The sequence below is a fragment of the Rhizobium sp. TRM96647 genome, assembly GCF_025780115.1.
Lineage (GTDB): Bacteria > Pseudomonadota > Alphaproteobacteria > Rhizobiales > Rhizobiaceae > Mycoplana.
Map to the genome: position 1 here is coordinate 110262 of NZ_JAOXHF010000001.1, position 114458 is coordinate 224719.

Below are 114458 nucleotides of genomic sequence, written 5' to 3' on the forward strand. Positions count from 1 at the left end.
GCGTGCGATCCTCGACATCACCGCTCACCTGACGGCCGTTGACCGTCATCGTAACCTTCGTCATGCGCTTCCTCCCTCGTGACGATGCACGCGCGAGGTACTCGGGATCCGAAAGCGGCTTTTGCGGCGAATTCGCTTACCCGAAACACCTGCGGATTTCCTCCTGCTGCGAGCCGAACCTCCGAACGGCCCTGACATGCGACGACCCTCGACGTCACAGCCAGGCAGCGAACGCATCATTCGACGTTTTCAATTTGCGATCAACCGCTTCTTTTCCCCTTCGGCGAAATCTGTCGCAAAATTGAATCACGACGGCAGACCGGCGCGCTTTATTCACGAGCCAAAAAAATACTTTAAACCCATAGACTTCCCCATTTTCCGCCTTATTGTTCGCAAATGTGACATTGCTTACGGAACAAGCCGGCGCGGCTGGTTTCAAGTGACGTGCGACAGCGGCGGCCTGCGTGTCCCGCTCAACCCTGGAGAGATTTTGATGAAGAAAGCCATTGCGCTCGTGCTGGTCGGCCTGTCGGTCGCCAGCTGCACGCAGACGGAGAAAGGCGCCGGCATCGGCGCGGCGACCGGTGCGATCATCGGCGGCGCGGTCACCGGCAACGTCCGCGGCGCAGCCGTCGGTGCAGCCATCGGCGGCGTCGGCGGCGCCCTGATCGGCCACGTCGCCGATCAGCCGGGCCAGTGCTACTACCGCGATCGCTACGGCCGCCGCTACATCGACGATTGCTGATCCGAAACGGAACACGGCATCGCAGCTTGAACAAGACCCCGGCTTCGTCCGGGGTCTTTTGCATGGATGCAACGGTCGCGACGGAAATCCGCAAGACGCTTCAATTTTTTCCGCTCCCGGGCTAGAACGGCCGTTAATCTTAGGGAAATGCTAACGGGCTAGAGTCAATTCGAGCCTGGGTGGCCTGTCAGACCGTCGTTCGGACTGCAAGTGCCGCACAATCCGGGGAGTGACCGCGTCAGGCGGACGAACCCCGGAAAGGGAAGAGGCAGCAACAGCGGATGCGGCAGCGTATCGACCGGCCGAAATTGGGTATTGCGTTCTTGCGGGCTGGGACAAGTCTTGCGCTTGCCTCGACGCTTGCGATCCTGCCGCTCGCCGCCGAGCCCGCCTTCGCCTTCAAGATCTTCGGCATGCGCTTCTTCGAGAGCGACGAGGAAGAACCTGAGGTCATTGACCCGGTCAACTATACGCTGACCTTCGACGCCGGCACCGACGATGACGAGTTGAAGGGCGTGATCGAGGCGGCAGCACTGCTCAAGCAGAACGAAGGCGAGCCCGTCTCCGGCGACCTCGGCCTCCTGATCAAGGCGCGCGACGATCGCGACCGCATTCTCGCCGCACTCTATGAGAAGGCGCGCTACGGCGGCGTGGTGGATGTCCGCATCGCCGGGACGCCGATCGATTCCCTTCCGCCCGACCCCTCCTTCCCGTCAGGCGCCGTGCCCGTCAGCGTCACCGTCAACCCCGGCCCCGCCTTCACCTTCGATACCGTGACGCTGAAGGGCGACGCCGCCGGCCGCACCCCGGCCGACTATGGCCTCGTCCGCGGCGCACGGGCCGATTCGACGATCATCATCGCCGCCGGCGAGCGGGTGGTGGCGAACCTGAAGGCCGAGAGCCGTCCCCTGGCAAAGCTGACGGACCGGCAGGCGATCGCCGACCACAAGACGAATACGGTCGACGTCATCATCGCGGCCGAAGGCGGACCGGTCGCCGATGTCGGCGAGGTCGGCGTCACCGGGACGAAGGACGTGGATGCCGGCTTCGTCAAATACTATTCGCGGATCAATGCCGGCCAGCCCTACTCGCCCGAGCGCCTCTCCAAGGCGGCCGACCGGCTGCGGCAGCTCGGCGTCTTCTCCAGCGTGACGATCAAGCAGGCCGACAAGCTGGCCCCCGACGGATCGCTGCCGATGACGATCGAGGTCTCCGAAGGCAAGATGCGCTATTTCGGCGCGGGCGCCCAGTTCTCCACGCTCGACGGCTTCGGCCTTCAGGGCTACTGGGGCCACCGAAACCTGTTCGGCAGGGCCGAATCGCTGCGGATCGAGGGCTCCGTCAACGGCATCGGCGAAGGCAACGGCGTCGACGACATCGGTTATACGCTCGGCCTGCTGTTTGCCAAGCCCGGCGCCTTCGGCCCCGCCTCCACCTTTACCGCCAGCATCAAGGCAGCGATCGACGACACCGACGCCTATTATGCCACTACCGGGACGCTCGCCGTCGGGGCGACGTTCGAGTTGAGCGACTACGACACCGTGTCGGGCAGCGCCGAGGTCGCGGCCATGCAGGTGGACGATCCCTTCGGCGACAACTTCTACCTGACGACCGCCATTCCGCTCGAATATGTCCGCGACACGCGCGACAACAAGCTCAATCCGACGACCGGCTACCGGGCGATGATCAATGCCAAGCCGACCTACGAGTTCGAGCGCAGCACCTTCTTCTCGAGCTTCGAGACGGCCGGCTCGATCTACCAGGCGCTCGGGGCGGAAGATCGCGTGGTCCTCGCCGGCAGGCTCGGCGCAGGCACGATCATCGGCGCGCCGAAGCTGTCCGATATCCCGGCGCCGCGCCGCTTCTATCTCGGCGGCGGCGGCACGGTGCGCGGCTACGGCTACCAGGATATCTCCCCGCGCAATGACGACGACGAATTGCTCGGCGGCCGCTCCTATGTCGTCGCCTCGGCCGAGGTCCGCGTCAACGTGACGGAGACAATCGGCATCGTCCCCTTCATCGACGTGGGAACGGTCTCGCGCGACGAACTGCCGGATTTCAGCGACATCCGCGCCGGCGCCGGCGTCGGGCTGCGCTACGGCACGCCTTTCGGGCCGATCCGCCTGGACGTCGCCGTGCCGCTGAACCCCTACGAGGGCGGCGATTCGTTCGGCATCTATGCCGGCATCGGCCAGGCCTTCTGAGCAGCCGGGCCCCGGCGCGCATGGGAGCGCGACGGATTCCCCTGGCCACCGTTTTGCTTTAGGACGTGAATCATGAGCCGGTTCGTCAATATCCTGCTGCAGGGGCTTCGCTATCTGGGCTACGTCGTCGCCCTGCTCCTCGTCGTGATCCTCGCAGCGATCGGTTTCGTCGGCTTCACTGATCCGGGCGCCCGGCTCGTAGCCTCCTTCGTCGAGGATGCGACGGCGCAGTCGGACACCCGCGTTTCGATCTCCGATCCGTCCGGCCTCCTCACCGGCAGCCTGCGCGCCGGCACGATCACGCTCAGCGACCGCGAGGGCGTCTATGCGCAGATCCGCAACCTCGCCGTCGACTGGTCGCCGCTCGACCTCTTCGCCCTGCAGTTCAACGCCGACCGCGTCGCAGCCGAGGCAGTCACCGTCCAGCGACGCCCGGTTCCGGGCGCCGGCGAGCAACCCGCCTCCGAGGGCTCCTTCTCGCTGCCGGTCACGGTCTGGGTCGAGAAGCTCGACATTCCGGATATCCTGCTTGCCGAAGCGGTCGCCGGGCAGGAGCAGCGGCTGCGCCTTGCCGGCAGCGGCGGCTTCGACCGACAGGGCGTGGCACTGAACCTGGCGGTGACCGAGAAGGACAGGCGCGGCGCCTCCGCGGTGGCCGACCTCGTGTTCAACCCGACCGCGAACGAACTGCGTCTGAAGGCCGACGTCGCCGAGCCGCCGGGCGGTATGCTCGCCCGCGCGCTCGGCATTCCCGGCGAGCCCGCCGTCGCCTTGAACCTCACCGGCGACGGGCCGCTGTCGCAATGGGCCGGCCGGCTGACCGCCGCCCTCGACGGCAACGAGGTGCTGACCCTGGACGCCCGCCACGACCTGTCGACCCAGGGATTGCACACCGTCGCGCTGAAAGGCGGCGGCACCTTCGAGGACCTGCTGCCGCAGCATCTGCGCCCGCTCTTTTCCGGCACCACGGCCATCGACGTGACGGCGGCCACCAACGGCTCGAGCCTGCTCCGGATCGAGCGCGGGCAGGTCTCGACCGGCGCGATGACGATGACGGCGTCCGGCGCCTTGCAGACGACCGGCGAGAACGACCTCTCGATCCTCCTGGAAGCAGCGGACGGTAGGCCGCCGATCCCGATCCGGTGGCCGCTGGCCTCGGGCGAACTCGCGCTCGACGTGCACGGCCTGCAACTCGCAGCCTCCGGCCCGGCCGAGGGAACGCGCGTCAACGTCAATATCAACGCCGCCGCCATCGATATGCCGCAGGGGCAACTCGAAAACGTGCTGCTGACGGCAAGCAGCGCCGATTTCAACGTCTCGACGCGGACCGGACACGCCACCGTGACGCTCACCGCCGAGCGCTCGAAGATGCGCGATCCCAATATCGACCGTCTCGTCGGCACGCCGATGAAGGTCACCGCGGCGCTGGCGGTGGCCCCCGACCAGCTGACCTTCGAGCCGGCGACCATCGAAAGCACCAGCATCGGCGGCGAGATCACCGGCAGCTACGGGTTTACCGCAGGCACCGGCAATGCCGCCTTCAAGCTGTTCGCGCTGCCCTCGGTTCTGCCCGAGGCGATGGCGGCGAAGCTGGAGGGCACCATCGGGCTTGACGGCCAGGCCGCGATCGGCCCCGGCGGCGCGGTGTCGCTGTCGCAGCTCCAGCTGCGCTCGAACATCGCCGAGGCCGCCGGCAATGTCGACCTGTCGGACGGCGAAGTGCAGGCGAAGCTTGCGGGGCGCCTGATCGATGCCGGCGCCTTCATCGCCGGCGGCAGCGGCGAGATCGTCTTCGACGCGACCGCCACCGGCCCGCTCGACGCGGCCAATGTCCAGGCAAAGGTCACCTCGCCGCAGCTCGCCCTTTCCGGACGCACGCTCGACGATCTTTCGATCGACCTGACCGGCCGCGCTTCCGCTACCGCCCCTGCCGGCGACTTCACGCTTGCCGCCTCGATGAACGGCCAGCCGATCAAGCTGCGCTCCAGCGTCACCTCCTCGGGCGGCGCAATCGCGGTGCCGACGATCGAGGCGACCGTTGGCAACAACAGGCTGCAGGGCGCGCTGACGCTCGGCGAGAATTTCATGCCGGACGGCACGATCCGCTTCGAGTTTCCCGAGCTTGCCACGCTTGCAGCCCTTGCCGGCCAGAGCGCCACCGGCGATCTCGCCGGCACGCTGACCTTCACCAATACCGACGGCAAGGGCTCGCTCGTCGTCGCAGCCGATGGCAGCGAGATCCGCCGCGACACCGCGGCCATTCTCGGCCCTGCGCTGGAAGCGACGATCGAGGACCTCTCGGCCATCGCCGTCACCGGCACGCTGCGCGCCAATGTCGCCCGTGTCGGCGAAAACGACCTGGAGACGCCGGTCGTCAATTTCAGCCATTCCGGCAGCCTCACCGGCTTCGACGTTTCCGGCCGCTACGAGAACGCGCCGCTTGTCGTGGAAGGCAGCGTCGCCCGGCACGATGCCACCACCGTGGTCGCGCTCAAGGCGCTGGACGCCGTCGTCGCCGGCTTCCCGCTGCGGCTGCAGGAGGCGGCCTCGATCTCCATCCTCGACGGCAACATCGCCTTCGAAAACCTCTCGATCGGCGCCGGCGAGGGCGCGATCACGATTTCCGGCGCCGCCAATCCGGCCGGCCGCAGCAGCCTCGCCCTGACGCTTGCGACGACGGACGGCCCGGCGGAATACCGCATTCCGCTCAAGGATGGCGGCACGGCCACGGCCCGCATCAAGGCAGCGCAACTGACACTCTCCGGCGAACTGAGCGCTGCCGCCCTGGCGCTGACGACAACCGTTGCCTCCCTCGAGACGCCGCAGGGATCGGTGACGAATGCCGACATCACCGTCAACAGCGCGGCCTTCGATCTCATCGGCCGCCGCGGCAACCTCAAGGCCGGAATTTCAGCCGCCGCAATGGATCTTGGAAATGCCGACGTCAACCGCCTGCTGCAGGCACCGCTGAACGTCGCGGCAGACCTTGCCGTCACGCCGGAGCGCGTCAGCTTCAGCAATGCCACGCTCGCCGGCACCGGCCTCGACGCGCGCGCCGACGGGCATTTCGTCACCGCGGACGCATCCGCCGCAGTGAAAGTGGAAGCCACGGTGGCGCCGGACACGCTTCCCGCCGCCGCGGCCGGCCGCTTCGACACGCCCCTCCGCCTGACCGCCGACGTCGTCCGTGGCGGCGATGGCGTCCTCAACGTGCAGTCCTTCGACGTGGCGTCAGGAACCATCAACGCGGAGGGCACCGCCCGTCTTTCCGGCGAGACCCTCGAGGCCAGTCTTTCCGGCACGCTGCCGGACCTCGGAAAGCTTCTCGCCGATGCCCGCGGGCGGGCGACCTTCACCGCCTCCGCCACCGGTCCCGTCAGCGCGCTCGGCGTCAAGGCCGAGCTCCAGTCCAGCGGCGCCGAGCTCGCCGGCCGGACGCTCAGCGATCTCGTCGTCACCGTCGACGGCACCGCCGACCGCAATTCGCCCACCGGGAACCTGACGGCGACAGGCGCCATCGGCGGACAGGCGATCAACGTCAGGACCAGCGTCGCCTCGCAGGACGGCCGGATCTCGATCCCCGCCATCGACGCCCGCATTGGCGAGAACGTGCTGACCGGCGCGCTGACGCTGGACGACGGCTTTCTTCCCGACGGCAACGTCGAGTTCGATCTTCCCGATATCGGCCTGCTCGCGGCCATGGCGGGCCAGCAGGCAAACGGCGACCTGAAGGGCTCGGCGACCATCGACACGGAGAACGGCAAGACTGCGATCAGCCTGCAGGCCACAGGGTCCGGCATCACCCGCGACCAGTTGCGGATCGTCCGGCCGAACATCGACCTGAGGACCGCCGACTTGCGGTCGCTTGCGATCACCGGCAGCGTCCGGGCGGATGCCTTCGCCTCCGGCGCCAACCGCATCGACGCGCTGGCGCTGAACTTCAACCAGCAGGGACCACGGACGCTCTTCGACCTCGGCGCCCGCTTCGACGGTGCGCCGCTTGCCGTCAAGGGCTCGGTGGAGCAGCAGCAGGGCGGAATGGCGATCGCGCTTGATACGCTGCAAGGCACCCCGCGCGGCATCGCACTCCACCTGTCCCGCCCGGCCCGGCTGACGCTGCGCGACGGCGCGGCCACCATGAACGACTTCACCATCCAGACCGGAAGCGGCAACATCGCCGTCAGCGGCACGGCAGGAGAAAACCTCGGCCTCGCCGTCCGCATCAACGCGGTGCCGGCGAGCCTTGCCAACGTCTTCTCCGCCGGCCTCGGCGCCGAGGGCGCGATCGGCGGCACCGTCAACGTCCGGGGCACGGCCGCAGCACCGCAAGTGGCCTACGACCTCACCTGGAACAACGCCGCCACGAGCCACACCCGCGCAGCCGGCGTCGGCGCCCTGACGATCGCGGCCGACGGCCAGTTCGCCAACAACACGGTACGGGTACAGACGCGCCTTTCCGGCCCGAGCGGCCTCGCCTTTCGCGGCGGCGGAACCGCCGGCGTCGCCGGCAACATGCAGCTCGACCTGAGCTTCAACGGCACCCTTCCCTTTGCCCTTTTGCAAAGCCAGCTGGCACAGCAGGGCTTCACGCTCACCGGAAACGCCAATGTCGACCTCAAGGTGACCGGCGCGGCCAGAAGCCCCGCCATCACCGGCACGGTCGCCACCTCCGGCAGCCGCCTCGTCGACGTCCGCCGCAACGTGTCCGTCGAGAACCTGACAGCACGTGTCGCGCTGGACGGCCGCCAGGCCGTCATCCAGCAGCTCAGCGGCAATGTGGCGACGGGCGGCCGGATCACCGCGACGGGGTCGATCGGCACCGTCCCCGGCTCGAACTTCCCCGCCGACATCACGGTCCGTCTCGACGACGTCACCTATGTCGACGGCCGGCTGGTCACGGCAAACCTCGACGGCAACGTCACGATCCGGGGGCCACTCCTGGCAGGCCCCGTCATCGGCGGCCGGATCGACATCAGCAGCGCCAACATCACCATTCCGCAGAAGCTACCGGCCTCGCTCGCCGAGATCGACATCGAGCACCGCAACGCGCCGGCCGACGTCAAGGCGATGGCGGCAGCGTTGCGCGCCGACCAGGGTGGCGGTGGCGACGGCACCAATGTTCGCGGCATCGGTCTCGACCTTGCGATCAATGCACCGAACCGCATCTTCGTGCGCGGGCGCGGCATCAATGCGGAACTCGGCGGCAGCCTGACGCTGCGCGGCACCTCGCTTGCGCCGGCCGTCTCCGGCGGCTTCGACCTCCGGCGCGGGCGGATCGAGATCCTCGCCAAGCGGATCGATTTCACCAGCGGCCATATCGGCTTCACCGGCGGGCTGATCCCGACCATCAATTTCGTCGCCACCTCGAGCGCCAACTCGACGACGATCAACATCAACATCGTCGGGCCGGCCAACAATCCCGCCGTGACGTTCACCTCCTCGCCGGCCCTGCCGCAGGACGAAATCCTGGCGCGGCTGATCTTCGGCCGCTCCATGAACAACCTGTCCGCCTTCCAGATCGCCCAGCTCGCCGCCGCTGTCGCCGATCTCGCCGGCGGCGGCGGTGGGTCGCTCCTCAACAGCCTGCGCAGCAAGCTGGGGATCGACGACCTCGACATCACCACCGATTCGCAAGGGCGCGCGCAGGTCTCGGCCGGCAAGTACCTCAACGACCGGACCTATCTGGAGCTGAAGCAGGACCCCGAGAGCGGCGGCGGCAAGGCGGCGATCAATCTCGACATCGGCCGTGGCGTGAAATTGCGTGGCGAGGCCGGCAGCAACGGCGCCGGCGCCGCAGGCATCTTCTACGAGAAGGAATACTGAGCCGGGCGGCGGGACAAAGCCGGAGATCGGCCCCGCGCGGACCGGTCAGGTAAGCCCGCTCTTCGTCGTCTTCAGCAGGATATTCGTTTCCGTCGAATTGATCCCGTCAATCAGGCGGATCTTGTGCAGGGTCTCGTCGAAAGTGCCGAGGTCCCGGTCTTCCAGCTCGGCGATGAGGTCCCATCGCCCGTTGGTGGAGTGCAGCGCGCGCACCTGCGGCAGCCCGCGCAGTTGCGCCGCCACCCGATCGGCCATCTTTCCCAGCACCTCGATCAGCACGATGGCGCGCACGCCGCTGCCGCTGAGTTCGGTACCGGTGCGAATGGTGAAGGCGGCGATCGTTCCCGACTTCACCAATCGGTCGATGCGGGCGGACACCGTCGCCCGCGACGCGCCCGTCAGCGCCGCAAGCGAGGAGACAGGCGTGCGCGCATTATGACGAAGCGCGCTGATGAGGCTGTGGTCGAGATCGTCCAGCGTTATCATCTTGCCTAACTCACCTTCTCAAAATGCTCATATTGCCCTTCCATCTGTCAGTTTTTCATCTTTTTGCCAACGCGCTGAAAGACAATAATCGCGCAGGATCCGGCATACCGGAATGCAAGCAAACACGCTCTGCGGGGAAGACTGATGGCGACAGCAAAAAAGACCATCGCGCTGATCGGCGCGCCGATCGAGGAAGGCTCGGGACGCCGCGGCGCCGCCATGGGCCCGGCGGCACTGCGGATCGCCGGCATCGACACGACGCTCGCCGAACTCGGCTACACGGTCGCCGACGAGGGCGATCTGCGGCCGCTGCCGGCCCGCGACCTTGCCAACCACCCCCGCGCGAACAACCTCCAGATGGTCTCTGCCTTCGCCCGCGCGCTCGACGCTTCCGTCCACGAGGCCGCGCGCGCCGGCCGGCTGCCGATCATTCTCGGCGGTGACCATGCGCTGTCCATGGGCAGCGTCTCCGGCATGGCCCGCTACGCCGCCGAGATCGGCAAGCCGCTGTTCGTCCTCTGGCTGGACGCGCATGCGGATTTCAACTCCCCCGAGACTTCGCCCTCCGGCAACATGCACGGCATGCCTGTCGCCTTCTTCTGCGGGCAAGCCGAGTTCGCGCCGATCCTGCCGGCGGACCGGCCGATGGTCGATCCGAAGAACGTCTTCCAGGTCGGCATCCGCTCGGTCGACGAGCGCGAGCGCGTCGAGATCACCGAACACGGCGTCAACGTCTATGACATGCGCGCCGTCGACGAGACCGGCATGGCGCGCATCATGCACGAGATCATCGACACGGTGCGCCACGCCGATGGCCTGCTGCATGTCAGTTTCGACGTGGATTTCCTTGATCCCGAGATCGCACCGGGCGTCGGCACGACGGTCCCCGGCGGCGGAACGTTCCGGGAGGCGCACCTGATCATGGAAATGCTCTGCGACAGCGGCCTCGTCGCCTCGCTCGACCTCGTGGAACTGAACCCGTTCCTCGACGATCGCGGCAAGAGCGCACGCATCCTCGTCGAACTGACCGCAAGCCTGTTCGGCCGCCGCATCCTGGACCGCCCGACCCGCAGCGCCTGATCGCCGATACCTGATACCTGGCGCCCGCAAGCTGCGCCCGACCTCCGGAGAAGACCATGACCTCGACCACCGCACGCCTGATCGAGACCGAACACCGTCTCGGCGCCCATAACTACAAGCCGCTCGACGTCGTGCTCTCCCGCGGCGAAGGCGTCCATGTCTGGGACGTGGACGGCAACCGCTATCTCGACTGCCTCTCCGCCTATTCCGCCGTCAACCAGGGCCATTGCCATCCGAAAATCCTTGCCGCCATGGTCGAGCAGGCGCAGAAGCTGACACTGACCTCCCGCGCCTTCCGCAACGACCAGCTGGCGCACTTCTACGAAGAGATCGCGGCTTTGACCGGCTCGCACAAGGTGCTGCCGATGAACTCCGGCGCCGAGGCCGTCGAGACGGCTATCAAGGCCGTGCGCAAATGGGGCTACGAGGTCAAAGGCGTCGCGCGCGACAAGGCCGAGATCATCGTCTGCAACGATAACTTCCACGGCCGCACCATGGGCATCGTCGGTTTTTCGACCGACCCCGACGCCCGTGAGGGCTTCGGGCCGTTCGCCCCGGGCTTCCGGCACGTGCCCTTCGGCGACATCGACGCCTTCCGCGCGGCCATCAACGAAAACACCGTGGCCTTCCTGATCGAGCCGATCCAGGGCGAGGCCGGCGTCCTCATTCCGCCAGCCGGCTATTTCACCGCCGTTCGCGAGCTCTGCACGAGCCACGGCATCACGCTCATCCTCGATGAAATCCAGACCGGCCTCGGCCGCACGGGCAGGCTTCTAGCGGAAGAGCACGAGGGCATCGAGGCGGACGTCACGCTGGTCGGCAAGGCGCTGTCGGGGGGCTTCTACCCGGTCTCGGCCGTGCTCTCCAACACCGAGGTTCTCGGCGTGCTGAAACCCGGCCAGCACGGCTCGACCTTCGGCGGCAATCCACTGGCCTGCGCGATCGCCCGTGCAGCCCTGCGCGTTCTCACCGAGGAGGACATGATCGGCAATTCCGCCCGCATGGGCGAGCGCTTCCAGAAGGGGCTCAGCGAGATCCGCTCCAACATCGTCCGCGAAGTCCGCGGGCGCGGCCTGATGCTGGCGGTCGAGCTCGATCCGGCCGCTGGCGGCGCGCGCAAGTATTGCGAGGCGCTCAAGGCGCGCGGCATCCTCGCCAAGGACACCCATGGCGACACGATCCGCATCGCCCCGCCGCTCGTGATCACCGCCGATCAGGTGGACTGGGCGCTCGAGCAGTTCGAGACCGTGCTGCGCGACTGAGGAATATCGCCCCTTCAGCGACGGGTTGAGCAATCCTTAACCTCGCCCCGGCTATCCTCGCCTCCGGCTATTTGGACCGCGACGAAAACTGGGGCGACAACAAATGACGACTTTCAAGACCGCCGGCTTTGACGGCGAAACGCTGGAGATCATTGCCTTCCGGCTGCACGAGCAGGAATTCTGCGTAAAGACAACGACGATCCGCGAAATCCGCGGCTGGGCGCCGTCCACGCCGATCCCGCATTCGCCGGCCGACGTGATCGGCGTGATGAACCTGCGCGGAACGGTGATCCCGATCATCGATCTTGCCCACAAGCTCGGCATGCGCTCGACCGAGGCCAACGAGCGCAGCGCCATCGTGGTCGCCGAGGTCCACAACATGGTCGTCGGCCTCGTCGTCGACCGCGTCTCCGATATCCTGACCATCCGCGGCGACCAGATCCAGCCGGTCCCGGAAGTCACGACGTCGTTCGACAAGGTCTATGCGGAAGGCATCATCGCCCACGAGAATGGCATGATCTGCTTCCTCAACCTCTCGCGCATGTTCAAGGAACGCGAGATCGAGTATATTGCGGCCTGACCGCACCGCACCGCGAAATTTGAAGATCATTGGCGGCCGGTCGAAAGACCGGCCGTCGTCGTTTTCGCCATGCGGGATGTCCGCCCGAAGGCTCAGGCCCGGGCGCGGGCCGTCACGCGGTGCACGTGCGCCTGCCATGCCGAGGCGGTTTCCGCTGCGACCGCCTCGACGAAGTGATCGAGCGCCGGGTTGAACAGGTCGGGCCGCTCCCAGAACGGCGCATGGCCGGCGCCGATGACGATCGTCGGCTCGTCGCCGTACTGGTGCGGGATATGGATTCCCGAAAGATAGCCGAGGCGCACGAAGGGATCGTCGGCTCCGTTCAGGAGGGCGATGGGGATGGTGGCCCCCTCGACTGTCCTGCGTTGGTCGGCGCCGTCGCCGCGCGCGAGGCTCTGGCCGAAATTCGACCGCACCAGGCCATCCGTGCGCAGCACGAGATCCTGGAAAGGCGCGGGCTCCTGCCCGCCGAAGCAAAGGGACGAAAACCGCGCCGCGTCGCGCGCCGTGAAGCTGTGCTTCGTCGTCAACAACAGATCGAACGACGGATGGAAGGCGCGCAACATGCCGATGATGCCGCGCGAGATCGGCGGCGCGCCGCTCAGCATGAGCCCGCGAATACGGGTACTGCGGCTCATCCATTCGATCGCCGCATGACCGCCCAGCGACCAGCCGTAGACGGCGAGCCGCTTCAGGTCGAGCCGCTCGGCGAATTCCTCCAGGCAATCGGCAAAGCCCGATACCGTATAGGTAACGTTTGGCTGCGGCGCGTTGTCCGATTCGCCATGTCCCGGCAGATCGAGCGCGATCAGGCGCCAGTGTCTTGCCAGTTCGCTGTTGAACTGGCGTTCGAACACGCGCCGCGAGAAGCTGGAACCGTGGATCAGCAGGACGGGAAAGCCGGATCCGCCCGTATCGCTGTAGCGTACGGCGCCGTGACGGGTCGCGATCGTCTGGCTGTCGAACATCGTCTTCCGTTTCTGCAGGGCATTGATCCGCATCACAGCGATCGCCTTCGACAGGCTACGCCCAGATGGTTAACAAGCCTTGAAGATCGGCAGGCGACCGGCTCGCAATCGCAAGGTGCGGAAACGTTCCAGGCCGCATTGCGGGATTTCGCCGCTCTCGCTATGGTTTGGCTCCGTACCAGAGCACCTCCGTCCGGCGAGCCGGCAGCGTGCATGGGGTGAGTTGGGCTTGCGTCTGTTCCGACACCGTGCAGCGGTCTCGGGGACCTGCATTTTGGGGAGCCGGCGCAAAGCCGGCAGGGGAATGGAAACAGCACTGGATATTGCCGTCACCTGCATGAGCGTCGTCGTCGTCGCCTTCTACAGCTGGTCGCTGCGCGCGCATTTCTCATCACCGCAGGTGCCCTCCGGCTTCAAGGTCATTTCCGCCGTCGTCGCCGTAACGACCCTCTATTTCCTCTATCTGGTCTGGAGCGTCACACAGCCCGTGGGCGCACAGATCGTCGGCCTCGGCCTGGAAATCGTCGCGGCCGTCACGTTCTGGTGGGCGATCGCCGCATCGCGCCGGGCGCGGCTGCGCTTCGCCTTCGACCCCGACAATCCCGACAGCCTCGTCACCACGGGCCCCTATCGCTATGTGCGCCACCCGTTCTACACGTCCTACATCGTCTTCTGGGCGGGCTGGGCGATCGCCACCTGGACGGCGTGGTCAGCCGTACCCGTTATCGCCTTCATCGTGATCTACGTGGTCGCGGCCAAGGGGGAGGAGAAGAAGTTCGCTTCCACGCCGCTCGCGGCGGAGTATGACGCCTATCGCCGTCGCACGGGCTTCCTCGTTCCGAAGCTCGTCTCCGCCTGAGACTAGGACAGGAGCCGCCGCTACGCGCCCTGCGGCTGCGTTGCCGGGCCTTCGGCCGGCGGGCGCCTGACCAGGTGAGCGGCCTCCAGCACCAGCGGATCGAGCCCGGCGCCGCCATGATTGTCGACGATGTCGAAGAACTGCCGGCGCATGCGCGGCTCCCAGAACTTGTTGATGTGGGTCGCAACCCCGATCGGCCTCTCCTCCAGCGGCTGCGAATGGAAGAAGGTGGCGATCTGGTTGGCCATCCGGACCAGCTTTGCATCCAGCTTTGCATCGTGCGACATCAATGTCTTTCCTACCCGTTTCCGGCGCGGCGCACGGCGTCTTCCGACGCCGGCAGGACGCGCCCTGCGCCCGTGAAAATCTCGAACTCGTCGCCGCGCACCAGCGCGATCAGCGTCATACCGGCCTCCTCCGCGGTGCGGATAGCAAGCGCGGTCGGCGCCGAAATGGCGATGATGAAGGGGCTGCCGGTAACCGCCGTCTTCTGCACCATCTCGACGGAGACACGGCTTGTGACCACCACCGCGCCCGCCTCGCCGCGATACCCTGCCCTTGCGGCAGCGCCCACGAGTTTGTCCAGCGCATTGTGCCGGCCCACGTCCTCGCGCACGGCGATCATCCCTTTGCCGGGCACGAAGAAGCCCGCGCCGTGCACGGCCCGCGTCTCGATGTGCAGCGGCTGCAGGCCGTTCAGCAGCCGCACCGCCTCGACAACCTGGTCCTCGGTCAGTACCAGACCCGACCCGCCGACCGATGGCGTAACACGCACGGCCTGCTCGATCGATTCGATCCCGCACAGCCCGCATCCGACCGGCCCCGCCATGTGGCGGCGGCGTGACGTCAGCGCCTCGCTCTGCGCGTCTGCGAGGCGGATCTGCAGGTCGATGCCCTTGTCCTCCTCCACGACCTCGATCACCTCGATCTCGCTGGCATCGCGGACGATCCCCTCGGTGAGGCTGAAGCCGATGGCGAAATCCTGAAGGTCCGCAGGCGTGGCCATCATCACGGCATGGGTCGAGCCGTGATAGGTGAAGGCGACCGGCACTTCCTCGGGCACGATCCGCTCGCCCGCCGCAAGCCTGCCGGAACGGCGCGCAAGTTCGGAAACCGTTTTCGTCGTCGGGAAGCTGCTCATCGGACTTCGGCGTCCGACAAGACACCCCCTACCGCCACACCGGCCATCGTCGCCAACTCCTACTCCGCCGCCTCCAGCTTGCCGGCGATCCGGCGAGAGCGGCGGGCCTGTTCGTCATACTCAATCTGCCAGTCCGAAGGCCCGTTCGAGGGCGAGACCTGAACGGCCGTGACCTTGTACTCCGGGCAGTTGGTCGCCCAGTCGGAGAAGTCGGTCGTGATCACGTTCGCCTGCGTGTCGGGGTGATGGAAGGTCGTATAGACCACGCCCGGCGACACGCGGTCAGTGATCTGTGCGCGCAGCGTCGTCTCGCCCGCCCGGCTGGCCAGCCGCACCCAGTCGCCCTCGCGGATGCCGCGGTTCTCGGCATCGTGCGGATGGATCTCCAGCCGGTCCTCCCCGTGCCAGACGACGTTGTCGGTCCGCCGCGTCTGCGCGCCGACATTGTACTGGCTGAGGATGCGGCCGGTCGTCAGAAGCAGCGGGAAGCGCGGGCCGGTCTTCTCGTCGGTCGCGACATATTCGGTACGGATGAACTTGCCCTTGCCGCGCACGAAGCCGTCGACATGCATGATCGGCGAGCCTTGCGGATGCTTCTCGTTGCAGGGCCATTGCACCGAACCGATCTTGTCCAGGTAGTCGTAGGTGACGAGCGCGAAGCTCGGCGTGGTCGCCGCGATCTCGTCCATGATCTCGGAGGGATGGCGGTAGTTCCAGGCGAGCCCCATGGCCTGCGCCATCTTCTGCGTCACCTCCCAGTCGGCATAGCCATTGCGCGGCGTCATCACCCGGCGAACGCGGTTGATGCGGCGCTCGGCATTGGTGAAGGTGCCGTCCTTTTCCAAGAAGGTGGAGCCCGGCAGGAAGACATGGGCGTAGTTCGCCGTCTCGTTGAGGAAAAGGTCCTGCACGACGACGCATTCCATCGCGGCAAGGCCTGCCGAAACGTGCTTGGTGTCCGGGTCGGACTGAAGGATGTCCTCGCCCTGGATGTAGAGGCCCTTGAACGAGCCCTCCACGGCCGCGTCCAGCATGTTGGGGATGCGCAGGCCCGGCTCGTCGTTCAGTTCCACGCCCCAGAGCTTCTCGAAGATCGCGCGGGTCGCATCGTCGGAGATGTGGCGGTAGCCCGGCAGCTCGTGCGGGAAGGAGCCCATGTCGCAGGAGCCCTGCACATTGTTCTGCCCGCGCAGCGGGTTCACGCCAACGCCCGGGCGGCCGATATTGCCGGTCGCCATGGCAAGGTTGGCGATGGCCATGACGGTGGTCGAGCCCTGGCTGTGCTCGGTGACGCCGAGCCCGTAGTAGATCGAGCCGTTACCGCCGGTGGCGAACAGCCGTGCCGCGCCGCGGACGAGTTCGGCCGGAACGCCGGTGAGCGCCTCGACGGATTCCGGGCTGTGCCGGTCCTCGGAAACGAAGCCCGCCCAGTCCTCGAACTCCGACCAGTCGCAGCGCTCGCGGATGAATTTCTCGTCGAAAAGCCCTTCGGTGACAATCACATGGGCCAGCGCCGTGACCACGGCGACGTTCGTGCCGGGCCTGAGCGGCAGGTGGAAGCTCGCCTCGACATGCGGCCCCTTGACGAGGTCGATGCGGCGCGGGTCGATCACGATCAGCTTGGCGCCCTGCCGCAGCCGCTTCTTCAGCCGCGAGGCGAAGACGGGATGGCCATCGGTCGGATTGGCGCCGATGACGATGACCACGTCGGTCTCCTCGACCGAATCGAAGTTCTGCGTGCCCGCCGAGGTGCCGAAGGTCTGGCCGAGGCCGTAGCCGGTCGGCGAATGGCAGACGCGGGCGCAGGTATCGACGTTGTTGTTGCCGAAGCCGGCGCGCACCAGCTTCTGGACGAGATAGGTCTCCTCGTTGGTGCAGCGCGACGAGGTGATGCCGCCGACAGAATCACGGCCGTACTGGTACTGGATGCGGCGGAACTCGCTCGCCACATGCGCGAACGCCTCCTCCCAGCTGACCTCGCGCCACGGATCGGAGACCTTTTCGCGGATCATCGGATTGAGGATGCGGTCGCGATGGGTCGAATAGCCGTAGGCGAAGCGACCCTTGACGCAGGAGTGGCCGCGATTGGCCTGCCCGTCCTTCCACGGCACCATGCGCACGAGCTCCTCGCCGCGCATCTCCGCCTTGAACGAGCAGCCGACGCCGCAATAGGCGCAGGTGGTGACGACGGAATGCTCCGGCTGGCCGATGGCGATCACCGACTTCTCCGTCAGCGTCGCCGTCGGGCAGGCCTGCACGCAGGCGCCGCAGGAGACGCATTCGGAGGAGACGAAGTCCTCGTGCATGCCGGCGGAGACGCGGCTGTCGAAGCCGCGGCCCTCGATCGTCAGCGCAAACGTGCCCTGCACTTCCTCGCAGGCGCGAACGCAGCGCGAGCAGACGATGCACTTGGAGCTGTCGAAGGTGAAGTAGGGATTGGATTCGTCCTTCGGCTGCCACTTGATATTGACGGCGCCGTCGTTGCGGGCGCGCACGTGGTTCTCGCCCTCATAGCCGTAGCGCACGTCGCGCAGGCCCACCGCGCCCGCCATGTCCTGCAGTTCGCAGTCGCCGTTTGCGGCGCAGGTGAGGCAATCGAGCGGATGGTCGGAGATATAGAGCTCCATTACCCCGCGGCGCACGTCCTTCAGCCGCGGCGTCTGGGTCGACACCACGAGCCCGGCCGCCACCGGCGTCGTGCAGGAGGCCGGCATGCCGACCCGGCCCTGGATCTCCACGAGACAGAGCCGGCAGGAGCCGAAAGCATCTACCATGTCGGTGGCGCAGAGCTTGGGGATCTCGATGCCCGCTTCCATCGATGCGCGCATGATCGACGTGCCCTCCGGCACCGTGACCTCGTTGCCGTCGATCGTCAGCGTCACCATCTTTTCAGACCTGGAGGCCGGCGTGCCGTAGTCGATTTCACGAATGAGGGACATGGAAACCTCCGGATCAAGTCAGATGCGCCACGGGGTCAGGCCCGGACGACTTGGTTCAAAATTCTACGCGTTCTCGGCCAGCGTGGCCGCGACGAGCGCATTGGCATGGCCATGGCCGAGACCGTGCGTCTCCTTCAGGAACGCTACGATCTGCATATGCGCCTTGCCTTCCTGCGCGCGGACGATTGCCTTCCAATGCTCGATCGGCTGGCCGTACTTCTTCTCGATCGAGGGGAAGTAGGAGGCCGGGCCTTTCAGTTTCTCCGTCTCGCTCATTCCGCAGCCTCCACCCTCGGTGCCGGCGTAAAATCCTCCGGGAAATGCGTCATTGCGCTCATCACCGGATAGGGCGTGAAGCCGCCGAGCGCGCAGAGCGAGCCGAACTTCATCGTGTTGCAGAGGTCGGCCAGAAGTTCGCGGTTCTTCTCGGGTTCGACGCCATGGGCGATGTTGTCCGCCACTTCGACTCCGCGGGTCGAGCCGATCCGGCAGGGCGTGCACTTGCCGCAGCTTTCGATGGCGCAGAATTCCATGGCGAAACGCGCCTGGTGCAGCATGTCGACCGTATCGTCGAAGACGACGATGCCGGCATGGCCGATCAGCCCGTCCTTGGCGGCGAAGCTCTCGTAGTCGAACGGCGTGTCGAACAGGGCGCGCGGGAAATAGGCGCCGAGCGGGCCGCCGACCTGCACGGCCTTCACCGGCCGCCCCGAGGCCGTGCCGCCGGCGATGTGGTCGACGATCTCGCCGAGCGACAACCCGAAGGCGGTTTCGTAGAGCCCGCCATGCTTGACATTGCCGGCGATCTGGATCGGGATCGTGCCGCGCGAGCGGCCCATGCCGAAGTCGCGGTAGAAGGTCGCGCCCCGGTCGAGGATGATCGGCACGGAGGCGAGCGAGATGACGTTGTTGATTACCGTGGGGCAGTCGAACAGGCCCTTGTGCGCCGGCAGCGGCGGCTTGGCGCGGACGATGCCGCGCTTGCCCTCGAGGCTGTTGAGCAGCGCCGTCTCCTCGCCGCAGACATAGGCGCCGGCGCCGACACGCACCTCCATGTCAAACGCGCGCCCCGAGCCCATGACCGACGGACCGAGCACGCCTTCGCGCCGCGCGATCTCGATCGCCGCGCTCATGGCGGCGATCGCGTGCGGATATTCGGAGCGGGTGTAGATGAAGCCCTTCGTGGCGCCGGTTGCGAGTCCGGCGATCGCCATGCCCTCGATCAGCACGAAGGGATCGCCCTCCATGATCATCCGGTCGGCAAAGGTGCCGCTGTCGCCCTCGTCGGCATTGCAGACGATGTATTTCTGCGGCCCGGCGGCGTCGAGCACGGTCTTCCACTTGATGCCGGTCGGAAATCCGGCGCCGCCGCGGCCGCGCAGGCCGCTGTCGGTGACCTCGGCGACAATGTCGCCCGGCGCCATCGCGATCGCCTTCTCCAGGCCGGTCAGCCCGCGGAAGCGCCGATAGTCGTCGAGCGAAAGCGGATCGACGATGCCGCAACGGGCAAAGGTCAGCCGCGTCTGCTGTTTCAGGAACGGAATGTCCTTCGTCGCCCCCTGACGGAGCGGATGGTCGCCGCCCTCCAGGAAGCCGGCTGCAAACAGCGAGGCCACGTCGCCCGCCCCGACCGGGCCATAGGCGATGCGCTCGTGATCCACGACCACCTCGACCAGCGGTTCGAGCCAGTGCATGCCGCGCGAGCCGTTGCGGACGATCGCGACGGCCACGCCCCGCTCGCCCGCCTCCCGCTCGATCGCCGCTGCGACCCGGTCGGCGCCAAGTGCCAGGGCGGCTGCGTCCTTGGGAACGTAGACCTTCACCGTCATCGACGTGCCTCCCGGACAAGCTCGGCGGCCGCGGCGGCATCGAGGCGGGCGTGGACTTCGCCGTCGAGCATCGCGCTCGGCGCGCACGAACAGAGCCCCAGACAGTAGACCGGCTCGAGCGTGACCGCCCCGTCGAGCGTCGTCTGGTGGAAATCGATGCCGAGCAGGGCCTTGACGCGCGCGGCCACGGCATCGGCTCCCATCGACTGGCAGGCCTCGGCGCGACAGAGCTTCAGCACGTGCCGGCCGGTCGGGTGGTCGCGGAAATCATGGTAGAAGGTGACAACGCCATGCACCTCAGCACGCGACAGGTTCAGTTCCCGCGCGATCACCGGCAGGCAGTCCTGCGGCACATAGCCGAATTCGGCCTGGATCTCGTGCAGGATCGGCAGCAGCGGCCCTTCGGCCCCCTTCATCGCCGTGACGATGGCAAGGGTCCTCGCCGCCACGTCACCGGAAACATGCAGGTTCATGCGCAATCCTCCCGAACGATGCCGGCACATCCAGCTTGCGACTGATGCCTGCCCGTTGCCTTCCAGCCCGACAAGCCCGGTCTTCCGCCTTTAAGTGCCCGCCATTGCAAGCTTCTCAGGGAAGCCGTGGGGGGTCAATAACGTCATACCGTCGATTGATAGAAAAATCCTATTAGCTCAGTTCCTGCTCTGCCAGCAGGCGCGCTTCGTGCAGCAGAGCCGACACCAGCGGCGTGAACGGCTCGCGATGCGTCGCCACCAGCCCGACAATGTGATGCGGCGCAGGATCGACAATCGGGATGATATTGATCTCGTCGTGAAATCCGAAGGAAAGCGCCACGTTTCGCGGCATGATGCTGCACCACCGCCCCGTCCGGACATGGGAGAACAGCACGATCATCGAGTTTGATTCGAGCTTCGGATTCACGCCGACGCCCGCCTCGGCGAAGTGGCTGTTGATGATCCGCCGGTTCTGCATATCGGCCGTCAATAGACAAAGGCTAAGATCGGCCACCTCCCGCCAGGTCACATTTTCACGATCGGCAAGGGGGCCGTGCTTCGCCGTGATCAGGTGATAGTGCTCGAGATGGAGGGGAACGCTGGTGACGCGGCCGAGCGGCTCGTTCTCCAGGTAGGTCAGCCCGGCATCGATCTCCAGATTCTCCAGAAGGCTGAGGATCTGCAGTGAATTGGCCGAAATCACCGAGAAGGTCACGTCCGGGTGCTTCTGCTGGAAGGGGGCGGTGATCCGCGGCACCATGGCGAGCGTCGTCGGAATGGCGGCAAGGCGGATATGGCCGGAAAGCCCCTTTCGCGCCGCCCGCATCTCCTCGCGCATGGTGCGCGCATCGCCGACGATGCGCCTTGCCCATTCCAGCACACGCTGCCCTTCGGGCGTGAGACCCTGGAAGCGCGAGCCGCGATTGACCAGCACGACGCCAAGTTGATCCTCGAGCTGGCGGATCGCGGCCGACAGCGTCGGCTGCGAAATGCCCAGTTCGTCGGCGGCCCTCGCGAAATGCCGCTCGCGCGCAAGCGCGATGAAATATTCCAGCTTGTCGATCATCTGCAGCTACTCCCCGCCCCTTCATACAAAAGAACGGTGGCGCGACAAACGGGGCAGGCTCTATAGATGGGGCGAGGAAAGCGGGAAGAGGATCGACGCGATGACATTCAGGGCGCTCCTGGTGGAAAAGGGCGAAGACGGCACGGTATCGGCCTCGGTGCAGGAACTCGCCGACGACAGGCTGCCGGACGGCGAGGTGACGGTCGCCGTCGAATATTCCACCCTGAACTACAAGGACGGGCTCTGCATCACCGGCAAGGGCGGCCTGGTGCGCAGCTTTCCGCATGTCCCTGGCATCGATTTCGCCGGCACGGTCGAAGCCTCGTCCGATCCGCGCTTCAGGCCCGGCGACAAGGTGGTGCTGACCGGCTGGCGCGTCGGCGAGACCTGGTGGGGCGGCTATGCCACCCGGGCGCGCGTCAAGGGCGACTGGCTCGTGCCCCTGCCCAAGGCGCTGACGACGCACGAGGCCATGGCCATCGGCACCGCCGGCCTGACGGCGATGCTCGCGGTCATCGCGCTGGAAAAGGCGGGGCTCTCGCCGCCCCGCGGCGAGGTGCTGGTGACGGGAGCGGCCGGCGGTGTCGGGTCCGTCGCCGTCGCCATCCTCTCCCGTCTCGGCTATCGCGTCGCAGCGGTGACCGGCCGGCCGGAGGCGGAAGCCTATCTGCGCGGGCTCGGCGCCGGCACGATCATCGACCGCGCCGAGCTTGCCGAAGCCTCGAACAAGCCGCTGGAATCCGAGCGCTGGGCGGGCGCCATCGATTCGGTCGGCGGCGACATGCTGATGCGCGTCCTCAAGCAGGTGAAATATGACGGCGTCGTCGCCGCGATCGGGCTTGCCGGCAGCGCCGCCATTCCCTCCTTCACCGTGATCCCCTTCATCCTGCGCGGGGTGAGCCTGCTCGGCATCGATTCGGTCATGCGCCCGCGCGACGAGCGCCTCGACGCCTGGAGCCGCATCGCCACCGACCTGCCGCTGGACAAGCTGGACGACATGGTCAGCGAACACGGGCTGGCCGACCTGCCGGCGCTGGCGTCGGCCGTCCTTCAGGGCAAGGTCAGGGGACGGGCCGTCATCGACGTCCGGCGATAGGCGCGGTTGCAGGCGCATGCCTGCCGTGCCGCCGAAATGACGCGAAGGCAGGCCTCAGACGCCCTGCTCGCGCGCCATCAGCGGCCGGCAGAAGACGTCGTAGAGCGTGCCCATGACAGCGGTGACCTGCTCGTTCGCAAGCCGGTAGTAGACCTGCCGTCCCTCGCGACGGGTGACGACGAGCTGGTCCTGCCGCAGGCGCGCCAGTTGCTGCGAGACGACCGCCTGCGGCAGGTCGAGGATGGTCTCGATCTCGCCCACCGCCTTCTCGCCCTCCGTCAGGAGGCACAGGATCAGAAGCCGCGTCTCGTGCGACAGCGCCTTGAGAAAGCGGCTCGCCTTCCGCGCCTGATTGACGAACAGGTCGAAACTTGCGCCCGGATCAGCACCCGGCTCACTGAACTGCCTCATTTGAACTCCCGACACCAGATGCAGCCCCGATCGGCACGAACCGAATCGCTGGACTGATCTCGTGCGTCAAAAACAAGGCACAACGGTGGAGGCGCAAACGCATCGCCGCATTTCCGCCGCAGCGTTGCCGATCCGCATCAGCGCTTTCAGCATATGAGCTGGCCGCCGTTCACTTCCAGGACCTGGCCCGTCACGTATCCCGACAGGGCGTTCGACGCGAGGAAGAGATAGGCCGGCGCGCAATCCTGCGCGGTGCCGAGCCGCTGCAGGGGGATCGACTTGCGCGTCGCCTCCAGCTTCTCCGGCGTGGAATAACGCTCGTGGAAATCGGTGGTGATCGTTCCGGGCGAGACGCAGTTGACGCGGATGCCGTCGGGGGCGAGCTCGCGCGCCAGGGCCTTGGAGTAGGTCGATACGAACGCCTTCGTCGCCGAATAGATCGCCGAGCCCGGGCTGCCGCCCGTCAGCGCCGAGATCGAGACGGTGTTGACGATGGCGGCCGTGTCCGCCCGGCGCAGCGCCGGCAGCAGGCCGCGCGTCACTTCCATCACCGAGGTCTGGTTGAGGCGCACGACGGTCTCGTATTGTTCGTCCGTCAGCGTTCCGGCCGGGAACCGGCCGACCATGGTGCCGGCATTGTTGACCAGCACATGCACCGCTTCGAACAGGTCGTCGGCGCGGCGGACGACCTCGGCAACGCCCTGCGGGCCGAGGAAATCGGCATAGACGACGTGCGCCCGCGCCTCCTCGATCGCCTCGGTCAGGAAATCGGGCGTCGAGTCCGGTGGCGCTCGGCCACCGTGCAGGAGCACGTGCGCGCCGCAGTCCAGGAACTGCCGCGCGACCTCCAGGCCGATCCCTCGGCCGGCGCCGGTGACGACAACATTGGCGCCCTTGAACAAGGCCGGATGGAACATGGCGATCTCCCCCAATCGGTACGCACCCAGGACGAAGTATCACAAAAAAGCCCGTGCCCACCAACTGTCTGCGCGAGGCGAATTGCGATGCTTTCGTTTTTGCATATGATGAACCAAAACGAAAGCGCGGGGAGGAATCGATGTTTCTGACAGGCCGGCAAGCAGAAATCCTGGAGCTTGCCAAGGCGGAGGGCCGCGTGCTCGTGGAGGATCTCGCCACGCGATTCTCGGTCACGCCGCAGACGATCCGCAAGGACCTCAACGATCTCTGCGACAACAAGGTGCTGACCCGCATCCATGGCGGGGCGCTTTTTCCGAGCGGCAACGAGAATGTCAAATACGAGGCCCGCCGGTCGATCGCAGCGGCGGAGAAGCAGGCGATCGGGCACGCCGCCGCCGCCATGATCCCGGACAACTCCTCGCTCTTCATCAATATCGGCACGACGACCGAAGCGGTGGGAGAGGCATTGCTCGACCACAAGGAACTGATGGTCATCACCAACAACATCAACGTTGCCAACAGGTTGCGCGGCTTCCCCTCGATCGAGGTGGTGATCACCGGCGGCGTGGTGCGCGGCGCCGACGGCGGCATCGTCGGCGAGGCGGCCGTCGATTTCATCCGCCAGTTCAAGGTCGACTACGCCGTGATCGGCGTCTCGGCGATCGACCACGACGGAGCGCTGCTCGACTTCGACTACCGCGAAGTGAAGGTCGCCCAGGCGATCATCGCCAACGCCCGCCACGTGATCCTCGTCTCCGATTCGACCAAGTTCGAGCGGACGGCGCCCGTCCGCATCGGCCACCTTTCCCAGGTCCACACCTTCATCACCGACCATTGTCCCCTGGACAATATTCGCGCCATCTGCCTCGACCAGGACGTGCGCCTGCTGGAGACCTCCAGCGGCTGATCGCCCTCCGCCCACATTCGTTTGACATTCGGAAAATTTTCGTTTTAACTTCCCTGACTTTCGCAATTGCGCAAAATTGTGCGCTGCGAAATCGAAGGGGAAAACGTGGCGGACGACGCAGTCAGGGACATCTTCGTCATCGGAGGCGGCATCAACGGATGCGGGATCGCCCGTGATGCGGCCGGCCGCGGTTATTCCGTCGTCCTGGCCGAGATGAAGGATTTCGCCTCGGGCACCTCGTCTGCCTCCACTAAGCTCATACATGGCGGCTTGCGCTACCTGGAGCACTACGAATTCCGGCTGGTGCGCGAGGCACTGATGGAGCGCGAGATCCTGTGGGCGATGGCCCCGCACGTGATCTGGCCGATGCGCTTCGTGCTGCCGTTCCACAAGGGCGGCATCCGCCCGGCCTGGCTGATCCGGCTCGGTCTCTTCCTCTACGACCACATCGGCGGCCGCAAGCTCCTGCCGGCGACACGCACCCTCGACATGCGCAGCGACCCCTCCGGCAAGCCGCTGAAGAAACTGTTTCAGAAGGCCTTCGAATATTCCGATGGCTGGGTGGACGATGCCCGCCTCGTCGTGCTGAACGCCCGCGACGCCGCCGACCGCGGCGCCGACATCCGCGTCGGCACCCGCGTCGTCTCGGCCCGCCGGGAAAACGCCCACTGGGACGTGGAGACCGAAAACATGGCCTCCGGCGAGCGCGACGTCATCAGGGCGCGCATGCTCGTCAATGCCACCGGCCCCTGGGTCGACAAGGTGCTCGCCGGTGCCTTCGGCCAGAACGACGTGCACAATGTCCGCCTCGTGCAGGGCAGCCACATCGTCGTGCGCCGGAAGTTCGCCGACCCGCGCGCCTATTTCTTCCAGAATCCCGACGGCCGGATCATCTTCGCCATTCCCTATCAGGACGATTTCACCCTGATCGGCACCACGGACCGCGACTATGAGGGCGATCCGCGCGATGCTAGGATCAGCGACGAGGAGATCGACTACCTGTGTCGTTCGGCGAGCGAGTATTTCGTCGAGCCCGTGAGCCGCGAGGACATCGTGTGGACCTATTCCGGCGTCCGCCCGCTGTTCGACGACGGCGCCAGCAAGGCGCAGGAGGCAACCCGCGACTACGTCCTGAAGACGGACGGCAACAGCCATCAGGCGCCGCTGCTCAACGTCTTCGGCGGCAAACTCACCACCTACCGCCGGCTGGCGGAATCGGCGCTGGAGAAGATCGGCGATGCGATCGGCGAGAAGGGGCGCAAATGGACTGCGGGATCGCGCCTGCCGGGCGGCGATTTCGGCGTCGGCGCGTTCGAGACGGAGGTCGCCCGGCTGGCGCAGCGCTATCCCTTTCTCGCACCCGCCCATGCGCGCCGCCTCGTCCGCCTCTACGGCACGCGCGCATCGAAGCTTCTGGGCGAGGCAAGGACGGTCGAAGACCTGGGTCGCCATTTCGGCAGCGATCTCTACGAGATCGAGATACGCTGGCTGATGACGGAGGAATGGGCGCATCACGCCGAGGACGTGCTGTGGCGCCGCACCAAGCGCGGCCTGCACCTGACGGCCGCCGAGGCGGGCGCTCTCGAGGACTACATGACGAAGGCGTTGCATCCCCCGAGCTGACGGGGCTTCCGATGGCTGGGAGGAACATTGGAGACATGAATGCTTGAACTGAAAGACACTGCGAAGGTCGTGGGCGGGGAGACGCATATCCACCCGACCAACCTCGTGCTCGAGCGCGGGTCGCTGAACGTGCTGCTGGGCCCGACGCTGTCCGGCAAGACCTCGCTGATGCGGCTGATGGCCGGCCTCGACAAACCGACCTTCGGCTCGGTCTGGTTCGACGGCAAGGACGTCACCGGCGTGCGCGTGCAGGACCGCAGCGTCGCCATGGTCTACCAGCAGTTCATCAACTACCCGGCGATGACGGTCTATGAAAACATCGCCTCGCCGATGCGCATCAAGGGCGCCGACCGGGCAACGATCGACCGCGAAGTGCGCAAGGCCGCCGACCTGCTCAAGCTCACGCCCTACCTCGACCGCACGCCGCTGAACCTTTCCGGCGGCCAGCAGCAGCGCACCGCCCTTGCCCGCGCCATCGTCAAGAATGCGAGCCTCGTCCTCCTCGACGAGCCGCTGGCCAACCTCGATTACAAGCTGCGCGAGGAACTGCGCGAGGAACTGCCGAAGATCTTCGCCGCCTCCGGCGCGATCTTCGTCTATGCGACGACCGAGCCGTCCGAGGCGCTCCTGCTCGGCGGCCACACCGCCACCATGGCGGAGGGCCGCATCACCCAGTTCGCGCCCACCATCGACGTCTACCGCCGGCCGGTCGACCTGATCACCGCCGAGACCTTCGCCGATCCCCCGCTCAATACCTTCGCGCTGACCAAGACGAACGGCCATTTCGTGCTGGAAGGCGAGCGCGTCCTGTCCGTCCCCGCCCATCTCGCCGGCATCCCCGACGGCCCCTGCACCGTCGCGTTCCAGCCGCATCACCTGGCGCTCAGCCCCCAGTCGGCGTCGGCTGCCCCGGTGACGGTCCGCACGGCGATCTCGGAGATCGCCGGCTCGGAAAGCTTCGTCCACGTCGAATTCGCCGACACGCGCTGGGTCATGCTCGCACCCGGCATCCACGACATCGAGCCGGACGCCGCGATCACCGTCTATGTCGACACGCGCCACCTGATGGCGTTCGCACCGGACGGCAGGGCGATCGCCCGCCCGGCGGCGGCCTGAGGAGGACCCCATGGCACGCATCAATCTCGAACATATCCGCCACGCCTACGGGGAACGGCCGAAGTCGGAAGCCGACTATGCGCTGAAGGAAGTGCATCACGAGTGGAACGACGGCGGCGCCTATGCCCTGCTCGGTCCCTCCGGCTGCGGCAAGACCACGCTGCTCAACATCATCTCCGGCCTGCTGCAGCCCTCGGAAGGAAAAATCCTGTTCGACGGCCGCGACGTGACCCGGCTTTCGACCCAGCAGCGCAACATCGCCCAGGTGTTCCAGTTTCCGGTCATCTACGACACGATGACGGTCTACGACAATCTCGCCTTCCCCTTGCGCAACCGCCGCGTCCCGGAAGCCGAGGTCGACCGGCGCGTCAACGAGATCATCGACATGATCGGCCTCGGCGGCTGGGCGAAGAAGACCGCGCGCGGCCTGACGGCCGACCAGAAGCAGAAGATCTCGCTCGGCCGCGGCCTCGTGCGCAACGACGTCAACGCCATCCTGTTCGACGAGCCGCTGACGGTCATCGACCCGCACATGAAGTGGGTGCTGCGTTCGCAGTTGAAGAAGCTGCACCGGCAGTTCGGCTTCACCATGGTCTATGTCACCCACGACCAGACCGAGGCGCTGACTTTCGCCGACAAGGTCGTCGTCATGTATGACGGCCAGATCGTCCAGATCGGCACGCCGGCGGAACTGTTCGAGCGCCCGAGCCACACCTTCGTCGGCTACTTCATCGGCTCGCCTGGCATGAACCTGCTGCCGGCGCAGATAACCGGCAGCACCGTGGCGCTCGGCACCGACACGATCGCCCTGGACTTCAGCCCGAAGGTCGCCGCAGGCGCGAAGACCGAACTCGGCATCCGGCCGGAATTCGTCCGCCTCGGCCGCGAGGGCATGCACGTCCGTATCAACAAGGTCGAGGACATCGGCCGGCAGAAGATCGTCCGCGCCGAATTCGCCGGCAAGCCGATCGCCATCGTCCTGCCCGAGGACGGGGAGGTTCCCGCCGACGCACGCGTCACCTTCGACCCGTCCGCCATCAACATCTATGCCGACAGCTGGCGCGTCGGCAGGGAGGCCTGATCCATGGAAAAGACCTGGAACAACAAGGCCTGGTTCATGGTGCTGCCGGTGCTGCTGCTGGTGGCCTTCTCGGCCGTCATCCCGCTGATGACGGTGGTGAACTATTCCGTCCAGGATACCTTCGGCAACAACCAGTTCTTCTGGGCCGGCACCGACTGGTTCACCGAAATCCTGCATTCCGACCGCTTCTGGCAGGCGCTCGGCCGCAACCTGCTGTTCTCGGCCATCATCCTGTCGATCGAGATCCCGCTCGGCATCCTGATCGCGCTGAATATGCCGAAGAAGGGCATCGGCGTGCCGGTCTGCCTCGTGCTGATGGCGCTGCCGCTCCTGATCCCGTGGAACGTGGTCGGCACGATCTGGCAGGTCTTCGGCCGCGTCGACATCGGCCTGCTCGGCTTCACCCTGAAGGCGCTCGGCTTCGACTACAACTACGTCAACGACGTCTTCGACGCCTGGGTGACGCTGATCGTCATGGACGTCTGGCACTGGACGAGCCTCGTCGTGCTGCTCTGCTATGCCGGCCTCGTCTCGATCCCCGAGGCCTACTACCAGGCCGCCAAGATCGACGGCGCCTCGCGCTGGGCCGTCTTCCGCTACATCCAGCTGCCGAAGATGAAGCGCGTGCTGCTGATCGCCTTCCTCCTGCGCTTCATGGACAGTTTCATGATCTATACCGAACCCTTCGTCGTCACCGGCGGCGGTCCCGGCAACTCGACCACCTTCCTGTCGATCGACCTCGTCAAGATGGCGATCGGCCAGTTCGACCTCGGGCCGGCGGCCGCCATGTCGCTCATCTACTTCCTCATCATCCTGCTGCTGTCGTGGATCTTCTACACGGTCATGACCAGCAGCGACGAACAGGCCTGAGGAGGACGAGATGACCGCCCGCGTTCAAACAGAAACGTCAGCCGCCGCGACGGCAACAGCGCCTTCACCGGCACGGACGCAAACGATCGCCATGGAAGGGGCGCCGCGCCGCAACTTCGGCTGGATCGTGCCGACCCTCTACATCGTCTTTCTGATGCTGCCGATCTACTGGCTCGTCAACATGAGCTTCAAGACGAACACCGAGATCACCGGCACCTTCTCGCTGTGGCCGCAGAACCCGACGCTCAGGAACTATGCGGTGATCTTCACCGATCCCGCCTGGTATTCCGGCTACATCAACTCGATCATCTACGTGGTGATGAACACGGCGATCTCGGTCGCCGTCGCCCTGCCGGCGGCCTACGCCTTCTCGCGCTACCGCTTCCTCGGCGACAAGCATCTGTTCTTCTGGCTTCTGACCAACCGCATGGCGCCGCCGGCGGTCTTCGCCCTGCCCTTCTTCCAGCTCTATTCCGCCTTCGGCCTGATCGACACGCATATCGCGGTCGCCCTTGCGCACTGCCTGTTCAACGTGCCGCTGGCCGTCTGGATCCTCGAGGGCTTCATGTCGGGCGTGCCCAAAGAGATCGACGAGACCGCCTATATCGACGGCTATTCGTTTCCGAGGTTCTTCGGCAAGATCTTCGTGCCGCTGATCGCGTCGGGCATCGGCGTCGCCGCCTTCTTCTGCTTCATGTTCTCCTGGGTCGAGCTCCTGATCGCCCGTACGCTCACGACGACGGACGCCAAGCCGATCGCCGCGACGATGACGCGTACGGTCTCGGCCTCCGGCATGGACTGGGGTGTCCTGGCCGCAGCCGGCGTCCTGACCATCATCCCCGGCGCGCTCGTCATCTATTTCGTCCGCAACTACATCGCCAAGGGCTTCGCGCTCGGGAGGGTATGATGGCCGCAACCACGAACAACAATAGCCGCTGGCCGCTGGCACTGCTCGCCGTACTGCTCATCTATGCGCTCGCAGCCGGGGTTCTGGTCATGTCGCTGCCGGTCAAGGACGGCGGACGCGACTGGTTCGCGCCGCTCATACCCGGCGGCTGGATGGCATGGTCGTTCCCGACCGCCATGTTCTTCCTCACCATCTTCGCGCTGCTGGCGCTGATGGCGGTGTGGGAATACGCGCGGCCGGGAGGGCATCCGCGCATCGGCATCCTGCGCTTCGAGACGACCCGCGGCGACCGCCTGTTCATCTCGCTGCTCGGCTCGGCATTTATCAATCTCGCATGGCTGGGGCTCGTCGGCCCTAACCTGTGGTGGGCACTCGCCTTGTGCGTGGTCTACGCCATCGGCGTGTTCCGCTACGTCTGACGTATCCAAGCTCGAAGGACCGGAACCCCGGTTCTTCAACCCGCATTCGCAAACCCTGAGGGAGGAAACTATGCGAAAGCAACTGATGACAACGACTGCAGTCATGCTGCTGGCCTTTACCGGCACGGCCTTCGCGGACATGGAGGCCGCGAAGAAATTCCTCGACGCCGAGATCGGCGACATGTCGAGCCTCGACCGCGCCGCACAGGAAGCGGAGATGCAATGGTTCATCGACGCCGCCAAGCCCTTCGCCGGCATGGACATCAAGGTCGTGTCGGAGACGATCACCACCCATGAATACGAATCCAAGGTGCTCGCCAAGGCCTTCTCGGAGATCACCGGCATCAAGCTGACGCACGACCTCATCGGCGAAGGCGACGTCATCGAGAAACTGCAGACGCAGATGCAGTCGGGCGAGAACATCTACGACGCCTACGTCAACGATAGTGACTTGATCGGCACGCACTGGCGCTACCAGCAGGCGCGTTCGCTGACCGATTTCATGGCCAACGAGGGTAAGGACGTCACCAACCCGGGCCTCGACCTCGCCGACTTCATCGGCACCTCGTTCACGACAGCTCCGGACGGCAAGCTCTACCAACTCCCCGACCAGCAGTTCGCGAACCTCTACTGGTTCCGCTACGACTGGTTCAACGACGAGAAGAACAAGGCCGACTTCAAGGCGAAGTACGGTTACGACCTCGGCGTGCCGGTCAACTGGTCGGCCTATGAGGACATCGCCGAATTCTTCACCGGTCGCGAAATCGACGGCAAGAAGGTCTATGGCCACATGGACTACGGCAAGAAGGACCCGTCGCTCGGCTGGCGCTTCACCGACGCCTGGCTGTCGATGGCCGGCAACGGCGACCGCGGCATCCCGAACGGCAAGCCGGTCGACGAATGGGGCATCAAGGTCGACGAAAACTCGCGTCCGGTCGGCTCCTGCGTCGCCCGCGGCGGCGACACCAACGGCCCGGCTTCGGTCTACTCCATCGAGAAATATCTCGAATGGCTGAAGGCCTATGCGCCGGCCGCAGCCCAGGGCATGACCTTCTCCGAATCCGGCCCGGTCCCGAGCCAGGGCGAGGTCGCCCAGCAGATGTTCACCTACACGGCGTTCACGGCCGACTTCGTCAAGGAAGGCCTGCCGGTGGTCAACGAGGACGGCACGCCGAAGTGGCGTTTCGCCCCCAGCCCGCACGGCGTCTACTGGAAGGACGGCATGAAGCTCGGCTACCAGGACGTGGGCTCCTGGACCCTGCTCAAGTCCACGCCGGACGATCGCGCCAAGGCCGCCTGGCTCTATGCGCAGTTCGTCACCTCCAAGACCGTCGACGTCAAGAAGAGCCATGTCGGCCTGACGCTGATCCGCGAATCGACGATCCAGCACGAGAGCTTCACGGACCGTGCGCCGAAGCTCGGCGGCCTGATCGAGTTCTACCGTTCGCCGGCCCGCGTCCAGTGGTCGCCGACCGGCACGAACATCCCGGACTACCCGAAGCTCGCGCAGCTCTGGTGGCAGGCGATCGGCGACGCGTCCTCGGGCGCCAAGACGGCCCAGGAAGCCATGGACTCGCTCTGCGCCGAGCAGGAAAAGGTGCTGGAGCGCCTCGAGCGCGCCGGTGTCATGGGCGACATGGGTCCGAAGCTCGCCGAGGAGCACGATCTCGAATACTGGAACAAGGATGCCGTCTCCAAGGGCAACCTCGCTCCGCAGCTGAAGATCGAGAACGAGAAGGAAAAGCCGATCACCGTCAACTACGACGAACTCGTCAAGAGCTGGCAGACGAACTGATCGGTAGACATCAGGGTTCAAGGCGGACCTGAGCCCTGACCAACAAGCCGCCCGGAGGGAAGCTTCCGGGCGGTTTTTCGTTTGCGCGGGCGCCATGGTGCGTGACACCCGGCCCAGAGAGCCGGAAACGGCGTGCTCAGATCCGCGTGGCCCTGAGCCGATCCTCGTCGAGGCTGACGCCGAGGCCCGGTGTGTCGCCGAGCTCCAGCCAGCCGTCCCTGTGCTGCAGCGGCTGGACCATCGGATAGTCGCGCCGGGCCTCGCTCCATTCGGGATTGTCGTAAGGATATTCCAGGAACGGCGCGTCACCGCAGCCGGCGGTCAGGTGCGCGTTGGCAAGCACGCCGATGCCGTTCGTCCAGCTGTGCGGCGTAAACGTCACGCCCGCCTCGCGGGCCTGGTAGGCCAGCCTGCGGCAGCCGGTGATGCCGCCGACGAGCGCCACGTCCGGCTGGATCACGTCGAAGGCCCGCTCCTCGATGATGTCGCGGAATTCGTAGAGCTCGCGGGTCATCTCGCCGCCGGCGATCCGCACCGAGGTCGCCTCCTTCAGCGCCTTCATGCCCTTGCGGTCGGAACGATGCAGCGGCTCCTCCATCCAGTAGACGCCGATCCGCTCGAGCTCCCTCGCCACCGCCAGCGCGTCCTTGAACGTCCAGGGCAGCGTCGTGTCCCAGGGCATTCGCCAGCCTTGATTGCAGTCGACCATCAGCTCCAGCCGATCGCCGACGCGGGCGCGGATCGCCTCCAGCGCCTTCACATCGTCGCGCCACCCGTTGCGGCCGCCGGCAGACGACGAGAACCGCACCTTCATCGCCGGAAAGCCCTCCGCGACGTAGCGCTCCGCCTGTTCCGCCATGGCCGATGGCGCGCGCAGGACGCCGGAGGATGCATAGAGCCGCACCCGATCGGCGCGACCGCCCAGCATGCGCCAGACCGGCTCGCCGGTGATCTTGCCCGAGAGGTCCCAGAGCGCGAGATCCAGCGGCCAGCAGCGGCCATAGTGGAAATTGATGTGCGACAGCACCTCGTAGTGCCGTTCGAGATGGCGCGGGTCCTGGCCGACGAACAGGTCCTCGTGGCCCTCGAAGCCCTTCATCAGATCGCCGGATCCGATCCCTTCCCGGCCCTCGTCATTCCGCACCCGGACGATCGTCGCATCGAAATGATGCCGCGGCCTGCCATCCCAGCTTGCCTTGAACGGCGGGTCCAGTGGCAGCCGGTGGTGGGAGATCTCGATGGATGTGATGCGGCTCATCTTGTCTATTCCCTATCTATCCGTGGGCGCTTGCCCCTCATCCGCCTGCCGGCACCTTCTCCCCGTAAACGGGGAGAAGGACGATTGCCGCACCGCCTCCGCATCTCTCGCGCATCTGGCGTGGCAAGTCCCCTCTCCCCGCTTGCGGGGAGAGGGCTAGGGTGAGGGGCAATTGCTATGCGAACTGCTGCCATATCGTCTTGTAGTCGCAATACTTGTCGATCGCATGCACCGACCGGTCGCGCCCGAAGCCGGATTGCTTGAAGCCGCCGAAGGGCGTGGCGAAGCTCGACGCGTCGTAGGTGTTGATCCATACCGTACCGGCATGCAGCGCCTCGGAGAAGCGGTGCGCGCGGTCCATGTCCTTCGTGAAGACGGCGCCGGCCAGGCCGTAGATCGTGTCGTTGGCAATGGCGAGGGCTTCCTCTTCCGTATCGAACGGAATGGCGGCCAGCACCGGGCCGAAGATTTCCTGCCGCGCGATTTGCATGTCGTTGGAGACATCGACGAAGACCCCGGGCGAGACATAGTAGCCCCCGGTGTCCGAAAGCACCCGTTCGGCTCCGAAGGCCCGGCGTGCGCCCTGCTGCTCTCCGTCTGCGATCATCGACAGCACCTTGTGCATATGCGCCTCCTCGATCAGCGCGCCGATCTGTGCCGTGGGGTCGAGCGGATGCCTCAGCGCGATCTCCCGGTCGGCGACGTCCCTGATCCTTTCGATCAGCCTGTCCTGCACCGAACGCTGGACGACAAGCCGCGTCGAGGCATGGCAGGTCTCGCCGGAATTGTAGAAGCATCCCCAGGCGGCGGCCGACGCGGCGGCGTCGAGGTCGGCATCGTCGAACACGACCAGCGGCGACTTGCCGCCGAGTTCCAGCGCCACCCGCTTGACGTTCGATTGCGCCGCATAGCCCATGATCAGCTTGCCGACCTCGGTCGAGCCGGTGAACGCGATCATGTCGACGTCCATGTGCAGCGCCAGCGGCCTGCCCGTTTCCTCGCCATAGCCGGTGACGACGTTGAGCACGCCGGCCGGCAGCCCGGCCTCGGTCGCCAGTGCCGCCAGCCGTAGCGCCGAGAGCGACGACTGCTCCGCCGGCTTCAGCACCACCGAATTGCCGGCCGCGATCGCCGGCCCCAGCTTCCAGGCGTCGATGATCATCGGATAGTTCCACGGCGTGATCGCCCCGATGACGCCGAGCGGCACCTTTCGCACCAGCGCCCGCGCCTTCGGTCCGGTCGGCGCAATCTCGTCATACATCTTGTCGATCATCTCGCCATAATACTGGATGCCGTCAGCGCAGAGGCGCACGTCGACATTGAGCGAGGCCATCACCGGCTTGCCGACGTCGATCGTTTCGAGCATGGCGAGTTCCTCGCCATGGGCGCGGACGAGATCCGCCCACCGCAGCATGATCCGCTTCTTCTCGGCCGGCTCCCTGTGGCGCCAGGTCCCGGCCTCGAAAGCTGCGCGTGCGGCCGAGACGGCGGCATCGATATCCGCCGCGTTGCCGCGGGCGAGCGTGCCGCCCGGCTGGCCGTCCATCGGACGGATGCGCGTGAAGGTCTCGCCGGAAAGCGACGGCCGGAAGGCGCCGTCGATGAAGTGGCGGCCCTCGAGCCGCACTTCGGCCAGCACCTTCTCCCAGTGGTCACGGCTCAAATGTGTGGTCATGTCTCACCTCGAAAGTCAGAGCGTCTTCGGCAGCGCCATGATGCGCCGGGCGAAAACATCGATATCGGCATCGGAAATCTCGCGGACCGTCGAGCGCCGCATCGGCTGGTTCTCCGGCGCGCGCATCTCGCCTGCCAGCGCTGCTGCATCGAAACCGGCAAAGACCGCAGGCAGCGCGCGTTCGATCCCCACGCGGTCCATCAGGCCAGATACGAAGGCGGGCAGTTCGGATGCCGATCCGACCCCGCAGGCCCGGGCTGCTGCGTGCAGGTCCGGCGTGTCCGCCTCGACCAGCCAGCCGATGGTGGCCTCGAAGGCGAGCGCGGTCGCAAGCCCGTGATGGATCGGCGCGAGCCCCGCCAGCGCATGGCTGATATTGTGCGCGACCGCCGTGCCGCAATTGTCGATGGCGATGCCGGCATGGCACGAGCCGAGCAGCACCTTGCCGCGCGCGTCGAGGTTGCCCGGCTCCCTGACAGCGATCTCCAGTGCCCCGGACAGGAGCCGCAGTGCCTCGTGCGCATAAAACTGGCCTCCTGCATGCGTGTTCCGGTTCGTGGCCGCCTCGAAGGCATGGATGAAGGCGTCGAGGCCGCACCAGGCAGTCAGCGCTGCCGGCAGCGTCACCGTCAGCACCGGGTCGAGCAGCACCAGGTCCGCCTTCGTCTCGCGGCCCCAGATCCAGAGCTTCTTGCCCTCCGCATTTGCGAAGATGGTCGTGGCCGAGGTCTCCGAACCGGTCCCCGCGGTGGTCGGCACGAGGATTTTCTTCAGCGGGTTTGCCGGTAGCGGGTTGGCGGCGAGCGCATATTGCATGGCGTCTTCGCCGGACGCGGCACAGCAGGCCGCGATCTTGGCGATATCCAGCGCCGATCCGCCGCCGATGCCGATCACGAGGTCGCATCCGGTGGCAACCGCCGCAGCCTCACGGACATGCTTCAGCTTCGGCTCGCCCGAGAAAGCCGAATAATTCCGGCTTTCGATGCCCTCTCCGGAAAGCTGCGCGGCAATCGCATCGGCAAGCCCCGCCTGGGCCAGGAAACCGTCCATCACGATCGCCACGCGCCCGGCGCCGAGCTCCTTGGCGGCCTTGCCGATCGTCGTGTGGAGATGGTTCCCGAAGCGGATTTCCGGAACGAAAGAGGTGGTGAATTGCACGCGCGGCTCCTGACGCCCGGAATTGGGAACCTTTACCCTGCATCACGATCTGATATTTTCAAATCCATCGAAATTTCAGGAATTTCGATGACTTGAAATTATGATGGACCCATGCTCGACAAGATTCCCCTCGAAGCCTTCCGCGTCTTCGACGCCGCCTGCCGCCACATGAACTTCTCGCGTGCCGGACGCGAGCTCAACATCACCCAGGCCGCCGTCAGCCGCCGTATCAAGGGGCTGGAGGGACATCTCGGCGCCGACCTTTTCACCCGCCGCGGCAAGAACCTGGAATTGACGCCGCCCGGCGAACGCCTGTTCCAGCGCATCCGCGCCACGCTCGACTATCTCGAGGAAAGCCTTGAGCCGTTCCGCGCCGGTGCCGGGCAGACGATCGCGATCGCCGCCAGCGGCTCGGTCTCCCATCTCTGGCTCGGCCGGCGGCTGCGCGACTTCGGCAAGGCGAATGCCGGCCTGTCGATCCGCCTGCTCACCTCCGACAGCCCCTCCGATCTCGCTTCGGAGAACAACGACCTCGTCATTCTCTATTGCCTGGGCGAACATCCCCGCTGGTCGCTGACGCCCCTTCTCGCCGAGGAACTGGCGCCGGTCGCCGCCCCCGACTACCTGCGCAGCCGCCGAATCGACGATCCCGCGGCGGTGACGCCCGCAGACCTCGCCCGGCTCGACCTGATCGACTATGACCGCTTCAATGCCAACTGGGTCTCCTTCCGCCAGTGGTTCGACAGGATCGGCGTGCACGGCGAGGCAAGGCGGGCGCAGCCGCGCTTTACCTTTTCGACCTACCTGATGGCCGTCGACGCCGCGATCCGCGGCGACGGCGTTGCGCTCGGCAGCCTGGGGCTCCTGCGGGAAGCGCTGGACGACGGCCGGCTGGTCACGCTCGGCACCCGGAGCCTGAAGACCGGCTACGGCTATTACCTCGGTCTGCCGCGCTTCAGGACCTCGCCGCAGGATGTGCTCGACCTGCATGCCGCACTGGCGACCCCGGACCGGACGGGCAACTGATCACGCAGACTTGCACGTCGTTTGAACCACTGCTCGGAGCCTGCGCAGACGGCTCGGCTTGCCGGACGTTGCAATGTGTCCTATCACCGGACGTCCGGCAGTCCCGGCGCCACCGGCCGACCGGCCCGAACCGGTCCGGTGCATCTCGCAGCGATCGGGCAACGTCGTTGACCGCATGGCGGACCAGAAGAAGGGCAGATCCGGCAAGATCCTGTTTGCGCTGCTGACGCTGGGCATCCTCTCCGCCATTGCGGCCACCGTGCTGCTCGCCAACGACTATCGCAACCTGAACAGGGTTCTTCACCGCTTCGGCTATCCCCCTGTCCAGTCGCTGCAGGCGGCGCGGGAACCGCGCTCCCACGAGATCCGCGGCAACCGAATCCCCCGGCCGCACGTCGAGATCCCGGAAAGGCTGGTCTCGCGCATCGTCCCCATGGAGACGAAATTCACCCGTCCCGTCCGGCGCGAGCCCCAGCAACTGTGCGAGGCGATGGAGACCGTCGGCTTCGCCAGCGCCGGCTGGCAGGAAGGACTGGCCGGCGGCGGATGGGAGTGCACCTCTTTCCGCGAATTTCCGACCGAAGGCGACGGCGACGGCCCGAAGACCTCCGCCTACCTCTCCATCCGCGGCAACGACGAGGAACGCTTCAGCTCGTTCCGCATCAAGCTGAACCTGGAGAACGAGCAGGGCCGCACCGCCATGACCGACGCCGCGATCGCCGCGGTCGACATCTTCCTCGAAAAGCTGCGCTGGAGCGACGTCCCCGAGGTTTTCGAGGGCATCCGGGCACTGAAGGAATTCAACGTCGTCGTGTTCGGCAACCGTTTCCAGCTCAAGAAGGAATTCAGCGAGACGCCGCGCTACAACTTCACCGTCACGCCGGACCGGACCCGCCCGAAGAATACCTACCTGCCGGACTACTTCAACCGCGACCAATGGCTGCCGTTGCCGGAGCACCCGATGGCCGCGCGATAGGTACGCCGAATCGAAAACGCGTTCTCCGCAGGCACGTCATGTTCTAAGCTATGAAGATGCACCCTTCCTCATACCGCCTCGTCGAAATCCCGGTCCACCATCGCGCCAGGCGCCGGCTACGTCTCGAGGGGCCGCCACCGCCGCTCTATGCCGTGGGCGACATCCACGGCTGCTACGACCAGATGATCGAGGCGGAGGAACGCATCCGCAAGGACGCGGCCCGGCGCTCGGGCGGGACGGCGCTGGTCGTCTATCTCGGCGACTATGTCGATCGCGGTCCGCATTCGGCCGCAGTGCTCGATCACCTGACCGGGCGGCACGATGATGGCCTCGCCCGGATCGCCCTTTGCGGCAATCATGACGACACGTTCCTGAATTTCCTGCGCGATCCGTCCGGCTGGATGTATTGGCTCGGGCCGAACTTCGGCGGCGCGGTGACGCTTGAATCCTATGGCATCGATCCGGAGGAGGCCCTGTGGCGCGACGGCGCCGGGCTGATGCGCGCCGTTCCGCAGGCGCATTTGTCCTTCCTGGCCGGCCTTCCGGTCTTCCTGCATGTCGGGAACTATCTCTTCGTCCATGCCGGCATAAGGCCTGCCGTAGCCCTCGAAAGCCAGCAGGACGAGGATCTCATCTGGATCCGGGAGCCGTTTCTGACCGAGGGCCCGGGGCTGCCGCTGATCGTGGTGCACGGCCACACGCCGAGCGCGGAGCCTGACCTCGCGCCCGGCCGCATCGGCATCGACACCGGCTGCTTCGCCACCGGCCGCCTGACCGTACTCAGGGTCGACGCGACGGGGGCACGGTTCGTCTGAGGCACCCCCGCCGGATCGGGCTATTCCCGCCCGAATTCGTCCTCGATGCGGATGATGTCGTCCTCGCCGAGATAGGATCCGGTCTGGACCTCGATCAGTTCCAGCAGGATCTTGCCGGGATTGGCCAGCCGGTGCACTTCGCCCTGCGGGATATAGACCGACTCGTTTTCACGCAGCGGAATGGTCCTGTCGCCGATCGTCACGTCGGCCGTTCCGCGCACGACGATCCAGTGCTCCGAGCGATGGTGGTGCTTCTGCAATGACAGCCGGCGCCCCGGCTTGACGAACAGCCGCTTCACCTGGAAGCGATCGCCGTTCAGCACCGACGTATAGCCGCCCCACGGGCGATAGGAGGTGCGATGGGTTTCGGTCAGCGGCGCGGTCGCCTTCTTCGAGGCGAGGAACTTGACCAGCTTGCCGACGTTCTGGCTGTCCTCCATCCGCCCGACATAGACCGCGTCCTCGCTGGCGATGACGGCGATGTCGGAAAGCCCCTGCACGGCCACATGGATGTCCTTCGACAGCACCAGCGAATTGCGGGTGTCGAGCAGCGTCGTGCGGCCATCGGCGACGTTGCCGTCATCGTCCTGCGCGCCGAGCTTCCAGACCGAATCCCAGCTGCCGAGATCCGACCACTCGATCGGCGAGGGAACGACAGCCGCCATCGGCGTCTTCTCGAAGATGGCGTAGTCGATCGAGATATCCGGCGCCTTCGAAAAAGCCTCCTCGTCCAGCCGCACGAAATCCAGGTCGTCCTTCGAGGCCGACACCGCCTGCGTCGCCGCGTCCATGATTTCTGGTGCGAGCTGTCGCAGTTCCTGCAGGAACAGCCCGACCGGCAGCATGAACATCCCGGAATTCCAGAGATAGCCGCCCTCGGCGATCAGCCGTTCGGCCTTCTCCTGGTCCGGCTTTTCGATGAAGCGCTTGACCGTGAAGGCGCCACCGCCGAGTTCCTCGCCCTTCTCGATATAGCCGTAACCCGTCGCAGCCTCGGTCGGCGTGATCCCGAAGGTCACAAGCCGCCCCTTCTCGGCCGCATCGCGCGCCCGCGCCACGCTGTCGAAATAGACCTTGTTCTCGACAATCTCGTGGTCGGAGGCCAGGACCTGCATGATCGCGTCCTCACCGAAGTCCCGCGCGACGATCAGGGCCGCGACCGCGAGCGCCGGCGCGGTGTTGCGCGCCACGGGCTCGAGCAGGATCCTGGCGAGCGGCCGGTCGATCAGCCGGGCCTGCTCGGCGACGAGGAAGCGGAACTCCGCATTGGTCAGGATGATCGGAGCCTCATACAGCTCTTCGTCGCCGACCCGCTCAAGCGTGCGCTGGAACAGCGTCTTCTTGCCCATCAGGTCCATGAACTGCTTGGGAGCCGTCGAACGCGAGAGGGGCCACAACCGCGTGCCCTTTCCGCCCGCCATGACGACGGGGATGATTTTCTGAGACATCGATCCTCATTCCATAACGTATAATAGGCCGGCGTAACGGCACCGGCCGCCATTGAAGCAGTAAACTGCCTCGCTTCCTAGCAAATAGTCCCGCCGCACGGGGCAACTTCGCCATGTAGTTAAAGCAGGCGCGGCCGGCACGGTTCCACAGTTCCAATAAAAAACCCCGCCGGAGCGGGGTCTTGTTCGGTCTATTCACCCTTTCAGGCGGGCAGGATCGTGCCCTGCACGGTGCCGAGCTGGGCGATATAGCGCTCGATACCGGCGCGATGCTCGTCGTTCGGCGCCGCGTCGAGCTCGCCGCGAGCAGCCTCGATGCGCTTGGCGATATCGTCGCGGCTGATCTCGTCGATGTGGACGGCCGATTCCGCCAGCAGCGTGCAGCCGGTCGGCAGGATATCGGCAAAGCCGCCGAACACCACATAACGATCCGTTTTGCCATCGGCAAACGTCACCGTCACGACGCCGGGCTGGATCGTCGTCATCGTCGGCGCGTGGTTGGCCATGACGGTCATCTCGCCTTCCGAGGCCGGAATGACGACCGCGGTCACGCTGCCGGAGAGCAGCAGGCGCTCGGGGGAAACGAGTTCAAAGTTGAAACTGTCGGCCATGACCATTCACTTCTGCTGATTTCATCAGGTCAGGAACGGACGCCCGCATTGCAGGCGTCCGGAACTTTCCGGGATCAAGCGGCTTCGGCAGCCAGCTTCTTCGCCTTCTCGATGGCTTCCTCGATGGAGCCGACCATGTAGAAGGCAGCTTCCGGCAGGTGGTCGTACTCGCCGTTGACCAGGCCCTTGAAGCCCTTGATCGTGTCTTCGAGAGCGACCAGCTTGCCCGGCGAACCGGTGAAGACTTCGGCGACGAAGAACGGCTGCGACAGGAAGCGCTCGATCTTGCGGGCGCGGGCAACGGCCAGCTTGTCGTCTTCGGACAGTTCGTCCATGCCGAGGATGGCGATGATGTCCTGGAGCGACTTGTAACGCTGCAGGGTCGTCTGCACCTTGCGCGACACTTCGTAGTGCTCTTCACCGACGATCATCGGGTCGAGCATGCGCGAGGTGGAGTCGAGCGGGTCAACGGCCGGATAGATGCCCTTTTCGGCGATCGAACGCGACAGAACCGTCGTTGCGTCCAGGTGGGCGAACGAGGTTGCCGGTGCCGGGTCGGTCAAGTCGTCGGCCGGAACGTAGATCGCCTGAACCGAGGTGATCGAGCCCTTGGTCGTCGTGGTGATGCGTTCCTGCATCTGGCCCATGTCGGTTGCGAGCGTCGGCTGGTAACCCACGGCCGAAGGAATACGGCCGAGCAGAGCCGACACTTCCGAGCCGGCCTGGGTGAAGCGGAAGATGTTGTCGACGAAGAACAGAACGTCCTGGCCCTTGTCGCGGAAGTCTTCGGCGATCGTCAGACCGGTCAGAGCGACGCGGGCGCGCGCGCCCGGCGGTTCGTTCATCTGGCCGTAGACGAGGGCAGCCTTGGAGCCTTCGCCGCCGCCGAGCTTGTTCACGCCCGACTCGATCATTTCGTGATAGAGGTCGTTGCCTTCGCGGGTGCGTTCACCCACGCCTGCAAACACCGAATATCCACCGTGGGCCTTTGCGACGTTGTTGATCAGTTCCATGATCAGAACCGTCTTGCCGACGCCGGCGCCGCCGAACAGGCCGATCTTGCCGCCCTTGGCGTAGGGAGCGAGAAGGTCGACGACCTTGATGCCGGTGACGAGGATCTGCGCTTCAGTCGACTGCTCGACATAAGCCGGGGCGTCCTGGTGGATCGCGCGCCTGGCCTTGGTCTTCAGCGGACCGGCTTCGTCGACCGGCTCGCCGATGACGTTCATGATGCGGCCGAGCGTCTCGTCACCGACCGGGACCGAGATCGGGGCGCCGGTATCGACGACGGGCTGGCCACGGACCAGACCTTCGGTCGCGTCCATGGCGATCGTGCGAACCGTGTTCTCACCGAGGTGCTGGGCGACCTCGAGAACGAGGCGGTTGCCGTTGTTGTCGGTTTCCAGCGCGTTCAGGATGAGCGGCAGCTCACCGTCGAACGCGACGTCGACGACGGCGCCGATGACCTGCGTCACGCGTCCGGTCGCACCCTTCGCAGAGACCGCCGAAACGGGAGCAGCGGCCTTGGCGGCTGCCGGCTTGCGCGGAGCAGCAGGCTTCTTCGCCGCTGCGGTTTCTTTCGGGGTAGCTGCCTTAGCCATGATTCTTACCCTCTTTGTCCTGGTCCTTAGAGCGCTTCGGCGCCCGAGATGATTTCGATGAGTTCCTTGGTGATCTGAGCCTGACGCTGGCGGTTGTAGCTGAGCGTCAGCTTGTTGATCATCTCACCGGCATTGCGCGTCGCGTTGTCCATGGCGCTCATCTTGGCACCCATCTCGCCGGCGACGTTCTCGAGCAGGGCCCGGAAGATCTGGACGGAGATGTTGCGCGGGATGAGATCGCCCAAGATCGCTGCCGCATCGGGCTCGTAGTCGTAGATCGCGTCGGACTGCTCGACAGCTTCGCCGGCGGAGGCCGGGATCAGCTGCTGCGCCGTCGGGATCTGCGCGATGACCGACTTGAACTCGGAATAGAACAGCGTGCAGACGTCGAACTCGCCCTTGTCGAACAGCCCGATGACCTTGCGGCCGATCTCGTCGGCATTGCCGAAGCCGAGCTTCTTGACTTCGCGTAGGTCGACGCGATCGATGATCAGCGATGCGAACTCGCGGCGAAGGATGTCGAAGCCCTTCTTGCCGACGCAGATGATCTTGACCGTCTTGCCGTTCGCCAGAAGCTTGCGCGTATGGTCGCGGGCAAGGCGGGCGATCTGCGAGTTGAAGCCGCCGCAGAGGCCGCGTTCCGCCGTGCAGACGACGAGCAGGTGCACGTCGTCCTTGCCGGTCCCCGTCATCAGCCGCGGCGCGCTGTCGTCCTGGCCGACCGCCTGGGCGATGTTGGCCAGAACCGCGCTCATGCGCTGAGAATAGGGCCGGGCGGCCTCGGCCGCCTCCTGCGCACGCCGAAGCTTCGCCGCGGCGACCATTTTCATCGCCTTGGTGATCTTCTGCGTCGCCTTGACGGAGGCGATCCGGTTCTTCAGATCCTTAAGTGAAGGCATCCGTTTTCCGTCCTAGACTGGGAGGCTCAGGCGAAGGATTTGGCGAAGGCGTCGAGAGCAGCCTTGAGCTTGCCCTTGGTGTCGTCGCTGATGGCCTTCTCCGTGCGGATCGCGTCGAGGATGCCCTTGCCTTCCGTACGCATGTAGGAAAGCAGACCCTGCTCGAACTTGCCGACCTGGTTGACCGGCAGCTTGTCGAGATAGCCGTTGACACCGGCGAAGATCACGGCGACCTGCTCTTCCGTCTTCAGCGGCGAGAACTGCGGCTGCTTCAGGAGTTCGGTCAGGCGTGCACCACGGTTCAGCAGGCGCTGCGTTGCAGCGTCGAGGTCCGAACCGAACTGGGCGAAGGCGGCCATTTCGCGATACTGAGCGAGTTCGCCCTTGATCGAGCCGGCAACCTGCTTCATCGCCTTGATCTGCGCGGACGAGCCGACGCGGGAAACCGACAGGCCGACGTTAACGGCCGGGCGGATACCCTGGTAGAACAGGTCGGTTTCGAGGAAGATCTGGCCGTCGGTGATCGAGATCACGTTGGTCGGGATGAACGCCGAAACGTCGTTGCCCTGGGTCTCGATGACCGGCAGAGCCGTCAGCGAGCCTGCGCCCATCTCGTCGTTGAGCTTTGCAGCGCGCTCGAGCAGGCGGGAGTGCAGGTAGAAGACGTCGCCCGGATAGGCTTCGCGGCCCGGCGGGCGGCGCAGCAGCAGCGACATCTGGCGGTAGGCGACGGCCTGCTTGGAAAGGTCGTCGTAGCCGATCAGGGCGTGCTGGCCGTTGTCGCGGAAATACTCACCCATCGCGCAGCCGGCGAACGGAGCGAGGTACTGCATCGGAGCCGGGTCGGAGGCCGTGGCAGCAACGATGATCGAGTACTGCAGAGCGCCGCGCTCTTCGAGAACCTTCACGAACTGGGCAACCGTCGAACGCTTCTGGCCGATGGCGACGTAGACGCAGTACAGCTTGTCCTGGTCCGGGCCGTTGTCGTGGATCGGCTTCTGGTTGAGGAACGTGTCGAGAATGATCGCGGTCTTGCCGGTCTGGCGGTCGCCGATGACCAGCTCGCGCTGGCCGCGGCCGACCGGGATCAGCGCGTCGATGGCCTTGAGGCCGGTCGACATCGGCTCGTGCACCGACTTGCGCGGAATGATGCCCGGAGCCTTGATGTCGACGCGGGCGCGCTTCTTGGCGTTGATCGGACCCTTGCCGTCGATCGGGTTGCCGAGCGCGTCGACGACGCGGCCGAGCAGCTCCGGACCGACCGGGACGTCCACGATGGCGCCAGTCCGCTTGACGGTGTCGCCTTCCTTGATGTCACGGTCCGAGCCGAAGATAACGACACCGACGTTGTCGCTTTCGAGGTTCAGCGCCATGCCGCGAATTCCGCCCGGGAATTCGACCATTTCGCCGGCCTGGACGTTGTCGAGGCCGTAGACGCGGGCAATACCGTCACCGACGGAGAGCACCTGGCCGACTTCCGAGACTTCCGCCTCTTTGCCGAAGTTTTTGATCTGATCTTTGAGAATTGCGGAGATTTCCGCGGCGCGGATATCCATCAGCCGACCTCTTTCAGTGCAAGCTTAAGGGTAGAGAGTTTGGTGCGAAGGGAGGTGTCGATCTGGCGGGACCCGACCTTGACGATCAGACCACCGAGAATGGACGGGTCGACGGTGACGGCGATCGCCACGTCTTTGCCGGTGACGCTCTTGAGCGCCGCCTTCAATTCGGTCTCCTGCGCTGCGGTCAACGCATGCGCGGAGGTTATTTCGGCCGTGATCTCGCCACGTTGGCGGGCGGCGATCACGCGATAGGCCTTGATCATCCCCGGCACGGCGAAGAGCCGGCGGTTGGATGCCACGACCTTGAGGAAGTTTGCAACGAGACCCGAGAGACCCGCCTTGGCGACGATCGCGGCGATGGCCTTTGCCTGCTCTTCGGCGGAGAAGACCGGGCTCTGGATCAGGCGCTTGAGGTCCGCGCTGTCATCGATCATCGCCTGGAAGCGGGCGAGGTCGGAACCCACGGCATCAACGCTGTTGGCTTCGAGCGCCAGCTCGAAAAGCGACGATGCGTATCTTTCTGCAACACCGGAAATAAGCTGGGATGTGTCTGCCACGGGCACAAGCTTCTCTTATTTTCATCCAGAGCGGCAGCTTGCGGATTGCCCGTAAACTTAACACCCTGAATTCGTTGCGATTATCTTCAGTCCCCGCAAGCTTGAACGCCCGCATTTTCTGAAATTCGCGGTTCGTCTAGCATAGGAACTTCGGACTCGCAACACGCGCAGGCACAGGAATCCTTGATAAGTGGGGCACCCTTGGGCCGAATTTTGGCAAAAATGAATCCGCCCCGGCGAAAGCTGCGTCCGGAAGCGGAAAATGGCCTCAGACGAAACCGAAAACATAGGCGAGCGGCAAGAGCGACAGGACGAACTGCGCCACAAGCAGCCCCAGGCTCTTGAGCGTGAACGAGGCATCCGACATCATCGACAGGATGCGGCCGAAGGAAGCGAGCGCGAAGGCGGATCCGACCGCGAGATAGGCCCAGTCCTGCGCGACCATCACGGCACAGAGCGCCAGCCCCGCATGGAAGCCGCCGAGCGACCGGGCGGCCGCGTAGCCTTCGTTGCTGCCGTCGCGCGGCTGCAGACCATTCACCTTCAGCGACAACCGCGGCGCGAACAGCCCGACGAGCCCGAGCAGGCAGGCGGCCAGCGCCGCGCAGAAGGCCAGGAGTTCGCCCGTATCGGTCGGAATGTAGAACTCCATGAAGGCTCTCCCGGCACTGCCTGATCCGACTGCCTTATGGCACACTCGCTCGCCGCACGGAATCCGTCGGCTGCGGTTTTTGCACGAGCCCGGGCGCGTTTCTGCGCGGCGAAGCGGGGAAGGCGTCCAGCGCCGACGGCTGCGACAAAGTGACACCGGCGCACCTGGAAGTTCCCTGCGGAGAGCCCGGTGACTGGCCTACAGAAAGCTCTGCGGATCGATGTCCACTTGCACGAGGATCGAGCCCCGTTCCTTCGGTCCGTTCGTCAGCATGGTCCTGAGATAGGCCTGCATGTCGCTGGAACGCTGGCCGTGGACGAGAAGGCGGAACCGGTGGCGACCGCGAATCAGCGCCAGCGGTGCCTCGGCCGGGCCGAGGATCGCAATGCCGGAGACGCCCGGTGCGGACTGTCGCAGCCCGCGGGCATGGCCTTCCGCCTCCGCCCGGCTGTCGGCGGAAACGATCACCGAGGCCAGCCGGCCGAACGGCGGCAGCAGCGCCTTCTCCCGTTCGCCGATCTCGCGCTCGTAGAAGTCGCGGGCATCGCCCGAGACGATCGCCTGCATGACGGGATGAAGCGGCTGATAGGTCTGGATCAGACCATGGCTCTTCAGCCCCGTGCGCCCCGCCCGCCCGGTGACCTGCGACAGGAGCTGGAAGGTGCGCTCGGCCGCCCGCGGATCGCCGTTGGAAAGGCCGAGATCGGCATCGACGATCCCGACCAGCGTCATCAGCGGGAAATTGTGCCCCTTGGCCACCAGTTGGGTGCCGATCACGATGTCGGCCTCCCCCTTTGCGATCGCCTCGAGCTCCAACCGCAGCCGCTTGACGCCCATCAGGTCGGAGGACAGCACGATGGTGCGCGCCTCGGGAAAATGCTTCTCCACCTCCTCGGCGATGCGCTCGACGCCGGGACCGCAGGCGGCCAGATGGTCGAAGGTACCGCATTCGGGGCAAGCCTCCGGCGTACGCTCGGCATAGCCGCAGTGATGGCACTGGATCTGGCCGCGGAACCTGTGCTCGACCAGCCAGCTTGCGCATTGCGGGCACTGGAACCGGTGGCCGCAGACGCGGCAGAGCGTCAGCGGTGCATAGCCGCGGCGATTGAGGAAGAGCAGCGCCTGCTCGCCACGCTCGACCGTCTTGCCGATCGCCCGGATCATCACCGGCGACAGGAAGCCGCCGCGCTGGGGCGGATGCCGGCGCAGGTCGACGAGATGCAGGTCGGGCAGCGCCGCCGCGCCGAAGCGGGTCGGCAGGTGCAGCGCCTGGTAGCGGCCAATGTCGGCGTTGACACGGCTTTCGACCGACGGCGTCGCCGAAACCAGAACGGCCGGGAAATTGCCGATCCGGGCCCGCACCACCGCCATGTCGCGGGCATTGTAGAAGACCCGGTCCTCCTGCTTGTAGGCCGGATCGTGCTCCTCGTCGACGATCACGAGCCCGAGATCCTCGAAGGGCAGGAACAGGGCCGAGCGCGCGCCGGCGACAACGCGCACCTCCCCGGTCGTCACCTGCCGCCACACCTTCTCGCGCGTCCGCGGAGCGAGATCCGAATGCCACTCGGCCGGCTTTGCCCCGAACCGGTCCTGGAATCGCTCGAGAAAGCTCGCCGTCAGTGCGATCTCGGGCAGAAGGATCAGCACCTGCCGACCCTGCCGCAGCACCTCGGCGATCGCCTCGAAATAGACTTCCGTCTTGCCGGAACCGGTAATGCCGTCGATCAGCGCGACGGCGAAGTGCCCGTTCCGGACCTGTTCGACGAGATCGGCGGCGGCATCCGTCTGCGGTCCTTCCAGTCGCGGGGCGGCGTAGTCGGGATCGGGCTTTGCCACCACCGGCGGCGGCGGCAGGAAGATCGTCTCGAAACTGCCCTGCGCGGTCAGCCCGTCGATGACGCTGGAGGAGGTTCCGGCGGCATGCGCAAGACCGGAACGGGTCCAGGGAATGCCCTCGTCGACCAGCGCCAGCACGCGTTCGCGCGCCGCCGTCATGCGCTCCGGGCGCACGCCGGTGAAGCGCAGTCCCTCGATCATCGGCTCGGGATCGAAGGCGGCCGGCGCGCGCAGCGCCATGCGCGCCACGAGCCCGGGCGGCGTCAGCGTATAGGCGGAAACCCAGTCGACGAAGGCGCGCATCTCCTGCGTCAGCGGCGGGCAGTCGAACACTTTTTCGATCGGCCTGAGCTTCTTCGGATCGACGTCGTCCTCACCGGTCCGGTCCCAGACGACGCCGGCGACGAGACGCGAGCCGAGCGGCACCTGCACGATCGAGCCGGGCTCGACCGCCATCTCGGCGGGCACCGTATAGGAATAGGCCCGCGGCGCCGGCATCGGCACCAGCACGGGCGCAGTCCTGGGCTTCGGCGCGCCGCCGAAGAGATCGTCGGTCAGCCGGTTCATCGCGCACCGCTGCCTGAATGGGTGCCGCGGGACCGACGGCGCCGGAAGGACGGCCGCGCGCTCATGCGTCGTCCTCCGCGATCTCGCCGCTCAGCCGCATCCCCTCGATCCAGGTGGCGCCGTCGTTGCGGATCACCCGCCTCGCCCGCACGCCGCAGCGGCTCTCCACCTCGCGCGCCAGAAGCTCCGAATGGGTGACGAGCCACACCTGGCTGGTGCGCGCGGCACTTGCGATCATCGCTGCCAGCGGCGGCAGCATGGAGGGGTGCAGGCTCGCCTCCGGCTCGTTCAGCGCCACCAGCGGCGGGCGGCGATAGGAAAGGAGCGCGGCGGCGAGCGCGAGGAAACGGATCTGCCCGTCGGAGAGTTCGCGTGGCTGGAACAGCCGCTTCGGAAACTGCGGAAACACCAGCCCGAAGGATGCGAACTCGCCGGGCTCCGGTATCGACAGCCACGCGCCCTCGAAGGCAGCGGCGATCGCCCTTTCGAGATCGACCGTGTCCTGCCGGATATGGGCGAGCGTGGCGAACACGGCGGCAAGGTTGCCGCCGTCCTCGTCCAGCATCGGTGCGGTGACCGAAAGGCACGGCTGACGGAGCGGCGAATCGCGGTCCGTCCGGAAGCCGTGGAAGAAGCGCCATTGCAACACGGCCCGGCGGAAGGCGCCGATCTCGGGATAGTGCCCCGCATCGCCGATCAGGGAGAGCGCCGTCTCCGAAGTCAGCGCCTGTTCCGGATGCTCTTCCATCCGTCCCGTCTCGCCACGTACCATGATCCCCGGGCCGGCGCGCTTCAGCACGGTGACCGGTCGCCGCCCGGTCTCGATCGAAAGCTCCTCGGTCTTGATCTGCGGCTCGAAGGCGAACCCGGCAGCCGCCGGCGGCCGGAGCCCCGCCTCGATCCCGTATCGGAAGGTGATGGCGCGTTCCTCGTCGAGAAGCTCGGCCTCGAGCCGGACGCGAACCGGCTCGTTCGGCTTGCGGCGCCCCGTCCACAGGACCGAGGCCATGCCGCCTTCGGCTGCGATCTCGTTTGCAAGCGTCCCGCGCGCAGCCGCCTGGACGAGCTGGAGCGATCGGTAGAGATTGGACTTTCCGGTGCCGTTCTCACCGACGAACAGGTTCACCTGGCCGAGATCCATGCGGATCGACCGTAGCGAACGGTAGTTTTCGGCAAGCATGGAGCGCAGCATCATCGCCTCAACTAAGCGATTCCCGCCGGCGGAGAAAAGGGAAAAAGCGGAACTGAGGTCAGAGCTGCTGGAACCGCGCGTCCGGATCCGCGGCCAGCGAGGACACGCAATGGTGCTCCAACGCCCTGGTGACGTCGACCGGATCGCCGGCCAGTTGCTCCGGCCGGATCATGTTGCCGACGGTGAATTCGAAGCGGTTGCTCTTCTTGTTCAGAAGCTCGTGGAACACGGTCATGTCCCGCAGTTCCGTCGACCATTTGGCGAGCCAGTAGAACAACCCGGAATTGCGCGCCGACATATGGACGGGCAGGATCGGCAGGTCGTACTTGCGGGCCAGCGAGACGGCCGAGATCTTCCACGGCCGTTCGTTCAGCCGCCCGTTCGCCCAATAGGCGATGCGGCCGGAAGGAAAGAGGACGGCGGCCTTGCCCTCGGCGATCGCCCGGTTGGTGATCTGCAGCGTCTCGCGCGTCTTCAGCTTGCTCTTGTGCTCCTCGCGCCATTCGACCGGGATGATCATCTCGACGAAGCGCGGATTGACCCGGATGGCATCACGGTTGGCGAAGAACATCATGTCGGGCCGCCGGCGCTTCATCAGGTCGAACACGGCGACGCCGTCGGCGATCCCCGTCGGATGGTTGCTGACGAGCAGGAAGCCGCCCTTTTCCGGAATGCGTTCCTCGTTGCGCACCGCCACGTCCAGTTCCAGCGCCGAACTCAGGAATTCGAAGGCCTGGAAGCCGGGCATGTTGGCGACGGCATCGGCGAACTCGATCGCCCGGCGATAATTGAGGAGCGTATAGAGGAACGGCCGCATCACCGGCCACAGGGGATGCTCGACGATGCGGGTGCCGCGCTCTGCGATCAGCGTATCGACGATGTGGCCGGGCTGCCCGTGCGAGACGAGCGCCACCGTCTCGGCGAGATGCCCGAACGCTGTTCCCGAATCACGTCTTGCCATGGGTCCGCCTGCTCGAGTCCAGCTTCCTATCGCAGTTCCATATGATCTAAGCGTGACAGGAACGATGTCAATGTTAACAAATCCCTAACCGCACGGACCGCAAGATGGACCGCCCGCAGCAACAGGTGGCGAACATGGATCAACTGCTCATCATCGCCGACCCGGCCCTGCTTTCCGAGCGCGCAGCATGGCTTTCGGCGCTGGCCGAAGAACGGCGGCTTTCGGACAATACGCTGGAGGCCTATGAACGCGACACGCGCCAGTTCCTGGCATTCCTCACCGGCCACCTCGCCTCGCCGGCACGCCTGAAGGACATCGGCAACCTGCGGCCGGCGGACCTGCGCGGCTTTCTTGCCGCACGCCGGAGAGACGGAGCCGGCGCGCGCACGCTCGGCCGTGGGCTTGCGGGCCTGCGCTCCTTCCTGCGCCACCTGGAGCGCAAGGGCCTTGTCAACGCAGCCGGCGCGGCTGCGATCCGCTCGCCGAAGCAGCCGAAATCCCTGCCCAAGCCCCTGACCGACGTGCAGGCGCTCGCCGTTGTCGATGCCGGCGCGCAATTGTCGGAGGAGCCCTGGATCAGCGTGCGCAACGCCGCGGTGCTGACGCTACTCTACGGCTGCGGCCTGCGCATCTCCGAAGCCTTGGCATTGACGCCGGAGGACTTCGCCGACGCGCCTGCGGCGCTGCGCATCACCGGCAAGGGCGGCAAGACCCGTATCGTCCCGCTCCTGCAGGCGGCGCGGGACGGCGTCGGGGACTACCTGCGCCTTTGCCCCTTCCCGCTCGCCCGCGACAAGCCGCTCTTTCGCGGCGCCCGCGGCGGCACGCTGCAACCGGCGATCATCCAGCGCGAGATGCAGAAGCTGCGCGGCGCCCTTGGCCTGCCCGACAGCGCCACCCCGCATGCGCTTCGCCACTCCTTCGCCACCCATCTTCTCGCCGGCGGCGGCGACCTGCGCACGATCCAGGAGCTGCTGGGGCACGCGAGCCTTTCGACGACCCAGGTCTATACCGGCGTCGATTCGGCCAGGCTGCTGGAGATCTACGACCGCGCCCATCCCCGCGCCTGAGCCTGCCGCAGGGTCGCCACGGCACGTCGTCACAATGGGCCGGGCTTTGCGTCCGCGCGCCGCCCGTTAAGGGATTGTGAGGGCCGGACGGCTAGGGTTGAGCGAAAATCGCAAGGACGTCGCAGGGACACCGAACACCATGAACCGATCGCCTCTCCTGCCGCGGGCAGCCTTCCCAGACCGCCTGGCCGATACGATGCTGTGGCTCGCAGCCTCGCTGCATGTCCTCGTCGCTGCGTCCCTCCTCTTCGTCCTGCTGTCGCTGTCGCCCGCAAATGCCGCCGAGCCGGTCGCCTGCGCGGGCAAGAACCTGCTTCCCGAGCTGCAGGCGAGCGATCCGGCCGCCTATGCGAAGCTGGTCGGGGAAGCGAAGGCGTCGCCGAACGGCGAAGGCATCTTCTGGAAGATCGAGAAAGCGGGCACGCCGCCCTCCTACCTGCTCGGCACCATGCACGTGACCGATCCGCGGGTGATCGCGATGCCGGAGGCGGCGCAGGCAGCCTACACCGAAGCACGGACGGTCGTCGTCGAATCCGACGAAATCGCCGATGCGAAGAAGGCGAGTGCGACGATCCTCGCCCGCCCCGACCTCACCATGTTCACCGACGGCCGGACGATTACCGGATTGCTGGACGAGAAGGACGCCGCAGCCCTCGCCGATGGCCTGAAGGCGCGCGGCCTCTCGCTTGCGGCGATGGCGCGCATGAAGCCGTGGATGATCATGAGCTTCGTGGCCATTCCCTCCTGCGAAATGGCCCGCAAGCAGGCGGGCATCGCCTTCCTCGACCAGAAGCTCGCGCAGAACGCGATCGAAGACGGCAAGACGCTGAAGGGGCTGGAGACGATGGTCGAACAGATCACGGCACTCGACAGCCTGCCGCTCGAGCCGCAACTGGCCGGCCTGCTCCAGGTGGTCCAGCTCGGCGACGGCATAGAAGACGTCATCGAGACGATGAGCCAGCTCTATCTCTCCGGACAGACCGGCATGATCATGCCGTTGATGCGCATGCCGCCACCGGGCACCGAAGGCGACGACAGCGGCTACGCCGATTTCGAGCAGCGCATCATCATCGACCGCAACCACCGCATGGCCGAGCGCGCCGCCCCCATCCTCGCCGATGGCAACGTCTTCATCGCCGTCGGCGCCCTGCACCTGCCGGGCAGGGAAGGCGTGGTGGAACTGCTGCGCGCGGAAGGTTTCACGATGACGCCGGTGCGATAGCACCGGTCGAACCCGGCAGCCATTGAACGCACACACGACAAAAGGAAGGCCCCGGTCCGCACTCGCAGACCGGGGCCTGATCTTTTCCGGGCCGGGCCGGGCCGGGCCGGATTACATGTGGATCGGCTTGAAGAAGGCGCCGAGCGCTGCTTCCTTGACCGCTTCCGACATGGTCGGGTGGGCATGGCAGGTGCGGCCGAGATCCTCGGCCGAGCCGCCGAACTCCATCAGTACGGTGATTTCGTGGATCATCTCGCCGGCGCCGAAGCCGACAATGTGGCCGCCGAGCACGCGATCGGTCTCCTTGTCGGCGAGGATCTTGACGAAGCCGTCGGTGGCGAGCATGGCACGCGCGCGGCCATTGGCCGAGAACGGGAACTTGCCGACCTTGTAGGCGACGCCCGCAGCCTTCAGCTCCTCTTCGGTCTTGCCGACGGAGGCGACTTCCGGCTGGGTGTAGACCACGCTCGGGATCACGTCGTAGTTCACGTGGCCGGCCTGGCCGGCAAGGATCTCGGCCAGCGCCACACCCTCGTCCTCGGCCTTGTGGGCCAGCATCGGGCCGCGCACGACGTCGCCGATGGCATAGATGCCGGCAACGTTGGTCTGGAAGTGGCCGTCGATCTCGACGCGGCCGCGGCTGTCGAGCGCGACGCCGGCTTCTGCCAGGCCCAGCCCGTCCGTATAGGGCCGGCGTCCGGTGGCGATCAGCACCACATCGGCTTCGATCGTGGTCGCCTCGCCGCCCTTGACCGGTTCGAAGGTCACCTTCGCGCCGGACTTGGTCTTCTCGACGCCGGTCACCTTCGCGCCGACGCGGATATCCATGCCCTGCTTGGCCAGCATGCGCTGGAACTGCTTGGAGACCTCGCCGTCCATGCCGCCGAGGATCGTGTCGAGGTATTCGACGACCGTGACCTTCGAACCGAGGCGCATCCACACCGAGCCGAGCTCGAGCCCGATCACGCCGCCGCCGACGACGATCAGGTTCTCCGGCACCTTCTCCAGGGCGATCGCGCCGGTGGAGGAGACGATCACCGTCTCGTCGATGTCGACCTTGACGCCCGGGATGCCGGCGACGTCGGAGCCTGTGGCGATCACGATCGCCTTCGTCTCCAGCACCTGCTCCTCACCCTTGTCGTTGGTGACGGCGACCTTGCCGGCGCCCAGCACCTTGCCGGTGCCCTGGATACCGTCGATCTTGTTCTTCTTGAACAGGAAGGCGACGCCGTCGACGTTGGACTTCACCGTCGCATCCTTGTGACCCAGCATCTTTTCAAGGTTCAGCTTCGGCGCCAGCCCCTCGATGCCGAGGCTGTCCATGCCATGGGCGGCGTGGCTGTACATTTCGGAAGCGTGCAGCAAGGCCTTGGAGGGGATGCAGCCGATGTTGAGGCAGGTGCCACCATAGGTCGCGCGCTTCTCGACGACGGCGACCTTCAGGCCGAACTGGGCCGCCTTGACGGCGCAGACGTAGCCGCCCGGACCGGAACCGATAACAACGAGATCATATGCCATTGAATGTCCTTCCTGAGCGCGGACGGCCTACCGGCCGCCGCTGACGTTGAGGGCGGCACCCGTGACATAGGATGCCGCGTCGGAGAGTAGATAGAGAACGGACTGCGCCACTTCGTCGGCCGTGCCCGGCCGCTGCATCGGAATGGCCGAAGCCATCTCGCGCGCCCGGTCCGGCAGGCCGCCGGAAGCGTGGATGTCGGTGTCGATGATGCCGGGACGCACCAGGTTGACGCGGATGCCTTCGGCGGCGATCTCACGTGCAAGGCCGATGGTGAAGCTCTCGATGGCGCCCTTGGTCGCGGCATAGTCGACATATTGCCCGGCCGCGCCGATCAGGGCCGCCATGGAGGAAATGTTGACGATCGACCCGCCGCGGCCGCCATGGCGGGTGGACATGCGCCGGATCGCTTCCTGCGCGCAGCGGATCGAGCCGATCACGTTGACGGCGAACAGGCGGTCGAGCCGCTCGACGCCGATCTCGTCCAGCCGGGCGGGGTGGCCGATGATGCCCGCATTGTTGACGAGCCCGTCGAGCCGCGAAAACGTCGCATCCACCGCGGAGAAGATCGAGGCAAGCCCCGCCTCGGTGCCGACGTCGCCCTCCACCGCCACGGCCGACCCGCCGCCCTTGCGGATGTCGTCGACCACTGCATTGGCAGCGTCAGCGTTCGAGGCATAGTTGACCGCCACCTGCCAGCCGGCCGCAGCCGCCAGCCTGCAGACGCTGGCACCGATACCGCGGCTTCCGCCGGTCACGAGCAGGACGGGACTGTCGATCATTGCGCACACCCCTTATAGACCAGGACGTCCCAGGGAACGCTGGTGAGCTTGTTTTCTTCCCAGGCATTGGAATAGCGAAGCGCTGGACCGAAACCGGAAAGCAGCAGCCTCTCGGCGGCGTCCGCCCCTTCCTCGGGCACGGTCTCGCCGATATCCCCGTCTGAGCCGACCGGATAGATCACCCCTTCCCAGACGGTGCAGGCGGCGATCTCCTCGCCGGTTACGTCACCCGTCGGGCAATTGTGCATGACCATGCCGTTCGACCGCGCCACCTCGTCGCCGGGCATGATATGGCCGTTCAGGAACAGCGCGCCCTTCACCTGCCGGATCTTGAACAGATGGCTGACCACTGCCGCCTCCGACCCGACCGGCTCGAAGGCGAGTTCGTAGACCCCGTCCCTGTCGACATAGATCGCCTGCGCCTGCGGGCACGGCGCCGCCAGCGACGCGCTCGCAAGCGAGATCGAAAGGACCGATGCCATCAGGAGAGGGCGGCAGACGCGCATGGATCAACCGGCCCGTTCCGTCGCAAGCTTGATGCCGAGCGCGATGAAGACGACCCCGCTGGTGCGATCGATCCACTGGCTGGCGCGCGAGAAGGCCGCGCGCATCCTCGGCGTCGTCATGAACAGGGACACGCCGACGAACCAGGCGATCAGGCAGCTCGCCATGACGAGCCCGTAGCCGAACTTCACCATGATCGGCGTATGCGCACTGACGACGGTGGAGAAGATCGACAGGAAGAAGAACACTGCCTTGGGGTTCAGCGCGTTCGCCATGAAGCCGAGGCCGAAGGCCCGCAGCGCCGGCTGTCGCCTGCCGTCTGCTGCGCCTCCAGCCACCGGCGCTTCGATCTCCGTCCGGCCGGCCCTGAGCGCCTTGATGCCGATATAGACGAGATAGGCGACGCCGCACCATTTGACGATGTTGAACAGATAGATCGACTGGGAGATGATCAGGCCGAGGCCCAGGATCGTGTAGCTGACGTGGAACATCAGCGAGGCGCCGATGCCGAACGAGGTGATGATCGCCGACCGCCTGCCGTGCACGATCGACTGGCGCATGACCATGGCGAGGTCGGCGCCGGGGGAGACGATGGCGAAGGCGAAGATCGCCATCAGCGAAGCAAGTTCGATCAGGTAGCTATGCATTCCAGTCTCCGGTGCGCCCGAACGGCGGACGCGGCGCGTCGATCACAAGACGAGGGCAGCGAACATCACGAAAAGTCCGGCCAGCGAGCCGAGCCAGACCAGCGAGCGGACATAGGCGATGCCCGCCAGATAGAGCGGTATGTAGAGAATGCGGCAGGCGAACCACAACAGCGCGCCGCTATGGCCCCAGCCGGACGGATCGCCCGAAAGGGCCAGCGCCAGCGCGAGGCCGACGAAGGCCGGATAGGTCTCGCGCAGGTTGGCGGAAGCCCGCTCCACCCGCCCGGCGAGCTTGCCGAGCGGCTTGGCCTCCCCGTCGCGCGGGCCGGCGTTCCAGTCCGCCCCGCGGTCGTGGGTCGCCAGCGCGCCCTGCAGCATCACCTGGAAGACGAGCAGCGCCGCGCTCCACGCCACGAGCGTGACAAACGGTGAAGCGGCGAGCGCTGCGGCGTCCATCCCGGCTGGTCCTTACAGGTCCAGGACGAGGCGTTCCGGATCTTCCAGGCTTTCCTTGACCCGGACCAGGAACGTCACGGCTTCCTTGCCGTCGACGATGCGGTGATCGTAGGAGAGCGCCAGGTACATCATCGGACGGATCACGACCTGGCCACCGATCGCGACCGGGCGCTCCTGGATCTTGTGCATGCCGAGAATGCCCGACTGCGGCGCATTCAGGATGGGCGAGGACATCAGCGAGCCGTAGACGCCGCCGTTGGTGATGGTGAAGGTGCCGCCCTGCATGTCGGCCATCGACAGCGAGCCGTCACGGGCGGCCTTGGCGAGACGCGCCAGTTCCTTCTCGATCTCGGCGATCGACATCTGGTCGGCGTCGCGGATGACCGGGACCACGAGGCCCTTGTCGGTGCCAACGGCCATGCCGATGTGGCAGAAGTTCTTGTAGATGATGTCGGTGCCGTCGATCTCGGCGTTGACCGCCGGAAGCTCCTTCAGCGCGTGCGTGATCGCCTTGGTGAAGAAGCCCATGAAGCCGAGCTTCACGCCGTGCTTCTTCTCGAAGATCTCCTTGTACCTGGTGCGCAGGTCCATGACCGCCTTCATGTCCACCTCGTTGTAGGTGGTCAGCATGGCGGCGGTGTTCTGGGCATCCTTCAGACGCTTGGCGATGGTCTGGCGCAGGCGCGTCATCTTCACGCGTTCCTCGCGCGGAGCATCGGCCTCGGAGGACGGGGCGCGGGCCTGGATCTGGATCTGGATCGGCGCGGCAGAAGCTGCCGGAGCGGAGATGCCCTTGGCGACGGCAGCGAGCACGTCGCCCTTCAGCACCTGGCCGCGCTTGCCGGAGCCGTCGACCTGGTCTGCCGAAAGGTTGTTCTCGGCGAGCATCTTTGCGGCCGCCGGAGCCGGCGGCATCGAGGAGGAAGCTGCTGCCGGCGCTGCTGCGGCGGGTGCCGGCTCGGCAGCCTTGGCGGCGGGAGCTGCGGCACCGGCGGAAGCGCCTTCGGCGATCTGGCCGAGCAGGGCCCCGAGACCGACCGTCTCGCCGTTCGCCGCCACGATCTCGGACAGCACGCCGGAGGCCGGTGCCGGCACTTCGACGGTCACCTTGTCGGTTTCCAGTTCGACGAGCGGTTCGTCCGCCTTGACGGCATCGCCGACCTTCTTGAACCAGGTGCCGACGGTCGCTTCGCTGACGGATTCGCCGAGGGTCGGAACGCGGATTTCAGTAGCCATTGTTCAAGTCCTGAAATGTTGATTGGTTGAATTTCGTTGCGGATCCGGCGTGTTACGACCGGAGGATCAGGGTCGGCACGGGCGCGATGTCGTACCGGAAGCCGATATCGGCAAGGATCACCGGATCGGCATCGGCGAGCAATAGCGCCGCATCGGCATTCTCCACTTCGACGAGGGCCATGCCCCACGCCCCCTCGCCTTCGAAGACCGGGCCGGCGGCGATCGCCGTCCCGGCCGTGGCCTTCTCGCGCCAGTAGTCTGCATGCCGGTCCATGGCCTTCATCTCAGGCTCCGTCGCGTCATGCGGGAAGGTGGGGCGCGGCGGCACGAGTCTCAAGTGGAAATATGCCATCGCGCCGCCCTCCCCTTAGCCGCCGAGCGCGTCCTCGAGGAACGCCGCCAGTTGCGCGAGATGCTTGGACATCAGGCCCGTCGCCGGCGACGCCGCTGCCGGGCGGCCGGTGTAGCGGACGCGCTGGTGCTTGGCATCGATGTGGGCGAGCACCCACTCCAGGTAGGGGTCGATGAACGACCAGGCGCCCATGTTCTTCGGCTCTTCCTGGCACCAGACCATCTCCGCATGACGGAAGCGCGACAGCTCGTTGATGAGCGCCTTGGCCGGGAACGGATAGAGCTGCTCCAGGCGCAGCAGGTAGACGTCGTCGATACCCCGCTTCTCGCGCTCCTCGAGCAGGTCGTAGTAGACCTTGCCCGAGCACATGACGACGCGACGGATCTTGGCGTCCTTCTGCAGCTTGATCGGGCCGTCCTTAATCACCTCTGCGTCGTCCCACAGCAGGCGGTGGAACGAGCTCTCGCCGGCAAGCTCCGACAGGCTCGAGACTGCCCGCTTGTGGCGCAGCAGCGACTTCGGCGTCATCAGGATCAGCGGCTTGCGGAAGTCGCGCTTGATCTGCCGGCGCAGGATATGGAAGTAGTTCGCCGGCGTCGTGACGTTGGCGACCTGCATGTTGTCTTCCGCGCAAAGCTGCAGGAAGCGTTCGAGGCGGGCGGACGAATGCTCCGGCCCCTGGCCCTCGTAGCCGTGCGGCAGCAGGCAGACGAGGCCCGACATGCGTAGCCACTTGCGCTCGCCCGACGAGATGAACTGGTCGAACACCACCTGGGCGCCGTTGGCGAAGTCGCCGAACTGGGCTTCCCATAGCGTCAGCGCATTCGGCCGCGCCAGCGAGTAGCCGTATTCGTAGCCGAGCACCGCCTCTTCCGAGAGCATCGAGTTGATGACCTCGTAGCGCGCCTGGGTCGGCGACAGGTTCGCCAACGGAATGAAGCGCTCCTCGGTCTCCTGGTCGTAGAGCACCGAATGGCGCTGCGAGAAGGTGCCGCGCTCGCAATCCTGGCCGGACAGGCGGATCTTGGTACCCTCGACGGCCAGAGAGCCGAAGGCCATCGCCTCGCCCATCGCCCAGTCGAGACCTTCGCCGGTCTCGATCATCTGGGCGCGGTTGTCCATGAAGCGCTGGATCGTGCGGTGCGCCTTGAAACCATCAGGAATGGTGGAGAGCTTGCGGCCGATCTCCTTCAGTTGCTTCATCGGCACCGAGGTCTTGCCGCGACGCTGCTCGTCGGCATTGTCGGCCGTGCGCAGGCCCGACCAGACGCCATCCAGCCAGTCGGCCTTGTTCGGCTTGTAGGACTGGCCGGCGTCGAACTCCTGCTCCAGGTTCGCGCGCCAGTCGGCCTTCATCTTCTCCAGTTCGCCCTCGGTGATCAGCCCCTCGTCGATCAGGCGCTGGCCGTAGATCTGCACGACCGTCTTGTGGGCGCGGATCGCCTTGTACATCTTCGGCTGCGTGAACGCCGGCTCGTCGCCTTCGTTGTGACCGAAGCGACGGTAGCAGAACATGTCGAGCACGACCGGCTTGTGGAACTTCATCCGGTATTCGGTGGCGATCTTGGCGGCGTAGACGACCGCTTCCGGATCGTCGCCGTTGACGTGGAAGATCGGCGCCTCGATCATCTTGGCGACGTCGGACGGATAGGGCGACGAGCGCGAGAAGGCCGGATTGGTGGTGAAGCCGATCTGGTTGTTGATGATGACGTGCATCGTCCCGGCGACGCGATAGCCGCGCAGGCCGGACAGGCCGAGGATCTCGGAAATGACGCCCTGGCCGGCAAAGGCCGCGTCGCCATGGATCAGAAGCGGCATCACCTTGACGCGCTCGCGCAAGGGGATGATGTCGCCTTCGAAGACGGTCGCCATCTGGTCCTGCTTGGCGCGCGCCTTGCCCATGACGACCGGGTTGACGATCTCCAGGTGCGAGGGGTTCGCCGTCAGCGACAGGTGGACCTTGTTGTTGTCGAACTCACGGTCTGACGAGGCGCCGAGGTGGTACTTCACGTCGCCCGAGCCTTCCACGTCGTCGGGCGCATAGGAGCCGCCCTTGAACTCGTGGAAGATCGCCCGGTGCGGCTTGGCCATCACCTGGGAGAGCACGTTCAGTCGGCCACGATGGGCCATGCCGAGGACGATCTCCTTCAGGCCTTCCTGGCCACCGCGCTTGATGATCTGTTCCAGTGCCGGGATCAGCGCTTCGCCGCCATCGAGGCCGAAACGCTTGGTGCCCTTGTACTTGACGTCGATGAACTGCTCGAAGCCTTCCGACTCGATCAGCTTCTGCAGGATTGCCTTCTTGCCTTCCGGCGTGAAGTCGACGCCCTTGTCGGGGCCCTCGATGCGCGCCTGGATCCATGCCTTGATCTCCGGATCGGAGATGTGCATGAACTCGACGCCGAGCGTCGAACAATAGGTCCGCTCGAGGATCTCCAGCATCTGCGGGATCGTCCCGTATTCGAGGCCGAGCACGTTGTCGAGGAAGATCGGGCGGCTGTAGTCGGCTTCCGAGAAGCCGTAGGACTTCGGCGACAGCTCGTCATAGTCCTCCACCGGATCGGCGAGGCCGAGCGGATCGAGCTTGGCGTGCAGGTGGCCGCGCATGCGGTAGGCGCGGATCATCATGATGGCGCGCACGCTATCGCGGCTCGCCTGCTGGACGTCACTGGCGTTGACCGGGACGCCGGTCGAGGCCGCCGTCTCCTCGGCCTTCGCCTTGATCTTCTTCTCCACGGCCTTTTCGACCGTGCCCCAGTCGCCGTCGAGCGCCGATACGAGCTCGCCATTGGCGGCGATCGGCCAGTTCTTCTTCTTCCAGGACGCGCCCTGTGCCGCCTTCAGGATATCGGCCGGCCGGTCGTCGAGAGCCTTGAAGAAGCCCTGCCATTCGGGCGCCACGGAGGACGGGTCCTGCTCGTAGCGGGCATAGAGCTGTTCGATATAGGCTGCGTTGGCGCCGTCGAGGAACGACGTCACCTGAAACTGTTCGTTGGCGTCTTGTCTTGCCATGGTCGCTCGCGGGCGCCGCGCCCGCCTCCTGACTTCAATCAACCCCGGAAGGTGCGCCGGGGGAAACGCCCGCCCGCAAAGCGCGTCCACGTCGACGCGCCGGGCGATGGGAACTGACGGCCGGCGCGTCGCCGGCCGCCCTTGTCGTCAGTCTCAGCCCTTCAGGACTTCGACGAGGGTCTTGCCGAGGCGCGCCGGGGACGGCGACACCTTGATGCCGGCCGCTTCCATGGCCGCGATCTTCGATTCCGCGTCGCCCTTGCCGCCGGAGACGACGGCGCCGGCATGGCCCATGGTGCGGCCCTTCGGCGCCGTCCGGCCGGCGATGAAACCGGCCATCGGCTTCTTGCGGCCCTTCTTGGCTTCGTCGATGAGGAACTGCGCCGCATCTTCCTCGGCCGAGCCGCCGATCTCGCCGATCATGATGATCGAGGTCGTCGCTTCGTCGGCGAGGAACATCTCCAGCACGTCGATGAACTCGGTGCCCTTGACCGGGTCGCCGCCGATGCCGACAGCTGTGGTCTGGCCGAGGCCTTCATTGGAGGTCTGGAACACGGCTTCATAGGTCAGCGTGCCGGAGCGCGAGACGATGCCGACCGAACCCTTGCGGAAGATCGAGCCCGGCATGATGCCGATCTTGCATTCTTCCGGCGTCAGGATGCCCGGGCAGTTCGGACCGAGCAGGCGCGACTTCGACTTGTCGAGACGGGCCTTCACCCGCACCATGTCCATGACCGGGATGCCCTCGGTGATGCAGGTGATGAACGGGATTTCGGCGTCGATCGCCTCGATGATCGCATCCGCGGCACCTGCCGGCGGAACATAGATCACCGACGCGTCGGCACCGGTCTTTTCCTTGGCCTCGGCGACGGTTGCGAAGATCGGCAGGCTTTCGCCCTTCGAGCCGGTCCAGGTTTCGCCGCCCTTCTTCGGGTGGATGCCGCCGACCATCTGGGTGCCGTAGTAGGCCAGAGCCTGCTCGGTATGGAAGGTGCCGGTCTTGCCGGTCAGGCCCTGAACGAGAACCTTGGTATTCTTGTTGACGAGAATAGACATCTAGCAGGTCCTCAAATTAGGCGTTGATCGCCGCGACGATCTTCTTCGCCGCGTCATCGAGATCGTCGGCGGCGGTAATAGCCAGACCGGACTCGTTGAGGATCTTCTTGCCGAGCTCGACATTGGTGCCTTCGAGGCGCACGACGAGCGGAACCTTCAGGCCAACTTCCTGAACGGCCGCGACAACGCCCTCGGCGATGACGTCGCACTTCATGATGCCGCCGAAGATGTTGACGAGGATGCCCTCGACCTTCGGGTCGGCGGTGATGATCTTGAAGGCTGCCGCGACCTTGTCCTTGCCGGCGCCGCCGCCGACGTCGCAGAAGTTCGCCGGCTCCTTGCCGTAGAGCTTGATGATGTCCATCGTCGCCATGGCGAGGCCGGCGCCGTTGACCATGCAGCCGATGTTGCCGTCGAGCGCGACATAGGCGAGATCCCACTTCGAGGCCTCGATTTCCTTGGCGTCTTCCTCGGTCTCGTCGCGCAGGCCCTTGACGTCGTCGTGGCGGAACAGCGCGTTGCCGTCGAAGGAAACCTTGGCGTCGAGAACGCGCAGATGGCCGTTCTCCATGACGATCAGCGGGTTGATCTCGAGAAGAGCCATGTCCTTCTCGCTGAACGCCTTGTAGAGGATCGGAAACAGCGCCTTCGCATCTTCCGCGGCAACGCCCGACAGTTCGAGTGCTTTGGAGATCTTCGCGACGTCGTCGGCCGTGACGCCGGCTTCCGGATCGATGGCGATCGTATGGATCTTCTCGGGCGTATCGTGGGCGACCGCCTCGATGTCCATGCCGCCCTCGGTCGAGACGACGAAGGCGACCTTGCCGACCGAACGGTCGACCAGCAGCGAGCAGTAGAGTTCGCGGGCGATGTCGGCGCCATCTTCGATGTAGAGGCGGTTGACCTGCTTGCCGGCCTCGCCCGTCTGCGCGGTCACCAGCGTGTTGCCGAGCATGTCCTTGGCGTGGGAGACGACTTCGTCGATCGACTTCGCCAGGCGAACGCCGCCCTTGGCGTCGGGGCCGAGTTCCTTGAACTTGCCCTTGCCGCGGCCGCCCGCATGGATCTGGCTCTTGACGACGTAGAGCGGGCCCGGAAGCTTCTTCGCAGCAGCCTCGGCCTCTTCGACCTTGAGGATGGCCACGCCCTCGGCGACCGGTGCGCCGTAGCTCTTCAGCAGGGCCTTGGCCTGATATTCATGGATATTCATGGGAGGTTTCCTCTCTCTTGGCCGAAGCGGTTACTTCAGCGCCGGAGCGATGTTGATGCAGGCTTCGCACAGGCCGGCGACGGCGCCGACGGACTTGTCGAAGGCTTCCTGCTCGTTCTTGTTGAGGTCGATCTCGACGATGCGCTCGACGCCGCCGGCACCGAGGACGACCGGGACGCCGACATACATATCCTTCACGCCGTACTGGCCCGACAGGTAGGCGGCGCACGGCAGCACGCGCTTCTTGTCCTTCAGGAAGGACTCGGCCATCTCGATCGCGGACGCGGCCGGCGCGTAGTAGGCCGAGCCGGTCTTGAGCAGGCTGACGATCTCCGCGCCGCCGTCACGGGTGCGCTGGATGATCTGCTCCAGCCGCTCCTGCGTGCACCAGCCCATCTTGACGAGGTCGGTCAGCGGAATGCCGGCAACGGTCGAATAGCGGGCGAGCGGCACCATCGTGTCGCCATGGCCGCCGAGCACGAACGCGGTGACGTCCTGGACGGAAACGTTGAATTCCTCGGAGAGGAACAGGCGGAAGCGGGCCGAATCCAGCACGCCGGCCATGCCGACCACCATGTTCTTCGGCAGACCGGAGAACTTCTGCAGCGCCCAGACCATGGCGTCCAGAGGATTGGTGATGCAGATCACGAAGGCGTTCGGGGCATATTTCTTGATGCCGGCGCCGACCTGTTCCATGACCTTGAGGTTGATGCCGAGCAGGTCGTCGCGGCTCATGCCCGGCTTGCGGGCGACGCCGGCGGTGACGATGCAGACGTCGGCGCCCTCGATCGCCGCGTAGTCGCTGGCGCCGGAGAGCGAGGCGTTGAAGCCTTCGACCGGCGAGGACTGGGCGATGTCGAGGCCCTTGCCCTGCGGAATGCCGTCGGCGATGTCGAACAGAACGATGTCGCCCAGTTCCTTCAGGCCGGCCAGATGCGCCAGCGTGCCACCGATCATTCCAGAACCAATAAGTGCGATCTTCTTGCGCGCCATGAAAGTGCTTCCTTTGCGATCCATCTCCCGATCGGTCGGCGTCGCAAACGCCCGGCCCATCCGGGCAAACGGATTAGCGCTCAAAGCTTTAAATATCAACTAATACTTTTTGGCATAGATATTTCAATCGGTTAGATCATGAATTTCTTACGTAAACGTAAGAAATTCCGTCGCGAGATCGTCACAATTCCGCAACGTTCCGCCGGTGGTTCTCCGCGTACTCGACGCTGCGGATCTCGATCAGCCGCGAAACCGTCCGGTCGAACTCGAAACCTTCCGTACCCTTCTTCGCAACCAGCAGGTTTTCCGGCGCGGCCGCAGCCGAGGCGAACAGGCGGGCGCCATGGTCGTAGATCGTATCGACGAGGTTGATGAAACGCTTGGTTTCGTTGCGCCGGTCGGGGCCGAGAAAGGGAATATGGTCGAGGAAGATGGTGTCGTAGCGCTTCAGGACCGCAAGGTAGTCGGCAGCGCCCATCGGCTTTTCGCAAAGATCGGCGAAGGAGAAACGGGCCGCCCGCCCGGCCGCTGCAGGAACGGCAATCTCGCGACCCCGGAAGGCGATCGTCACAGGTTTCACCGCCTTGCCCGCGGTCTCCCGCGCCCAGGCCTTGTCCATCGCCTGGTCCGCCTCGGCTCCGAGCGGATGGCGGAACACGGGCAGGCCCTCGTCCTTCTCCAGCCGGTAGTCCGTCCCCGAATCCAGCGCGACGATGTCGACGTGTTTCTTGAGCAGGTCGACGAAGGGCAGGAACAGACCGCGGTTGAGGCCGTCCTTGTAGAGATTGTCCGGCTCGACGTTCGAGGTGGCGACGAGAATGCAACCGCGCGCGAACAGTTCCGAAAACAGCCGCGACAGGATCATCGCATCGGCAATATCCGTCACCGAGAATTCGTCGAAGCACAGAAGCCGCGCCTCGGCGATCAGGGCCTCGGCCACGGGCGGCACCGGGTCTGCCTGCTTGGTTTCGCCGTTCTTCAGCTTCTGGCGGTGCCGGTGGATACGGTCGTGCACATCGGCCATGAATTCATGGAAATGGGCCCGGCGCTTGCGCTTGATCGGCACGAGCGAGAAGAACAGGTCCATGAGCATGGTCTTGCCGCGACCGACCCCGCCATGGATGTAGAGCCCGCGCGGAACGGCGGATTTCTCCGGCTTGCGCGAGGCGAACAGCCAGCCGAGCGCGCTCGACTTGCGCGCCGGCCGTTGCGCCTGGATGGCCTGAAGGAGCGTGTCGAACCGCTGCGCCATCGCGGCCTGCAGCGGGTCGGGCTGTATCTCCCCTGCCGCCACCTTTGCCTTCAGCTTGTCGGTGACGCCGTGTTCCGGATAGGCGGAGACCTTGTCCCAATCCTGCTTCATGGGCACTGCCGAAGATCTCCGTGAGGACTGGAATGTCCGCGATCAGCGCGACAGGCTGATCGGCTGGCCACCGCTGGTGGAGCCGTCGAAGCGCGAGTCCGCCGTCCGGTAGAGGCGCGCGATCTCGTTGCCGTCGCGGTTCTTCAGGACGACCTGCTTGCCGGCCACTTCCCAGGAACCCATCTGCGTCAGTTCGCCCGCGCAGCCACGGGTACCGCCGCGCGAACCGGCGCCGAGATTGGTCAAGGTCAGGAACATGTCGCACGAGGTCGGCCCGTTGCTGACGCGCCAGTTGCCGACCATGGCTTCCTTCTTGACGTCCATCGCCGAGGCCGACGCACCGGCATCTGCGCCTGGAACGCCGCCCGGCGTCGCCATCGCCGTGTCCGTGGTCGGGGCGGCCGGGAACTGGGACGAACCGCTGGTGCTGGTGGAGGGATCGGGAAGCTGGCTGGAAGAAACCGTTCCGACCGGCGCAGGCTGCAGCGGCGCGGTCGGCTGCGTATCGATGCCGCCCATGGAAGTCCGCTGGCAGCCGGCCAGCGCAAGCGCCATCATCAGTCCGCCTGCCACCTGTACAATCCGCATGTCGAAACTCCTGCCCTTCGTCGATGCTGTGGATACGCGACAATCATGGCGGCTTAACGTAAACCGACGGTTTAAATCAAGTCTTAGCCATCATGTTTCGCTGCGGTCCATGGCTATGGAACCCGATCGACGGCGGCAACCCCTTACGAAAATGCCGGGCACGAGGCCCGGCATTCGCAGTGTTTCGTCCGCGTCGCGTCAGAGCCGCCGCTCCACCAGCATCTTCTTGATCTCGCCGATCGCCTTGGCCGGGTTCAGCCCCTTCGGGCAGGCCTGGGCGCAGTTCATGATCGTGTGGCAGCGATAGAGCCGGAAGGGATCCTCGAGATTGTCGAGGCGCTCGCCGGTAGCCTCGTCTCTGCTATCGATCAGCCAGCGATAGGCCTGCAGCAGCACGGCCGGGCCGAGATAGCGGTCGCCGTTCCACCAGTAGCTCGGACAGGAGGTCGAGCAGCAGGCGCACAGGATGCATTCGTAGAGGCCGTCGAGCTTCTGGCGGTCCTCGTGGCTCTGCTTCCATTCCTTGGCCGGCGTCGGCGACACCGTCTTCAGCCAGGGCTCGATCGAGCGGTGCTGGGCGTAGAAGTGCGTCAGGTCGGGCACCAGGTCCTTCACCACCGGCATGTGCGGCAGCGGATAGATCTTCACCGCCCCCTTCACCTCGTCCATGCCCTTGGTGCAGGCGAGCGTGTTGGTGCCGTCGATGTTCATCGCGCAGGAGCCGCAGATGCCCTCACGGCAGGAGCGGCGCAGCGTCAGCGTCGGGTCGATCTTGTTCTTGATGTAGAGCAGCGCGTCCAGCACCATCGGGCCGCAGTCGTCGACATCGACATAGAACGTGTCGATCGACGGGTTCTTGCCGTCGTCGGGGCTCCAGCGATAGACGCGGAGCTCGCGGGTGTTGGTGGCGCCGGCCGGCTTCGGCCAGACCTTGCCTTCGGTGATCTGCGAGTTCTTCGGGAGGGCGAGTTCGACCATGTCCAGTTTTCCTCGGGATCAGTAGACGCGGGCCTTGGGCTCGATCTTCTTCGGATCGATCCCGTCGGCGATGAGGTCGGTATGGACCGGCCGGTAGTCGAGTTTGACGTTGCCGTTCGCATCGACCCAGGCGAGCGTGTGCTTGCGCCAGTTGACGTCGTCGCGGCCGGCGAACGGGCCGGAGGTGTAGTCCTCGCGGGCGTGGGAGCCGCGGCTTTCCTTGCGCGCCTCGGCGCCGACCACCGTGGCGATCGCGTTCGCCATCAGGTTTTCCAGTTCCAGTGTCTCCACCAGGTCGGAGTTCCAGATCAGCGACCGGTCGGAGACCTTGATGTCGGCCATCTCGCCCCAGATCTCCTTCATGCGGCGGCAGCCGCTCTCCAGCGATTCCTGTGTGCGGAACACGGCCGCGTCGTCCTGCATGGTGCGCTGCATCTTGTCGCGCAGCACCGCCGTCGGCGTACTGCCGTTGGCGTTGCGCAGCCGGTCGAAGCGTTCCATGATCCTGTCGCAGGCAGCCACGTCGAGCGCGGGAATGGGGGCGGCGCGGTCGATCACCTCGCCGGCGCGGATGGCGGCGGCGCGGCCGAAGACCACGAGATCGATCAGCGAGTTGGAGCCCAGCCGGTTGGCCCCGTGCACCGAGGCACAGCCGGCCTCGCCGACCGCCATCAGGCCGGGCGCGATGCGCTCCGGATTGGCGCTGTCGGCATTGAGCACCTCGCCCCAGAAATTCGTCGGCACGCCGCCCATGTTGTAGTGAACGGTCGGCAGAACCGGGATCGGCTCGCGGGTGACGTCGACGCCGGCGAAGATCTTCGCGCTTTCCGAGATGCCGGGAAGGCGCTCATGCAGCACGGCCGGATCGAGATGGTCGAGGTGCAGGAAGATGTGGTCCTTGTTCTTGCCGACGCCGCGGCCCTCGCGGATCTCCATCGTCATGCAGCGCGAGACGACGTCACGCGAGGCAAGGTCTTTGGCGGACGGCGCATAGCGCTCCATGAAGCGCTCGCCCTCGGAATTGACGAGATAGCCGCCCTCGCCGCGGGCACCTTCCGTGATCAGGCAGCCCGAGCCGTAGATGCCGGTCGGGTGGAACTGCACGAACTCCATGTCCTGCAAAGGCAGGCCGGCGCGCGCGATCATGCCGCCGCCGTCGCCGGTGCAGGTGTGCGCCGAGGTCGCCGAGAAGTAGGCGCGGCCATAGCCGCCCGTCGCCAGCACCACCATCTTGGCCGAGAAGCGATGGATCGTGCCGTCGTCGAGGTTCCAGGCGACGACGCCGGTGCAGCGGCCGTCGGCCGACATGATCAGGTCGAGCGCGAAGTATTCGATGAAGAATTCGGCGTTGTTGCGCAGCGACTGGCCGTAGAGCGTGTGCAGGATGGCGTGGCCGGTACGGTCGGCGACCGCGCAGGTGCGCTGCACCGGCGGGCCTTCGCCGTAGTTCTGCATGTGGCCGCCGAACGGCCGCTGGTAGATCTTGCCTTCCTCGTTGCGCGAGAAGGGAACGCCATAGTGCTCGAGCTCATAGACCGCCTTCGGCGCCTCCATGGCGAGATACTGCATGGCGTCGACGTCGCCGAGCCAGTCGGAGCCCTTCACCGTATCGTAGAGGTGCCACTGCCAGCTGTCCGGCGTCATGTTCTGCAGGGAGGCGGCGATGCCGCCTTGGGCCGCGACCGTGTGCGAACGCGTCGGGAAGACCTTGGTGATGCAGGCCGTCTTCAGGCCCTGCTCGGCCATGCCGAGTGTGGCGCGCAGCCCTGCGCCGCCCGCGCCCACGACGACCACATCGAAGGCATGGTCCACATACTGGTAGGCTTTGCCGTTTGTCGCCGGCGAGGAATTCGGTGCCATGGTGAATTATCCTGCGAAGGCGATCTTCAGGACGGCGAAAAGACAGAGCCCGCCGACCAGGACCGCAAAGAAGATATTGAGCATGAGGAGGACGATCTTGCTGCCTTCCGCGTGGACGTAGTCCTCGATGATGACCTGCATGCCGAGCTTCATGTGGTAGAGCGCCGAAAGCACGACCAGCCCCATCAGCACCGCGACGATCGGGTGCGACAGCGCCGCGCGGACCTCAGCATAGGGTGCGCCGGCGTAGCAGATGAGGAAACCGACGAAGAAAAGCATCAGCGGCACGTTGGCGACCGCCGTCATCCGCTGACGCCAGAAGTGTTCCGTGCCTTCCTTGGCCGAGCCGAGCCCGCGAACGCGGCCGAGAGGTGTACGCATGTCCATGATTGTTGTTCCTCAGCGCACCAGGAGACCGATCGCCCAGACCAGCACCGTCAATGCAAGCGACACGACCAGCGACGCCTTGGCGACCTTCGTGGCGAAATGCTTCTCGTAACCATGTCCCGTATCCCAGGCGAAGTGGCGAATGCCGCCGACCATGTGATGGAACAGCGCCCAAGTATAGCCGACCAGGATCAACGTGCCGATCCAGGTCCCGAAGAACCAGCTGACCCAGTTGAAGTAGTCCTCGCCCATCGCCGCCGCGATCAGCCACCAGGCCACGAGCACCGTGCCGAAATAGAGTGCGCCGCCGGTGATGCGGTGCACGATCGACATGACCATGGTGGGAATTGGCTTGTAGATCTGGAGATGCGGCGAGAGCGGCCGACCTTTTGTGACATTCGTCATCAGAACCCTCACGGAAATCCCGGAGAATGGCCCCGATATCTGGACATTTTCACTCCGGAATTGCACGTCGTTTGTGTGCAATGCAGTGCCGGCGACGTTTAATCGCCGGAATACGGAACCACAAGTGTCATCGACGGGCAAATTCAATTTAATCGATTAAGACAAAAGCATGGTAATGAGGGGCCTCCGGGATCGTTAACCATTGTTAACGTTTCTTACCGGTTCCTTAACCAAGCCAGTGACTTTCCAGCAAAATTGGACCAGAGTGGCTGCAAGGATCCGTCAAGCGTAACCTGGAGGCGAAACAGAATGAGTCTGTTTTCCCGAGCCTGCATGACCGCAATCGCGCTCGCCACCCTTTCGTTTTCTCTCGTCGCAGCCCCCGTGGCGGAGGCGCGAGACCGCAACGAAGGCGGCAGCCACCGCAATTTCTCCTCGCACAGTTCCACCCGCTCGCTCTCTACCCGCGCGGACCGGGGGCGCGACGACGCCTGGAAGCGCAGGCACCATGCCGACCGCGACCGTACGCGCGACGCCATCCGCGGCTCGACGAGCATGCGAACGCGGGCGTGGACGTTGCGCCGTGACCGCTGGGATCACCGCGACTGGAACCGCCGGGACTGGGGCAGAGACTGGGACCGGGCAGGCTGGAACCGCGGAAACTGGAACCGTGGAAATTGGGACAGCAGCCGCCAGGCCGGCTGGGATGGGCGCTTCGACGGCGCGCGCCGCGATGGCGAGGTGTGGCGCGATCGCGTTCGCCCCTATTACCAGGGCGCGGTCCGGCCCTACTATGCCGATGGCGGGAACGAAGATCGCAGCGGCCTCGGCAACAATTTCTACGGCGGCTCGATGTCCGCCTACGAGGATCCGGGCAACGGCAACTACTTCTATTTCGATGGCGAGTATGGCGATACATCCGGCGGCCTTCCGCCCGCCCGGCCGCAATACGGCGCCAAGGTCGTGGTGGTGTCACCCGAAACGGAAGCCGCAAGCTGCAGCTGGGAAGCCGGCGTCTGCGTCATCCGCCCGTAAGCGGTCGGTATCCTCAACTGGCCGGAACGATCGTTCCGCGAGACTGAAGCCGCCCGGCGGTCTTTATCCGTGACTGACCGTGACGTGGTGTGCGAGGCCTCCGGCCAGCAAGGCCCTCAGCCTTCCAGTTCCTCGCGCAGCATTTCCAGCTCGAGCCATTCCTCTTCCATGCGTGTCAGGTCGGCCCGCAGCGTCTCCAGTTCGCCGGCAAGGCGGTTGAAGGCCGCCTGGTCCTTCGAAAACAGCGCCGGGTCGGCCATCCTCTCCTCGCGCCCGGCGATTTCGAACTGGGCCTTCTCCATCTCCTTCGGCAGGCTTTCGAGCGCGAACTTCTGCTTGTAGGAGAGCTTGCCCCTGGCCTTGTCGGCGGGCTTCTGGACCGGGGCGGCGTCGCCGGACTTCACCTTCTCCGCCTTGTCGGCCCGGCGCCGCTCCTCGATCGCGCCGCGCCGCTGCGCCATCATGTCGGAATATCCGCCGGCATACTCGATCCACCGCCCGTCCGGCGCCTCGGGATTGGCGGGCGCAATCGTCGAGGTGACGGTGCGGTCGAGGAAGTCGCGGTCGTGGCTGACGAGGATGACCGTTCCGGAGAAGCCGGCGACGATCTCCTGCAGCAGATCCAGCGTCTCGATGTCGAGGTCGTTGGTCGGCTCGTCGAGGATCAGCAGGTTCGTGGGCCGCGACAGGATGCGGGCCAGCATCAGCCGCGCGCGCTCGCCGCCGGAAAGATTGCGGATCGGCGTGCGCGCCTGCTCCGGCTGGAACAGGAACTCCTTCATGTAGCCCGTCACGTGCCGCTGCTCACCGTTGACGATCAGGCTCTCGCCGCGCCCATCGGTGAGATAATGGGCCAGCGTATCGTCCGGATTCAGGTCCTCGCGCCGCTGGTCGAGCGTGGCGATCTCGAGATTGGTGCCGAGCTTGACCGTGCCGCTATCGGGTGCCAACTGCCCGGTCAGTATCTTCAGAAGCGTCGTCTTGCCGGCGCCGTTGGGGCCGACCAGGCCGATGCAGTCGCCGCGGTGCACCCGGATCGAGAACGGGGCGACGATCGTGCGCTCGCCATAGCTCTTGGTGACCTTGCCCGCCTCGATCACCAGCTTGCCGGATTCCTGCGCCTCGGACGCGGTGGCCTGCACGGTACCCTGCGGTCCCTTGTGCCCGCGGTGGCGCGACCGCATGCTTTGCAACTCGCCGAGACGGCGCATGTTGCGCTTGCGCCGCGCCGTCACCCCGTAGCGCAGCCAGTGCTCCTCCCGCTGGATCGCCTTTCCGAGCTTGTGCTGCTCCAGTTCCTCGGCTTCCAGCACTTCATCCCGCCAGGCTTCGAAATGGGCAAAGCCGCGGTCGAGGCGGCGCGAAGTGCCGCGGTCAAGCCAGACCGTGGCATTGGAGATCTTCTCCAGGAACCGGCGGTCGTGCGAGATGACGACGAGCGCGGAGCGGCTGCGCGTCAGCTCGTCTTCCAGCCATTCGATGGTCGGCAGGTCGAGGTGGTTGGTCGGCTCGTCGAGCAGGAGGATGTCCGGCTCTGGCGCCATCACGCGGGCGAGGGCCGCCCGCCGCGCCTCGCCGCCCGACAGGGTCGCGGGATCTTCCGCCCCGGTCAGCCCGAGATGCGACAGCAGGTAGGTGACGCGATAGGGATCGTCGCCCGGGCCAAGCCCCGCCTCCGCATAGGCGGCGACCGTGGAAAAGCCTTCGAAATCGGGGGCCTGTTCCAGGTAGCGGACGGTCGCCGACGGGTGGCGGAACACCTCGCCGGACTGCGCCTCGACCATGCCGGCCGCGATCTTCAACAGCGTCGACTTGCCGGAACCGTTGCGACCGACAAGGCAGATGCGATCGCCCGGCTCCACCTGCAGGTTCGCGCCGGCCAGAAGCGGCGTGCCGCCGAAGCTTAGGGATATGTCGTCGAGTTTCAGAATGGGCGGTGCCAAGCGTCAGGCTCCTGAATGGTCATAGGGCCGGGCGAGCAGCACGGCGCGCCCGGCGGCAAGGGTGAAGGTGACGGGGCCGAGCGCGACGTTGGAAACCGTGCGCGAGGAGCCGAACGGCAGGTCGAACCCGCTCAACGGATAGCGGACGTTCTCGATCGACAGGCCCGAGAGCACCGACAGGCCGAGAACCGAAAACAGGCTCCTGTCCGGCAGCGAGACGGTGGTGCGACCGGCAAGCAGCGGCCAGGCCTCCTCGAGGCCGGAGGTCAGCGTGATGTCGAGCCCGTCCTCCTTAAGCGCCACGGCATGGAGAAGGTGCATCAGCGCATGATCGCTGCGCTCGCCGCCGAGCGCGCCGGCGAGGATGAGCCGGCGTGCCCCGCGCTCCAGCGCCACCGAGACGGCAATCTCCCCGTCCGTCGCATTCTTGGCCGCCGGATAGGGCTCGCGCGGGACATGCGCCCACGTCGCAAGGTCTTCCGGCGTAGTGGAATCGAAATCGCCGACCCAGACCTCGGGCGTGATCCCGAGCGCTGTGGCATGGCGCATGCCGCCGTCGGCGGCGATGAAGCGGGCGCCGGCGACCGACGCCCTGAACCGCGCGGTCGGTTCGAGCGTTCCTCCGAGAAGGACGACAAAGAGCGGGTCGGGAACGTTCGTCAGGGGCACCGTCATGGGCACACCGTCTAGCGCATGTCGCCCGCGAATGGAAACGCCTTTCCGCCCTGCCGCCCGCTTGCAAGCGGGGCCGCGGGGGACTATTGCTTGCCTTGCTCTAACGGGGTGCCCGACCATCGCAGGATGGACCGGGCTGAGAGGCCAAGGCCAACCCGAAGAACCTGATCCGGTTTGTACCGGCGGAGGGATTAGACGGCACATCCGGCGCCCTATTCCCGTATTTTGGATTTGAAGGAGGCCCCGATGCGCAAGACGCTACTATCCGCCCTGGCACTATTTTCCGCAGCGTCGCTGACAGTATCCATGACCCTGCCCGCACGGGCGGCGGAAAAGACGCTGACCATCTATACCTATGAGAGCTTCGTCACCGAATGGGGCCCGGGCGCCAAGGTGGCGGCGGCGTTCGAAGAGATCTGCGACTGCAAGGTCGAATGGGTCGGTGTCGCCGACGGCGTCGAGCTGCTGACGCGCCTGAAGCTGGAGGGCGAGGGAACGAAGGCGGATATCGTGCTCGGCCTCGACACCAATCTCATCGCCGAGGCCAAGGCGACCGGCCTGTTCGTTCCCCACCATCTCGCCCCGCAGGGCCTGACCGTTCCGGGCGGCTTCTCGGACGACACCTTCCTGCCCTACGACTATGGCCACTTCGCCGTCGTCTACGACACCGAGGCACTGAAAAACCCGCCGAAGAGCCTGAAGGAACTGGTGGAGGGCGCTCCCGGCGAAAAGATCGTCATCGAGGATCCGCGCACCTCGACGCCGGGCCTTGGCCTGCTGCTCTGGGTCAAGTCCGTCTATGGCGACAAGGCCGGCGAGGCCTGGGCGAAGCTGAAGGAGCGCGTTCTGACTGTCACGCCCGGCTGGTCGGAAGCCTACGGGCTCTTCACCAAGGGCGAGGCGCCGATGGTGCTGTCCTACACCACCTCCCCGGCCTATCACATGGTGGCCGAGAACAGCGAGCGCTACCAGGCGGCCGCCTTCTCCGAAGGCCACTACGTCCAGATCGAGGTTGCCGGCATGACGAAGTCCGCCGACGATCCCAAACTGGCGAAGGCGTTCCTCACCTTCATGACCGGGCCGCGCTTCCAGTCGATCATTCCCGAGACGAACTGGATGATGCCGGTCGCCGCAACCGAGGCGCCGCTTCCGCCCGCCTTCGACAGACTGGTCAAGCCGCAGCATACCTTCCTCTATCCGGCAGACGAGGTCGCGGCCAACCGCAGGGCCTGGATCGACGAATGGCTTTCGGCCATGAGTGCAAAGTAGAAGGGGCGACGAGGACGCCGGATGGCATGGGCGCAGCCTGCTGACGAGGCACCGGGATGTATACCACGCGCGAAGCATCAACGATTGTCCGGACCGGCAGTGTCGTCCTGGCCTCGATCCTGCTGTTTGCCGGGCTCTCGACGGCGGCGCTGCTCTTGCATGCCGAAGGCGGCGCCGGCGGCGCGCTGTTCGATGCCTACTTGTTTCGCGTTGCCCGCTTCACGCTGCTGCAGGCGGGCCTTTCCACCATCCTTTCGGTGGCGCTCGCCATCCCCGTCGCCCGGGCGCTTGCGCGGCGCCCGAACTTTCCCGCACGCAACTGGATCGTCCGGTTGTCGGCGCTTCCGCTCGGCCTGCCGGCCCTGGTGGCGACGCTTGGCATCGTCGAGGTCTGGGGTCGCCGCGGGGTCGTCAACCAGGCCCTGGCCGCGCTCGGTCTCGACAATCCCGTCAGCGTCTACGGCCTGGCCGGCATTCTCATCGCCCATGTCTTCTTCAACCTGCCGCTCGCAGCCCGACTGCTGATGGCGGGACTGGAGCGCATTCCGGCCGAATACTGGCTGACCTCCGCCAATCTCGGCATGGGATCGGGCGCGACGTTCCGGCTGATCGAGTGGCCGGTCATGCGCGGCCTTCTGCCGGGGATCGCCGGGCTCGTGTTCATGCTCTGCGCGACCAGCTTCACGATCGTGCTGACGCTCGGCGGCGGCCCGGCGGCCACCACGATCGAGGTCGCTATCTATCAGGCGCTGCGCTTCGATTTCGACCCGCCGCGCGCCGTGATCCTCTCCGTCCTCCAGATCCTCCTGACCGGCACCCTGCTCTATCTCCTGCGGCTGCTGGGCACGCCCGCCGAGGAGGCGCCGACCGCAGGCCGCGCCGTCCGCCGTTTCGACGGCAAGCGCGGGCGGCTTTCGGACGGCCTCGTCATCGCCGCCTTTACCCTGTTCACCGCCGCACCGCTCCTGGCCGTCGTCACGGCCGGCCTCGCCTCCGACCTGCTGCGGCTTGCCTCCGATCCGCTGCTGCACAGGGCGCTTGTCACGAGCCTTGCCATCGCGCTTGCCTCGGCGACGCTCTGCCTCGCCGTCGCCATGCCGGCTGTCGCGATCGCCCCGCTCGCCGCCGACAGCGCGCCGGCGGCCCTGAAGTATCTCTCAGGCAGCCTGCAGGCCACGAGCTCGCTGATCCTGCTGGTGCCCCCGGTCGTGGTTGCGACCGGATGGTTTCTGATGCTGCGCAGCTTCGGCGAGGTCGGACGCTTCGCGCCCTATGTCGTCATCGTCATCAACGCGCTGATGGCCCTGCCCTTCGTCATGCGGGTGCTGCAGCCGGCCTATCGCACCCATATCGCCCGCACCGGCCGGCTCGCCGTCAGCCTCGGCGTCACCGGCCTGCACCGGCTGCGATGGATCGACCTGCCGGCGCTGAAACGGCCGCTGCTGACCGCCTTCGCCTTTGCCATGGCGCTCTCCCTCGGCGATCTCGGCGCGGTCGCCATCTTCGGCGCGGACGGCCTCGTCACCCTGCCATGGCTCCTGTTCAGCCGCATGGGCAGCTACCGGACCGCCGATGCGGCCGGCATCGCCCTGCTTCTCGGCGTCATCTGCCTGTTGCTGACGCTTCCCTCCACCGCCTCCGGCAGGACTGCGAAGAACGATGCCTGACCATTCCACCTCCAGAACGGGCGCTCCCGCCATTCGCCTCGAGGCGGCAACGGTGCAGTTCGAGCAGAAGCGCCTCGTCTTTTCGTGCGACATCCCCACCGGCGCCCGCGTCGCCGTCACGGGGCCGTCGGGCTCGGGCAAGTCGACCCTCTTCAACGTCATCGCGGGGTTCCAACCGATCCGTTCGGGAACCGTAGAGATCTTCGGCAAGGACATGGCGGGACGCGAACCTGCGGAACGGCCGGTATCGATCATCTTCCAGGAGAACAATCTCTTCGCCCATCTGAGCGTGGAGCAGAATGTCGGCCTCGGCATCGATCCTTCGCTGCGCCTCGGTGCACCGGAGCGCCAGCGGGTGGAACATGCGCTGGCCCGGGTCGGTCTCGGGGGCTACGGGCGGCGCAAGCCGGGCCTGCTCTCGGGCGGCGAGCGACAAAGGGTGGCGCTCGCCCGGGCTCTCGTGCGCAGCCGGCCGATCCTGCTCCTCGACGAACCCTTCGCCGCACTCGATCCTGCCATGCGCGCCGACATGGCCGGGCTCCTGCACGATCTTGCCGCCGAGACCGGAAGCACGCTGATGTTCATCACCCATCAGCTGGAGGACGTCCGGCGGCTTGCCGACCATGCCATCTTCGTCGACGGCGGAACAATCGCATTGATGGAACCGATCGCATCCTTTCTCGCCAACCGCGAGATCCCTGCATTGGCGAACTTCCTTGGCATTGATAGATAATACTTTTCGGACCGCACCTGCCATATTTTGGACGCCCCACTGTGTCACCGCAGCCACATCGGAAGCCGATTCTGGAATCGGGAGTTGCCGCCCAACGACGGTGCGACTATCTCTCGACCACGGGTCCGGACAGGATCCATCGGGCATATGCACGATATGTCGGACAGCCGTCGAACAATTCGAACTAACGAGGTTCTCCGACTTCGGTTCGGCTACGGTCCGGAAGTCGAGAACGCGCTTGCCTTGCGGGCAGGCGACAAGGTCTGTGAAAGGGCATGGGGCGGATGCTGGAGAACCTTCAGCATGGAGGTTTGAGCAAGGTACGCGGAACGGTCGGCGCGCGCGCCGCGCTGGTGCTTGCGCTTGCCGGCCTGCTCGCCTCGTGCCAGTCGGCCCTGGAGCAGACCTACCAGCCGACCGTCGCCCCGTCGTCGAGCCCCCAGATCGTCGCGGAGGTGCAGAAGAACGATCCCCGCGCGGCCATGGGCGCGCGCGAACATCCGCGCATCGTCGCCAGCTACGGCGGGGAATACAAGGACGCCAAGACAGAACGCCTCGTCGCCCGCATTGCAGGCGCGCTGACGGCGGTGTCGGAAAACCCCAACCAGTCCTACCGCATCACCATCCTGAACTCGCCGGCGATCAACGCCTTCGCGCTGCCCGGCGGCTATCTCTACGTCACCCGCGGCCTGCTGGCGCTTGCCAACGACGCCTCCGAAGTCGCCGCCGTCCTGTCGCACGAAATGGCCCACGTGACGGCCAACCACGGCATCGAGCGTCAGAAGAAGGAAGAGGCGGAGGTCATCGCCAGCCGCGTCGTCGCCGAAGTGCTCTCCAGCAACATCGCCGGCAAACAGGCGCTCGCCCGCGGCAAGCTGCGGCTGGCGGCGTTTTCCCGGAACCAGGAATTGCAGGCCGACGTGATCGGCGTACGCATGCTGGGCGAGGCGGGCTACGATCCCTATGCCGCGGCGCGCTTCCTCGACAGCATGGCCGCCTACGGGCAGTTCAACGCGGTCGATCCCGAGGCCGACCAGAGCCTGGACTTCCTGTCGAGCCATCCGAACGCGCCCCAGCGGGTGGAGCTGGCGCGGCGTCATGCCCGTGCCTTCGGGGCGGAGGGCACGGTGGGAGACCGCGGCCGCGACTACTACCTCGCCGGCATCGACGGCCTGCTCTATGGCGATAGCCCGCAGGAGGGCTATGTCCGCGGGCAGACGTTCCTGCACGGCAAGCTCGGCATCCGCTTCGACGTGCCCGCCGGCTTCCAGATCGACAACAAGGCCGACGCCGTGCTGGCGACGGGTCCGGGCGACATCGCCATCCGTTTCGACGGCGTTGCCGACAACCAGCGCCAGAGCCTGGTGAACTACATTTCCAGCGGCTGGGTGACGGGCCTGAAGACCGACACGATCCGGCCCGCCACAATCAACGGGCTCGAGGCGGCCACCGCCCGGGCGGCGGCCGACCGCTGGGAATTCGACGTCACCGTCGTGCGAATCGGCAACCAGATCTACCGGTTCCTGACGGCCGTTCCGCAAGGCTCGCCCGCGCTCGAGCCGACGGCCGACGTCCTGAAGACGTCGTTCCGGCAGCTGACGCCTCAGGAAGTGGCCTCGCTGAAACCGCTGCGCGTGCGTGTCGTTACCGCGCGCGCAGGCGACACCGTCGCATCGCTCGCCGGCCGCATGATGGGGACGGACAGGAAGCTTGACCTGTTCCGGCTGATCAATGCGATGACGGCCACGAGCACGATCAAGCCCGGCGACAAGATCAAGATCATCACCGAGTAGCCTGCCCGGGATCGTCGCCTTGGCGTGAACGCCACGATTGTGCCATCTTTCGGCACGCCCTCACAGATGCTAATGAGATGAGGCCGTTTTCATTCGATGACAGGCGGATGACGTTTCGTGTGTCCGCAAACTGGCCAGGACCCTATGCCGAAATTTCCCGCATATCTTCTGTCGCGCCTCGTCTTCGTGTTTCTGCTGATGCTCGCTCCCATGGCGACGGCCCAGACGCCGGCGCCTGCCGGTGGCGCCGCACAGACGGCCGCCCCGCCGCCGGAGAAGATCGCCGAGCTCATCAAGCTCCTGGACGATCCGGAGATCAGGAACTGGCTGCAGAACCGTCCCGCCTCGACAGCCGCGAAGGTCGAACAGGAGGCCACGCTGGAGGTCGAGAAGATGGAGGCGCAGGCACGCACCCGCTTCCAGGCGCTGCGTGCCGCCCTGCCGAGGATCCCGTCCGAGATCGCGTCGGCCGCAGGCAAGGTCCGCCAGCAGGCCAGCGAGAGCGGCTTCGCCCCGGCACTCTATCTCTTGCTCGGCATCGTCGGCGTCGGAGCGGCGCTCGAATGGCTGTTTCGCAGGACGGCTTCCAGGGCGAAGTTCCAGAGCCCGGTCCTCACCCGCGCCTATGTCGAGTTCGGCCCCCTGCTCGTGTTCACCGTCGTCTCGACGCTGATCTTCATGGCCGTCGACTGGCCGCCGCTCGTCCGCGCCGTCATTCTCTACGCGCTGCTGGCGGTTATCGGCTATCGCCTGCTCATGGGGCTCTGCCGTCTCTCCGTGGATACGGGCGGCATGTCGGACTTCCAGTATTCTCGCATCCGGATCCTCGCGGCGGTGTTCACCCTCGGACTTGCCCTGTGGGCCATGTGCCGGCCGCTGGGCGTCGACAATGATGTACGGACCGATATCGTCTACCTGTTCTCGGTCGCGCTTTTCCTGATCGCACTCGAAGCCGTCTGGCGCCGCCCGGTCGATCGAAGGGGCAATCCCCCCACCCGGATCGCCAACATCCTGGCGTCGCTCTATCTGGTGCTGCTCTGGCTGCTGTGGAGCATCGACTTCATGGGGTTGTTCTGGCTGGGCATCTACGCCGTGGTCCTGCCCCGCCTGCTGTCCGGTGCCGATCGCCTCACCCGGGCCTTCGCGTTGACGCGCTGGAACGAGGAGGACACGAACACGCCGCGGATGGTGCTGCTGCTCCGGGGCGTCCGCGCCGTCATCATCCTGCTGGCCCTCGGATGGCTCGGACTGAGCTGGTACTACAATCCGAGCGTCATCACGTCGGACAGCCCGTTCGTTCGCACGCTGGTATACGGGCTGTTCAAGAGCATCGTCGTGCTCCTGATCGTCGATCTCGCATGGCACCTGGCAAAGGCGTATATCGACCGCAGGCTGACGCCGGCATCCGACGATCTTGCCGTTTCGCCCGACGAAGCGGCCCGGCGCGCCCGGCTGCGGACGCTTCTCCCCATCTTCCGCAATGCCCTGGCAGCCGTTCTGATCTGCGTCGCCGCCATGACCATCCTTGCGGAGATGGGAGTCCAGATCGGCCCCCTGATCGCCGGCGCCGGCATCTTCGGCGTCGCCATCGGTTTCGGATCGCAAACGCTCGTCAAGGACATCGTCAGCGGCGTCTTCTACCTGATGGACGATGCGTTCCGAGTAGGGGAATGGATCGAAAGCGGCAGCTACAACGGCGTCGTGGAATCCTTCAGCCTGCGCTCGATCCGGCTCAGGCATCACCGCGGATCGGTATTCACCGTGCCCTTCGGCGAACTGGGCGCAATCCGCAACGGCAGCCGCGACTGGACCATCGACAAGTTCCGCGTCCGGGTGCCGTTCAAGACCGACATCGCCAAGGTCGGCAAGCTGGCCAAGGAAATCGGCAAGCAGCTCCAGGAGGATCCGGAACTCGGGCCGCACATCATCAAGACGCTGAGAATGAAGGGCGTCGAGCAGATCGGTGAATTCGGCATCGAGATCAGCTTCGGATTCACCGCCAGGCCCACAGGCGAGCAGACGGCCATCCGCCGACGCGCCTACACCATGATTACGCAGGCCTTTGCGGAAAACGATATCTCGTTTGCCCAGCCGACGTTCCAGGTGGGCGGAGAGGGAGCAGGTGGAGAGGGAAAGGAGGCGGCCGCCGCCGCGATGTACAAGCGGCAGGCTGATGCGGCGGCCCTTGCCGCCGCCGAGGGCGGCAAGAAGTAGACCGCCGCTTTCCGCCCGCGCCGCCGTTCAACGGCAATGCACACCCACTGATCTGGCGCGCCATGGGGCGCGCCGATCCCGGCTTCCGATGTCAGTCAGGCGAATGCGGGCGATGCTTCGCAAAGCGCAATGCGCAGCTTCTCCATCGCCCGGTTCTCGATCTGGCGGACACGTTCCTTGGAAATCCCGAGGTCGGCGCCGAGTTCCTCCAAGGTCGAACTGCTGTCGGTGAGCCGCCTGGCCCGGATGATCTTCATCTCGCGCTCGTTCAGCCGTTCCAGCGCCCGATGCAGCCATTGGCGGCGACGCTCGCCGTCGATCATCTCCGTGACCTCTTCGTCCGGCAGGGGGGCGTCGCTCGCGAGAAAATCGATATGGCTGGCACCGTTCTCCTCGCCCCCGGAGACCGGAGCCTGCAGCGAGACGTCCGACGAGGCAAGGCGCGCATCCATGTTGCGCACGTCGGCCGGGCTGACCTTCAACGCGGTCGCGATCTCGCGGTAGACGGATTCGGAGGTGAGATGGGCATCGCCCCGCGCAATGCGGGCCCGCAGCCGGCGCAGGTTGAAGAACAGCGCCTTTTGCGCCGAACTCGTGCCACCGCGCACGATCGACCAGTTGCGCAGGACGTAGTCCTGGATCGAGGCGCGGATCCACCAGGTCGCATAGGTGGAGAAGCGAACCTCGCGTTCCGGTTCGAAGCGGGCAGCAGCCTCCAGAAGGCCGATATACCCTTCCTGCAACAGGTCGTTGAACGGCAGGCCGAAATTGCGGAAGCGCGCGGCAAGCGAAATCACCAGGCGCATATGGGCCATGGCGATGCGATTGCGGGCCTCCTGGTCATGATCCTTGCGCCACGCGAAGGCGAGCGCCTGTTCCTCTTCACGCTCGAGATAGGGAGCCGACATTGCGATCTTGATCATGCGACGGTCTGCGGCGGTGGTAGCCATTGGCGTCTCCCCTGAGCCGGGATTGAAAGGATCCCCGGTCAACGTGACCAGGGTATTCACCTGACAATGCATGCGTCTGCGAGATCTTCGCGGCGGCAGACCTGACCCGGGTCAAACGGACCCTCGGTCGGCCGCACGAGGACATGCTATACTGCTCGAGACCCACGAGCGAGTGGCAATCTTCATATCGTTAGGCTTTGCGGCCCGGACTATTCCGCCTGCGCGGATGGCGTGTTTCGGACAAAACAACACAGAGCAAACGCGCCAGCATGGATTGTCATTCGCCTCAACGTGCGTGCGCGAGAAAAGTTCCAACAAAAAACCCGGCTGGAGACCAGCCGGGTTGAATGTTCCGAAAAGGCGGATACCTCTACAGGCTGCCTCGTCTCAGGCTGCCTCATCCTGGGCGTCGTCCTCTTCGATGGCCTTGCCGCGCTTGGGACCCTTGTTCAGGTTGGTCTCGACAAGGCGGACGGCTTCGGTTTCGGACATCTTGTTGACGGCGGCGATCTCGCGGGCCATGCGGTCGAGCGCTGCTTCATAGAGCTGGCGCTCGGAATAGGACTGCTCCGGCTGGTTTTCGGCGCGATAAAGATCGCGAACCACCTCTGCGATCGAGATCAGGTCACCGGAATTGATCTTGGCATCATACTCCTGCGCGCGGCGCGACCACATGGTGCGCTTGACGCGGGCCTTGCCCTGAACGACCTTCAACGCGCGATCGACGAAATCGGTTTCGGAAAGCTTGCGCATGCCGATGGAAACAGCCTTTGCGACCGGAACCTTCAGGCGCATCTTGTCCTTCTCGAAATCGATGACAAAAAGCTCGAGCTTCATGCCGGCGACTTCCTGTTCCTCGATGGCGACGATCTGGCCGACACCGTGGGCCGGGTAGACGATCGATTCGCCGGTCTTGAAACCGTGACGCGTGGAAGACTTCTTCTGCTGGGTCGTCATTCTATTCCAATACTCCCTGTAACGCTCCCGGCGCGAGCCGGGGCCGGGTCAAGAAGGCCCGGGAAAGACGGAGACACCGTCTGGGTGGCACCATTCCTGGTCCGTCCAACAAGGCACAAACGAATGCGATGGCACATCACGGAACGACAACGATGACGTTGCCTATAGGGGTGAGCGGCACCTTTGGGATCGTTTGCTTTCGTGGTGGTGTTCGGGCACACCAAGTGCCTCAACGTGGATCAGTGTTGCGACCCTACCACAAAAAAGTGCCGAAATCAATAATTTGCTTCGCATGGGTCATCAAGCCTGCCCTATCCCCTTTCGGACAGACCTGACCGGTTTTCCCCAATTCGAGCGACCCGACGATGGCGGCGTCAGTCGCCCTGGCCGGGCTCGGCGGAGAAGTACTTCTCGTACTTTCCTTCCTCGCCGTCATAGGCCTTCGCCTCCGGCATCGCGTCTTTCTTCACCGTGATATTCGGCCAGACCTGCGCAAATTCGGCGTTGATCTTCAACCACTTGTCGAGCCCCGGCTCTGTATCCGGCTTGATCGCCTCGGCAGGACATTCCGGCTCGCAGACACCGCAATCGATGCATTCGTCGGGATGGATCACCAGGAAGTTCTCGCCCTCGTAGAAGCAGTCAACCGGGCAGACCTCGACACAGTCCGTATATTTGCAGCGAATGCAATTGTCGGTCACGACGTACGTCATGAGTTACTCCAGCGAAATTCCTGTCCGAAGGACGGTCGGCCGTCACTTCCGCCGGAAAGACCGGCGCAGGCGGAGGAATGCACCGCGCAAACGGCGCTGATCCCGCTCCCGCCCATGGGTTCGACGTAGCGACTTTGATCCCCGTTTGCAAGGATAAACCATGCGCGAAATCAAGGCTGAGCGGGACAGTTTTCTATTCGTCAGGAGGATCGAAACGGCCACGCAGGGCATCCGTTTCCCGCCGCTCCCGCTTGGTCGGGCGACCAGTGCCGCGCTCGCGCGTCACCTGCTCGAACAGGCTGCCCCGATCACGCGCCGGAGCAGCCGGCGTCAGGTCCTCGTAGAGCAGGCGCGCTTCCTCGTAGGGGCCGCGCCGTGTGCCCGGAAGGAGCACCTTCACGACGCGATCCTGCCGGTCGAGGGACACGACGACCGTGTCCCCGGGCTTTACATTGAACGACGGCTGCCGGACGGGCTGCCCGTTGACCCTGACATCGCCGTGTTCGACGGACTTGGCCGCGAGCGTGCGGGACTTGCGAAGACGGGCGAAGAACAGCCACTTGTCGATGCGCTGGCGTCCCTGACCCGGCTCGCGCTCGCTCGATGGCTGGTCTGCGTCGTCCGTCATGTCCTACTTCTTCATCTGCTCCTTCAGGGCAGCGAGCTTGGCAAAGGGCGAATCCGGATCGATCGGCTTCTCCTTGCGCGGCGGACGCGCCTCGAACTTGGCGGGCTTGCCGCCACGATCGTCGCGCTGCGGGCGGTCGTTGCGCTCGTTCCGGTCCGGTCGGCCACCCTGCGGCTTTCCGTCGCGGCCCTTCCCGAATTCGGGACGCCCGCCCTGCCGCTGGGCGTCGCGACGGTCGCCGTCGCGCCTGTCGCCCTCATTGCGTCCACCCGCTCGTTGCCCCCGGTCGCCGCGACGTTCACCCTGGCCACGCTCGCCATGCCCGCGCTGGCCCTGACGGGCATTGTCGCTGCGGTCGTTGCGGCCACCCGGACGCCAGAGCAGGACCGGGCGGACTTCCGCCGGGGCCTCGCCTTCGGATGCGGCGGCATCGGCGGCCGGTTCGGCGCTCGCCTCGGCAGCGGCCGGCTCGGTGGCAGCCGCCTCCGGCTCCGCACTTTCGGCTTCGGCGGCAGGCGCTTCAACCGTAGCTTCACTGGCAACCGTTGCTTCGGTTACGGCCGGGGTCTCAGCTGCGGCCGATGCTTCGGCCACGGTCGTTTCGGCTTCGCCTTCCGCCTCGGCTTCGCCCGTCGCCGCGGAGGCGTCGTCACCGGGCGCATCGGTAGCGGCCGGGGCATCGCTCTCTGCCGTCGGCGCCAGCTTGGCGTCCTCGGCAGCCAGGAAGGCTGCGGCATCCTCGGCCTTCACACTGTCGGCGCGGTAGCCGAGACCCTTGAGGATCTCTTCCATGTCGTCCGGCGTGGCGCCCAGGATGGAGAGCATCGACGTCGTGGCGGTGAAGCGGCGGCCGTCATAGGCGCCGTCCGGACGCGGCGCGGAGCCCGGCTTCCACTGCAGCAGCGGACGGATCAGGTCCGCCAGGCGCTCCAGGATATCGATGCGCACCGCGCGCTTGCCGAGGAAGCGGAAGCCCGCGAGCTTGTAGAACATGCGTTCGAAGGCCGGATCGGTGACGATCGAGGTGCGCCCCGCCGCCAGTGCCGGGATCAACTCGCCATAGCCGGGCTTGTCCAGGCCGTCGTTCTTGAGCGCCCAGAGCAGCGTGATCAGTTCGGCCGGCGCCGGCTTCAGAAGCGCCGGCATGAAGATGTGGTAGGCGCCGAAGCGGATACCGTGCTTGCGGATCGACGAGCGGGCCTCCTGGTCGAGCGACTTCACGTCGTCGGCGACATCGCGGCGGAACAGCACGCCGAGCGCCTCGACCAGCTGGAACGCAAGCCCCTTGGCCAGCCCCTGCAGGTCTTCTGCGCGGGACAGATCGTCGAGCGGCTTGAGCACGGTGGCAATATGATGATTGACGAAGCGCTCGATGCGCGCCGCGACATGGTCGCGCGCGTTTCCGGTCAGTTGCTCGTCGGCGAGCAGGATGACGCGCGGGCGCATGATGTGCTCGCTTGCGGCAAGGCGCGCGACGGGTTCGCCGAGCCAGCGCACGGTCCCGTCCGACCCGACGGCGAGATCGCTGTTGCCGGCCGCATGAAGCCGGGCGGCGCGCGCCTCGAATTCGAGCGCAAGCGCCTTCTGGGCGGCACCCTGTACCGCCTTCGCATCGGGACCTTCCGTGCCCGAAGCAAGCGTGAACCGGAATCCGGCCAACTGCCCCACATGATGCCCTTCGACGAAGACATCCCCATTCACACTGATTTCGGCTTCCAGCATCGCATTCTCTCTCAGGCGCTTCATGAGCACAGATGTCCTGCGATCAACAAAGCGTTTCGTCAACCTTTCATGTAACGCGTCGGACAATCGGTCTTCGATTTCCCGCGTCTTTTCCTGCCAGTGTGTCGGATCGGCCAACCAGTCCGGGCGATTCGAGACATAGGTCCATGTCCTTATCTGGGCGATTCTTGCCGAAAGCGTGTCAATCTCGCCATCGGTGCGATCGGCCCGCCGCACCTGCTCGGCCAGGAAATCCTCGTTCACCGTACCCCGCCGGACAAGGTCGGCATAGAGGGTGGAGATCAGATCGGCGTGCTGGGCGGGCGTGATCCGGCGATAGTCCGGCAGGGCGCAGGCCTCCCACAGCTTCTCCACCCGCTCCGGCGCCGTCGCCATGTCCTTGACGTCGGGATAGCGCGCCAGATGTTCCAGCGCCTGCTGGTCGACGGCCGGAAGGGCGCGCGCGAGCCCGGAAATCGCCGGCGGCGCATCGAGGCTCGCCTTCAGGGTGGCGATCGAGGTGAAGTCCAGCCGCTTGGAGCGCCACTGCAGCACGCGGACGGGATCGAACTCATGCGCCTCGATCCGCTCGACCAGTTCCGGCTCGAACGGATCCACCCGACCCGTCACGCCGAAGGTGCCGTCGCGCATGTGCCGCCCGGCGCGGCCGGCGATCTGGCCGAGTTCGCCGGGATTGAGGTTGCGGAACTGGTAGCCGTCGAACTTGCGGTCCTGGGCGAAGGCGACATGGTCGACGTCGAGGTTGAGTCCCATGCCGATCGCATCTGTGGCCACGAGATATTCGACGTCACCTTCCTGGTAGAGCCCCACCTGGGCATTGCGCGTGCGCGGCGAGAGCGCGCCGAGCACCACCGCGGCGCCGCCCCGCTGGCGGCGGATGAGCTCGGCGATGGCATAGACCTCGTCGGCCGAGAACGCGACGATGGCGGTGCGCTGCGGCAGGCGCGTGATCTTTTTCGAACCGGCGTAGAAGAGCTGCGACAGGCGCGGCCGCTCCACCACCGTTATACCCGGCAGCAGATGCTCGAGGATCGGCTTCATCGTCGCCGCACCCAGGAGCAGCGTCTCGTCGCGGCCGCGCAGATGCAGGATGCGGTCGGTGAAGATGTGGCCGCGCTCCAGGTCGCCGGCAAGCTGGACCTCGTCGATCGCCACGAAGGAGGCCCGCGTCTCCCGCGGCATCGCTTCCACCGTGCAGACGGAATAGCGCGCCATGTGCGGCGTGATCTTCTCCTCGCCGGTGATCAGCGCGACGTTGTGATGGCCGACCCTCTCGACCAGGCGCGTATAGACCTCGCGCGCCAGAAGCCGCAGCGGCAGGCCGATCACGCCCGTCTCATGCGCCACCATGCGTTCGATTGCGTAATGGGTCTTGCCGGTATTGGTCGGGCCGAGCACCGCGGTGACACCGCGGCCGCTCAATATCATCGGTGCAGCGTTCAAGGCATGCCTCGGAGAGTATCGATCGTCCGGCGCCGGTCATCGCCCGCGCGCCGGCAACACAAATGCCCATCGTCGCGCGCAATGGCAAGTGCAACCGACGAATTGGCGACCGTATTGCCCGGATTTCCGGGCGATGCGGCAGAACCTGGAACACCTTGCGAACGAATCGGAGACGAAACGAAGACTCGCTCGGATTCAGGGTTTGTTCCCTACAAGATGTTGGTTTTCCAGTAGCTTACCCCACCATATGCTGAATCTCGGCCGCAAGCTGGCCGAGTCTTGCGGCCGAGGCACAACCGCACGCCGGAATGCTGTAAAGCCCCACCGTGAAATATGGTTAAGATTCTTTTCGCTTGGCCATGCAGCGTCCGGCTCATGGCAGGAAGCGCCACACCGTCGTCCGCTTGACCTCGCTGTCTTCCAGCGCCCGCGTGACCGGCACCTCGTAGGTCGCAAGCGGCTCCATCCTCTCCTTCGGGCAATAGGAGCGCCCGGGGTCCCCGACCAGAACGGCCGCGCCGCGCGCAGCCAGGTCGCGAAACCACGGAAGCAGGGCCCGGGCGAAATCGCTGTCATAGAAGACGTCGCCGGCCAGCACCACGTCCCAGCCACGATCCGTCCCGATCAGGTCCTGTCGCTCGAAGTCCAGCTCGACGCCGTTCAGCCCCGCATTCAGCCGCACGGCCGTTTCCGTCCACGGATCGATGTCGGCCGCCAGCACGCGCGCGGCCCCCGCGCGGCGCGCCGCAATCGCCACGAGGCCGGAACCGCTGGCGAAATCGAGCACGCTGCGGCCGCCGACGACGCCGGGGTGATCGAGAAGGTAGCGGGCAAGCCCCTGCCCGCCGGCCCAGGCAAACGCCCAGAACGGCGGCGGCAGGCCGATCGCCTCCAGTTCCTCCTCGGTCTTCAGCCAGAGGTCGTGCGCCTCGGACGCCAACCGCAACCTGATCTCCGGCACGTGCCGCGGCGACAGGATGGCCGTATTGTCGAGGATGAAGCGCTCCGGATCGGTCCGCACGGGTTCGGGCCGGTCAGCGCGGCGGCTTGTCGAGCCCGCCCATGCGGCAGACCTCGATCCATTCGTCGTCCGTCACCGGCTGGACGGACAGCCGCATCGAGGTGACCAGCGACATCTTCTCCAGCTTCGGGTTCGCCTTGATGTCCTTCAACGACACCGGATTCGGCATGTCGCAGACGGCGCGGATGTCGACGCAGTCCCAGCGCGGATCGTCGCCCGCCGTCGAATCAGGATGCGAGAGGGCGCAAACCTCGGTGATGCCGACGATCTCCAGCCCCTCGTTGGAATGATAGAAGAAGCCCTTGTCGCCGATCTGCATGGCACGCATGTTGTTGCGCGCCAGGTAGTTTCGCACCCCGTTCCACTCGGTGCCCTTCTCGCCCGCATCCTTCTGCATCTGCCAGGACCACTTGAAGGGCTCCGACTTGTAAAGCCAGTAGGCCATCCGCCTTATGCCTCCGGATTGTTGAAGGTCCAGGTCCAGGGCTTCACCTCGACGCTTTCGAAGACGCCGGCCTTAAAGAAGGGATCGGCTTCGCCGAGCGCGCGCGCCGCCTCGGCACTATCGGCCCTGACGACGACGAGGCTGCCGTTCGGCTTGCCGTCCGCATCGAGGAAGGGACCGGCGAAGGCAAGCTTGCCCTCTTCGTTCAGCTTCGTCAGGTGGGCGACGTGCACCGGCCGCGTGTCGAGACGCAGTTGCAGTGCGCCGGGCTTGTCGGTGCAGAGAAGAGCAAAAAACATCACAATGTCCTTTCTTCAGAATTCCTGGGTGATCGGTCGCGTCATCAGCCTGCCGATCGCAGTCGCCAGATCCAGCTTGCCGTCGATGATCGCCGCGACCGCGTCGGTGATCGGCATGTCTATGTTTCGTTCGGCCGCAACCCGCGAGGCGACGCCGGCGGCAAATGCACCCTCCACGAGATCGCCGGACCATCCGTCCGCATTGCCGTGGCGGCCAAGCTCGATGCCGAAACGCAGGTTGCGCGACTGGTGGCTGGTGCCGGTGAGCACGAGATCGCCGAGGCCCGAAAGCCCCGTCACCGTCGTCGCGTCGCCACCATGGGCGGCGACGAAGCGCGACATCTCCGCCAGGCCGCGCGAAATCAGCGCCGCGCGGGCGGAATCCCCGAGCCCGGCGCCCTCGACGATGCCGCAGGCGATCGCCAGCACGTTCTTGAGCGCACCACCGAGCTGCACGCCGATCCGGTCGCCCGAGGGGTAGAGGCGGAAGGTCGGCCCGGACAGCGCCTGCGCCAGCGACGCAGCCGTTTCCAGGCCGGCCGCCGCGATCACCATCGCCGTCGGCAGCCCGCGCGCAATGTCGGCGGCGAAGCCTGGACCGGATAGCACGGCGACATGCTGGCGCGGCAGCTCCTCCGCCAGCACATCGGTCAGCAGTCGCCCACTGGCCTTCTCCATGCCCTTGGCGCAAATGATAACGGCGGCCTCGTCAGCAAGATAGGATGCGAGATCGCGCGCAGCCGCCCGCTGCGCCTGCGAGGGCATGGCAAAGAGCACGACCGGCACGTCCTTCAAGACATGCGGATCCACGGTCGCCTCGAGCGCCGTCGAAAGGGCGATCCCCGGCAGGGCGGCCTCGTTGCGGCGCGACGACGTGATCTCCGCCACCGTCTCCGCCCGCCGCGCGAGCAACGTCACCCGGCTCTCGCCGGTCTCGGCTATGACGGTTGCGAGTGCGGTGCCGAAGGCGCCGGCTCCCGCCACCACGACATGCGGACCGGTCGTCATGCCTTGGCCCCCCGCTTGCCCGAACCGAGCATGGCCGCGGCCTCCGCATCGAGCGGCCACCGCGCGCGCGGTGCGACCGAAAGATCGTCGGGCGACAGGCCGCAGGCCATCCGCTCCAGCCCCGCCCAGGCGATCATCGCCGCATTGTCGGTGCAGAGCGCAAGCGGCGGTGCGACGAAGCGGAACCGATTGTGGTCGCATAGTTCCTGCAAAGTCGCCCGCAGGACCCTGTTGGCGGCGACGCCGCCAGCAACGACCAGAGCCGGCTCGCCGACGTCGGGGAACGCCTGCCGGAAGCGCTCGAGCCCGCGTCCGATGCGGTCCTTCAACGTGCGCGACACCGCCTTCTGGAACGAGGCGCAGATATCGGCGATGTCCTGCTCGCTCACCGGCTCGATCGATTGGGCCGCCTGGCGCACGGCGGTCTTCAGCCCGGAGAAGGAAAAGTCGAGACGCTTCTCGCCGACGAGCGGCCGCGGGAAGGTGAACCGGTCCGGATCACCCGTCATAGCCGCCCTCTCCACCGCGGGCCCGCCCGGATAGGGAAGGCCGAGCAGCTTTGCCGTCTTGTCGAAGGCCTCCCCCAGCGCATCGTCGATCGTCGTGCCCCAGCGCTCGTAGTCGCCGACGCCGCGTATCAGCACCAGTTGCGTGTGCCCGCCGGAGACGAGCAGCATCAGGTAGGGAAAGGAAAGCCCGTCGGTCAGCCGCGCCGTCAGCGCATGCCCCTCCAGGTGATTGACCGCATAAAGCGGCTTGCTTTTGGCGCGCGCGATCGCCTTGCCGGTCATCAGACCGACGATCAGCCCGCCGATCAGGCCCGGCCCGCTCGTCGCCGCGATGGCATCCACCTCGTCCAGCGTCTTGCCGGCGCGCGAAAGCGCCTGGCCGATCAGTTCGTCCAGCGCTTCGACATGGGCCCGGGCAGCAATTTCCGGCACGACGCCGCCATAGGCGCTATGCTCTTCCAGCTGGCTCAGCACCACGTCGCCGAGGATCGTGCCGCGACCGGCCTCATCCCGCGCGACGACGGCCGCTGCGGTCTCGTCGCAGCTCGTTTCAATGCCGAGGATGGTCAGGTGGGACGACATGAAGCACGCTGGTTGATTGCGATGGTGGCAAAAGCCGGTTACGAGAGCTTCCGGTAACAACGGATCACGGTGGATGCAAACAAAACCTTTCAGGATCGGGACCCGTGGCAGCCCGCTGGCGCTGGCTCAGACGCACGAAACCCGTGCCCGCCTGATGGCGGCACACGGCCTGCCCGAAGACATGTTCGAGATCGTGGTTCTCTCCACCAAGGGCGACCGCATCACCGATCGTGCCCTGTCGGAGATCGGCGGCAAGGGCCTCTTCACCGAGGAGATCGAGGCGCAGCTCTATTCCGGCGACCTCGACTTCGCCGTGCATTCGTCGAAGGATATGCCGACCCGCCTGCCGGACGGCCTTGAACTCGCAGCTTTCCTTCCACGCGAAGACCCGCGCGACGCCTTCATCGGGCGGACGGCGCCGACGTTCCTCGAATTGCCGCAGGGTGCGACGATCGGCTCCGCCTCGCTGCGGCGGCAGGCGCAGTTGCGAAGGCTTCGCCCGGACATCAAGGTCATCATCTTCCGCGGGCAGGTGGATACGCGATTGCGCAAGCTCGCCGACGGCGAAGCCGATGCGACGCTTTTGGCCTATGCCGGTCTGAAGCGGATCGCCAAGGAGCATGTGGCGACGCAGATCCTCGATCCGGAGATCCTTCTCCCCGCCCCGGCGCAGGGCGCGATCTGCGTCGAGGCCCGCGTCGGCGACCGCCGCATCGCCGATCTGCTTGCCCCGATCAACGATCCCTCGACCAGCGAGGCGGTCACCTGCGAACGCAGCTTCCTGGCCGTGCTGGACGGCTCCTGTCGCACGCCGATTGCCGGCTATGCCGTCTCCGACGGCGGCCGCATCCGCTTCCGCGGCATGATCCTCACCCCCGACGGCTCGCTCTGTCACGAGACGATCATCGAGGGGGCGGCTTCCGACGCGGCCGAACTGGGCGCCAGGGCCGGGCACACGGTGCGCGCGGCTGCCGGCACCGGCTTCTTCGACGGGTGGACCTGATGAGGGTTCTGGTCGTCCGCCCCCAGGCATCGGCGGAAAAAACCGCAGCAAAACTCAAGGCCCTCCATCACACGCCCGCGATCCTGTCCCTCGTCGTCCCCGTCCATGACACGGATGCGGCAACGGCAGGCCTCGCGCGGCGGCACTCGGCCATCGCAATCACCAGCGCGGAGGCCGCGAACGTCCTCCGCGCGATCGGCGGCGAGCTTGACCGTCATCTGCTCACCACCGTCTTCGCCGTCGGCCGCGCCACGGCGCGCGCGGCGGCGGATGCGGGCTTTCGCACCGTGCTGGCTGCCGAGGGAAGCGACGGCAACAGCCTCGCCGACCTGATCGTCCGCCACAGGCAGGACTTCGGCGTGCCGGCCGAACCGCTCCTCTATCTGGCCGGCACGCCCCGGTCGCAGCAGTTCGAAACCCGCCTCGATGCGGCCGGCGTGGCATACGAGACGGTGGAATGCTACCGCATGGAGCCGACGCCGCCGAAACGCGCCGTGCTGAAGCCGCTGGTCGTCGACGAGAAACCGGATGCCGTTCTGTTCTACTCGCGCGAATCGGCCCGTCACTTCTTCGAGCTGCCGCTGGTCACCGAATATCTGGACAGCTTCGAAAACACGATCTTTCTCTGTATCAGCCGCAATGTGGCGTCCATGGTGCCCGAGCGCTTCGCCAAATCCGTCGTCGTCTCCACCACGCCGACGGAGGAAGGTCTTCTCGACCTGCTCTGAAGGTCGCCTTCCGGGCACCTAAATCGAAGGAAGGGCTTTCCCTGCCGGGCTTCCCTTACTAGGTTTACCGTATCGCATTGGAAAGCAAGGAGGCCGTCATGGACCCGGAAAAGCCGCCACGCCGAAAGAAAAGCGCGACGCCCGTGACGATCGACCTGGAGGCAGCGCCGGCGACCGCGGAAGCAAAGACCCCGCCCGCCCCCGGCGAACCGGACGTGGTCACCGCGTCGGCCGGAACCGACGCGACCCGGACCGAGGCCCGGATCCCCGAACAGAAGTCCCCGGACAAGGAAACGCCCGAGCAAGCCCTCCCTGAACAGGGGGCCGCCGGGGACGTCATCACCGGGAAAACGACCGCCGAACAGGAAACGATCGGCCGGGAACCCTTCTCAGCCACGGACGAGCCTGCTCCGGAACCGGCCGCCGACACTGGCCCCGATGCGGCAGCGCCCGCCTTCGAGGAGCCTCCGACAGAACCCCGCCATGAGCAGCAGTTCGAAGCCGCACCCCCGCCGCATGCCGTGCAGCCGCCGAGCAAGTCGGGCGCGTTTGCGGCCGCCATCGTCGGCGGCCTCGTGGCCCTGGCGGGCGCCGGTGCCCTGCAATATGGCGGCTACCTGCCGGCACTCGGCCCGGGCGCAAGGACCGGTAGCGAACTTGCTCCGCTCAGCGCGGAACTGGAAGCACTGAAGTCGCAGGTGAACGCCCTCCGGGCAGCCGCATCTTCGCCCGCAGCCGATCTGCAGCCGGTAGAAAGCCGCCTAGCAGCCCTTGAACAGGCTGCCGCAAACCCCGTCGCCGGCGGCATAGACGAGGCGGCCCAGCAGTCGATCGCGACCCTTCAGGCCACCGTCGGCAAGCTTTCGACCGACGTCGCAGCGCTGGGCGACCGCGCTGCCGCCGCCGAACGCGCCGTCTCCGATCAGTCCGCGCAACTGTCCGAGCGGATCGACGCGGCCGAGCAGAAGCTTGCCGAGCCGCGCGACGACGTCGCCATGGCGCGCGCCGTGGCCGCAACCGCACTGAAGACGGCGATCGAGCGCGGCGGCCCCTATCTCGCCGAGCTGGAGGCCTATGCCAGCGTCTCGCCGGACGATCCCTCCATCGCCCCCCTGCGCGAGCAGGCGCCGACCGGCGTGCCTTCGCGCGCCGACCTGGTGCGGCAGTTCCAGCCGGTCGCCGACCAGATGATCGAGGCCGTGCACCGGCCGACCGGCGAGCAGGGCATCGTCGACCGCCTGCTGGCCAGCGCCTCGTCCGTCATCACCGTGCGGCCGGTCGGCAGCGTCGAGGGCGACAGTCCCGAGGCGATCGTGGCGCGCATCGAGAACAAGCTGCAGAACGGCGACCTCAAGGGCGCCCAGATCGAATGGCAGGCGCTGCCGGAAACCGCGCGCAACGCAGGCGCGCCCTTCAGGGCGGAACTCGACCGGAGGATCGCGGTGGAGGACGGCGTCGGCGCCATCGTCTCCGGCGCCATGGCGAAGAACGGCAACCAGGGCTGAGGGGCGCACCGATCATGACAAGACTGCTCTGCTTCGTTCTCCTCGTGCTCGCCCTCGGCCTCGGCTTTGCCTGGCTGGCCGACCGGCCCGGCGAACTGTCGATCATCTGGCAGGGCCAGCGCATCGCCATGAGCCTGATGGTCGCCGCCACGATCACCGTTTCGCTGATGGCGGCGGTGATCTTCGTCTGGTGGCTGCTGCGCGTCGTCTTGACCTCGCCCCATGCGCTCCAGCGTCATTTCCGCGCCCGCAAGCGGGATCGCGGCTACCAAGCCCTGTCAACCGGGCTGATCGCCGCCGGCGCCGGCGATGCCGCCTCCGCCCGCAAGATGCTGTCGCGCGCCAAGGGCCTGATCAGGGCGGACCAGGAGCCGCTGGTCCATCTTCTTGAGGCCCAGGCCGCACTGATCGAAGGCAACCACGATGAGGCCCGCCGCAAGTTCGAGCTGATGGCCGACGATCCGGAGACACGCGAACTCGGCCTGCGCGGGCTCTACCTCGAGGCACGCCGTCTCGGCGCCTCGGAGGCCGCGCGACAGTATGCCGAGCGCGCCGCCGAAACCGCGCCGCAGCTGCCCTGGGCCGCCGATGCGGTTCTGGAACAACACTCGCGGACCGGCGAATGGGACGAGGCGCTGAAACTCGTCGACCACCACAGGCCCGCCTCCCCCGAGGAGCGAAAGCAGCTCGACCGGCGCAAGGTCGTCCTGCTGACCGCCCGTGCACGCGCAAGGCTGGAAAGCCAGACCGATCCCAAGGCGGCCCGCGACGATGCGCTCGCGGCCCTGAAGATCGACGAGACCTTCGTTCCGGCGGGCCTGATCGCGGCAAAGGCCTATCTGCGCGAGGACAATCTGCGCAAGGCGTCCAATATTCTCGAGCGATTGTGGAAGGCCGGGCCGCACCCCGATGTCGCCTGCCTTTTCGTCCACTCCCGCACCGGCGATTCCGCACTCGACCGGCTCAAGCGCGCGGAGAAGCTGGAAGCGCTGCATCCGAACAATGCCGAGACGCTCTTCGCCGTCGCCCAGGCGGCCCTCGACGCGCGCCAGTTCGCCGTGGCGCGGCCCAAGGCCGAGGCTGCCGCAAGGCTGGCGCCGAGCGAGCGCACCTTCCTGCTGCTTGCCGACATCGAGGACGCCGATACCGGCGACCAGGGCCGGATCCGCCACTGGATGAACCAGGCGCTGAAGGCGCCGCGCGATCCCGCCTGGACCGCCGACGGCGTGACGTCGCCGGAATGGCTTCCCGTCTCGCCGGTCACCGGCAAGCTCGACGCCTTCGAGTGGAAGACGCCGGTCAGCGAATGGCAGGGGCCGATCGAAAACGGCGCGGTCAACCCCGCCGAGGAGGCCATCCGCACGCTGCCGCCCGTGGCGATTGCCGACCGGGCCGTCGCAAGCCCGCCTGCAAAAAAGCCGGAGCCTGCGGGAGAAATCGCGCTGAAGCCCGATATCGGGACACAGCCCGTGGAGAAGGCGGGACCGCCGCCCGCGACCGCGGCCCGGACCACACCTGCCGCAGATGAGCCGAAACCCTTCTTCGGCGGCCTGCCGGACGATCCGGGCGTGAAGGCCGAAGCACACAGGGAGGCCGGCACCGCAAACGGCGGCTTCCGCTTCTTCTAGGACCGGGACCCTTCTTGGTGCCGGTCCCTCTCACAGCGACATTCCAGGGGTAGTATGTTCGAAAAATTGCAGCGTTTCCTCTCCGGTCTTTCAGGCACGGGAAGACAGAACTACGAGGCCGGGGATCCGCGCGTGGCCGTCATGGCGCTGTGCATCCAGGTCATGGAGTCCGACGGCCACATCCTGGATGCGGAACGCTCCGCGCTCAGGGAACGCTTCCAGGAGCTCTACGGCCTCGATGAAGCCCAGTTCAAGGCGCTCGTCGACACCGGCACGGCTGCCGCCAGCGAGGCGATCGACTTCTTCCAGTTCACCTCCGAACTGAAGCGGCAGCTCTCGGACGAACAGAAGGTCGACCTCGTCGGCCTGCTCTGGGAGATCGTCTATGCCGACGGCGATCGCAGCGAGCTCGAGGACCATGCGATCTGGCGGATCGCCGATCTCCTCGGCGTTTCCGGCCGGGAGCGGATCATGAAGCGGCAGGAGGTTGCCGGCCGCCGCGGCGCCACGGAAGACGCGGCCGACTGAAGGCATCGGCCCTCCGCCGGCACGCAATCGGGTGGACAGGCATGACCACCTCTGACATTTTGGATTGCATTGCGCGCCCTGCCGGGAAGATGTCGAACCCGGGGGGAAGCGTGCCAGGATAGCCGACGAGATGCTTCAGATACCACGCAGGCCCGGTCCGAAAGATCGCCCGATCCTCATCGTCCTCCATCAGGAAACGTCCAGTGCCGGCCGCGTCGGCCAGATCCTCCAGCAGGCGGGATACGCGCTGGACATTCGACGCCCCGTGCTCGACGAACCCCTGCCCGAAACGCTCGACGGGCATGCCGGCGCCATCGTCTTCGGCGGCCCGACGAGCGCCAACGACGACCACCTCGACTACATCAGGCGCGAGATCGACTGGCTGCAGGTGCCGCTCTCCGAAGATCGTCCCTTCCTCGGCATCTGCCTCGGCGCGCAGATGCTGGTGCGCCACCTCGGCGGCGAGGTCGGCCCGCATGTCGACGGCATGACCGAGATCGGCTGGTACCCGCTGCAGCCGACGGATGCAGGACGGGACCTGATGACCTGGCCCTCGATGGTCTACCAGTTCCACCGCGAGGGCTTCACGATTCCCGCCGGCGCCACGCTGCTGGCCACCGGCGAGCACTACGAAAACCAGGCCTACCGCTACGGCGACAATGCCTGGGGCATCCAGTTCCACGGCGAGCTGACGCTGGCGATGATGCACCGCTGGGTCGTGCACGGGGCCCAGCGCTTCGAGTTGCCGGGCGCGCAGGTCGGCAGCGCCCATCTCGACGGCAGGCTGGTGCACGATGCCGCGCTGCGCCAGTGGATGATGGGCTTTTTGGACCGCATCTTCCACGAGAACTGAGGCGGCGGGCGCCTTTGCCTGTCGGCTACCCCGGCAGGCGACGCCTGTCCGGGACGGCGAGCGAATCGATTCTCCGCAGCTTCGGAAACCAGAGAGCCCAGAGGGCGGACACGACGATCGTGCCGATGCCACCGATCACCACGGCCGGCACCGCGCCGATCATCGCAGCCATCGTGCCTGCCCGGAACTCGCCGAGCTCGTTCGAGGCGCCGACGAACACCATGTTCACCGCCGTTACGCGACCACGCAGTTCGTCCGGCGTCCAGAGCATGACGAGCGAGTTGCGAACATAGACCGAGATCATGTCCGACGCCCCCATGATCACCAGTGCGGCGATCGATAGCCAGGCCCATTGCGACAGGCCGAAGATGACGGTGCCCAGCCCGAAGAGGCCGACGCCGATCAGCATCAGGACGCCTGCGCGATGGCGGATCGGGTGCGCGGCGAGCCAGAAGGCCATGGCCACGGACCCGACGCCGGGCGCCGACCGCAGCAGGCCCAGCCCCCAGGGACCGAGTGCCAGGATATCGCGGGCAAACACCGGCATCAGCGCGATGGCCCCGCCGAGCAGGACGGCGAACAGGTCGAGCGAGATCGCCCCCAGCACCACCTTCTCCGCCCGGATGTAGCGGAATCCGGCGACCAGGCTCTCCCAGCTCTTCGCGGCACCGGCGATGCGTTGCGGCGGCTTGGGGATCGAGATGACGGCCACGGACGCGGCCACGAACAGGACAATGCTGACGGCATAGGGCACGGCGACGCCCAGCCCGTACAGCAGGCCTCCGGTCACCGGCCCGACGATCGTCGCTGTCTGCTGCGCCGTCGAGTTCCACGCGATCGCGTTGGAGAGATCTTTCTCCGGCACCAGATTGGGCGCCAGCGACTGCATGGCCGGGCCGAGAAAGGCGCGCGCGATGCCGAAGACGACGAGCACGGCGAAGACCGAGAGCGGCGTGAACCGACCAAGCTCGGACAGCCCGAGCAGCGCTGCGGCACAGAGCGTGCAGACCCCAAGGCAGATCGCCATGACCATGCGCCGGTTGTACCGGTCGGCCACCGAACCGGTGACGAGGATGAGCGCGAGCGAGGGCATGAACTGCATCAGCCCGATCAGGCCGAGCATGAAGGGGTCGCCGGTCAGGTCATACATCTGCCAGCCGACTGCCACGCTGACGATCTGCGTCGAGAACGAGTTCAGAAAACGGGAGACGAAAAAGCGGGCATAGGAGGCGTGCCTGAAGGCGGCGAACCGGTGGCCCTCGGTGGGCGTGGACATGCAGCTTGAACTTTCATACGACGATAGGACGCATGACGCGCATTAAACATGTTTGCGGTAGCAGGAACAGGGGCCACTTGCTGGCGGGACGGCCAATGGCTACATGTGGTCGCAAGCAACCGGAGACAACGAGACAACCATGATCGCGATCATCAACACCCTGCTGTTCATCATCAGCATCGCGTGGTTCATCATCATCGCATCGGCCATCTTTTCCTGGCTTTATGCGTTCAACGTGATCAACACCAACAACCAGGTCATCGCCTCGATCGGCCGCGCGCTCTACAACCTGACCGAGCCGGTCTATCGGCCGATCCGCCGTTTCCTGCCGGATTTCGGCGGCGTCGACCTGTCGCCGATCGTGGTTCTGATCATCCTCTTCTTCCTCGAGCAGATCATTCGCAGCGTGCTGGCGCCGGCGCTCCTCGGCCTCTGAGGACATGCCCTTTCGCCGGCACGTCGGTCACGTGACGGTGACGGTCCGCCTGACCCCGAACGGCGGCCGCGACGGGATCGACGGCATCGACACGGATGCGCAGGGCGAGCGCCATCTCAAGGTCCGCGTCCGCGCGGTGCCGGAGAAGGGACGGGCGAACAAGGCCCTGGTGGAAGTCGTGGCGAAGGCCGCCGGCGTCGCCAAATCGGCCGTCACCCTCGCAAGCGGCGAGACCCAGAGAAAGAAAATCCTCCGGATCGAGGGCGACCCGGAGGATATCCTGAGAAAGCTCGGCCTGTAGGCGGGACGGCTTACTTTTTGTCCGCCTTGTAGCGCTCGATCGCCTCTACGATGAGCTTCTTGGCGACGTTCACGTCCTGCCAGCCCGCGATCTTCACCCACTTGCCGGGCTCCAGATCCTTGTAGTGCTCGAAGAAGTGCTCGATCTGCTTCAGCGTGATTTCGGGCAGGTCCGTGTAGTTCTCGACCTTGTCGTAGCGGCGCGTCAGCTTCGGCACCGGCACGGCGAGAATCTTCTCATCCTTGCCGCCGTCGTCTTCCATGACCATGACGCCGATCGGGCGGACATTGATGACGCAGCCCGGAACGAGGGGGCGGGTGTTGGCGATCAGCACGTCGATCGGGTCGCCATCCTCGGACAGCGTATGCGGCACGAAGCCGTAATTGCCCGGATAGGTCATCGGCGTATAGAGGAAGCGGTCGACGACCAGCGCGCCGGCTTCCTTGTCCATCTCGTACTTGATCGGGTGACCGCCGACGGGAACCTCGACGATGACGTTGACGTCTTCCGGCGGGTTCTTGCCGATGGAGATTGCATCGATGCGCATGATCGCTCCGTTAAGTGCAGTGGATTTCCGCGGCTTCGTAAAGCGAAACGCGCTGCAACGCAACAAGCCATTGGTAGCGGAGAGCGGGCCGGCCGCCGGCTCCGCCCTTCACGCGGGGTTCAGTTGCCGGGGGTCGCACCGAAGAAGGCAAGCCGCGTCAACAGCGTATGATGCGCCTCGGGCACCATCAGGGCGACGAAGACCAGGACGGCGAGCGGCGGCAGCAGGATCGCATAGATCAGGGCCAGTCGCTCCCACGCCATGTGCATGAAGAACGCCACGATGAGCCCCGCCTTCAGGAGCATGAAGACGATGATGAGCGACCAGCGCCACAGCCCCTGCACGCCGAAATAATCGACCATGTACGAGCAGATGCTGAGCACGAAGAGCAGGCCCCACACGACGAGATAGAGCCTGATCGGATGCTGCTGGTGCTCGGCCTCTCCCGATGCCGGGACGGCTCCGTGTCCTGAGGTCTCGACGGTTGCCTGTGCCATGACGCTGCCTCACCACAGATAGAAGAACGCGAAGATGAAGACCCAGACGAGGTCGACGAAGTGCCAGTAGAGACCGGTGATCTCGACAATCTCGTAGCGCCCCTTCCGGCTGGTGAAGAAACCGCGCCGTTCGGTGTCGAAGTCGCCGCGCCAGACCTTCCGGGCGATGATGAGCAGGAAGATCACCCCGATCGTCACGTGGGTGCCGTGAAAGCCGGTGATCATGAAGAAGGTCGAGCCGAATTGCGCGGCACCCCACGGGTTCTCCCACGGCCGCACGCCCTCGTGGATCAGCTTGGTCCATTCGAAGGCCTGCATGCCGACGAACGTCGCGCCGAAGATCGCCGTCAGCAGCATCAGAAGCGCCGTCATGCGACGATCGCGCCGGTAGCCGTAATTGACGGCCATCGCCATCGTGCCGCTCGAGGTGATCAGCACGAAGGTCATGATGGCGATCAGGATCAGCGGGATCTCGTGCCCTGCGATCGTCAGCGCGAAGACCTCGCTGGGATTGGGCCAGGGCACCACCGTCGACATCCGCGCCGTCATGTAGGCGATGAGGAAGCAGCCGAAGATGAAGGTGTCGCTGAGCAGGAAGATCCACATCATGGCCTTCCCCCAGGAGACGTTCTTGAACACCTGCTGGTCCGAGGCCCAGTCCGACACGAAGCCCTGCCGGCCGTCCGGCGGCAGGTGCGGCTTTTCGGAATGTGTCTGAACGACCTGCGCCATGACCGCGTCTCCCTATGTGACCAGTTGCCGGCAGAAGGCGACGATGCTGCCGGCCCATCCCGCAAACAGCGCCAGCAGCACGAGCCAGACGGCGAGCATGAAATGCCAGTAGGTGGCGCAGAGCTCGACACTGAGCCGCAGCCGCGGCGAGACGACCGGTTCGGCCCGCACGAGGCGCGCCGTCCGCACGAGCGCGACCATGCCGCCGAGAATGTGCAGGCCGTGCATGCCGGTGATCACGTAGAAGAAGCTGGTGGAGGCATCGTCGGTCAGGGTATAGCCCGCCGCCGCCAGCTGCCGCCAGGCGAAGACCTGCCCCGTGACGAACGCAAGCGCGCTCGCAAGTCCAGCCAGCATCGCCGTCCTCAACGGGTCGCGCCGGCCACGGATGGCCTCGACCTTCGCCCAGTGCAGGCAGAGGCTGCTGGCGAAGAGGATGCCCGTATTGATGTAGAGCAGCCGCGGAACCGGCGTCGCCCACCAGTCCTGCGTGTTCACGCGCATCAGGTAGGCGCTGATGAACAGCGTGAACAGCGCGCCGACGACCACGAGGAAGACGCCGAGCCCGATCTTCTGGGCCGGCAGTTTCGGCCGGTCGGGATCGCGCCCGTCTTGCGGCCTGCCGGCTGCGGCAACACCGACCTCCAGCCAGGGTTTCGACATCAGCCCCTGCCCGGCCGACCACCAGATGGCGATCGCCGCGATCACGCAGAGGAACAGGAGCATCGCGCTCATGCGCCGGCCTCCCGCGTCGGAAAGAGACCCGGCTGGTTCTGCGGGATGAAGTCCTCCGGCGCGCCCGGCACGCTGTAGTCATAGGCCCAGCGATAGACGACGGGCAGGTCCTTGCCCCAGTTGCCGTGCGCCGGCGGGGTCTGCGGCGTCTGCCATTCGAGCGTCGTCGCCCGCCAGGGATTGCCGCCGGCCTCGCGACCGTGCCGCAGGCTCCAGGCGAGGTTGAACAGGAACAGGATCTGTGCTGCGCCGACCACGAGCGCCATGACGGTGATGAAGACGTTCAGGTCGTGCACCGATGCCGGCACGAAACTGGTCTCGCCGATCTCGTTGTAGCGTCGCGGAACGCCGACGAGCCCGACATAGTGCATCGGAAAGAAGATCAGGTAGGCGCCGAGGAAGGTAATCCAGAAATGCACCTGGCCCATCCCTTCGTTGAGCATCCGCCCGGTGACCTTCGGATACCAGTGGTAGATCGCGCCGAAGATCACGAGGATCGGCGCCACCCCCATCACCATATGGAAATGGGCGACGACGAACATCGTATCGGACAGGGGCACGTCGACGACGACGTTGCCGAGGAACAGCCCGGTCAACCCGCCATTGACGAAGGTGACGATGAAGGCGAGCGCAAACAGCATCGGCAGCGTCAGGTGGATATTGCCGCGCCACAGCGTCAGCGTCCAGTTGTAGACCTTCAGCGCCGTCGGCACCGCGATGATCAGCGTCGTCGTGGCGAAGAAGAAGCCGAAATAGGGGTTCATGCCGCTGACATACATGTGGTGCGCCCAGACGACGAAGGACAGCGCGCCGATGATGACGATCGCCCAGACCATCATGCGGTAGCCGAAGATGTTCTTGCGCGCATGCGTGCTGATCAGGTCGGACACGATGCCGAAGGCCGGCAGGGCGACGATGTAGACCTCCGGATGGCCAAAGAACCAGAACAGGTGCTGGAACAGGATCGGACTGCCGCCGCCATGCTTGAGCTGCTCGCCCATCTCGACGATGGCCGGCATGAAGAAGCTGGTGCCGGCCAGCCGGTCGAACAGCATCATGACGCAGGCGACGAACAGCGCCGGAAAGGCAAGCAGCGCCATCACGGTCGCGGTGAAGATGCCCCAGACCGTGAGCGGCATGCGCATCAGCGTCATCCCGCGGGTCCGCCCCTGCAGGACGGTGACGGCATAGTTGAGGCCGCCCATGGTGAACCCGATGATGAAGATGACGAGCGAGACCAGCATCAGGACGATGCCCCAGTCCTGCCCGCCCGGCGTGTTGGACAGGATCGCCTGCGGCGGATAGAGCGTCCAGCCCGCTCCCGTCGGGCCGCCGGAGGCGAAGAAGCTCGCCACCAGCACCAGCACCGCCACGAGATACAGCCAGTAGCTCAGCATGTTGGCGTAGGGAAACACCATGTCGCGCGCGCCGACCATCAGCGGGATCAGGTAGTTGCCGAAGCCGCCGAGGAAGAGCGCGGTGAGCAGGTAGATCACCATGATCATGCCGTGCATGGTGATGAACTGGTAGTAGCGCTCGGCATCGAGGAAGGTGAGCGCGCCCGGAAAGGCGAGCTGGATCCGCATGAGCCAGGACAGCACCAGCGCCACCATCCCGATGGCGATCGCCGTGCAGGAATACTGGATGGCGATGACCTTCGCATCCTGGCTGAAGACGTAGCGCGTCCACCAGCTGTGCGGATGATAGAGCTCGACGTCCTCCACCGCAGCGGGTGGAATGACCTCGCCTGCCCCTGATGCCTCCACCATCGTTCTCCTCCTTCTCCCGATCCCTCCCGGATCCGGCGCTCTATTTCGCAGGCACCTCCGCCACCGTTGTCGCGGCCGGCGTGGCGGCCTGCAATTGCTCGAATGTCACCTGTCCGGCGAGCCAGGTCTCGTAGTCGGCCTCGGTGTCCACGACGACCGTGCCCCGCATCATCGGATGGCCGACGCCGCACAGTTCGGCGCAGAGGATGTCGAAGGTGCCGGTGCGCGTCGGCGTCAGCCAGAAATAGGTGACCATGCCGGGGATCATGTCCATCTTGGCGCGGAACTCCGGCACGTAGAAATCGTGCAGCACATCGACGGAGCGCAGCAGCACCTTCACCGGCTTGCCGATCGGCAGATGCAGTTCGCCGCCCTCGATGACGATGTCGTCCAGCGCGTCGGCATCGGCCTTGTCGATCCCGAGCGCATTGTCGGGTGTCACGTCCCGCGTCTCGGCCCGCCCGAGCCTGCCGTCCGCCCCCGGCAGCCGGAAGCTCCACAGCCACTGCTGGCCCACGACCTCGATTTCCGAGGCCTCCGGCGGAACGGTGATGAACTGGTGCCAGACGAACAGGCCGGGCGCCAGCATGGCAAAGACGCCGACCGCGGTGCCGACGGCAAGCCCGCTCTCCAGCCTGCGGTTCTCCGGCTCGTATGCCGCCCGCCGCCCTGGCTGATAACGGAAGCGCCAGACGCAATAGGCGACGAACAGCACGACGGCGACGAAGACCGCGCCGGTGATCCAGAACGTGATGACGAGGGTGTGGTCGATGTAGCTCCAGTTGGAGGCGATCGGCGTCCACCACCAAGGGCTCAGGAGATGAAAGAGCACCGACCCGAGCGCGATCGCCACCAGCACCAGTACGACTGCCATATCCGTCCCTCCCGCCGGTTCCGGCCGTGGGCATCAATCTGCAATCTGCGTTAGAACTATCTCACGAAAGAAAATGGCAGGCAATTGCCGGACCGGATGGCTTCGGTAGCCCGCCCGGGCCGCCTCCGGCCCGCTACGTCGCGTGCTGCTTCAGATAGGCGAGCAGATTGGTGATGTCGGCATCGTCCTTCAGGCCGGGAAAGACCATCTTCGTGCCCTTCACCTTCGCCTTGGGATTGTGCAGGTAGTCGCGCAGCGTGGCATCGTCCCAGACGAGGCCGCCTTTGCCGGCCTCCGTCATCGCGTTCGAGTACCTGTAGTCGGGATGGGTACCGGCCGTGCGTCCGAAGATCCCGTGCAGCGACGGACCGACCTTGTTCGTATCCGTATCCACGACATGACAGACGGCACATTTCTTGAAGACCGTTTCGCCGGCCGCGGCGTCGCCCTCCTGGGCGTGGGCGGCAGGGTGACAGGCAACGGAAAGGAACGCGAGAGCAATCACCTTGGTTCGCATGGCAAGCCTCTCCTCCAGGCTGGACCGTCGCACGCTCGCCCCCTTGAGGAGCACGGCGATGCGATCGCCTGTTCAGGTATGGCCCGGATGGCGGAAGTCAATCCGCGCGGCGCGGCGATCCTCGGTGCAGGAACGGTCTAGCGGAAGATGAAGCCGATCTTCTTCAGCTCCTTCTCGCCGAAATCCTCCATGCCCTCGGCGATGTCGGTCCCGCCGGCGGCGCGGAAGAACCTTTCGGCCATATCGCTCTCCTCCAGGCACCAGACCACCATGCCCTCGCAGCCGAGCGATTTCAGCAGCCGCTTGCTTTCGCCGAACAGCATCCGGCCGAGACCGAGACCCTGATACTCCGGCCGAAGATAGATCTCGTAGATCTCGCCGTCCTGCGGCAGGGCGCGCGCCCGGTTCAGGCCGAGCGTGGCATAGCCGGCGATCACGCCGGCGACGTCGAGCACGAGCAGCGTTGCCGGGCCGCGGGTCGCCTTGCGCCACCACGCCGCATCACGCCGCTGAACCATCTGCACCAGCGGCTTGTGGGGGATGATGCCCGCATAGGCATGCAGCCACGACGCCCTGTGGGCCTCGGAGATGGCCGCCGCGTCCTGCGGCTCGGCACGTCGCACATCGATCGATAGTGTTTTCATCGAAATGACTCTAAACCCGCACCGACTCCGCGAGAATCCCGGCTCCTTCTCGAGATCCCCTTGCCCACAGGCAAGTTTGCTTGCGGCCTTTAGGAAAGTTAACGCTTTTTTAAGAAATGCCACAAGCCGTAATAGGGCGGCACACACATGAAAAAGGCCCCGGCATTTCTGCCGGGGCCTTGATCAATTCGGGGATGTTTTTACGCCTTCAGCGCGAATCAGGCAGCACCCGCCGTACGCTGCTTCTCGAAGCGCTTGCGATCATTCGGATCAAGATAGAGCTTGCGCAGGCGGATCGACTTCGGCGTCACCTCGACGAGTTCGTCGTCCTGGATCCAGGAAAGCGCGCGCTCCAGCGTCATCTTGATCGGCGGCGTCAGGCGCACGGCCTCATCCTTGCCGGCGGCGCGGATGTTGGTGAGCTTCTTGCCCTTGAGCACGTTCACTTCGAGGTCGTTGTCGCGCGTGTGGATGCCGACAATCATGCCCATGTAGACCTTCTCGCCCGCGTCGATGACCATCGGGCCGCGGTCTTCCAGGTTGAAGAGCGCATAGGCGACCGCTTCGCCGGCTTCGTTGGAAAGCAGCACGCCGTTGACGCGCCCGCCGATCTCGCCCTTGTAGGGCTGGTAGTCGTGGAACAGGCGGTTCATGATCGCCGTGCCGCGCGTATCGGTCAGCAGTTCCGACTGGTAGCCGATCAGGCCACGGGTCGGCGCGAAGAAGACGAGACGGACGCGGTTGCCACCGGACGGGCGCAGTTCGACCATCTCGGCCTTGCGCTCCGACATCTTCTGCACGACGACGCCGGAATGCTCCTCGTCGACGTCGATCACGACTTCCTCGATCGGCTCGAGCATCTGGCCGGTCGCCTCGTCCTTGTGCATGACGACGCGCGGACGCGAAACGGCGAGCTCGAAACCCTCGCGGCGCATGGTCTCGATGAGGACGGCGAGTTGGAGTTCGCCGCGGCCGGAGACGAAGAACGAATCCTTGTCGCCCGACTCCTCGATCTTAAGCGCGACGTTGCCTTCGGCTTCCTTGAACAGACGGTCGCGGATGACGCGGCTCGTCACCTTGTCGCCTTCAGTGCCGGCCAGCGGGCTGTCATTGACGATGAAGGACATGGTGACGGTCGGCGGATCGATCGGCTGGGCCTTGAGAGCTTCGGTGACCGATGGATCGCAGAACGTGTCGGCGACCGTGCCCTTGGTCAGGCCGGCGATGGCGACGATGTCGCCCGCATGGGCCTCTTCGATCGCCGTGCGCTCGATGCCACGAAAGGCGAGGATCTTCGAGATACGGCCGTTCTCGATGAGCTGGCCGTCCTGACCGATGACCTTGACGGTCTGGTTCGGCTTGATCGAGCCGGAATGGATGCGGCCGGTGATGATGCGGCCGAGGAAGGGGTTGGCTTCCAGAATCGTGCCGATCATGCGGAACGGGCCCTCGGCAACCGTCGGCTCCGGCACGTGCTTGAGCACGAGGTCGAGCAGCGGCGCCATGCCTTCGTCCTGCGGGCCTTCCGGGTTTACGTTCATCCAGCCGTTACGGCCCGAACCATAGAGGATCGGGAAGTCGAGCTGCTCGTCGGTGGCGTCGAGATTGGCGAACAGGTCGAACACCTCGTTCAGCACTTCCTCGTGCCGGCCGTCCGGACGGTCGATCTTGTTGATTGCGACGATCGGCTTCAGGCCGACCTTGAGCGCCTTGCCGACGACGAACTTCGTCTGCGGCATCGGGCCTTCCGACGAGTCGACGAGAACGATCGCGCCGTCCACCATCGACAGGATGCGCTCCACTTCGCCGCCGAAGTCGGCGTGGCCGGGCGTATCGACGATGTTGATGCGCGTCCCCTTCCACTCGACCGAAGTCGCCTTGGCGAGGATGGTGATGCCGCGTTCTTTTTCGATGTCGTTGGAGTCCATCACGCGCTCGGCGACGCGCTGGTTTTCACGGAAGGAACCGGACTGCTTCAGGAGCTCGTCGACGAGCGTGGTCTTGCCATGGTCGACGTGCGCGATGATCGCGATATTGCGAATGGACATGTTCTGATCTCTGAGGTTCTGGGCGCGCACGAACAAGGAGGCACCGCGTGCATTTGGCGCGCTCCATACATGGTTTTACGCAATTGCGAAAGAGGCAGGCCGAAACTCTGTACGCCGGCGTTCAGGCCGTCACCGCCGGATCGAGTGTGACGTTCCACAGCTCCCTGTCCTCCCGATCCATCAGCCGCACGGTCATCTGCTGGCTGGAGCCCTCGATGTCGACGAGCCCGAAGAACTGCAGGCCGGCCGAGGGCGGCAGGTTGCTGTCGACTCCGCCGCCCGACGCCTTCATGAAGCGCACCTCCGGCCCGAACGTCATGTCGAGCGGATGCGGCCCGTAGGTGCCCGAATGCAGCGGTCCGGACACGAACTCCCAGAACGGCTCGAACTCCTTGAATACAGCGCGTGCCGGATCGTAGTGATGGGCCGCGGTATAGTGGATGTCGGCCGTGAGCCAGACGACGTTGCGGATCGCGTTGTCACGCATGAACGAGAGCAGGTTGGCGATGTCGCGCTCGCGTCCGGCGGGCGGTCCGTTCAGCCCGTCGGCGACCCCCTCGTAGCCGACCTTCAAGCCGTAGTCGTCCCAGATCATCACGCCGAGCGGCATGTCGCAGGCGATCACCTTCCAGGTGGCCTTCGACGCGGCAAGTTCGCGCTTCAGCCAGTCCGCCTGTCGCCGGCCGAACAGATGATGGTCGGACCTGCCGCGGTTGGCATCGCGATAGGAACGCAGGTCGACGAAGAACACGTCGAGCAGCGGGCCATAGGCGATCTTGCGGAAGATCCGCCCCGGCTCGTCGGCGCAATAGCGGATCGGCGTCATCTCCTGAAAGGCGCGCTTGGCGCGCCCGGCATAGACGGCGATGTCCTTTTCCGGATAGCGCGGATCGTCCCGGAGATCCTTGGAGGCCGACCAGTTGTTCAGCACCTCGTGATCGTCCCACTGGAAGAATGTCGGGCATTGCGCGTTGAAGTCCAGCAGGTGCCGGTCGAGCATGTTGTATTTCCACTGCCCGCGATATTCCGAAAGTGTGCGCGCCACCTCGCGTTTCTCGTCGCTGACGATGCGGTTCTTCCAGATCGTCCCGTCACGAAGCCGGATCTCGTCGGGGATGGGATTGTCGGCATAGATCGTGTCGCCGGAATGAATGAAGAAATCCGGCTCGTGCAGCAGCATGGTCGAATAGGTCTTCATGCCGATGTCGTCGATGCCCCAGCCCTGCCCGGCCGTATCGCCGGACCAGACGAACCGGACCGAGCGCCGCCGCAGCGGCGCGGTCCGGAACCGGCCCACGATCGGTTCGGAGACCAGGTGCGCGGAAGAAGGATCCGTCGCCGTCAGCCGGTAGAAGATGTCCTGGTCCGGCAGGAGCTCCGTCAGCAGATGCTTTGCGGCGAAGTCCGTCTCCTGTCCCGCCCTCAGGACCGGGCCGCGCGTGGCGTTGGTGAAACTCTCTGTGGTGGAATACTCGACCGCGATCTCCGCCGGCCGGTCGGTTCGCGCCCAGATCATGCCCGACGAGGTGTCGACGTCGCCCGACTGGACGCCGTGGGTGAAGACCGGGCTGCCGTGACGCCGGGCATAGTGCGGGACGGCTAGTGCCGAGGAGGCCGCAAGGCCGGCGGCACCCGCCGTCAGTAGAAAGGAGCGCCGCGTCAGGAGGTCGGCCGCCGTCGCCATGGATCCCTCGTCGATACCGCGCGAATCGCTGTCCGATCCGCGCGGCCGACCATCGGGCGGTCACGTGTCATCGACGTTACGGATCGATGACGCCAGCGATACAGTTCGGTGACGGGAAGATGACGTCCGGGGCTGCTCACCCCTCTCAAGGGAAGAGTGGGCCCGTCACGCGGCTGGGGTCAGGCCGCCAGGCCCTTCTTCTCCAGCATCGCGTCGATCGACGGCAGCTTGCCGCGGAAGGCCTTGTAGGCGTCCTCGGGGTCGATGGCGCCGCCGACGGAATAGATGTTGGCCTTCAGCTTCGCCGCCATGCCGGGATCGAAGGCGTCGCCCGTCTCCGTGAAGGCGGCAAACGCGTCGGCATCGAGCACCTCCGACCACATGTAGGAATAGTAGCCGGCCGAATAGCCGTCCCCGGAAAAGACATGCTGGAAGTGCGGGGTCGCGTGGCGCATGACGATCGATGCCGGCATGCCGATCTCCCCCAGCACCTCGCCCTGAACCGCCATCGGATCCTCGATCGCACCCTGTGTGTGGAAGGCCATGTCGACCAGGGCCGAGGAGGTGAACTCCACGGTGGCGAAGCCGGCGTTGAAGGTGCGCGCCGCCAGCACCTTGTCCAGGAGCGCCTGCGGCATCGGCTCGCCGGTCTCGTAGTGCACGGCGTAGGTCTTCAAAATCTCCGGCACAGTCAGCCAGTGCTCGTAGAGTTGCGAGGGCAGTTCGACGAAGTCGCGCGAGACGCCGGTGCCGGAGACCGACGGATAGGTCACGTCCGACAGCATGCCGTGCAGGGCATGGCCGAATTCGTGGAACAGCGTGCGTGCGTCGTCGAGCGACAAAAGCGCCGGTTTACCCTCGGCCGGTTTTGCGAAATTGCAGACGTTGTAGATGATCGGGATCTCGCCGGTGGTGCCGTTCTTCAGCGACAGCTTGTGCTGGCTCTGGTAGGAGCTCATCCAGGCGCCGGAGCGCTTGGAGGACCGGGCGAAATAGTCGCCGAGGAACATGGCGACAAGCCTGTTGTCGCGGTCGCGGATCTCGAAGACGCGCACGTCCGGGTGATAGGCCGGCACACCCGCAAGCGGAACGGCATGGATGCCGAACAGCCGCCCGGCGACGTCGAAGCACGCCTCGATCACCTTTTCCAGCTGCAGATAGGGCTTCAGTTCAGCCTCGGAGAAATCGAATTTTTCCGCTCGCAGCTTTTCCGCATAGTACCGCCAGTCCCACGGCATGACGGGATGATTGCGCCCTTCGGCGGCGACGAGGCGGGCAAGTTCCTGCTCTTCCTCCGCGGCGCGCGCCACTGCCTTCTCCCAGACCTGGGTGAGAAGCCCGTTCACGGCATCGGGCGTTTTCGCCATCGTGTTGTCGAGCTTGAGCGCGGCATAGTTCTCGTAGCCCAGAAGTGCTGCCTTCTCCGCCCGCAAGGCCAGCGTCTCGCGCACGATCGCGCGGTTGTCGGTCGCTCCGCCGGTGATGCCGCGCGCGGTCCAGGCGCGGAACGCCTGCTCGCGCAGTTCGCGCCGGGCGGAAAACGTCAGGAACGGCTCGATGATCGAGCGCGACAGCGTCACCGCATATCCGCCCTCCGCACCCCGGTCGCGGGCCGCCGCCGCCATCGCATCCTTGAGGAAGTCGGGCAGCCCCTCGAGGTCGGCTTCCTCGGAAAGCAGCAGCGACCAGTCCTTCTCGTCGGCAAGCACGTTCTGGCCGAATTGCGCGCCGAGCCCGGCGAGTTGTTCGTTGATGGCCGACAGCCGTTCCTGCTCGGGCTTTGCGAGCTTGGCGCCGGACTTGACGAAACCCTTCCAGTGCCGCTCCAGCACGCGCGTCTGCTCGAGCGAAAGCCCGAGCCCGTCGCGCCCCTCCCACAGCGCATCTATGCGCGCGAAGAGTTCGGCATTGTTGCCGATCTTCGAATAGTGCCGCGACATCTTCGGCGCGATCTCGCGCTCCAGCGCCTGGATGATCTCGTTGGTATTGGCGCCGGCGCGGCTCCAGAACAGCGCCGAGACGCGCGAAAGCTCGTCGCCGGCGATCTCGAGCGCCGTGACGGTATTGTCGAAGGTCGGCGCCTCGGCGTTGCTCGCGATCACGTCGATCTCCGCCTCGTGCAGGGCGAAGGCCGCATCGAACGCTTCGGCAAAACTGTCGTCGGAGACGAGGTCAAAGCGCGGCAGGCCGTTGATCCCGCTCCAATGGGTGAGGGCGGGGCTGATCTTGGAAGGTGCGCTCATTGTGAAGTGTTCCTCGTGCGGCAGGTCTGATCCCCGGAATATAGGGACAGAATGCCGGCTTGTGTACGCTGCCGGCATCCATTTCTTTCACCGCCGGACCGATGTGCCCTCGAGCCGGCCGCTGCGCGAAAAAGCTTGACGAAACGGCACACTTCGGGGAAAACGAAACTGCTGCGGCCCCGGACATCCCGCCGCAGCACCAAACTTTGGTGCCGGGCCCCTCTGGCGAGAGTTTTTACGGCGCTCTCGTGATGTCGGTACCGCCAGCAATTAAGCCGGCGGATTCAAGAACATGAAAATCCTGAACATGCCTGATGCGCATGCCCTTTCTGGCACGCGCCTTTTCCCCATCTGCAACCGTGTAAATTCCGTCCTCGAAAGCGAGGTGCGGGCATGACCACGCGCATACAGCCGAAAAGTTCACTGTCCTATTTCACCTGGGCCTTCATCGTCACCGCACTCGGCCTCCTTCTCGGCGCCTGGCTCGGATGGCAGACCACCGGCACGATCGGCGGAATGGCGACGGTCTTCTTCATCTGCACCGTGCTTGCGGTGCTGGAGATCTCGCTGTCCTTCGACAACGCCATCGTCAACGCCAACAAGCTCAAGGACATGACGCCGGAGTGGCAACACCGGTTCCTGACCTGGGGCATCCTCATCGCCGTCTTCGGCATGCGTATCGTCTTCCCCCTTCTGATCGTCGTGATCGCGGCCCAGATCGGCCCGATCGAGGCGATCGTGCTGGCGGCCAGGCAACCGGAGGAATACGCCCGGATCATGCACGAGGCGCATCTGCCGATCGCAGCCTTCGGCGGCACCTTCCTGATGATGGTCGGCCTCACCTACTTCTTCGACCATGAGAAGGACGTGCACTGGATCGCCTTCATCGAGAAGCGCATGGCCCGCTATGCGACGATCAAGGGCGTGGAGATCGCCTTCGTCCTGATCCTGATCCTCGTCTTCTCGACCTTCCTCGAAGGCGAGGCGGCGGACAGCTTCGTCTATTCGGCCATCTACGGTCTGCTCACCTTCCTGGCCGTCGAAGTCGTGGGTGGCCTCCTGGATGCATCGCAGCAGACGATGAGCGCGGCCGCAAAGGGTGGCCTCGGCGCCTTCATCTACCTCGAGGTGCTCGATGCGAGCTTCTCGTTCGACGGCGTGATCGGGGCGTTTGCACTGACGCAGAACCTCTTCATCATCGCCATCGGCCTCGGTATCGGCGCCATGTATGTGCGTTCGATGACGATCATGCTGGTC

The 114458-nt window shown here is 65.7% G+C and carries 102 protein-coding genes and 1 riboswitch (2 of these 103 cut by a window edge); of the genes, 36 read left to right on the plus strand and 66 right to left on the minus strand.

Going from position 1 to position 114458, the window contains the following annotated elements:
* Positions 1–64: the 5' portion of a (2Fe-2S)-binding protein gene (locus tag OCK02_RS00545; RefSeq protein ID WP_230805845.1), read on the minus strand. Its footprint begins 425 nt before the window's first position; the window shows 64 of its 489 coding nt (coding positions 1–64); its start codon is at positions 62–64; the stop codon falls past the left edge of the window.
* A 429-nt stretch (positions 65–493) separates the two neighbouring features.
* Between OCK02_RS00545 and OCK02_RS00550 the strand changes: the two genes are divergently transcribed.
* The 3 genes from OCK02_RS00550 (at position 494) to OCK02_RS00560 (ending at position 8772) form a co-directional block, all read left to right on the plus strand.
* Positions 494–745, plus strand: coding sequence for a glycine zipper domain-containing protein (locus tag OCK02_RS00550; protein ID WP_263811287.1), 252 nt, complete (start codon positions 494–496; stop codon positions 743–745).
* A gap of 281 nt (positions 746–1026) precedes the next feature.
* Positions 1027–2949 (plus strand): autotransporter assembly complex protein TamA, encoded by a 1923-nt coding sequence (locus tag OCK02_RS00555; RefSeq protein ID WP_263811289.1) that lies wholly within the window; start codon positions 1027–1029, stop codon positions 2947–2949.
* Positions 2950–3021: 72 nt separating this feature from the next.
* Positions 3022–8772, plus strand: a complete 5751-nt coding sequence (locus tag OCK02_RS00560) for a translocation/assembly module TamB domain-containing protein (RefSeq protein WP_263811290.1) — start codon at positions 3022–3024, stop codon at positions 8770–8772.
* 45 nt (positions 8773–8817) lie between these two features.
* Here the strand turns inward: OCK02_RS00560 and OCK02_RS00565 are convergent, their stop codons facing one another.
* Positions 8818–9258 carry an Lrp/AsnC family transcriptional regulator gene (locus tag OCK02_RS00565; RefSeq protein WP_230805853.1) on the minus strand — a complete coding sequence of 147 codons (441 nt, stop codon included), beginning with the start codon at positions 9256–9258 and terminating at the stop codon, positions 8818–8820.
* Between the two features lie 144 nt (positions 9259–9402).
* Here OCK02_RS00565 and rocF point away from each other — a divergent pair, with 144 nt between their 5' ends.
* The 3 genes from rocF to OCK02_RS00580 all read left to right on the plus strand — a co-directional run bounded on the left by rocF (position 9403) and on the right by OCK02_RS00580 (position 12180).
* Complete coding sequence (rocF, locus tag OCK02_RS00570) at positions 9403–10338, plus strand: arginase (protein ID WP_263811291.1); 936 nt, start codon at positions 9403–9405, stop codon at positions 10336–10338.
* A 56-nt stretch (positions 10339–10394) separates the two neighbouring features.
* Positions 10395–11600: an ornithine--oxo-acid transaminase gene (gene rocD / locus OCK02_RS00575; RefSeq protein ID WP_263811292.1), complete on the plus strand. Its 1206-nt coding sequence runs from the start codon at positions 10395–10397 to the stop codon at positions 11598–11600.
* A gap of 103 nt (positions 11601–11703) precedes the next feature.
* Positions 11704–12180 carry a chemotaxis protein CheW gene (locus OCK02_RS00580; RefSeq protein ID WP_263811294.1) on the plus strand — a complete coding sequence of 159 codons (477 nt, stop codon included), beginning with the start codon at positions 11704–11706 and terminating at the stop codon, positions 12178–12180.
* Positions 12181–12272: 92 nt separating this feature from the next.
* Here the strand turns inward: OCK02_RS00580 and OCK02_RS00585 are convergent, their stop codons facing one another.
* Positions 12273–13181: an alpha/beta fold hydrolase gene (locus OCK02_RS00585; protein ID WP_263811295.1), complete on the minus strand. Its 909-nt coding sequence runs from the start codon at positions 13179–13181 to the stop codon at positions 12273–12275.
* 271 nt (positions 13182–13452) lie between these two features.
* Here OCK02_RS00585 and OCK02_RS00590 point away from each other — a divergent pair, with 271 nt between their 5' ends.
* Complete coding sequence (locus tag OCK02_RS00590; protein ID WP_263811296.1) at positions 13453–14007, plus strand: methyltransferase family protein; 555 nt, start codon at positions 13453–13455, stop codon at positions 14005–14007.
* A 20-nt stretch (positions 14008–14027) separates the two neighbouring features.
* Here OCK02_RS00590 and OCK02_RS00595 read toward each other — a convergent pair whose 3' ends face one another.
* The 7 genes from OCK02_RS00595 to OCK02_RS00625 form a co-directional block, all read right to left on the minus strand.
* The gene (locus OCK02_RS00595) at positions 14028–14294 is read right to left on the minus strand and encodes a formate dehydrogenase subunit delta (protein ID WP_263811297.1); all 267 of its coding nucleotides are present in this window, start codon (positions 14292–14294) and stop codon (positions 14028–14030) included.
* 11 nt (positions 14295–14305) lie between these two features.
* Positions 14306–15148: a formate dehydrogenase accessory sulfurtransferase FdhD gene (gene fdhD, locus OCK02_RS00600; RefSeq protein ID WP_263811299.1), complete on the minus strand. Its 843-nt coding sequence runs from the start codon at positions 15146–15148 to the stop codon at positions 14306–14308.
* A 59-nt stretch (positions 15149–15207) separates the two neighbouring features.
* Positions 15208–18087 carry a formate dehydrogenase subunit alpha gene (fdhF, locus tag OCK02_RS00605; protein WP_263811300.1) on the minus strand — a complete coding sequence of 960 codons (2880 nt, stop codon included), beginning with the start codon at positions 18085–18087 and terminating at the stop codon, positions 15208–15210.
* Between the two features lie 63 nt (positions 18088–18150).
* Positions 18151–18363 (minus strand): DUF4287 domain-containing protein, encoded by a 213-nt coding sequence (locus tag OCK02_RS00610; protein ID WP_263811301.1) that lies wholly within the window; start codon positions 18361–18363, stop codon positions 18151–18153.
* The gene (locus OCK02_RS00615) at positions 18360–19916 is read right to left on the minus strand and encodes a formate dehydrogenase beta subunit (RefSeq protein ID WP_263811302.1); all 1557 of its coding nucleotides are present in this window, start codon (positions 19914–19916) and stop codon (positions 18360–18362) included. The genes OCK02_RS00610 and OCK02_RS00615 overlap by 4 nt, the downstream gene beginning before the upstream one ends.
* Positions 19913–20389 (minus strand): formate dehydrogenase subunit gamma, encoded by a 477-nt coding sequence (locus OCK02_RS00620; RefSeq protein WP_263811304.1) that lies wholly within the window; start codon positions 20387–20389, stop codon positions 19913–19915. Before OCK02_RS00620 ends, OCK02_RS00615 begins: the two co-directional genes overlap by 4 nt.
* Positions 20390–20561: 172 nt before the next feature.
* Positions 20562–21455, minus strand: coding sequence for a LysR family transcriptional regulator (locus OCK02_RS00625; protein WP_263811305.1), 894 nt, complete (start codon positions 21453–21455; stop codon positions 20562–20564).
* 100 nt (positions 21456–21555) lie between these two features.
* On the opposite strand from OCK02_RS00625, the gene OCK02_RS00630 reads away from it, so the two are divergent.
* Positions 21556–22551, plus strand: a complete 996-nt coding sequence (locus OCK02_RS00630; RefSeq protein WP_263811306.1) for an MDR family oxidoreductase — start codon at positions 21556–21558, stop codon at positions 22549–22551.
* 54 nt (positions 22552–22605) lie between these two features.
* On the opposite strand, the gene OCK02_RS00635 is transcribed toward OCK02_RS00630, so the two are convergent.
* Both OCK02_RS00635 and OCK02_RS00640 read right to left on the minus strand, forming a co-directional pair.
* A complete protein-coding gene (locus OCK02_RS00635; protein WP_263811307.1) occupies positions 22606–22962 on the minus strand; it encodes an ArsR/SmtB family transcription factor in 357 nt (118 codons plus the stop codon).
* A gap of 146 nt (positions 22963–23108) precedes the next feature.
* On the minus strand, positions 23109–23879 hold the full coding sequence (locus OCK02_RS00640; protein ID WP_263811309.1) for an SDR family NAD(P)-dependent oxidoreductase: 771 nt from the start codon (positions 23877–23879) through the stop codon (positions 23109–23111).
* Positions 23880–24019: 140 nt separating this feature from the next.
* On the opposite strand from OCK02_RS00640, the gene OCK02_RS00645 reads away from it, so the two are divergent.
* The 8 genes from OCK02_RS00645 to OCK02_RS00680 all read left to right on the plus strand — a co-directional run bounded on the left by OCK02_RS00645 (position 24020) and on the right by OCK02_RS00680 (position 32598).
* Positions 24020–24787, plus strand: a complete 768-nt coding sequence (locus OCK02_RS00645; RefSeq protein WP_263811310.1) for a DeoR/GlpR family DNA-binding transcription regulator — start codon at positions 24020–24022, stop codon at positions 24785–24787.
* Positions 24788–24892: 105 nt separating this feature from the next.
* A complete protein-coding gene (glpD, locus tag OCK02_RS00650; RefSeq protein ID WP_263811312.1) occupies positions 24893–26410 on the plus strand; it encodes a glycerol-3-phosphate dehydrogenase in 1518 nt (505 codons plus the stop codon).
* Between the two features lie 39 nt (positions 26411–26449).
* Positions 26450–27526 (plus strand): ABC transporter ATP-binding protein, encoded by a 1077-nt coding sequence (locus tag OCK02_RS00655; RefSeq protein ID WP_230805887.1) that lies wholly within the window; start codon positions 26450–26452, stop codon positions 27524–27526.
* A gap of 10 nt (positions 27527–27536) precedes the next feature.
* On the plus strand, positions 27537–28607 hold the full coding sequence (locus OCK02_RS00660) for an ABC transporter ATP-binding protein (protein ID WP_263811314.1): 1071 nt from the start codon (positions 27537–27539) through the stop codon (positions 28605–28607).
* A 3-nt stretch (positions 28608–28610) separates the two neighbouring features.
* Positions 28611–29477, plus strand: coding sequence for a carbohydrate ABC transporter permease (locus OCK02_RS00665; RefSeq protein WP_230805891.1), 867 nt, complete (start codon positions 28611–28613; stop codon positions 29475–29477).
* A gap of 91 nt (positions 29478–29568) precedes the next feature.
* A complete protein-coding gene (locus OCK02_RS00670; protein ID WP_230806527.1) occupies positions 29569–30384 on the plus strand; it encodes a carbohydrate ABC transporter permease in 816 nt (271 codons plus the stop codon).
* Positions 30384–30803, plus strand: coding sequence for a DUF2160 domain-containing protein (locus OCK02_RS00675; protein ID WP_230805893.1), 420 nt, complete (start codon positions 30384–30386; stop codon positions 30801–30803). The genes OCK02_RS00670 and OCK02_RS00675 overlap by 1 nt, the downstream gene beginning before the upstream one ends.
* Positions 30804–30873: 70 nt before the next feature.
* Positions 30874–32598, plus strand: coding sequence for an ABC transporter substrate-binding protein (locus tag OCK02_RS00680; protein WP_263811316.1), 1725 nt, complete (start codon positions 30874–30876; stop codon positions 32596–32598).
* Positions 32599–32734: 136 nt separating this feature from the next.
* On the opposite strand, the gene OCK02_RS00685 is transcribed toward OCK02_RS00680, so the two are convergent.
* From OCK02_RS00685 to OCK02_RS00695, 3 genes are all read right to left on the minus strand, one after another.
* Positions 32735–33856: a mandelate racemase/muconate lactonizing enzyme family protein gene (locus OCK02_RS00685; RefSeq protein ID WP_263811317.1), complete on the minus strand. Its 1122-nt coding sequence runs from the start codon at positions 33854–33856 to the stop codon at positions 32735–32737.
* 175 nt (positions 33857–34031) lie between these two features.
* The gene (locus tag OCK02_RS00690) at positions 34032–35531 is read right to left on the minus strand and encodes an aldehyde dehydrogenase family protein (RefSeq protein WP_263811319.1); all 1500 of its coding nucleotides are present in this window, start codon (positions 35529–35531) and stop codon (positions 34032–34034) included.
* A 15-nt stretch (positions 35532–35546) separates the two neighbouring features.
* The gene (locus OCK02_RS00695; RefSeq protein ID WP_263811320.1) at positions 35547–36689 is read right to left on the minus strand and encodes an iron-containing alcohol dehydrogenase; all 1143 of its coding nucleotides are present in this window, start codon (positions 36687–36689) and stop codon (positions 35547–35549) included.
* A 111-nt stretch (positions 36690–36800) separates the two neighbouring features.
* Here OCK02_RS00695 and OCK02_RS00700 point away from each other — a divergent pair, with 111 nt between their 5' ends.
* The 3 genes from OCK02_RS00700 to OCK02_RS00710 all read left to right on the plus strand — a co-directional run bounded on the left by OCK02_RS00700 (position 36801) and on the right by OCK02_RS00710 (position 39506).
* Complete coding sequence (locus OCK02_RS00700; protein WP_263811322.1) at positions 36801–37715, plus strand: LysR substrate-binding domain-containing protein; 915 nt, start codon at positions 36801–36803, stop codon at positions 37713–37715.
* Between the two features lie 175 nt (positions 37716–37890).
* Positions 37891–38691, plus strand: coding sequence for a DUF6030 family protein (locus OCK02_RS00705; protein WP_263811324.1), 801 nt, complete (start codon positions 37891–37893; stop codon positions 38689–38691).
* A gap of 56 nt (positions 38692–38747) precedes the next feature.
* Positions 38748–39506, plus strand: a complete 759-nt coding sequence (locus OCK02_RS00710; RefSeq protein ID WP_263811326.1) for a metallophosphoesterase family protein — start codon at positions 38748–38750, stop codon at positions 39504–39506.
* A 20-nt stretch (positions 39507–39526) separates the two neighbouring features.
* Here OCK02_RS00710 and OCK02_RS00715 read toward each other — a convergent pair whose 3' ends face one another.
* The 10 genes from OCK02_RS00715 to OCK02_RS00760 all read right to left on the minus strand — a co-directional run bounded on the left by OCK02_RS00715 (position 39527) and on the right by OCK02_RS00760 (position 51389).
* The gene (locus OCK02_RS00715; protein ID WP_263811327.1) at positions 39527–40954 is read right to left on the minus strand and encodes a mannose-1-phosphate guanylyltransferase/mannose-6-phosphate isomerase; all 1428 of its coding nucleotides are present in this window, start codon (positions 40952–40954) and stop codon (positions 39527–39529) included.
* Between the two features lie 203 nt (positions 40955–41157).
* Positions 41158–41565 carry a F0F1 ATP synthase subunit epsilon gene (locus OCK02_RS00720; RefSeq protein WP_230805911.1) on the minus strand — a complete coding sequence of 136 codons (408 nt, stop codon included), beginning with the start codon at positions 41563–41565 and terminating at the stop codon, positions 41158–41160.
* 74 nt (positions 41566–41639) lie between these two features.
* Positions 41640–43166, minus strand: a complete 1527-nt coding sequence (gene atpD, locus OCK02_RS00725) for a F0F1 ATP synthase subunit beta (RefSeq protein ID WP_230805913.1) — start codon at positions 43164–43166, stop codon at positions 41640–41642.
* Between the two features lie 26 nt (positions 43167–43192).
* Positions 43193–44065: a F0F1 ATP synthase subunit gamma gene (locus tag OCK02_RS00730; protein ID WP_263811329.1), complete on the minus strand. Its 873-nt coding sequence runs from the start codon at positions 44063–44065 to the stop codon at positions 43193–43195.
* Between the two features lie 26 nt (positions 44066–44091).
* Positions 44092–45621 (minus strand): F0F1 ATP synthase subunit alpha, encoded by a 1530-nt coding sequence (gene atpA, locus OCK02_RS00735; protein WP_230805918.1) that lies wholly within the window; start codon positions 45619–45621, stop codon positions 44092–44094.
* Positions 45621–46187 (minus strand): F0F1 ATP synthase subunit delta, encoded by a 567-nt coding sequence (locus tag OCK02_RS00740; protein WP_263811331.1) that lies wholly within the window; start codon positions 46185–46187, stop codon positions 45621–45623. Before OCK02_RS00740 ends, atpA begins: the two co-directional genes overlap by 1 nt.
* 262 nt (positions 46188–46449) lie before the next feature.
* Positions 46450–46833, minus strand: a complete 384-nt coding sequence (locus OCK02_RS00745; RefSeq protein WP_263811334.1) for a DUF4345 domain-containing protein — start codon at positions 46831–46833, stop codon at positions 46450–46452.
* 198 nt (positions 46834–47031) lie between these two features.
* Positions 47032–49236, minus strand: a complete 2205-nt coding sequence (locus OCK02_RS00750) for a primosomal protein N' (protein ID WP_263811335.1) — start codon at positions 49234–49236, stop codon at positions 47032–47034.
* 61 nt (positions 49237–49297) lie between these two features.
* The gene (locus OCK02_RS00755; protein WP_263811336.1) at positions 49298–50431 is read right to left on the minus strand and encodes an AAA family ATPase; all 1134 of its coding nucleotides are present in this window, start codon (positions 50429–50431) and stop codon (positions 49298–49300) included.
* 55 nt (positions 50432–50486) lie between these two features.
* Positions 50487–51389, minus strand: a complete 903-nt coding sequence (locus OCK02_RS00760) for a GNAT family N-acetyltransferase (protein WP_263811338.1) — start codon at positions 51387–51389, stop codon at positions 50487–50489.
* Between the two features lie 134 nt (positions 51390–51523).
* Here OCK02_RS00760 and OCK02_RS00765 point away from each other — a divergent pair, with 134 nt between their 5' ends.
* Both OCK02_RS00765 and OCK02_RS00770 read left to right on the plus strand, forming a co-directional pair.
* The gene (locus OCK02_RS00765) at positions 51524–52459 is read left to right on the plus strand and encodes a tyrosine recombinase XerC (protein ID WP_263811340.1); all 936 of its coding nucleotides are present in this window, start codon (positions 51524–51526) and stop codon (positions 52457–52459) included.
* A gap of 139 nt (positions 52460–52598) precedes the next feature.
* Positions 52599–53681, plus strand: coding sequence for a TraB/GumN family protein (locus OCK02_RS00770; protein WP_263811342.1), 1083 nt, complete (start codon positions 52599–52601; stop codon positions 53679–53681).
* A gap of 111 nt (positions 53682–53792) precedes the next feature.
* On the opposite strand, the gene lpdA is transcribed toward OCK02_RS00770, so the two are convergent.
* The 17 genes from lpdA to sdhC form a co-directional block, all read right to left on the minus strand.
* Positions 53793–55199 carry a dihydrolipoyl dehydrogenase gene (gene lpdA, locus OCK02_RS00775; protein ID WP_263811344.1) on the minus strand — a complete coding sequence of 469 codons (1407 nt, stop codon included), beginning with the start codon at positions 55197–55199 and terminating at the stop codon, positions 53793–53795.
* A gap of 27 nt (positions 55200–55226) precedes the next feature.
* Positions 55227–55979 carry an SDR family oxidoreductase gene (locus tag OCK02_RS00780; RefSeq protein WP_263811346.1) on the minus strand — a complete coding sequence of 251 codons (753 nt, stop codon included), beginning with the start codon at positions 55977–55979 and terminating at the stop codon, positions 55227–55229.
* Entirely contained in the window at positions 55976–56461 is a 486-nt protein-coding gene (locus tag OCK02_RS00785; RefSeq protein ID WP_263811348.1) for a hypothetical protein, read from the minus strand. The genes OCK02_RS00780 and OCK02_RS00785 overlap by 4 nt, the downstream gene beginning before the upstream one ends.
* 27 nt (positions 56462–56488) lie before the next feature.
* Entirely contained in the window at positions 56489–57130 is a 642-nt protein-coding gene (locus OCK02_RS00790) for a LysE family translocator (RefSeq protein ID WP_263811350.1), read from the minus strand.
* Positions 57131–57172: 42 nt separating this feature from the next.
* Positions 57173–57586 carry an MAPEG family protein gene (locus tag OCK02_RS00795; RefSeq protein WP_230805942.1) on the minus strand — a complete coding sequence of 138 codons (414 nt, stop codon included), beginning with the start codon at positions 57584–57586 and terminating at the stop codon, positions 57173–57175.
* Positions 57587–57598: 12 nt separating this feature from the next.
* Positions 57599–58822 carry a 2-oxoglutarate dehydrogenase complex dihydrolipoyllysine-residue succinyltransferase gene (gene odhB, locus OCK02_RS00800; RefSeq protein ID WP_263811355.1) on the minus strand — a complete coding sequence of 408 codons (1224 nt, stop codon included), beginning with the start codon at positions 58820–58822 and terminating at the stop codon, positions 57599–57601.
* A gap of 52 nt (positions 58823–58874) precedes the next feature.
* Positions 58875–59174: a YciI family protein gene (locus OCK02_RS00805; protein WP_263811356.1), complete on the minus strand. Its 300-nt coding sequence runs from the start codon at positions 59172–59174 to the stop codon at positions 58875–58877.
* Positions 59175–59189: 15 nt separating this feature from the next.
* Positions 59190–62186, minus strand: a complete 2997-nt coding sequence (locus OCK02_RS00810; protein ID WP_230805947.1) for a 2-oxoglutarate dehydrogenase E1 component — start codon at positions 62184–62186, stop codon at positions 59190–59192.
* A gap of 153 nt (positions 62187–62339) precedes the next feature.
* A complete protein-coding gene (gene sucD, locus OCK02_RS00815; RefSeq protein WP_230805949.1) occupies positions 62340–63242 on the minus strand; it encodes a succinate--CoA ligase subunit alpha in 903 nt (300 codons plus the stop codon).
* A gap of 16 nt (positions 63243–63258) precedes the next feature.
* Positions 63259–64452 (minus strand): ADP-forming succinate--CoA ligase subunit beta, encoded by a 1194-nt coding sequence (gene sucC / locus OCK02_RS00820; RefSeq protein ID WP_263811359.1) that lies wholly within the window; start codon positions 64450–64452, stop codon positions 63259–63261.
* Positions 64453–64482: 30 nt separating this feature from the next.
* Complete coding sequence (gene mdh, locus OCK02_RS00825; RefSeq protein ID WP_230805952.1) at positions 64483–65445, minus strand: malate dehydrogenase; 963 nt, start codon at positions 65443–65445, stop codon at positions 64483–64485.
* Positions 65446–65626: 181 nt separating this feature from the next.
* Positions 65627–66808, minus strand: a complete 1182-nt coding sequence (gene zapE / locus OCK02_RS00830; protein ID WP_263811361.1) for a cell division protein ZapE — start codon at positions 66806–66808, stop codon at positions 65627–65629.
* A 42-nt stretch (positions 66809–66850) separates the two neighbouring features.
* Positions 66851–67396 carry a protease inhibitor Inh/omp19 family protein gene (locus OCK02_RS00835; protein ID WP_230805956.1) on the minus strand — a complete coding sequence of 182 codons (546 nt, stop codon included), beginning with the start codon at positions 67394–67396 and terminating at the stop codon, positions 66851–66853.
* 198 nt (positions 67397–67594) lie between these two features.
* Entirely contained in the window at positions 67595–68374 is a 780-nt protein-coding gene (locus OCK02_RS00840; protein WP_263811365.1) for a succinate dehydrogenase iron-sulfur subunit, read from the minus strand.
* Positions 68375–68392: 18 nt separating this feature from the next.
* The gene (gene sdhA, locus OCK02_RS00845; RefSeq protein WP_263811367.1) at positions 68393–70234 is read right to left on the minus strand and encodes a succinate dehydrogenase flavoprotein subunit; all 1842 of its coding nucleotides are present in this window, start codon (positions 70232–70234) and stop codon (positions 68393–68395) included.
* A gap of 6 nt (positions 70235–70240) precedes the next feature.
* The gene (gene sdhD, locus OCK02_RS00850) at positions 70241–70621 is read right to left on the minus strand and encodes a succinate dehydrogenase, hydrophobic membrane anchor protein (protein ID WP_263811370.1); all 381 of its coding nucleotides are present in this window, start codon (positions 70619–70621) and stop codon (positions 70241–70243) included.
* Positions 70622–70633: 12 nt separating this feature from the next.
* Entirely contained in the window at positions 70634–71026 is a 393-nt protein-coding gene (gene sdhC / locus OCK02_RS00855) for a succinate dehydrogenase, cytochrome b556 subunit (RefSeq protein ID WP_263811372.1), read from the minus strand.
* Positions 71027–71359: 333 nt separating this feature from the next.
* Here sdhC and OCK02_RS00860 point away from each other — a divergent pair, with 333 nt between their 5' ends.
* A complete protein-coding gene (locus OCK02_RS00860; protein WP_263811374.1) occupies positions 71360–72061 on the plus strand; it encodes a hypothetical protein in 702 nt (233 codons plus the stop codon).
* Positions 72062–72177: 116 nt separating this feature from the next.
* Here OCK02_RS00860 and OCK02_RS00865 read toward each other — a convergent pair whose 3' ends face one another.
* Together OCK02_RS00865 and OCK02_RS00870 are read right to left on the minus strand one after the other, a co-directional pair.
* On the minus strand, positions 72178–74004 hold the full coding sequence (locus OCK02_RS00865) for an ABC-F family ATP-binding cassette domain-containing protein (protein ID WP_263811377.1): 1827 nt from the start codon (positions 74002–74004) through the stop codon (positions 72178–72180).
* A 3-nt stretch (positions 74005–74007) separates the two neighbouring features.
* Positions 74008–74679 carry a thiamine diphosphokinase gene (locus tag OCK02_RS00870; protein WP_263811379.1) on the minus strand — a complete coding sequence of 224 codons (672 nt, stop codon included), beginning with the start codon at positions 74677–74679 and terminating at the stop codon, positions 74008–74010.
* 94 nt (positions 74680–74773) lie between these two features.
* Positions 74774–74887: riboswitch (TPP riboswitch) on the plus strand.
* A gap of 98 nt (positions 74888–74985) precedes the next feature.
* Here OCK02_RS00870 and thiB point away from each other — a divergent pair.
* From thiB to OCK02_RS00895, 5 genes are all read left to right on the plus strand, one after another.
* The gene (gene thiB, locus OCK02_RS00875) at positions 74986–75948 is read left to right on the plus strand and encodes a thiamine ABC transporter substrate binding subunit (protein WP_412178744.1); all 963 of its coding nucleotides are present in this window, start codon (positions 74986–74988) and stop codon (positions 75946–75948) included.
* A 56-nt stretch (positions 75949–76004) separates the two neighbouring features.
* Positions 76005–77615: a thiamine/thiamine pyrophosphate ABC transporter permease gene (gene thiP / locus OCK02_RS00880; RefSeq protein WP_263811382.1), complete on the plus strand. Its 1611-nt coding sequence runs from the start codon at positions 76005–76007 to the stop codon at positions 77613–77615.
* Entirely contained in the window at positions 77608–78348 is a 741-nt protein-coding gene (locus OCK02_RS00885; protein ID WP_263811385.1) for an ATP-binding cassette domain-containing protein, read from the plus strand. Before thiP ends, OCK02_RS00885 begins: the two co-directional genes overlap by 8 nt.
* 284 nt (positions 78349–78632) lie before the next feature.
* The gene (locus OCK02_RS00890; protein WP_263811387.1) at positions 78633–80141 is read left to right on the plus strand and encodes a M48 family metalloprotease; all 1509 of its coding nucleotides are present in this window, start codon (positions 78633–78635) and stop codon (positions 80139–80141) included.
* Between the two features lie 144 nt (positions 80142–80285).
* The gene (locus OCK02_RS00895; protein ID WP_263811389.1) at positions 80286–82355 is read left to right on the plus strand and encodes a mechanosensitive ion channel family protein; all 2070 of its coding nucleotides are present in this window, start codon (positions 80286–80288) and stop codon (positions 82353–82355) included.
* A gap of 95 nt (positions 82356–82450) precedes the next feature.
* On the opposite strand, the gene OCK02_RS00900 is transcribed toward OCK02_RS00895, so the two are convergent.
* The 10 genes from OCK02_RS00900 to tsaD all read right to left on the minus strand — a co-directional run bounded on the left by OCK02_RS00900 (position 82451) and on the right by tsaD (position 92653).
* On the minus strand, positions 82451–83305 hold the full coding sequence (locus tag OCK02_RS00900; RefSeq protein WP_230805981.1) for an RNA polymerase factor sigma-32: 855 nt from the start codon (positions 83303–83305) through the stop codon (positions 82451–82453).
* Positions 83306–83692: 387 nt separating this feature from the next.
* Positions 83693–84262 carry a CarD family transcriptional regulator gene (locus tag OCK02_RS00905; protein ID WP_112595444.1) on the minus strand — a complete coding sequence of 190 codons (570 nt, stop codon included), beginning with the start codon at positions 84260–84262 and terminating at the stop codon, positions 83693–83695.
* 374 nt (positions 84263–84636) lie between these two features.
* Positions 84637–84975 carry a ferredoxin FdxA gene (gene fdxA, locus OCK02_RS00910; protein WP_230805982.1) on the minus strand — a complete coding sequence of 113 codons (339 nt, stop codon included), beginning with the start codon at positions 84973–84975 and terminating at the stop codon, positions 84637–84639.
* Between the two features lie 193 nt (positions 84976–85168).
* Entirely contained in the window at positions 85169–85603 is a 435-nt protein-coding gene (locus tag OCK02_RS00915) for an RNA-binding S4 domain-containing protein (RefSeq protein WP_230805983.1), read from the minus strand.
* Positions 85604–85606: 3 nt separating this feature from the next.
* A complete protein-coding gene (locus OCK02_RS00920; RefSeq protein WP_263811726.1) occupies positions 85607–88774 on the minus strand; it encodes a helicase-related protein in 3168 nt (1055 codons plus the stop codon).
* Positions 88775–89162: 388 nt separating this feature from the next.
* A complete protein-coding gene (locus OCK02_RS00925; protein ID WP_263811396.1) occupies positions 89163–89810 on the minus strand; it encodes a class I SAM-dependent methyltransferase in 648 nt (215 codons plus the stop codon).
* Between the two features lie 13 nt (positions 89811–89823).
* Positions 89824–90255: an EVE domain-containing protein gene (locus OCK02_RS00930; protein WP_230805985.1), complete on the minus strand. Its 432-nt coding sequence runs from the start codon at positions 90253–90255 to the stop codon at positions 89824–89826.
* A gap of 5 nt (positions 90256–90260) precedes the next feature.
* The gene (locus OCK02_RS00935; RefSeq protein WP_230805986.1) at positions 90261–90554 is read right to left on the minus strand and encodes a YciI-like protein; all 294 of its coding nucleotides are present in this window, start codon (positions 90552–90554) and stop codon (positions 90261–90263) included.
* A 15-nt stretch (positions 90555–90569) separates the two neighbouring features.
* On the minus strand, positions 90570–91562 hold the full coding sequence (locus tag OCK02_RS00940; protein WP_263811398.1) for an NAD(P)H-dependent glycerol-3-phosphate dehydrogenase: 993 nt from the start codon (positions 91560–91562) through the stop codon (positions 90570–90572).
* Positions 91559–92653, minus strand: a complete 1095-nt coding sequence (gene tsaD, locus OCK02_RS00945) for a tRNA (adenosine(37)-N6)-threonylcarbamoyltransferase complex transferase subunit TsaD (RefSeq protein WP_263811399.1) — start codon at positions 92651–92653, stop codon at positions 91559–91561. Before tsaD ends, OCK02_RS00940 begins: the two co-directional genes overlap by 4 nt.
* A gap of 73 nt (positions 92654–92726) precedes the next feature.
* On the opposite strand from tsaD, the gene hemC reads away from it, so the two are divergent.
* The 6 genes from hemC (at position 92727) to OCK02_RS00975 (ending at position 98898) form a co-directional block, all read left to right on the plus strand.
* Positions 92727–93656: a hydroxymethylbilane synthase gene (hemC, locus tag OCK02_RS00950; protein ID WP_263811401.1), complete on the plus strand. Its 930-nt coding sequence runs from the start codon at positions 92727–92729 to the stop codon at positions 93654–93656.
* A complete protein-coding gene (locus tag OCK02_RS00955) occupies positions 93656–94384 on the plus strand; it encodes a uroporphyrinogen-III synthase (RefSeq protein WP_263811403.1) in 729 nt (242 codons plus the stop codon). The genes hemC and OCK02_RS00955 overlap by 1 nt, the downstream gene beginning before the upstream one ends.
* A 98-nt stretch (positions 94385–94482) precedes the next feature.
* Positions 94483–95889 carry a hypothetical protein gene (locus tag OCK02_RS00960; protein WP_263811405.1) on the plus strand — a complete coding sequence of 469 codons (1407 nt, stop codon included), beginning with the start codon at positions 94483–94485 and terminating at the stop codon, positions 95887–95889.
* Positions 95890–95903: 14 nt separating this feature from the next.
* A complete protein-coding gene (locus OCK02_RS00965; RefSeq protein ID WP_263811407.1) occupies positions 95904–97517 on the plus strand; it encodes a heme biosynthesis protein HemY in 1614 nt (537 codons plus the stop codon).
* A gap of 54 nt (positions 97518–97571) precedes the next feature.
* The gene (locus OCK02_RS00970) at positions 97572–98045 is read left to right on the plus strand and encodes a TerB family tellurite resistance protein (RefSeq protein WP_230805993.1); all 474 of its coding nucleotides are present in this window, start codon (positions 97572–97574) and stop codon (positions 98043–98045) included.
* Positions 98046–98175: 130 nt separating this feature from the next.
* Entirely contained in the window at positions 98176–98898 is a 723-nt protein-coding gene (locus OCK02_RS00975) for a glutamine amidotransferase (RefSeq protein ID WP_230805994.1), read from the plus strand.
* 25 nt (positions 98899–98923) lie between these two features.
* On the opposite strand, the gene OCK02_RS00980 is transcribed toward OCK02_RS00975, so the two are convergent.
* A complete protein-coding gene (locus tag OCK02_RS00980; protein WP_263811409.1) occupies positions 98924–100174 on the minus strand; it encodes an MFS transporter in 1251 nt (416 codons plus the stop codon).
* Between the two features lie 139 nt (positions 100175–100313).
* On the opposite strand from OCK02_RS00980, the gene OCK02_RS00985 reads away from it, so the two are divergent.
* Positions 100314–100610: a YggT family protein gene (locus OCK02_RS00985; RefSeq protein ID WP_230805996.1), complete on the plus strand. Its 297-nt coding sequence runs from the start codon at positions 100314–100316 to the stop codon at positions 100608–100610.
* Positions 100611–100614: 4 nt separating this feature from the next.
* Positions 100615–100911 (plus strand): DUF167 domain-containing protein, encoded by a 297-nt coding sequence (locus OCK02_RS00990; RefSeq protein ID WP_263811410.1) that lies wholly within the window; start codon positions 100615–100617, stop codon positions 100909–100911.
* Positions 100912–100921: 10 nt separating this feature from the next.
* Here the strand turns inward: OCK02_RS00990 and ppa are convergent, their stop codons facing one another.
* The 11 genes from ppa to OCK02_RS01045 form a co-directional block, all read right to left on the minus strand.
* Positions 100922–101458 (minus strand): inorganic diphosphatase, encoded by a 537-nt coding sequence (gene ppa / locus OCK02_RS00995; RefSeq protein ID WP_230806000.1) that lies wholly within the window; start codon positions 101456–101458, stop codon positions 100922–100924.
* 119 nt (positions 101459–101577) lie between these two features.
* On the minus strand, positions 101578–101955 hold the full coding sequence (locus OCK02_RS01000) for a cytochrome C oxidase subunit IV family protein (protein WP_230806002.1): 378 nt from the start codon (positions 101953–101955) through the stop codon (positions 101578–101580).
* A 9-nt stretch (positions 101956–101964) separates the two neighbouring features.
* Entirely contained in the window at positions 101965–102687 is a 723-nt protein-coding gene (locus OCK02_RS01005) for a heme-copper oxidase subunit III family protein (RefSeq protein WP_263811412.1), read from the minus strand.
* A 12-nt stretch (positions 102688–102699) separates the two neighbouring features.
* Entirely contained in the window at positions 102700–103422 is a 723-nt protein-coding gene (locus tag OCK02_RS01010; RefSeq protein ID WP_263811413.1) for a cytochrome c oxidase subunit 3, read from the minus strand.
* Positions 103419–105191: a cytochrome c oxidase subunit I gene (gene ctaD / locus OCK02_RS01015; protein ID WP_263811415.1), complete on the minus strand. Its 1773-nt coding sequence runs from the start codon at positions 105189–105191 to the stop codon at positions 103419–103421. Before ctaD ends, OCK02_RS01010 begins: the two co-directional genes overlap by 4 nt.
* 40 nt (positions 105192–105231) lie before the next feature.
* Positions 105232–106065, minus strand: a complete 834-nt coding sequence (locus tag OCK02_RS01020) for a cytochrome c oxidase subunit II (protein WP_263811417.1) — start codon at positions 106063–106065, stop codon at positions 105232–105234.
* Between the two features lie 133 nt (positions 106066–106198).
* The gene (locus OCK02_RS01025) at positions 106199–106582 is read right to left on the minus strand and encodes a c-type cytochrome (protein ID WP_263811418.1); all 384 of its coding nucleotides are present in this window, start codon (positions 106580–106582) and stop codon (positions 106199–106201) included.
* A 137-nt stretch (positions 106583–106719) separates the two neighbouring features.
* Positions 106720–107226: a GNAT family N-acetyltransferase gene (locus OCK02_RS01030; RefSeq protein ID WP_230806015.1), complete on the minus strand. Its 507-nt coding sequence runs from the start codon at positions 107224–107226 to the stop codon at positions 106720–106722.
* A gap of 218 nt (positions 107227–107444) precedes the next feature.
* Positions 107445–109274, minus strand: a complete 1830-nt coding sequence (typA, locus tag OCK02_RS01035) for a translational GTPase TypA (protein WP_230806017.1) — start codon at positions 109272–109274, stop codon at positions 107445–107447.
* Between the two features lie 121 nt (positions 109275–109395).
* Positions 109396–110958 carry an alkaline phosphatase D family protein gene (locus tag OCK02_RS01040; RefSeq protein ID WP_263811422.1) on the minus strand — a complete coding sequence of 521 codons (1563 nt, stop codon included), beginning with the start codon at positions 110956–110958 and terminating at the stop codon, positions 109396–109398.
* 179 nt (positions 110959–111137) lie between these two features.
* Positions 111138–113201, minus strand: coding sequence for a M3 family metallopeptidase (locus tag OCK02_RS01045; protein WP_263811423.1), 2064 nt, complete (start codon positions 113199–113201; stop codon positions 111138–111140).
* Positions 113202–113594: 393 nt separating this feature from the next.
* Between OCK02_RS01045 and OCK02_RS01050 the strand changes: the two genes are divergently transcribed.
* Positions 113595–114458: the 5' portion of a DUF475 domain-containing protein gene (locus OCK02_RS01050; protein WP_263811424.1), read on the plus strand. 225 nt of this gene lie beyond the right edge of the window; only the first 864 of its 1089 coding nucleotides appear in the window; it begins with the start codon at positions 113595–113597; its stop codon lies beyond the right edge, outside the window.

What these genes read in the sequence shown, in the direction of transcription:
- OCK02_RS00900 (WP_230805981.1), bottom strand. Translation starts at nt 83,305, where the DNA reads ATGGCTACCACCGCCGCAGACCGTCGCATGATCAAGATCGCAATGTCG.
- OCK02_RS00610 (WP_263811301.1), bottom strand. Translation starts at nt 18,363, where the DNA reads ATGAGCGAGACGGAGAAACTGAAAGGCCCGGCCTCCTACTTCCCCTCG.
- OCK02_RS00585 (WP_263811295.1), bottom strand. Translation starts at nt 13,181, where the DNA reads ATGCGGATCAATGCCCTGCAGAAACGGAAGACGATGTTCGACAGCCAG.
- OCK02_RS00715 (WP_263811327.1), bottom strand. Translation starts at nt 40,954, where the DNA reads ATGTCTCAGAAAATCATCCCCGTCGTCATGGCGGGCGGAAAGGGCACG.
- OCK02_RS00805 (WP_263811356.1), bottom strand. Translation starts at nt 59,174, where the DNA reads ATGGCATATTTCCACTTGAGACTCGTGCCGCCGCGCCCCACCTTCCCG.
- ppa (WP_230806000.1), bottom strand. Translation starts at nt 101,458, where the DNA reads ATGCGCATCGATGCAATCTCCATCGGCAAGAACCCGCCGGAAGACGTC.
- typA (WP_230806017.1), bottom strand. Translation starts at nt 109,274, where the DNA reads ATGTCCATTCGCAATATCGCGATCATCGCGCACGTCGACCATGGCAAG.
- OCK02_RS00665 (WP_230805891.1), top strand. Translation starts at nt 28,611, where the DNA reads ATGGAAAAGACCTGGAACAACAAGGCCTGGTTCATGGTGCTGCCGGTG.
- sucC (WP_263811359.1), bottom strand. Translation starts at nt 64,452, where the DNA reads ATGAATATCCATGAATATCAGGCCAAGGCCCTGCTGAAGAGCTACGGC.
- OCK02_RS00885 (WP_263811385.1), top strand. Translation starts at nt 77,608, where the DNA reads ATGCCTGACCATTCCACCTCCAGAACGGGCGCTCCCGCCATTCGCCTC.
- OCK02_RS00670 (WP_230806527.1), top strand. Translation starts at nt 29,569, where the DNA reads ATGGAAGGGGCGCCGCGCCGCAACTTCGGCTGGATCGTGCCGACCCTC.
- hemC (WP_263811401.1), top strand. Translation starts at nt 92,727, where the DNA reads ATGCAAACAAAACCTTTCAGGATCGGGACCCGTGGCAGCCCGCTGGCG.
- OCK02_RS01000 (WP_230806002.1), bottom strand. Translation starts at nt 101,955, where the DNA reads ATGGCACAGGCAACCGTCGAGACCTCAGGACACGGAGCCGTCCCGGCA.
- OCK02_RS00680 (WP_263811316.1), top strand. Translation starts at nt 30,874, where the DNA reads ATGCGAAAGCAACTGATGACAACGACTGCAGTCATGCTGCTGGCCTTT.
- OCK02_RS00960 (WP_263811405.1), top strand. Translation starts at nt 94,483, where the DNA reads ATGGACCCGGAAAAGCCGCCACGCCGAAAGAAAAGCGCGACGCCCGTG.
- OCK02_RS00685 (WP_263811317.1), bottom strand. Translation starts at nt 33,856, where the DNA reads ATGAGCCGCATCACATCCATCGAGATCTCCCACCACCGGCTGCCACTG.
- OCK02_RS00835 (WP_230805956.1), bottom strand. Translation starts at nt 67,396, where the DNA reads ATGCGGATTGTACAGGTGGCAGGCGGACTGATGATGGCGCTTGCGCTG.
- OCK02_RS00750 (WP_263811335.1), bottom strand. Translation starts at nt 49,236, where the DNA reads ATGAACCGGCTGACCGACGATCTCTTCGGCGGCGCGCCGAAGCCCAGG.
- OCK02_RS00795 (WP_230805942.1), bottom strand. Translation starts at nt 57,586, where the DNA reads ATGGACGCCGCAGCGCTCGCCGCTTCACCGTTTGTCACGCTCGTGGCG.
- fdhF (WP_263811300.1), bottom strand. Translation starts at nt 18,087, where the DNA reads ATGTCCCTCATTCGTGAAATCGACTACGGCACGCCGGCCTCCAGGTCT.
- OCK02_RS00730 (WP_263811329.1), bottom strand. Translation starts at nt 44,065, where the DNA reads ATGCCTTCACTTAAGGATCTGAAGAACCGGATCGCCTCCGTCAAGGCG.
- OCK02_RS00990 (WP_263811410.1), top strand. Translation starts at nt 100,615, where the DNA reads ATGCCCTTTCGCCGGCACGTCGGTCACGTGACGGTGACGGTCCGCCTG.
- OCK02_RS00930 (WP_230805985.1), bottom strand. Translation starts at nt 90,255, where the DNA reads ATGGCCTACTGGCTTTACAAGTCGGAGCCCTTCAAGTGGTCCTGGCAG.
- OCK02_RS01045 (WP_263811423.1), bottom strand. Translation starts at nt 113,201, where the DNA reads ATGAGCGCACCTTCCAAGATCAGCCCCGCCCTCACCCATTGGAGCGGG.
- OCK02_RS00555 (WP_263811289.1), top strand. Translation starts at nt 1,027, where the DNA reads ATGCGGCAGCGTATCGACCGGCCGAAATTGGGTATTGCGTTCTTGCGG.
- OCK02_RS01005 (WP_263811412.1), bottom strand. Translation starts at nt 102,687, where the DNA reads ATGGCGCAGGTCGTTCAGACACATTCCGAAAAGCCGCACCTGCCGCCG.
- OCK02_RS00935 (WP_230805986.1), bottom strand. Translation starts at nt 90,554, where the DNA reads ATGTTTTTTGCTCTTCTCTGCACCGACAAGCCCGGCGCACTGCAACTG.
- OCK02_RS01030 (WP_230806015.1), bottom strand. Translation starts at nt 107,226, where the DNA reads ATGAAAACACTATCGATCGATGTGCGACGTGCCGAGCCGCAGGACGCG.
- OCK02_RS00955 (WP_263811403.1), top strand. Translation starts at nt 93,656, where the DNA reads ATGAGGGTTCTGGTCGTCCGCCCCCAGGCATCGGCGGAAAAAACCGCA.
- OCK02_RS01010 (WP_263811413.1), bottom strand. Translation starts at nt 103,422, where the DNA reads ATGAGCGCGATGCTCCTGTTCCTCTGCGTGATCGCGGCGATCGCCATC.
- rocF (WP_263811291.1), top strand. Translation starts at nt 9,403, where the DNA reads ATGGCGACAGCAAAAAAGACCATCGCGCTGATCGGCGCGCCGATCGAG.
- OCK02_RS01020 (WP_263811417.1), bottom strand. Translation starts at nt 106,065, where the DNA reads ATGGCAGTCGTACTGGTGCTGGTGGCGATCGCGCTCGGGTCGGTGCTC.
- OCK02_RS01025 (WP_263811418.1), bottom strand. Translation starts at nt 106,582, where the DNA reads ATGCGAACCAAGGTGATTGCTCTCGCGTTCCTTTCCGTTGCCTGTCAC.
- OCK02_RS00915 (WP_230805983.1), bottom strand. Translation starts at nt 85,603, where the DNA reads ATGACGGACGACGCAGACCAGCCATCGAGCGAGCGCGAGCCGGGTCAG.
- OCK02_RS00860 (WP_263811374.1), top strand. Translation starts at nt 71,360, where the DNA reads ATGACCGCAATCGCGCTCGCCACCCTTTCGTTTTCTCTCGTCGCAGCC.
- OCK02_RS00840 (WP_263811365.1), bottom strand. Translation starts at nt 68,374, where the DNA reads ATGGTCGAACTCGCCCTCCCGAAGAACTCGCAGATCACCGAAGGCAAG.
- OCK02_RS00790 (WP_263811350.1), bottom strand. Translation starts at nt 57,130, where the DNA reads ATGCATAGCTACCTGATCGAACTTGCTTCGCTGATGGCGATCTTCGCC.
- OCK02_RS00745 (WP_263811334.1), bottom strand. Translation starts at nt 46,833, where the DNA reads ATGGAGTTCTACATTCCGACCGATACGGGCGAACTCCTGGCCTTCTGC.
- sdhA (WP_263811367.1), bottom strand. Translation starts at nt 70,234, where the DNA reads ATGGCACCGAATTCCTCGCCGGCGACAAACGGCAAAGCCTACCAGTAT.
- OCK02_RS00890 (WP_263811387.1), top strand. Translation starts at nt 78,633, where the DNA reads ATGCTGGAGAACCTTCAGCATGGAGGTTTGAGCAAGGTACGCGGAACG.
- lpdA (WP_263811344.1), bottom strand. Translation starts at nt 55,199, where the DNA reads ATGGCATATGATCTCGTTGTTATCGGTTCCGGTCCGGGCGGCTACGTC.
- fdhD (WP_263811299.1), bottom strand. Translation starts at nt 15,148, where the DNA reads ATGAGCAGCTTCCCGACGACGAAAACGGTTTCCGAACTTGCGCGCCGT.
- rocD (WP_263811292.1), top strand. Translation starts at nt 10,395, where the DNA reads ATGACCTCGACCACCGCACGCCTGATCGAGACCGAACACCGTCTCGGC.
- OCK02_RS00770 (WP_263811342.1), top strand. Translation starts at nt 52,599, where the DNA reads ATGAACCGATCGCCTCTCCTGCCGCGGGCAGCCTTCCCAGACCGCCTG.
- OCK02_RS00560 (WP_263811290.1), top strand. Translation starts at nt 3,022, where the DNA reads ATGAGCCGGTTCGTCAATATCCTGCTGCAGGGGCTTCGCTATCTGGGC.
- OCK02_RS00580 (WP_263811294.1), top strand. Translation starts at nt 11,704, where the DNA reads ATGACGACTTTCAAGACCGCCGGCTTTGACGGCGAAACGCTGGAGATC.
- OCK02_RS00905 (WP_112595444.1), bottom strand. Translation starts at nt 84,262, where the DNA reads ATGACGACCCAGCAGAAGAAGTCTTCCACGCGTCACGGTTTCAAGACC.
- thiP (WP_263811382.1), top strand. Translation starts at nt 76,005, where the DNA reads ATGTATACCACGCGCGAAGCATCAACGATTGTCCGGACCGGCAGTGTC.
- OCK02_RS00620 (WP_263811304.1), bottom strand. Translation starts at nt 20,389, where the DNA reads ATGAACCTGCATGTTTCCGGTGACGTGGCGGCGAGGACCCTTGCCATC.
- thiB (WP_412178744.1), top strand. Translation starts at nt 74,986, where the DNA reads ATGACCCTGCCCGCACGGGCGGCGGAAAAGACGCTGACCATCTATACC.
- zapE (WP_263811361.1), bottom strand. Translation starts at nt 66,808, where the DNA reads ATGAAGCAGGATTGGGACAAGGTCTCCGCCTATCCGGAACACGGCGTC.
- mdh (WP_230805952.1), bottom strand. Translation starts at nt 65,445, where the DNA reads ATGGCGCGCAAGAAGATCGCACTTATTGGTTCTGGAATGATCGGTGGC.
- OCK02_RS00755 (WP_263811336.1), bottom strand. Translation starts at nt 50,431, where the DNA reads ATGATGCTGCGCTCCATGCTTGCCGAAAACTACCGTTCGCTACGGTCG.
- OCK02_RS00780 (WP_263811346.1), bottom strand. Translation starts at nt 55,979, where the DNA reads ATGATCGACAGTCCCGTCCTGCTCGTGACCGGCGGAAGCCGCGGTATC.
- OCK02_RS00720 (WP_230805911.1), bottom strand. Translation starts at nt 41,565, where the DNA reads ATGGCCGACAGTTTCAACTTTGAACTCGTTTCCCCCGAGCGCCTGCTG.
- OCK02_RS00675 (WP_230805893.1), top strand. Translation starts at nt 30,384, where the DNA reads ATGGCCGCAACCACGAACAACAATAGCCGCTGGCCGCTGGCACTGCTC.
- atpA (WP_230805918.1), bottom strand. Translation starts at nt 45,621, where the DNA reads ATGGATATCCGCGCCGCGGAAATCTCCGCAATTCTCAAAGATCAGATC.
- OCK02_RS00565 (WP_230805853.1), bottom strand. Translation starts at nt 9,258, where the DNA reads ATGATAACGCTGGACGATCTCGACCACAGCCTCATCAGCGCGCTTCGT.
- OCK02_RS00640 (WP_263811309.1), bottom strand. Translation starts at nt 23,879, where the DNA reads ATGTTCCATCCGGCCTTGTTCAAGGGCGCCAATGTTGTCGTCACCGGC.
- sdhD (WP_263811370.1), bottom strand. Translation starts at nt 70,621, where the DNA reads ATGGACATGCGTACACCTCTCGGCCGCGTTCGCGGGCTCGGCTCGGCC.
- sdhC (WP_263811372.1), bottom strand. Translation starts at nt 71,026, where the DNA reads ATGACGAATGTCACAAAAGGTCGGCCGCTCTCGCCGCATCTCCAGATC.
- OCK02_RS00760 (WP_263811338.1), bottom strand. Translation starts at nt 51,389, where the DNA reads ATGGCAAGACGTGATTCGGGAACAGCGTTCGGGCATCTCGCCGAGACG.
- OCK02_RS00940 (WP_263811398.1), bottom strand. Translation starts at nt 91,562, where the DNA reads ATGACGACCGGTCCGCATGTCGTGGTGGCGGGAGCCGGCGCCTTCGGC.
- OCK02_RS00595 (WP_263811297.1), bottom strand. Translation starts at nt 14,294, where the DNA reads ATGTCGCACGATGCAAAGCTGGATGCAAAGCTGGTCCGGATGGCCAAC.
- OCK02_RS01040 (WP_263811422.1), bottom strand. Translation starts at nt 110,958, where the DNA reads ATGGCGACGGCGGCCGACCTCCTGACGCGGCGCTCCTTTCTACTGACG.
- OCK02_RS00625 (WP_263811305.1), bottom strand. Translation starts at nt 21,455, where the DNA reads ATGATCGACAAGCTGGAATATTTCATCGCGCTTGCGCGCGAGCGGCAT.
- OCK02_RS00615 (WP_263811302.1), bottom strand. Translation starts at nt 19,916, where the DNA reads ATGACGGTGAAGGTCTACGTTCCCAAGGACGCAGCCGCCCTGGCACTT.
- OCK02_RS00985 (WP_230805996.1), top strand. Translation starts at nt 100,314, where the DNA reads ATGATCGCGATCATCAACACCCTGCTGTTCATCATCAGCATCGCGTGG.
- OCK02_RS00765 (WP_263811340.1), top strand. Translation starts at nt 51,524, where the DNA reads ATGGATCAACTGCTCATCATCGCCGACCCGGCCCTGCTTTCCGAGCGC.
- OCK02_RS00810 (WP_230805947.1), bottom strand. Translation starts at nt 62,186, where the DNA reads ATGGCAAGACAAGACGCCAACGAACAGTTTCAGGTGACGTCGTTCCTC.
- OCK02_RS00920 (WP_263811726.1), bottom strand. Translation starts at nt 88,774, where the DNA reads ATGATATTGAGCGGCCGCGGTGTCACCGCGGTGCTCGGCCCGACCAAT.
- OCK02_RS00550 (WP_263811287.1), top strand. Translation starts at nt 494, where the DNA reads ATGAAGAAAGCCATTGCGCTCGTGCTGGTCGGCCTGTCGGTCGCCAGC.
- ctaD (WP_263811415.1), bottom strand. Translation starts at nt 105,191, where the DNA reads ATGGTGGAGGCATCAGGGGCAGGCGAGGTCATTCCACCCGCTGCGGTG.
- OCK02_RS00635 (WP_263811307.1), bottom strand. Translation starts at nt 22,962, where the DNA reads ATGAGGCAGTTCAGTGAGCCGGGTGCTGATCCGGGCGCAAGTTTCGAC.
- OCK02_RS00785 (WP_263811348.1), bottom strand. Translation starts at nt 56,461, where the DNA reads ATGGCATCGGTCCTTTCGATCTCGCTTGCGAGCGCGTCGCTGGCGGCG.
- OCK02_RS00655 (WP_230805887.1), top strand. Translation starts at nt 26,450, where the DNA reads ATGCTTGAACTGAAAGACACTGCGAAGGTCGTGGGCGGGGAGACGCAT.
- OCK02_RS00965 (WP_263811407.1), top strand. Translation starts at nt 95,904, where the DNA reads ATGACAAGACTGCTCTGCTTCGTTCTCCTCGTGCTCGCCCTCGGCCTC.
- OCK02_RS00975 (WP_230805994.1), top strand. Translation starts at nt 98,176, where the DNA reads ATGCTTCAGATACCACGCAGGCCCGGTCCGAAAGATCGCCCGATCCTC.
- atpD (WP_230805913.1), bottom strand. Translation starts at nt 43,166, where the DNA reads ATGGCTAAGGCAGCTACCCCGAAAGAAACCGCAGCGGCGAAGAAGCCT.
- OCK02_RS00895 (WP_263811389.1), top strand. Translation starts at nt 80,286, where the DNA reads ATGCCGAAATTTCCCGCATATCTTCTGTCGCGCCTCGTCTTCGTGTTT.
- odhB (WP_263811355.1), bottom strand. Translation starts at nt 58,822, where the DNA reads ATGGCTACTGAAATCCGCGTTCCGACCCTCGGCGAATCCGTCAGCGAA.
- OCK02_RS00970 (WP_230805993.1), top strand. Translation starts at nt 97,572, where the DNA reads ATGTTCGAAAAATTGCAGCGTTTCCTCTCCGGTCTTTCAGGCACGGGA.
- OCK02_RS00660 (WP_263811314.1), top strand. Translation starts at nt 27,537, where the DNA reads ATGGCACGCATCAATCTCGAACATATCCGCCACGCCTACGGGGAACGG.
- OCK02_RS00700 (WP_263811322.1), top strand. Translation starts at nt 36,801, where the DNA reads ATGCTCGACAAGATTCCCCTCGAAGCCTTCCGCGTCTTCGACGCCGCC.
- sucD (WP_230805949.1), bottom strand. Translation starts at nt 63,242, where the DNA reads ATGTCTATTCTCGTCAACAAGAATACCAAGGTTCTCGTTCAGGGCCTG.
- OCK02_RS00690 (WP_263811319.1), bottom strand. Translation starts at nt 35,531, where the DNA reads ATGACCACACATTTGAGCCGTGACCACTGGGAGAAGGTGCTGGCCGAA.
- OCK02_RS00705 (WP_263811324.1), top strand. Translation starts at nt 37,891, where the DNA reads ATGGCGGACCAGAAGAAGGGCAGATCCGGCAAGATCCTGTTTGCGCTG.
- OCK02_RS00980 (WP_263811409.1), bottom strand. Translation starts at nt 100,174, where the DNA reads ATGTCCACGCCCACCGAGGGCCACCGGTTCGCCGCCTTCAGGCACGCC.
- fdxA (WP_230805982.1), bottom strand. Translation starts at nt 84,975, where the DNA reads ATGACGTACGTCGTGACCGACAATTGCATTCGCTGCAAATATACGGAC.
- OCK02_RS00870 (WP_263811379.1), bottom strand. Translation starts at nt 74,679, where the DNA reads ATGACGGTGCCCCTGACGAACGTTCCCGACCCGCTCTTTGTCGTCCTT.
- OCK02_RS00645 (WP_263811310.1), top strand. Translation starts at nt 24,020, where the DNA reads ATGTTTCTGACAGGCCGGCAAGCAGAAATCCTGGAGCTTGCCAAGGCG.
- OCK02_RS00630 (WP_263811306.1), top strand. Translation starts at nt 21,556, where the DNA reads ATGACATTCAGGGCGCTCCTGGTGGAAAAGGGCGAAGACGGCACGGTA.
- tsaD (WP_263811399.1), bottom strand. Translation starts at nt 92,653, where the DNA reads ATGTCGTCCCACCTGACCATCCTCGGCATTGAAACGAGCTGCGACGAG.
- OCK02_RS00710 (WP_263811326.1), top strand. Translation starts at nt 38,748, where the DNA reads ATGCACCCTTCCTCATACCGCCTCGTCGAAATCCCGGTCCACCATCGC.
- OCK02_RS00590 (WP_263811296.1), top strand. Translation starts at nt 13,453, where the DNA reads ATGGAAACAGCACTGGATATTGCCGTCACCTGCATGAGCGTCGTCGTC.